The 95,111-nt window shown below is 72.1% G+C and carries 95 protein-coding genes, 3 pseudogenes and 1 riboswitch; of the genes and pseudogenes, 49 read left to right on the top strand and 49 right to left on the bottom strand.

Features of this window, described 5'->3' with window-relative positions; genetic code table 11:
- The first annotated feature begins 489 nt into the window (after window positions 1-489).
- The 5 genes from sigK (at window position 490) to RE027_RS10945 (ending at window position 4,782) form a co-directional block, all read left to right on the top strand.
- Window positions 490-1,098 carry an ECF RNA polymerase sigma factor SigK gene (gene sigK, locus RE027_RS10965; protein ID WP_368808298.1) on the top strand — a complete coding sequence of 203 codons (609 nt, stop codon included), beginning with the start codon at window positions 490-492 and terminating at the stop codon, window positions 1,096-1,098.
- 5 nt (window positions 1,099-1,103) lie between these two features.
- The gene (locus tag RE027_RS10960) at window positions 1,104-1,901 is read left to right on the top strand and encodes an anti-sigma factor (protein WP_368808301.1); all 798 of its coding nucleotides are present in this window, start codon (window positions 1,104-1,106) and stop codon (window positions 1,899-1,901) included.
- Window positions 1,902-2,085: 184 nt separating this feature from the next.
- On the top strand, window positions 2,086-2,832 hold the full coding sequence (locus RE027_RS10955) for an HpcH/HpaI aldolase family protein (protein ID WP_368808297.1): 747 nt from the start codon (window positions 2,086-2,088) through the stop codon (window positions 2,830-2,832).
- Window positions 2,829-3,743: a hypothetical protein gene (locus RE027_RS10950; RefSeq protein ID WP_368808296.1), complete on the top strand. Its 915-nt coding sequence runs from the start codon at window positions 2,829-2,831 to the stop codon at window positions 3,741-3,743. The genes RE027_RS10955 and RE027_RS10950 overlap by 4 nt, the downstream gene beginning before the upstream one ends.
- 88 nt (window positions 3,744-3,831) lie before the next feature.
- Window positions 3,832-4,782, top strand: a complete 951-nt coding sequence (locus tag RE027_RS10945) for a PI-PLC domain-containing protein (protein ID WP_368808295.1) — start codon at window positions 3,832-3,834, stop codon at window positions 4,780-4,782.
- 111 nt (window positions 4,783-4,893) lie between these two features.
- On the opposite strand, the gene RE027_RS10940 is transcribed toward RE027_RS10945, so the two are convergent.
- The 3 genes from RE027_RS10940 to RE027_RS10930 all read right to left on the bottom strand — a co-directional run bounded on the left by RE027_RS10940 (window position 4,894) and on the right by RE027_RS10930 (window position 6,808).
- Window positions 4,894-5,049, bottom strand: a complete 156-nt coding sequence (locus RE027_RS10940; protein ID WP_368808294.1) for a hypothetical protein — start codon at window positions 5,047-5,049, stop codon at window positions 4,894-4,896.
- A gap of 84 nt (window positions 5,050-5,133) precedes the next feature.
- The gene (locus RE027_RS10935) at window positions 5,134-5,772 is read right to left on the bottom strand and encodes a hypothetical protein (protein WP_368808293.1); all 639 of its coding nucleotides are present in this window, start codon (window positions 5,770-5,772) and stop codon (window positions 5,134-5,136) included.
- 124 nt (window positions 5,773-5,896) lie between these two features.
- A complete protein-coding gene (locus RE027_RS10930; protein ID WP_368808292.1) occupies window positions 5,897-6,808 on the bottom strand; it encodes a LysR family transcriptional regulator ArgP in 912 nt (303 codons plus the stop codon).
- A gap of 70 nt (window positions 6,809-6,878) precedes the next feature.
- On the opposite strand from RE027_RS10930, the gene RE027_RS10925 reads away from it, so the two are divergent.
- From RE027_RS10925 to RE027_RS10915, 3 genes are all read left to right on the top strand, one after another.
- On the top strand, window positions 6,879-7,475 hold the full coding sequence (locus tag RE027_RS10925; RefSeq protein ID WP_368808291.1) for a LysE/ArgO family amino acid transporter: 597 nt from the start codon (window positions 6,879-6,881) through the stop codon (window positions 7,473-7,475).
- 141 nt (window positions 7,476-7,616) lie between these two features.
- Window positions 7,617-8,753, top strand: a complete 1,137-nt coding sequence (locus RE027_RS10920) for a Gfo/Idh/MocA family protein (protein WP_368808290.1) — start codon at window positions 7,617-7,619, stop codon at window positions 8,751-8,753.
- Window positions 8,754-8,890: 137 nt separating this feature from the next.
- Complete coding sequence (locus RE027_RS10915) at window positions 8,891-9,256, top strand: YciI family protein (RefSeq protein ID WP_368808289.1); 366 nt, start codon at window positions 8,891-8,893, stop codon at window positions 9,254-9,256.
- Between the two features lie 22 nt (window positions 9,257-9,278).
- Here the strand turns inward: RE027_RS10915 and RE027_RS10910 are convergent, their stop codons facing one another.
- Window positions 9,279-10,058, bottom strand: coding sequence for a hypothetical protein (locus tag RE027_RS10910; protein ID WP_368808288.1), 780 nt, complete (start codon window positions 10,056-10,058; stop codon window positions 9,279-9,281).
- Window positions 10,059-10,193: 135 nt separating this feature from the next.
- Between RE027_RS10910 and RE027_RS10905 the strand changes: the two genes are divergently transcribed.
- Complete coding sequence (locus tag RE027_RS10905) at window positions 10,194-10,742, top strand: CueP family metal-binding protein (protein ID WP_368808287.1); 549 nt, start codon at window positions 10,194-10,196, stop codon at window positions 10,740-10,742.
- A gap of 27 nt (window positions 10,743-10,769) precedes the next feature.
- Here the strand turns inward: RE027_RS10905 and RE027_RS10900 are convergent, their stop codons facing one another.
- The gene (locus RE027_RS10900; RefSeq protein ID WP_368808286.1) at window positions 10,770-12,206 is read right to left on the bottom strand and encodes an aldehyde dehydrogenase family protein; all 1,437 of its coding nucleotides are present in this window, start codon (window positions 12,204-12,206) and stop codon (window positions 10,770-10,772) included.
- A gap of 219 nt (window positions 12,207-12,425) precedes the next feature.
- On the opposite strand from RE027_RS10900, the pseudogene RE027_RS10895 reads away from it, so the two are divergent.
- The 5 genes and pseudogenes from RE027_RS10895 to RE027_RS10875 all read left to right on the top strand — a co-directional run.
- A pseudogene (locus RE027_RS10895) lies at window positions 12,426-12,584 on the top strand (GMC oxidoreductase); the annotation flags it as partial.
- 163 nt (window positions 12,585-12,747) lie between these two features.
- Window positions 12,748-13,611, top strand: a complete 864-nt coding sequence (locus tag RE027_RS10890) for an alpha/beta hydrolase (protein WP_368808285.1) — start codon at window positions 12,748-12,750, stop codon at window positions 13,609-13,611.
- A 117-nt stretch (window positions 13,612-13,728) separates the two neighbouring features.
- A complete protein-coding gene (locus tag RE027_RS10885; protein ID WP_368808284.1) occupies window positions 13,729-14,700 on the top strand; it encodes an ornithine cyclodeaminase family protein in 972 nt (323 codons plus the stop codon).
- Between the two features lie 82 nt (window positions 14,701-14,782).
- Complete coding sequence (locus RE027_RS10880; RefSeq protein WP_368808283.1) at window positions 14,783-15,868, top strand: FAD-dependent oxidoreductase; 1,086 nt, start codon at window positions 14,783-14,785, stop codon at window positions 15,866-15,868.
- 38 nt (window positions 15,869-15,906) lie between these two features.
- Window positions 15,907-16,047, top strand: coding sequence for a hypothetical protein (locus tag RE027_RS10875; RefSeq protein ID WP_368808282.1), 141 nt, complete (start codon window positions 15,907-15,909; stop codon window positions 16,045-16,047).
- A 45-nt stretch (window positions 16,048-16,092) separates the two neighbouring features.
- On the opposite strand, the gene RE027_RS10870 is transcribed toward RE027_RS10875, so the two are convergent.
- The 3 genes from RE027_RS10870 to RE027_RS10860 all read right to left on the bottom strand — a co-directional run bounded on the left by RE027_RS10870 (window position 16,093) and on the right by RE027_RS10860 (window position 18,101).
- Window positions 16,093-16,407 (bottom strand): hypothetical protein, encoded by a 315-nt coding sequence (locus tag RE027_RS10870; RefSeq protein WP_368808281.1) that lies wholly within the window; start codon window positions 16,405-16,407, stop codon window positions 16,093-16,095.
- Between the two features lie 117 nt (window positions 16,408-16,524).
- Window positions 16,525-17,532, bottom strand: coding sequence for an SDR family oxidoreductase (locus RE027_RS10865; RefSeq protein ID WP_368808280.1), 1,008 nt, complete (start codon window positions 17,530-17,532; stop codon window positions 16,525-16,527).
- 92 nt (window positions 17,533-17,624) lie between these two features.
- Window positions 17,625-18,101 carry a DedA family protein gene (locus RE027_RS10860; protein ID WP_368808279.1) on the bottom strand — a complete coding sequence of 159 codons (477 nt, stop codon included), beginning with the start codon at window positions 18,099-18,101 and terminating at the stop codon, window positions 17,625-17,627.
- Between the two features lie 133 nt (window positions 18,102-18,234).
- On the opposite strand from RE027_RS10860, the gene RE027_RS10855 reads away from it, so the two are divergent.
- A complete protein-coding gene (locus RE027_RS10855) occupies window positions 18,235-18,561 on the top strand; it encodes a hypothetical protein (RefSeq protein ID WP_368808278.1) in 327 nt (108 codons plus the stop codon).
- Here the strand turns inward: RE027_RS10855 and RE027_RS10850 are convergent.
- The 11 genes from RE027_RS10850 to RE027_RS10800 all read right to left on the bottom strand — a co-directional run bounded on the left by RE027_RS10850 (window position 18,488) and on the right by RE027_RS10800 (window position 31,393).
- Window positions 18,488-19,282, bottom strand: coding sequence for a PIG-L family deacetylase (locus RE027_RS10850; protein ID WP_368808277.1), 795 nt, complete (start codon window positions 19,280-19,282; stop codon window positions 18,488-18,490). The genes RE027_RS10855 and RE027_RS10850 overlap by 74 nt on opposite strands.
- Window positions 19,279-20,592, bottom strand: coding sequence for a glycosyltransferase family 4 protein (locus RE027_RS10845; RefSeq protein ID WP_368808276.1), 1,314 nt, complete (start codon window positions 20,590-20,592; stop codon window positions 19,279-19,281). The genes RE027_RS10850 and RE027_RS10845 overlap by 4 nt, the downstream gene beginning before the upstream one ends.
- Window positions 20,589-22,163, bottom strand: coding sequence for a YcaO-like family protein (locus RE027_RS10840; protein WP_368808275.1), 1,575 nt, complete (start codon window positions 22,161-22,163; stop codon window positions 20,589-20,591). Before RE027_RS10840 ends, RE027_RS10845 begins: the two co-directional genes overlap by 4 nt.
- Complete coding sequence (locus RE027_RS10835) at window positions 22,160-23,095, bottom strand: MBL fold metallo-hydrolase (RefSeq protein ID WP_368808274.1); 936 nt, start codon at window positions 23,093-23,095, stop codon at window positions 22,160-22,162. Before RE027_RS10835 ends, RE027_RS10840 begins: the two co-directional genes overlap by 4 nt.
- Entirely contained in the window at window positions 23,092-24,141 is a 1,050-nt protein-coding gene (locus RE027_RS10830) for a Gfo/Idh/MocA family protein (RefSeq protein WP_368808272.1), read from the bottom strand. The genes RE027_RS10835 and RE027_RS10830 overlap by 4 nt, the downstream gene beginning before the upstream one ends.
- Window positions 24,138-25,055, bottom strand: coding sequence for an HD domain-containing protein (locus tag RE027_RS10825; RefSeq protein ID WP_497795571.1), 918 nt, complete (start codon window positions 25,053-25,055; stop codon window positions 24,138-24,140). Before RE027_RS10825 ends, RE027_RS10830 begins: the two co-directional genes overlap by 4 nt.
- Window positions 25,052-25,963 carry a sugar phosphate isomerase/epimerase family protein gene (locus tag RE027_RS10820; protein WP_368808271.1) on the bottom strand — a complete coding sequence of 304 codons (912 nt, stop codon included), beginning with the start codon at window positions 25,961-25,963 and terminating at the stop codon, window positions 25,052-25,054. The genes RE027_RS10825 and RE027_RS10820 overlap by 4 nt, the downstream gene beginning before the upstream one ends.
- Window positions 25,964-26,160: 197 nt before the next feature.
- Window positions 26,161-27,120, bottom strand: a complete 960-nt coding sequence (locus tag RE027_RS10815; RefSeq protein ID WP_368808270.1) for a GmrSD restriction endonuclease domain-containing protein — start codon at window positions 27,118-27,120, stop codon at window positions 26,161-26,163.
- Between the two features lie 158 nt (window positions 27,121-27,278).
- Window positions 27,279-29,540 (bottom strand): esterase-like activity of phytase family protein, encoded by a 2,262-nt coding sequence (locus RE027_RS10810; RefSeq protein ID WP_368808269.1) that lies wholly within the window; start codon window positions 29,538-29,540, stop codon window positions 27,279-27,281.
- 152 nt (window positions 29,541-29,692) lie between these two features.
- Window positions 29,693-30,712 (bottom strand): zinc metalloprotease, encoded by a 1,020-nt coding sequence (locus tag RE027_RS10805; protein ID WP_368808268.1) that lies wholly within the window; start codon window positions 30,710-30,712, stop codon window positions 29,693-29,695.
- A gap of 171 nt (window positions 30,713-30,883) precedes the next feature.
- Complete coding sequence (locus tag RE027_RS10800) at window positions 30,884-31,393, bottom strand: SgcJ/EcaC family oxidoreductase (protein WP_368808267.1); 510 nt, start codon at window positions 31,391-31,393, stop codon at window positions 30,884-30,886.
- Between the two features lie 232 nt (window positions 31,394-31,625).
- On the opposite strand from RE027_RS10800, the gene RE027_RS10795 reads away from it, so the two are divergent.
- Entirely contained in the window at window positions 31,626-32,243 is a 618-nt protein-coding gene (locus RE027_RS10795) for a maleylpyruvate isomerase family mycothiol-dependent enzyme (RefSeq protein ID WP_368808266.1), read from the top strand.
- Window positions 32,244-32,310: 67 nt separating this feature from the next.
- Here the strand turns inward: RE027_RS10795 and RE027_RS10790 are convergent, their stop codons facing one another.
- Together RE027_RS10790 and RE027_RS10785 are read right to left on the bottom strand one after the other, a co-directional pair.
- Window positions 32,311-32,475 carry a hypothetical protein gene (locus tag RE027_RS10790; protein ID WP_368808265.1) on the bottom strand — a complete coding sequence of 55 codons (165 nt, stop codon included), beginning with the start codon at window positions 32,473-32,475 and terminating at the stop codon, window positions 32,311-32,313.
- A gap of 325 nt (window positions 32,476-32,800) precedes the next feature.
- Complete coding sequence (locus RE027_RS10785; RefSeq protein ID WP_368808264.1) at window positions 32,801-33,628, bottom strand: hypothetical protein; 828 nt, start codon at window positions 33,626-33,628, stop codon at window positions 32,801-32,803.
- A 464-nt stretch (window positions 33,629-34,092) separates the two neighbouring features.
- On the opposite strand from RE027_RS10785, the gene RE027_RS10780 reads away from it, so the two are divergent.
- Window positions 34,093-34,881, top strand: a complete 789-nt coding sequence (locus RE027_RS10780) for an acetoin reductase (RefSeq protein WP_368808263.1) — start codon at window positions 34,093-34,095, stop codon at window positions 34,879-34,881.
- Window positions 34,882-35,178: 297 nt separating this feature from the next.
- The gene (gene rox / locus RE027_RS10775) at window positions 35,179-36,603 is read left to right on the top strand and encodes a rifampin monooxygenase (protein ID WP_368808262.1); all 1,425 of its coding nucleotides are present in this window, start codon (window positions 35,179-35,181) and stop codon (window positions 36,601-36,603) included.
- 7 nt (window positions 36,604-36,610) lie between these two features.
- Here the strand turns inward: rox and RE027_RS10770 are convergent, their stop codons facing one another.
- Complete coding sequence (locus RE027_RS10770) at window positions 36,611-37,135, bottom strand: dihydrofolate reductase family protein (protein WP_368808261.1); 525 nt, start codon at window positions 37,133-37,135, stop codon at window positions 36,611-36,613.
- Between the two features lie 128 nt (window positions 37,136-37,263).
- Window positions 37,264-37,854 (bottom strand): GNAT family N-acetyltransferase, encoded by a 591-nt coding sequence (locus RE027_RS10765; protein ID WP_368808260.1) that lies wholly within the window; start codon window positions 37,852-37,854, stop codon window positions 37,264-37,266.
- Window positions 37,855-38,116: 262 nt separating this feature from the next.
- Between RE027_RS10765 and RE027_RS10760 the strand changes: the two genes are divergently transcribed.
- Window positions 38,117-39,145 carry an FAD-dependent oxidoreductase gene (locus RE027_RS10760; RefSeq protein ID WP_368808259.1) on the top strand — a complete coding sequence of 343 codons (1,029 nt, stop codon included), beginning with the start codon at window positions 38,117-38,119 and terminating at the stop codon, window positions 39,143-39,145.
- Between the two features lie 38 nt (window positions 39,146-39,183).
- Here RE027_RS10760 and RE027_RS10755 read toward each other — a convergent pair whose 3' ends face one another.
- Window positions 39,184-39,612: a DUF1801 domain-containing protein gene (locus RE027_RS10755; RefSeq protein ID WP_368808258.1), complete on the bottom strand. Its 429-nt coding sequence runs from the start codon at window positions 39,610-39,612 to the stop codon at window positions 39,184-39,186.
- Between the two features lie 338 nt (window positions 39,613-39,950).
- On the opposite strand from RE027_RS10755, the gene RE027_RS10750 reads away from it, so the two are divergent.
- Window positions 39,951-40,853: an Abi family protein gene (locus tag RE027_RS10750; RefSeq protein ID WP_368808257.1), complete on the top strand. Its 903-nt coding sequence runs from the start codon at window positions 39,951-39,953 to the stop codon at window positions 40,851-40,853.
- Window positions 40,854-40,933: 80 nt separating this feature from the next.
- Here RE027_RS10750 and RE027_RS10745 read toward each other — a convergent pair whose 3' ends face one another.
- Complete coding sequence (locus tag RE027_RS10745; RefSeq protein WP_368808256.1) at window positions 40,934-42,115, bottom strand: thermonuclease family protein; 1,182 nt, start codon at window positions 42,113-42,115, stop codon at window positions 40,934-40,936.
- 232 nt (window positions 42,116-42,347) lie between these two features.
- Between RE027_RS10745 and RE027_RS10740 the strand changes: the two genes are divergently transcribed.
- From RE027_RS10740 to RE027_RS10730, 3 genes are all read left to right on the top strand, one after another.
- On the top strand, window positions 42,348-43,331 hold the full coding sequence (locus RE027_RS10740; protein ID WP_368808255.1) for a nuclease-related domain-containing protein: 984 nt from the start codon (window positions 42,348-42,350) through the stop codon (window positions 43,329-43,331).
- A 160-nt stretch (window positions 43,332-43,491) separates the two neighbouring features.
- Window positions 43,492-43,977, top strand: a complete 486-nt coding sequence (locus RE027_RS10735; protein ID WP_368808254.1) for a GNAT family N-acetyltransferase — start codon at window positions 43,492-43,494, stop codon at window positions 43,975-43,977.
- 210 nt (window positions 43,978-44,187) lie between these two features.
- Window positions 44,188-44,460, top strand: coding sequence for a hypothetical protein (locus RE027_RS10730; protein WP_368808253.1), 273 nt, complete (start codon window positions 44,188-44,190; stop codon window positions 44,458-44,460).
- Window positions 44,461-44,557: 97 nt separating this feature from the next.
- Here RE027_RS10730 and RE027_RS10725 read toward each other — a convergent pair whose 3' ends face one another.
- Window positions 44,558-46,063 (bottom strand): MFS transporter, encoded by a 1,506-nt coding sequence (locus tag RE027_RS10725; protein ID WP_368808252.1) that lies wholly within the window; start codon window positions 46,061-46,063, stop codon window positions 44,558-44,560.
- Window positions 46,064-46,257: 194 nt separating this feature from the next.
- On the opposite strand from RE027_RS10725, the gene RE027_RS10720 reads away from it, so the two are divergent.
- Together RE027_RS10720 and RE027_RS10715 are read left to right on the top strand one after the other, a co-directional pair.
- A complete protein-coding gene (locus RE027_RS10720; protein ID WP_368808251.1) occupies window positions 46,258-47,451 on the top strand; it encodes a ferritin-like domain-containing protein in 1,194 nt (397 codons plus the stop codon).
- Complete coding sequence (locus RE027_RS10715) at window positions 47,448-48,290, top strand: hypothetical protein (RefSeq protein WP_368808250.1); 843 nt, start codon at window positions 47,448-47,450, stop codon at window positions 48,288-48,290. The genes RE027_RS10720 and RE027_RS10715 overlap by 4 nt, the downstream gene beginning before the upstream one ends.
- Here the strand turns inward: RE027_RS10715 and RE027_RS10710 are convergent.
- The 3 genes from RE027_RS10710 to RE027_RS10700 form a co-directional block, all read right to left on the bottom strand.
- A complete protein-coding gene (locus RE027_RS10710; RefSeq protein WP_368808249.1) occupies window positions 48,271-48,915 on the bottom strand; it encodes a TVP38/TMEM64 family protein in 645 nt (214 codons plus the stop codon). The genes RE027_RS10715 and RE027_RS10710 overlap by 20 nt on opposite strands.
- A 137-nt stretch (window positions 48,916-49,052) precedes the next feature.
- Window positions 49,053-49,289: a hypothetical protein gene (locus tag RE027_RS10705; protein WP_368808248.1), complete on the bottom strand. Its 237-nt coding sequence runs from the start codon at window positions 49,287-49,289 to the stop codon at window positions 49,053-49,055.
- A 203-nt stretch (window positions 49,290-49,492) separates the two neighbouring features.
- Window positions 49,493-50,443, bottom strand: a complete 951-nt coding sequence (locus RE027_RS10700) for a helix-turn-helix domain-containing protein (RefSeq protein WP_368808247.1) — start codon at window positions 50,441-50,443, stop codon at window positions 49,493-49,495.
- A gap of 135 nt (window positions 50,444-50,578) precedes the next feature.
- Here RE027_RS10700 and RE027_RS10695 point away from each other — a divergent pair, with 135 nt between their 5' ends.
- From RE027_RS10695 to RE027_RS10680, 4 genes and pseudogenes are all read left to right on the top strand, one after another.
- Entirely contained in the window at window positions 50,579-51,361 is a 783-nt protein-coding gene (locus tag RE027_RS10695; RefSeq protein WP_368808246.1) for an SDR family oxidoreductase, read from the top strand.
- Window positions 51,362-52,349: 988 nt separating this feature from the next.
- A complete protein-coding gene (locus RE027_RS10690; protein ID WP_368808245.1) occupies window positions 52,350-52,862 on the top strand; it encodes a hypothetical protein in 513 nt (170 codons plus the stop codon).
- Window positions 52,769-53,047, top strand: a pseudogene (locus RE027_RS10685) (DnaJ domain-containing protein); the annotation flags it as partial. The gene RE027_RS10690 and the pseudogene RE027_RS10685, both read left to right, overlap by 94 nt.
- 390 nt (window positions 53,048-53,437) lie before the next feature.
- Entirely contained in the window at window positions 53,438-54,274 is an 837-nt protein-coding gene (locus RE027_RS10680; RefSeq protein ID WP_368808302.1) for a hypothetical protein, read from the top strand.
- 527 nt (window positions 54,275-54,801) lie between these two features.
- Here RE027_RS10680 and RE027_RS10675 read toward each other — a convergent pair.
- From RE027_RS10675 to RE027_RS10640, 8 genes and pseudogenes are all read right to left on the bottom strand, one after another.
- Window positions 54,802-55,365, bottom strand: a complete 564-nt coding sequence (locus tag RE027_RS10675) for a DUF6036 family nucleotidyltransferase (RefSeq protein ID WP_368808244.1) — start codon at window positions 55,363-55,365, stop codon at window positions 54,802-54,804.
- A complete protein-coding gene (locus RE027_RS10670; RefSeq protein WP_368808243.1) occupies window positions 55,366-55,701 on the bottom strand; it encodes a hypothetical protein in 336 nt (111 codons plus the stop codon).
- Window positions 55,702-55,961: 260 nt separating this feature from the next.
- Window positions 55,962-56,351 (bottom strand): annotated as a pseudogene (locus RE027_RS10665) (NlpC/P60 family protein); the annotation flags it as partial.
- Window positions 56,352-56,467: 116 nt separating this feature from the next.
- Window positions 56,468-56,654, bottom strand: a riboswitch (cyclic di-AMP (ydaO/yuaA leader).
- A gap of 634 nt (window positions 56,655-57,288) precedes the next feature.
- Window positions 57,289-57,489, bottom strand: a complete 201-nt coding sequence (locus RE027_RS10660) for a hypothetical protein (protein WP_368808242.1) — start codon at window positions 57,487-57,489, stop codon at window positions 57,289-57,291.
- 69 nt (window positions 57,490-57,558) lie between these two features.
- Window positions 57,559-57,846, bottom strand: a complete 288-nt coding sequence (locus tag RE027_RS10655) for a maleylpyruvate isomerase N-terminal domain-containing protein (protein ID WP_368808241.1) — start codon at window positions 57,844-57,846, stop codon at window positions 57,559-57,561.
- The gene (locus RE027_RS10650) at window positions 57,770-58,138 is read right to left on the bottom strand and encodes a hypothetical protein (RefSeq protein ID WP_368808240.1); all 369 of its coding nucleotides are present in this window, start codon (window positions 58,136-58,138) and stop codon (window positions 57,770-57,772) included. Before RE027_RS10650 ends, RE027_RS10655 begins: the two co-directional genes overlap by 77 nt.
- Window positions 58,138-59,292: an ATP/GTP-binding protein gene (locus RE027_RS10645; protein WP_368808239.1), complete on the bottom strand. Its 1,155-nt coding sequence runs from the start codon at window positions 59,290-59,292 to the stop codon at window positions 58,138-58,140. Before RE027_RS10645 ends, RE027_RS10650 begins: the two co-directional genes overlap by 1 nt.
- A gap of 177 nt (window positions 59,293-59,469) precedes the next feature.
- Window positions 59,470-60,198 (bottom strand): hypothetical protein, encoded by a 729-nt coding sequence (locus RE027_RS10640; protein WP_368808238.1) that lies wholly within the window; start codon window positions 60,196-60,198, stop codon window positions 59,470-59,472.
- A 188-nt stretch (window positions 60,199-60,386) separates the two neighbouring features.
- On the opposite strand from RE027_RS10640, the gene RE027_RS10635 reads away from it, so the two are divergent.
- From RE027_RS10635 to RE027_RS10615, 5 genes are all read left to right on the top strand, one after another.
- The gene (locus RE027_RS10635; RefSeq protein WP_368808237.1) at window positions 60,387-60,686 is read left to right on the top strand and encodes a restriction endonuclease; all 300 of its coding nucleotides are present in this window, start codon (window positions 60,387-60,389) and stop codon (window positions 60,684-60,686) included.
- Between the two features lie 372 nt (window positions 60,687-61,058).
- Entirely contained in the window at window positions 61,059-61,682 is a 624-nt protein-coding gene (locus tag RE027_RS10630) for a hypothetical protein (RefSeq protein WP_368808236.1), read from the top strand.
- Window positions 61,683-61,887: 205 nt separating this feature from the next.
- Entirely contained in the window at window positions 61,888-62,562 is a 675-nt protein-coding gene (locus RE027_RS10625) for a vWA domain-containing protein (protein ID WP_368808235.1), read from the top strand.
- Entirely contained in the window at window positions 62,559-63,365 is an 807-nt protein-coding gene (locus RE027_RS10620) for a PP2C family serine/threonine-protein phosphatase (RefSeq protein ID WP_368808234.1), read from the top strand. The genes RE027_RS10625 and RE027_RS10620 overlap by 4 nt, the downstream gene beginning before the upstream one ends.
- Window positions 63,362-65,320, top strand: a complete 1,959-nt coding sequence (locus RE027_RS10615) for a protein kinase domain-containing protein (RefSeq protein ID WP_368808232.1) — start codon at window positions 63,362-63,364, stop codon at window positions 65,318-65,320. Before RE027_RS10620 ends, RE027_RS10615 begins: the two co-directional genes overlap by 4 nt.
- A gap of 912 nt (window positions 65,321-66,232) precedes the next feature.
- Here RE027_RS10615 and RE027_RS10610 read toward each other — a convergent pair.
- Window positions 66,233-67,360 carry a flavin-containing monooxygenase gene (locus RE027_RS10610; protein WP_368808231.1) on the bottom strand — a complete coding sequence of 376 codons (1,128 nt, stop codon included), beginning with the start codon at window positions 67,358-67,360 and terminating at the stop codon, window positions 66,233-66,235.
- Window positions 67,361-67,415: 55 nt separating this feature from the next.
- A complete protein-coding gene (locus tag RE027_RS10605) occupies window positions 67,416-68,471 on the bottom strand; it encodes a methyltransferase (RefSeq protein WP_368808230.1) in 1,056 nt (351 codons plus the stop codon).
- A 104-nt stretch (window positions 68,472-68,575) separates the two neighbouring features.
- Here RE027_RS10605 and RE027_RS10600 point away from each other — a divergent pair, with 104 nt between their 5' ends.
- A complete protein-coding gene (locus RE027_RS10600; protein ID WP_368808229.1) occupies window positions 68,576-71,485 on the top strand; it encodes an AfsR/SARP family transcriptional regulator in 2,910 nt (969 codons plus the stop codon).
- Window positions 71,486-71,555: 70 nt separating this feature from the next.
- On the opposite strand, the gene RE027_RS10595 is transcribed toward RE027_RS10600, so the two are convergent.
- Window positions 71,556-72,905 carry an alkaline phosphatase PhoX gene (locus RE027_RS10595; protein ID WP_368808228.1) on the bottom strand — a complete coding sequence of 450 codons (1,350 nt, stop codon included), beginning with the start codon at window positions 72,903-72,905 and terminating at the stop codon, window positions 71,556-71,558.
- A gap of 195 nt (window positions 72,906-73,100) precedes the next feature.
- Entirely contained in the window at window positions 73,101-73,691 is a 591-nt protein-coding gene (locus RE027_RS10590) for a helix-turn-helix domain-containing protein (RefSeq protein ID WP_368808227.1), read from the bottom strand.
- Window positions 73,692-73,738: 47 nt separating this feature from the next.
- Here RE027_RS10590 and RE027_RS10585 point away from each other — a divergent pair, with 47 nt between their 5' ends.
- Together RE027_RS10585 and RE027_RS10580 are read left to right on the top strand one after the other, a co-directional pair.
- Complete coding sequence (locus tag RE027_RS10585) at window positions 73,739-74,602, top strand: class I SAM-dependent methyltransferase (protein ID WP_368808226.1); 864 nt, start codon at window positions 73,739-73,741, stop codon at window positions 74,600-74,602.
- Between the two features lie 33 nt (window positions 74,603-74,635).
- Window positions 74,636-75,280, top strand: a complete 645-nt coding sequence (locus tag RE027_RS10580) for a maleylpyruvate isomerase family mycothiol-dependent enzyme (protein WP_368808225.1) — start codon at window positions 74,636-74,638, stop codon at window positions 75,278-75,280.
- A 7-nt stretch (window positions 75,281-75,287) separates the two neighbouring features.
- Here the strand turns inward: RE027_RS10580 and RE027_RS10575 are convergent, their stop codons facing one another.
- Both RE027_RS10575 and RE027_RS10570 read right to left on the bottom strand, forming a co-directional pair.
- A complete protein-coding gene (locus tag RE027_RS10575) occupies window positions 75,288-76,100 on the bottom strand; it encodes a hypothetical protein (protein WP_368808223.1) in 813 nt (270 codons plus the stop codon).
- Window positions 76,101-76,327: 227 nt separating this feature from the next.
- Window positions 76,328-77,329: a LacI family DNA-binding transcriptional regulator gene (locus RE027_RS10570; RefSeq protein WP_368808222.1), complete on the bottom strand. Its 1,002-nt coding sequence runs from the start codon at window positions 77,327-77,329 to the stop codon at window positions 76,328-76,330.
- 179 nt (window positions 77,330-77,508) lie between these two features.
- Here RE027_RS10570 and RE027_RS10565 point away from each other — a divergent pair, with 179 nt between their 5' ends.
- The 6 genes from RE027_RS10565 (at window position 77,509) to RE027_RS10540 (ending at window position 82,698) form a co-directional block, all read left to right on the top strand.
- Window positions 77,509-78,477 (top strand): asparaginase, encoded by a 969-nt coding sequence (locus RE027_RS10565; protein WP_368808221.1) that lies wholly within the window; start codon window positions 77,509-77,511, stop codon window positions 78,475-78,477.
- A 26-nt stretch (window positions 78,478-78,503) separates the two neighbouring features.
- A complete protein-coding gene (locus RE027_RS10560; RefSeq protein ID WP_368808220.1) occupies window positions 78,504-79,391 on the top strand; it encodes a polysaccharide deacetylase family protein in 888 nt (295 codons plus the stop codon).
- Window positions 79,392-79,418: 27 nt separating this feature from the next.
- Window positions 79,419-80,756: an MFS transporter gene (locus tag RE027_RS10555; protein WP_368808219.1), complete on the top strand. Its 1,338-nt coding sequence runs from the start codon at window positions 79,419-79,421 to the stop codon at window positions 80,754-80,756.
- Window positions 80,753-81,532, top strand: a complete 780-nt coding sequence (locus RE027_RS10550; protein WP_368808218.1) for an SDR family NAD(P)-dependent oxidoreductase — start codon at window positions 80,753-80,755, stop codon at window positions 81,530-81,532. The genes RE027_RS10555 and RE027_RS10550 overlap by 4 nt, the downstream gene beginning before the upstream one ends.
- A gap of 28 nt (window positions 81,533-81,560) precedes the next feature.
- The gene (locus RE027_RS10545; RefSeq protein ID WP_368808217.1) at window positions 81,561-82,313 is read left to right on the top strand and encodes an SDR family NAD(P)-dependent oxidoreductase; all 753 of its coding nucleotides are present in this window, start codon (window positions 81,561-81,563) and stop codon (window positions 82,311-82,313) included.
- A 61-nt stretch (window positions 82,314-82,374) separates the two neighbouring features.
- The gene (locus RE027_RS10540) at window positions 82,375-82,698 is read left to right on the top strand and encodes a hypothetical protein (RefSeq protein ID WP_368808216.1); all 324 of its coding nucleotides are present in this window, start codon (window positions 82,375-82,377) and stop codon (window positions 82,696-82,698) included.
- A gap of 131 nt (window positions 82,699-82,829) precedes the next feature.
- Here the strand turns inward: RE027_RS10540 and RE027_RS10535 are convergent, their stop codons facing one another.
- From RE027_RS10535 to RE027_RS10510, 6 genes are all read right to left on the bottom strand, one after another.
- Window positions 82,830-83,795: a 5-oxoprolinase subunit C family protein gene (locus RE027_RS10535; RefSeq protein WP_368808215.1), complete on the bottom strand. Its 966-nt coding sequence runs from the start codon at window positions 83,793-83,795 to the stop codon at window positions 82,830-82,832.
- On the bottom strand, window positions 83,779-84,687 hold the full coding sequence (locus RE027_RS10530) for a 5-oxoprolinase subunit B family protein (RefSeq protein WP_368808214.1): 909 nt from the start codon (window positions 84,685-84,687) through the stop codon (window positions 83,779-83,781). Before RE027_RS10530 ends, RE027_RS10535 begins: the two co-directional genes overlap by 17 nt.
- Window positions 84,684-86,072, bottom strand: coding sequence for an acetyl-CoA carboxylase biotin carboxylase subunit (locus RE027_RS10525; protein WP_368808213.1), 1,389 nt, complete (start codon window positions 86,070-86,072; stop codon window positions 84,684-84,686). Before RE027_RS10525 ends, RE027_RS10530 begins: the two co-directional genes overlap by 4 nt.
- A 3-nt stretch (window positions 86,073-86,075) precedes the next feature.
- Window positions 86,076-86,315, bottom strand: a complete 240-nt coding sequence (locus tag RE027_RS10520; RefSeq protein WP_368808212.1) for an acetyl-CoA carboxylase — start codon at window positions 86,313-86,315, stop codon at window positions 86,076-86,078.
- A 50-nt stretch (window positions 86,316-86,365) separates the two neighbouring features.
- A complete protein-coding gene (locus tag RE027_RS10515) occupies window positions 86,366-87,121 on the bottom strand; it encodes a 5-oxoprolinase subunit PxpA (RefSeq protein ID WP_368808211.1) in 756 nt (251 codons plus the stop codon).
- Between the two features lie 90 nt (window positions 87,122-87,211).
- Window positions 87,212-88,222 (bottom strand): alpha/beta fold hydrolase, encoded by a 1,011-nt coding sequence (locus RE027_RS10510; protein ID WP_368808209.1) that lies wholly within the window; start codon window positions 88,220-88,222, stop codon window positions 87,212-87,214.
- Window positions 88,223-88,554: 332 nt separating this feature from the next.
- Here RE027_RS10510 and RE027_RS10505 point away from each other — a divergent pair, with 332 nt between their 5' ends.
- The 6 genes from RE027_RS10505 to nagB all read left to right on the top strand — a co-directional run bounded on the left by RE027_RS10505 (window position 88,555) and on the right by nagB (window position 95,099).
- Window positions 88,555-90,288 (top strand): purine-cytosine permease family protein, encoded by a 1,734-nt coding sequence (locus tag RE027_RS10505; RefSeq protein ID WP_368808208.1) that lies wholly within the window; start codon window positions 88,555-88,557, stop codon window positions 90,286-90,288.
- A gap of 109 nt (window positions 90,289-90,397) precedes the next feature.
- Window positions 90,398-91,312 carry an aminoglycoside phosphotransferase family protein gene (locus RE027_RS10500; RefSeq protein ID WP_368808207.1) on the top strand — a complete coding sequence of 305 codons (915 nt, stop codon included), beginning with the start codon at window positions 90,398-90,400 and terminating at the stop codon, window positions 91,310-91,312.
- A gap of 49 nt (window positions 91,313-91,361) precedes the next feature.
- Window positions 91,362-92,198: an alpha/beta fold hydrolase gene (locus RE027_RS10495; protein ID WP_368808206.1), complete on the top strand. Its 837-nt coding sequence runs from the start codon at window positions 91,362-91,364 to the stop codon at window positions 92,196-92,198.
- Between the two features lie 367 nt (window positions 92,199-92,565).
- Window positions 92,566-93,066, top strand: coding sequence for a class F sortase (locus tag RE027_RS10490; protein ID WP_368808205.1), 501 nt, complete (start codon window positions 92,566-92,568; stop codon window positions 93,064-93,066).
- Between the two features lie 79 nt (window positions 93,067-93,145).
- Window positions 93,146-94,246: a DUF2332 domain-containing protein gene (locus RE027_RS10485; protein WP_368808204.1), complete on the top strand. Its 1,101-nt coding sequence runs from the start codon at window positions 93,146-93,148 to the stop codon at window positions 94,244-94,246.
- Window positions 94,247-94,337: 91 nt separating this feature from the next.
- Window positions 94,338-95,099: a glucosamine-6-phosphate deaminase gene (nagB, locus tag RE027_RS10480; RefSeq protein WP_368808203.1), complete on the top strand. Its 762-nt coding sequence runs from the start codon at window positions 94,338-94,340 to the stop codon at window positions 95,097-95,099.
- Window positions 95,100-95,111 lie beyond the last annotated feature (12 nt).

The raw sequence follows: 95,111 nt of genomic DNA, 5'->3' as shown, positions 1-95,111 counted from the left end.
TGGACGTCGACCATGACCTCGCCGGTGGTGCCGGAGTTGTTGAGGGCGCTCAGGGTGGCCTGGGAGGACCACATGTCGCCCTCGTGGGCGGAGGCGGGGGCAGCGGCGAGGGTGAGGGCGCCGAGGGCCAGGGTGGGGACTGCCAGGAACATGGACTTGCGCATCTGAATCTCTCCTGTGTCGTACCGGGGGTCGTGCCGTGTGCCCACATTTCGGTGTGTGCACGAGGAGTTCGCCGCCGGAGCGCCCCCGGATGGGTGCGGACGCGAAAAACTTCTCCGGCGTCCTGGACGGGCCTCCCGTCCGGCACGGGGCGGATCGGCAGCGTTCCCGACCCGTCCGGAGCGCTCCCGGTGACGAACACAGGACATGGAGAGACAGCGTGTGTCGGCGGCCCCGCACCCCGCCGATGTGGCAGGGTGCGGGGCAGGACTGTCCTCGCCGGGAAGGCGGGCGAGGCGTTGCCCCCCTAGTGAACAGCGAGATCACGTGAGTGCAGGACCGACCGGCCGCAGTTCCGGCCCGGGGGCCCACCCCCGTCCCTCCTCCGGCACCGACGACCAGGCCGAGCTGCTGCGGCGCAGCGCCGGCGGGGACGAAGCCGCCTTCGCCCAGCTGTACGACGCCACGTGCACGAAGCTGTTCGGCCTCGTGGTGCGGCTGACGCGGTCCCCGGAACTGGCCGCCGAGGTGGTGCAGGAGGTCTACCTCATGGCCTGGCAGCAGGCGGACCGCTTCGATCCGCAGCGCGGCACGGTGCTGGCCTGGCTGTGCACCATGGCCCACCGGCGTGCCGTGGACCGGATCCGGCAGAGCCAGCGGGAACGGGTGCGGGACGAGCAGTACGAGCTGCGCCAGGCCGGGGCGCCCGCGGACGCCACCTGGGGGGAGGTCGAGCAGTCGCTGGAGACCGAGGAGGTCCGCACGGGGCTGGGGGCCCTGAGCGAGATCCAGCGCGAGGCCGTCTGTCTGGTGTACTACCGGGGTTACACCCACCGACAGGTCGCCGAGCACCTGGCCGTCCCACTGGGCACGGCGAAGGCACGGATCAGGGACGGACTCAACAACCTACGCTCAGCACTGGGGGTGCAGCGGTGAACGACATGCAGGGGGGCGACCGGTCCGTCGACGTCCACGGGGACGCGGCGCTCTACGCGGTGGACGCCCTCGAGCCGGAGGAGCGCGCCGTGTTCGAGGAGCACCTGCGCGGCTGCGCGGCGTGCCGCGCGGAGGTGGACTCGTACGGGGAGGTCGGCGCGGCGCTGGCCTCGGCGGTGGCCCAGGACCCGCCGCCGGCGCTGCGCGGGAACGTCCTCGCGGCCGTCCACGGAACCCGGACCGGGGCGCCCACCGGCACGTCCGCCGGCAGCTCCTCCGCGGCGGGCCCGGGGACCGGGGCGAGCTCCGGGGCCGAGGTCGTCTTCCTGGCGCAGCGGCGGCGCCCGCGGCGGCAGTGGCTGGCCGCCGCGGCGGCGGCCGCGGTGCTGCTGCCCGGCGCCGCGCTGGGCGGCTGGGCGATCGGCACGCAGACCGAGCAGCGCGAGCAGCAGCAGCTCGCCGCCCAGGAGCAGGACCGGCAGACCCGCCTGCTGGCCGCCGCCGACGTCGCGACCCACCAGCTGGCGGTGGACGGGCGCACCGCCACCCTGGTGGTCTCCGAGCAGGAGGACGTGGCCATGCTCGTCGCCGCCGACCTCCCGGCCCCGGGGGAGGGGCAGGAGTACCAGCTGTGGCTGATGCAGGACGGATCCCCGGTGCCGGACGTGCACTTCGGCGGAGGACAGGTCCAGGTCTGGTTGGACGGGGACGTCGACCGGGCCGGGGCGGTGGCCATGACGGTCGAGCCCGCCGGCGGGTCCGAGACGCCCACCCTGCCGGTGCTGGCCGCCGTGGAGGTCTGAGCGCGGCCCCTCAGCTGCCGCACGCTCCGGAGCGCCCTCCTCCACGCCGTGGCCGGCGGATACGCCTCCGTGGCGCTCCGGGTCGTGCCGCCCGCCGTGCCGGCCACGGCCGTCACGTGCGTCGTCGGGGCCTCCCGGCCCCGGACAACGGCCACGGCCGGGAGATCACTGCCAGAATGAGCCCATGACCGAGACGGCTCCTTCCACGGACGCGGTGCACGCAGGGGTGTGGGCCACGCTGGGTGACGCCCGCACCACGCTCGCGCTCGAACGCGCGGGCTTCGACTGGGTGGGCGTCGACGCCCAGCACGGCCACTTCGACGACGCCGGCCTCCGTGGTCTCTTCGCCCTGCGGCGCGGGGCGGAGGTCCCCGTGCTGGTCCGGGTCGCCGCGAACGACCCCACGGCGATCGGCCGGGCGCTCGACGCCGGGGCGGACGGCGTGATCGTGCCCCTGGTTCAGGACGCGGAGCAGGCCGAGGCCGCGGTGGCAGCGGCGCACTACCCGCCGCGGGGCGCCCGCAGCTGGGGCCCGCTGCCCGGCAGCAGGGACCACGCCGGGAGCGCGGCGTCGATGCCGCGCCCGCTGTGCGCGGTGATGGTCGAGACGGCCCGGGCCGTGGCCGGGGTCGCGGAGCTCGCCGCCACGCCGGACCTGGACATGGTCTTCGTGGGGCCCTTCGACCTCGCGCTCGCGCTGGACCGGGACGTCGACGACATGCTCGCGGACACCGCCGAGGACGCGCCCCTGCCGGTGATCGTGCGCGCGTGCCGGGCGGCCGGCGTCCTGCTGGGCGCCTACGCCGGTTCGCCGGAGCGGGCGGCCGCCCTGCGGGCGCAGGGCTTCTCCTGGATCGCGGTGACGACCGACTCGGGCGTCCTGCAGCTGGGCGGCGAAGCGGCGCGCGCCGCGCTGGGACCCCCGGCATGACCGCCCGCTCGGCCGGACGGCGGCCCCACCCCCTGCGGTGGGCACTGTCCCGCGAGCTGGTCCGGAGCTGGCTGCGCTCGTTCCGGACCAGCCGCAGCGCCCTGTACTTCCGGGCGCGCAACCGCTTCGCGGCGACGCCCGTGCGGGGCGACGCACCCGTCGTCGTGAGCCTCACGTCCTACGGGAACCGGATCCGCACGGTCCACCTGGCCGTCGAGTCGATCGCGCACGGGACCGTGCGCCCGCGGCGGCTGATCCTGTGGCTCGAGGACGCCGGCGTGGTGGCCGACCCGCCCGCACCGCTGGCCCGGCTGGTGCGCCGCGGCCTCGAGATCCGCTCCACCGAGGCCTGGGGACCCCACCAGAAGTACTACCCCTACGTCCGCTCCCAGGCCCGGCACGAGCTGCCGCTGGTGATCGCGGACGACGACGTCCTCTACGGCGGGACATGGCTGGAGGAGCTGCTCGCCGTCCACGCGCGGCACCCCGGCGACGTGGTGGCGCACCGGGTGCACCGGATCCGCGTCCGGGCGGGGCGGATCCTGCCCTACGCCACGTGGGTGCCCGGCGCCCCCGCGGAGGCCTCCCCGTGCACCTTCGCCACCGGCACCTCCGGCGTGCTCTACCCGCCGCACCTGCTCGACGCCCTGCGCGAGGCCGGCACGGGGTTCACGGCGTGCGCGCCGATGGCCGACGACGTGTGGCTGCACGCCGTCGCCCTGCGCCACGGGACCGGGACCCGGCCGGTCGGCGACGGCTGCACCACGTACCGGCCCGTTCCCCGGCTGGCGTTCCAGGGCCTCAAGACGACCAATGTGCTCCGCGGAGGCAACGACATGCAGATCGCGGCCACGTATTCGCGCTCGGACGTGGAAGAGTTGGAGCGTGCACGGGAGGCCGAGGGCCCCTGAGCACGTGGACGGGCGGTTCCCCCGCCTCCCGCCCGCCGGCCGTTCCCCCACGGCCGCCGATTGCGCTCCCATCCCCCCAGGAGTATCCATGCCGAACGATTCCCACCGACCGGACCCGCTGGGTTGCGCCTCCGCGGCGTCCTCCGCCCGGCCGGCACAGCACAGCATCGTCTTCGACTCGCCGGCCGAGCTGGCGGCGTACACGCGCCACGACCACCTGGCCGCCACCGGCCCCCTTCTGCTCGCCCGCCGCGGCGGCTACCACCCCGACGGCTCGTGGCCCTGCTCCGCCCTCGAGTCGGCCCAGAACGTCCTCGCCACCCGGGCGCGCACCATGGTCGAGATCACCCTGCGCAGCACCGTGGACGGCCAGTGCGTCGTCCTGCACGAGGCCGTCATGGGCTACGGGTGCACCGGCGTGGGCCCGGTGAGCGAGCAGTCCGCCGACTACGTGCTGAGCCAGCACCTGGTGGACAACTACGGCGAGGTCACCCGCTACCCGGTGCGGGAGGCCGGCGAGTTCCTCACCTGGGCCGTGCTGGCCGGAGCGGTCCTGTGGCTCGACGTCAAGAACGTGGCCCCCGAGACCGTCGTCGGGCTCGTCCGGGACCACCGCGCCGAGAGCCAGGTGGTGGTCGGGGTGAACGGGCTGACGGAACTGGCCGTCTACCGCCGGATCGCTCCCGACCTCGTCTGCTTCGTGCCGACCCATCCGGACGGGCTCGCCACGGTCGACGACGTCCGGCGCGAGGTGCCCGACATCGGGCGGGTCATCGGCTTCGCCGGCCACTACGTCCCGGACATGGAGGAGAGCCTGCGGATGCGCGGCTGGAAGGTGCCCATGCGCCTGGACCTGCACCGCTACGACGAGAACCTGCCCGCCGACGACCTGGACGCCCAGTACTACCGGCGCGCGGTCGAGACGGGCTTCGGCATCCTCTCGACCAGCCACTACCGCGAGGCGTCCGACCTCCTCGGGCTCCCGGGGTGGGCCCCGAGGTCCGAGAGCCGGCACGGCCGGGGCCTGAGCCGGCACTGACGCCCGGGGTCCGGTCCAGGACGGGGGCCCACCGCCGGAACCGGCCGTGCCCGGACAGCGGAGCGCCGGGCACCCCCGGTCACGGGGATGCCCGGCGCTCCGGGGCCGGTCTCAGTCGTCGCCGGGGGCGTCGGCGGGCGCGTCGCCCTCGGCCTGCGAGGGCTTGTTGTCCTCCGGGTCGACGGCGGGCACCACGTCCTGGTCCTCGGGGACGTCCCCTTCGGCCTGGGACGGCTTGTTCTCGGCGGGGTCGGGGGTCTCTGTCATGACGCTCCTTCTTCCTCAGCAGGGTGATGGTCCGGTGCCACGCTACGCCCGCGTCCGGAACCGGGACAAGGGGAGCGGGGCGTCCTACGCCGCCCGGCCGGCGACCACCGCGTCGTAGAGCGACGCCGGGATCAGCCCGACCCGGTGGGCCCGCTCCACCGCGGCGAACCCGTCGGCGGTCTGCTCGTAGGGGAAGTGGAGGAGGTCGGCCGCGAGCTCCCAGTGGTCGATCATCCCGCCGGCGTAGAGCTGGCAGATCTGCCAGGGGGTGTCCGCCGAGAAGCTGGGGTCGTCGGGCAGCACGTACTCGTCGGCCGGGACCCGCCAGGCCTCGAGGTCGTCCAGGGCCGCGGCGAGCTCCTCCAGGGTGTCGTAGTGCCCCGCGCGGTCGGGGTCCACGGTGCCGTTCGGATTGGCGAGCTCGACGTCGTAGCCGCCCTCCGCCGCGGCGAAGACGGACGTGGGCCCGGGCTCGCCGCCGACGCCGGCGTCCAGCGGCAGCTGGGACGGCAGCCACTCCCAGCCGTCGCCCAGCTGGTCCATCTCGAGGTCGCGGTAGGCCACCCAGCCGCGGGCGACGAGCAGCTCGTGGGCGTCGTCGTCCCACGTGCCCTGCGGGGCGCCCTCGACGTCGACGGTGCGGGCGCCGGCGGCGGCGTGGAACTCCCGCCGCTGCTGCTTCTTCTTGGCGGCGGCCTTCTTGCGCGCCTTGCTCTTGGGCACGGATCCTCCTCACAGGTGGGGACGGACGCTGAGCGGTCCCCCGGGCCTCCCATGATCGCCCATCGGTGCGGTCGGGCGCTCCGCCGGGTCCGCCCGCGCCGTGCGGAGGGCCGGGCGCGGTGGGTCACGACTTCCGTGACGCGGTGGTCCGCCCGTCCGGCGGCGTGGTGCGCAGCCGGCGTCGACCGGCCCGGCGGACGGACCCGGTGAGGCGGTCCAGCCGCTCCGAGCCCAGCGTCCAGGTCTGCCAGTGGAGGACGACGTCGTGGTGGGCGTGCTCCTCCAGCAGCACCAGAGACCCGCCGGCGAGCTCCGTCTCCAGCTGCAGCTCCGGGATCATGCCCCAGCCCAGGCCGGCCCGCACGGCCGCGAGGAATCCTTCGGAGGACGGGACGGTGTGGGTGGGCGGGGGCCGCTCGACGCCGCGGGCAGAGAGGAGCTGGTGCTGCAGGTCGTCCTTGGCGTTGAACCGGAGCACGGGCATGCCCGGCCAGTCGACGCCGGTGCCGGTGGTGAACCGCCCGCGCAGCGCGGGGGTGGCCACGGGGAGGTAGCGCATGGAGCCCAGCCGCTCGACCCGGCACCCGTTGACCGGCGCGGGATCGGCGGTGACGGCGCCGAGGACGTCTCCTCGGCGCAGGAGCCGGCTGCTGTGGCCCTGGTCCTCGACGTGCAGGTCCAGGGTGGTGTCCGCCCAGCGGGCGGCCTCGGCCAGGACGGGGACGAACCAGGTGGCCAGGGAGTCGGCGTTGACGGCCACCGGGGTCACCGTCCGGGAGGAGACGCCGTTGCCCAGGGCGTGCCGGGTCTCCGCCTCGAGGACCTGCACCTGCCGGGCCATGCGCAGCAGCACCGATCCGGCCTCCGTGGGAGTGCACGGCACACCGCGGCGCACCACCACCTGGCCCACGGACGTCTCCAGGGCCTTGATCCGCTGACTGACCGCCGAGGGGCTGATCCTCAGCACGTCCGCGGCGGCCTCGAACGTGCCCTCGTCGACGATCGCGGCCAGGGCGCGGAGGTGCTCGAAGTGCATGAAGCAATTCTAATGGATCCCTCGGTTCCTGCGATTGTCTGCATGATGTGGCCTGACTACGGTCGAGGCCATGTGGAGCATCTGGGGTACGGGCCTGATGACCGGCCTGGCACTGATCATCGCCATCGGCGCGCAGAACGCCTTTGTGCTGCGGCAGGGCATCCGCCGGGAGCACGTGGGCGTGGTGGTGGCGCTGTGCATGGCCAGCGACGCGGTCCTCATCCTCGGCGGCACCGCCGGGATCGGGGCGCTGGTGTCCCGGTTCCCCCTGGCTCTGGACGTGCTGCGGTGGGGCGGGGCCGCCTACCTGGCGTGGTGGGCGGTGCGGTCCTTCGTCTCGGCGCTGAGGCCGTCGTCCCTGACCGCGGAGGCCCCGCGGTCGCGGGGGTCGGTGGTCGCCACCACGCTGGCACTGACCTTCCTGAACCCCCACGTCTACCTCGACACCGTGGTGCTGCTGGGCAGCCTCGCCAACCAGCACGGCCCCGATGCCCGGTGGGTCTTCGCGGCCGGGGCCGTGGTGGGCAGCGTCGTGTGGTTCTCCGCGCTGGGCTACGGCGCCCGGGCCCTGTCCGGGGTGCTCGACAGCCCGCGCACCTGGCGGGTGGTGGACCTGGTCATCGGCGTGATGATGCTCGCCCTGGCCCTCAACCTGATCCTGGGCTGATCCCACCGCCGGCACGGTGACCAGCCGGGTCCCGGAGGATCCGGGCCCGGGCCGGGTGCGGGCCGCCGTTCCGTCCGGCGCCGGCCGCCGCTAGTCTGGCCAGGACCGCCCGACCCCGCGCCCGACCGCGAAGGATGCCTCATGACGTCTCCCCGGACCGCCCCCCCGACGAACGGCCCCGTGCGCTACGCGGTGGTCGGGCTCGGCCAGATCTCCCAGCAGGCGTTCCTGCCGGCCATCTCCCGGACCGGCAACTCCGTGCTGGCCGCCCTGGTCACCGGTACCCCGGCCAAGGCCGAGGAGCTCGCGGCCGAGTACGGCGTGCCCGCGTACTCCTACGGGGACTACCCGGCGCTGCTGGCCTCCGGGGACGTGGACGCCGTCTACGTCGCCACGCCCGTGTTCCGGCACCGGGAGTTCGCCGAACCGGCCCTCGAGGCCGGCATCCACGTGCTCGTGGAGAAGCCGATGGAGACGTCCGTCGAGGACTGCCGGGCGATGATCGACGCCGCCGCCCGCGGCGGGGCCCGGCTCATGGTCGCGTACCGGCTGCACCACGAGCCGGGCACCCTCGAGCTGATCACCCGGGTGCGGGACGAGGGACTGGTGGGCGACCCCCGGCTGTTCACCGCCGTGTTCGCCCAGGACATCGACGAGGCCAACCACCGCGGGCACTCCGGGTTCTGGGGCGGGCCCATCCCGGACATGGGCAGCTACCCGCTCAACGAGGTGCGTCACCTGTTCGCGGCCGAGCCGCTCGAGGTCCACGCGATGGGCGTGCGGACACCGGGCCGCGGCTTCGACTTCGACGACACCGTGGCGGTGACGCTGCGCTTCCCCGGTGAGCGCCTGGCGCAGTTCACCGTCAGCTACGCCGCCGAGGCCACCGAGCAGTTCACGGTGGTGGGCACCGGGGGCGCGCTCGCGGCGCAGCCCTGCTTCGGCTTCGGACCCGAGGTGGGCATCAGCTACACCGTGACCCGGGACGGCCGGACCGAGACCCGCACCCACGACCCGGTGGAGCAGTTCGCGGGCCAGACCGACTACTTCTCGGAGTGCATCCTGACCGGTGCCGAGCCCGAGGCCGGCGGTGAGGAGGGGCTGCTGGACATCCGGGTGCACGAGGCGGTGCTCGCGTCCCTCGAGAGCGGCCGGCCCGTGCGCCTGGAGCCGGTGGAGCGGGGAGTGCGTCCCACCCGGGACCAGGCCCGCGCCCTGCCGCCCGTGGCGGAGCCCGGTGACGACGAGCTCGTGGCCCAGACGCCGCAGAACGGCTGAGCGGTCCGCGGCGCACGCACCGGACAGCGCGGAGGCGGTCCGCGAGGGCCGGGCGGCGGACGTCCGGGTCTGTCTCGGGGGCCCGCCCCGACCGTAGACTCCGAGGATCACCCGACGGCCAGGGAGGCTCGCCCACCATGAAGCACTACCTGCTCAGCATCGAACAGCCCGACGGCGGGCCGGCGGCCCCCGATGTCCTGGAGCCCGTGATGCGCGACGTCGCGGCCTTCCACGAGGAGCTCCGGGCGGCCGGGGCGTGGGTGTTCGCCGGGGGCCTGGACCGCGCGGAGGCCTCCGTCGTCGTGCGCTTCCACGGCGACGACGTGGTCACGACCGACGGCCCGTACGAGCGCGAGGACGAGCACGCGGGAGGGGTCTGCATCGTCGCCGCCGCGGACTACGACGCCGCCATCGAGTGGGGCCGGAAGCTGGCCCGGGCGACCACCCTCCCGGTGGAGGTCCGGGAGTTCCAGGGCGCCCCGGAGGAGCACCTCCCGGCGTGAGGGGGGCGGCGGACCGACCGGGTCACCGGCCGATCCGCCGGGCCTGCTCCTCCCACGCGGCGTGGGCGTCCCGGGTCCGGGTGGGCCGGTGCATCTCCCGCAGGGCCCTGAGCGCGGCGTTGCGCTCCCGCGCCAGGGAGTCGGCGGCGGCCCGCGCGGCGGCGTCCGCCCGGGTCTGCGCCCGGGCGGCGGAGATGCTGTCCATGATCGCCTCCACGGCCTCGCACCCGCCGGCCAGGTAGGCGGCCCGGACGTCGGGGTCGGCGTGGCAGAGCCACCGGTCGTCGGTCTGTCCGCGGTGGGTGTCGAACTCCTCGTCGGTCAGGTCGGAGAGCAGGGCGGCCACCCGGTCCAGCCGGGCCTCGACCTCCTGGTGGAGGGGTGTCCGTCCGGCCGCGTCCCGGACGGACCAGAGCGACCGGCCGTGCAGCCGGAGCCGGGCCACGTCCCAGTCGGCCCGCGGGAATTCGGCCAGCCGGGCGGCGACGAACGCCGCGTCCGCGCTCCGCTGCTGGGGCGGCAGGATCCCGAGCTGCCGGTGCAGCCAGGCCGCGCGCATGTCCTCCACGCCGGCTCGCCGGGCCTCTTCCACGGGCCGACCCGCCTGCCCGGTCCGGCCGGCCGCGCCCCGGCGGACGGTGTGACCGCCCGTGGCCAGGAGCAGGCAGACCAGGAGCAGGGCGGCGAGGACCAGCCCCACGACGGCGAGGACCCGCAGCTGGGTCAGGACGGACGACACGACGGTGATCCCGGTGACCAGCAGCGCGACGCCGGAGCCGGCGCTGCCCTCGGTGCTCTTCATGGCGGATCCTCCCGAATCCTGCAACCACTGGAGCCCGCAGTCTAGCCGCTCCGGCCGGACGCCGGCTGGACGTGACCGCCCGGTTCCCGCGGGCCCGGGACGGGCCTGTCCCCGGGCCTCGGTAGGGTGGACGCCATGAACTCCAAGGTGCTGTCCGCCTCCGCCGCCGTCCTGCTGCTCGCCTCCGGGTGCGCGGGCGGGAGCTCCGAGGGCGACGCCCTGCTGCGCGAGCACGGGCTGGAGGGCGTGGGCACCGAGGAGGTCGTGGAGCGGCTCGACCGCACCCACGAGGACCGTGCGGCGGGACTGACGAGCTCCGTGACCTACGACGAGGTGGTCCTGACGGACGGCGGGACCGAGACCGTCCTGCCCATGCCGGAGGACCGCTTCTACCTCGCGGTCGCCCCGTGGACCGGCACCACCCACGAGTGCTTCCACCACAGCCCCTCCGGCTGCCAGGGCGAGCTCGCGGGGGAGGAGTTCGACGTGCGGGTCAGCGACGACGCGGGGGCGGAGATCCTCAGCGGGACCATGACCAGCTACGAGAACGGGTTCGTAGGCCTGTGGCTGCCCAAGGACATCACCGGCACTCTCGAGATCAGCTCCGACGCCGGCACGGCGACCCAGCAGTTCAGCACCTTCGCGGACGACCCGACCTGCCTCACCACGATGCGCCTGGTCTGATCCCCGCCCCGGGCCGTCCGCGGCCGGTCAGGAGGCGATGACCTTCGGCACGCCGAGCGCCTTGAGGCCCTCCATGCCGAACTCCACGCCGAACCCGGAGCTCTTGATCCCGCCGAACGGCATGCGGGGGTCGACGGCGCCGTGCTTGTTGATCCACACGGTGCCGGCCTGGAGCCGGGCGGCGACCTCGCGCGCCTGCTCGGCGTCCGAGCCCCACACCGAGGCCCCGAGCCCGACGTCGAGCCGGTTGGCCATCCGCACGGCCTCCTCGACCGAGGAGTACTTCACGATCGGCAGGGCCGGGCCGAACTGCTCCTCGACCACGAGCGGGTTGTCGTCGTCGAGGTCGGCCACGAGCGTCGCCGGGTAGAAGTACCCCGGCTGCTCCTCGGCCGGGTCACCGCCGAGCAGCACCCGGCCACCGCCGGCCCGGGCCTTCTCCACGAGGTCCGCGACGATCTCGAACTGGGCCCTGTTCTGGAGGGGTCCGAGGACGTTCTTCTCGTCCCGCCCCTCACCCATCGGCATGGCCGCGGCCACCTCGGTCAGGGCCTCGCACACGGCGTCGTAGACGTCCTCGTGGACGTAGAGCCGCTTGAGCGCCGCGCAGGTCTGGCCGGTGTTGATGAACGCGCCCCAGAACAGGCCCTCGGCGATGGCCCGGGGGTCCGCGTCCGGCAGCACGATGCCGGCGTCGTTGCCGCCGAGCTCCAGGGTCAGGCGGGTCAGGGAGTCCGCGGCCGAGCGCATGATGGCCTTGCCGGTGGCGGTCGAACCGGTGAACATCAGCTTGTCCACGCCCGGGTGCTTCGAGAGCGCCTCGCCGACCTCCCGGCCGCCCGCCACCACGGTGAGCACGCCCTCGGGCAGCACCTGGCCGAGCACGTGCCCGAGCCCCAGGACGGACAGCGGCGTGTACTCGGAGGGCTTGGCGACCACGGTGTTGCCCATCCGCAGGGCCGGGGCGATCTGCCAGACCGAGATCATCATCGGCCAGTTCCAGGGGCTGATGGTCCCGACGACGCCGATGGGGTCGTAGGAGAGGACCGCGGAGCCGGACTCGTCGTCGAAGAGCGTCTCGGGCTCCATGGCCAGCGACGCCGTGGCGCGCAGCCAGGCGACCGCGCCGCCGACCTCGAACAGGGCGTTCGGCCCGGCGTGCACCGGCTTGCCCTGCTCGCGCGAGAGCAGCTCGGCGAGCGCGGCGGCGCTGGCCTCCACGGCGTCGGCGGCCCGCAGCAGCAGGGCCGAGCGCTCCGCGTGCGGGACGGCGGCCCACTCGGGCTGCTTCTCGCGGGCGCGCGCCAGGGCCCGGTCCAGCTCCTCCACCGTGGACTCGTGCACGCGGCCGACCAGCTCCCCGGTGGCCGGGTCGAGGATCTCCCGGCCGTCCGGGTCGGTGATGGCGGCGAGCAGCTCGTCGTAGCCGAGGGCGGGGACGGTCGCGGAATCGGTGGTGGTCACGGTGGCTCCTTCGCGAGGACGGATCGGTGCTGCTCCCATGGTGACCCGGCGCACACCCGGTCGGCTTGTCCGTGGGCGCACGGCCCTTGACCCACAGCGCGAACCTGCGCGCGGTGGGTCGAGAACTGTGCGCGCGAGGACAAGTGCCGGCGCTGTGCCGGGGATCTCACTGGGGTCATGAGCAACGAGACCGCCAAGACCTACGTCGTCGTGGGCGCCGGCACCGACGGCCTGCGGGTCGTCGACGCCTCGGTCATGCCGCGGGTGCCCAGCGGCAACACCAACGCGCCCACCGCGATGATCGCCGAGCGCGCCGCGTCCCTCATCACCGGCGGCGGCACGGCGCTCGCAGCCGCCGCGGCCGACGCCGCGGGGTGACGACGCCGGGCCGGGGCGCCGCGCCGGCGCCCCGGCCCGTGCGGGCCTGCCTAGACTGACCGCGACGGGCCCCCGGACACCGAGGGCGGCCCCGCCGACGGGGCCGTGCCGCCCCGGGGACATGGGCCGACGGGCCCGGAGGGGACGATCGATGAGCCTGCGGATGGACCTGACCGCCCGCGCCGTGGCGGTGCGCGCCCGCCTGAGCCCGCTCCAGGAGGTGGACCGGCTGCGGGGCCGGGCCTATCCGGAGCCCGCCGCGGTGCCGAAGGACCTGCGGCGCTCGCACGAGGTCGTGCGCGAGGAGGTCGCCGGGCGCCCCGTGCTCCGCCTGACCCCGCGTGCCGGTGCGGACGGGTCCCACCTGATCTACCTGCACGGCGGGGCGTTCGTGAACCCCCTGCTGCCGGCGCACTGGTGGATCATCCGCGAGGTCGTGAAGGACACGGGCACCACGGTCACGGTGCCCCTCTACCGGCTGGCCCCGGAGGGCGACGCCGACGAGGGCTACGAGTTCCTCGCCGCGGCCTGGGCCGACCTCGTGACCCGCCCCTCCGCGGACCGCATCGTCGTGGCGGGGGACTCCGCCGGCGGGTGCCTGGCGATCGGGCTGGCCATGCTCCTGCGCGACACCGGGCAGCGGGTCCCCGACCACGTCGTCGGCTTCTCCCCGGCCCTGGACGTCACCGCGACCCACCCGGCCGTGCGCGAGATCGACCCGCACGACCCGATGCTGAGCACGGACGTGGTCGTCCCGCTGTGCCAGGCCTGGGCCGGTCAGCGCTCCCTGACGGACCCCCTGGTCAGCCCGCTCTACGGGAGCGCGGACGGCCTGCCGCCGGTGCACCTGGTGCAGGGCGGGCGGGACATCCTCGCCGCGGACGCCCTCGGCTTCGCCCGGGCGCTGCAGCGCGCCGGCAACCCCGGAAGGCTGATCTACGAGCCCGGCGGCTTCCACGTCTACGTGGGCGCGTGGTGGACCCCGGAGGCCCGGCGGGCGATCCGGCATGTGCGCTCGCTGCTCTGAGCCCCGGCCGCGGCGAGGAGCTGCTGCGGACCCCGGCCCGGGACGCGCTGGGCCGGCGGTCCGGCGCCACCGCGGGTCCCGGCACGGCCCCGGACGACCGGCTCCGGCGCGGATGACATGCTGGGCACGCACGTCCCCGACGACGACGGAGGCCGCCCGATGAACGACGCCCCGCCCACCTGGTACACCGCCGCGCAGATCGCCGACCGGATCCCGCCGGAGCGCGCCCGCCGCCTGGTCGAGCAGGTCCTCCTGGCGGGCTTCGACCCCGCCGGGGACCCGGAGCGCGTCAGCACCCCGGCCGGTGCCGGGCACCTGCTCCTCATGCCCTCGACCGTCGGCGGCTGGACCGGGGTGAAGATCGCCTCCGTGGCGCCCGGCAATCCCGCGCGGGGCCTGCCCCGGATCCAGGCGGTCTACGTCCTCATGGACGCGCGGACCCTGACCCCGCGTGCCCTGCTGGAGGGCGCCGCCCTGACGACGCTGCGCACCCCCGCCGTCTCCGCGGTGGCCGCCGACGCCCTGGCCCCCGCGGGCGCCGCGCACCTGGTCGTCTTCGGCACCGGGCCGCAGGCCGTCGGCCACGTGCACGCCTTCGCGGCCGTCCGCGAGCTGACCCGGGTCATGGTCGTCGGCCGCAGCCCGCAGAAGGTCGAGGCCGTCCTGGCCGAGCTCGCCGACCTCGGCCCCGAGCTGACGGCCGGCAGCGCCGAGGACGTGGCCCACGCCGACATCGTGGTGTGCGCGACCTCCGCGGCCGCACCGCTCTTCGACGGGTCCCTGGTCCGGGACGGGGCGTGCGTCGTGGCCATGGGCTCGCACGAGACCGACCGCCGCGAGCTGGACCCCGGGCTGATGGGCCGTTCCCTCGTGGTGGTCGAGGACGTCGGCACCGCGCTGCGGGAGGCCGGCGACGTCGTGCTGGCCGTCGAGGAGGGGGCGCTGGCCGTCGAGGACCTCGTCCCGCTGCGGGACGTGGTCACCGGGGCCGTCGCCCGCCGCGACGACGCGCCGAACGTCTTCAAGGGCGTCGGGATGTCCTGGCAGGACCTGGCCGTGGCGGCCGGGCTCGTGGAGCCTCAGGCCTGAGCTCCCGCCCGCTGTCGCCCGGAATAGTCCGGCACCCGTTCCCGTTTCTCAGATAGTGATACATCAACGAACGGGGAGTGCTGTGCTGAAGGTCGTGGTGATCGGGGCCGGGCAGGCGGGCCTGTCCGCCGCCCACCACCTGCTGCGCCGGGGACTGGAGCCGGAGGAGGACGTCGTGGTCCTCGACGCCAACCCCGGGCCCGGGGGAGCGTGGCGCCACCGCTGGCCCTCGCTGACCTTCGGCGGGGCCCACGGGATCCACGACCTGCCCGGGATGGCCCTCGGGGTGCCCGACCCGGCCGAGCCCGCCTCGTCCGTGGTGGCCCGCTACTACGGTGAGTACGAGCGCCGCTTCGGGCTGCCCGTGCACCGGCCCGTGGCCGTGCGCCGGGTGGAGTCCGCCTCCGACGACGGGCCGCTCGAGGTGGTCACGGACTCCGGGACCTGGCGGACGGAGCTGGTGGTCAACGGCACCGGCACGTGGGACCGCCCGTACTGGCCGTACTACCCCGGCCGGGAGAGCTTCCGGGGGCGGCAGCTGCACACCCACGACTTCCGCTCCGCCGAGGAGTTCCGCGGCCGGCACGTCGTCGTCGTGGGCGGGGGCACCTCCGCGGTGCAGTTCCTGCTGCAGCTCGACGCGGCGGGCGCCACGACCACGTGGACCACCCGCCGGCCGCCGCAGTTCACGCAGCGGCCGTTCGACGCCCGGTGGGGCCGGGACGTCGAGCGCCGGGTCGACGAGCGGACCCGGGCCGGACTGCCCACGGCCAGCGTGGTCTCGGCGACCGGGCTGCCCCTCACGCCCGAGTACCGGGCCGGGATCGAGGCCGGGATCCTCGCCTCGGCCGGGCCGCTGGAGGCGCTCACGCCCGACGGCGTCCGGCTCGCGGACGGGCGGGAGATCCGCGCCGACGCCGTCCTGTGGGCCACCGGCTTCCGGCCCGCCCTGGACCACCTCGCCCCGCTGGGGCTGCGCGAGCCCGGCGGCGGCATCCGGATGGACGGGGTGCGGGTGCTCGCGGACCCGCGGGTGCTGCTCGTCGGCTACGGCGCCTCCGCCTCGACCCTCGGGGCCACCCGCGCGGGACGGGCCGCCGCCCTCGAGGCGCTGCGGCTGCTGGGCGCCGGGGAGCTCCCCCACCGGGTCGGCGCGGCGGCGTCGTAGGCTGGGCACGTCCAGCCCTCCCGACGAAGGAGCACCCCGTGAGCGAGCAGCCGACTTCCAGCCCCGACCCGATCGAGGACGCCGCCAGCATCGACGACGCCGACATGACCACCGAGATGACCCCGGTCCCGCACGAGCACGGGGACGCCAAGAACGAGGACTCCGACCAGCAGGACTGACTCCGTCCCGCCGGGGCGGGCCTCCGGGCGGAGGCCCGCCCCGGCTCAGGCGGCCGTTCCGAAGACGCCCGCGCGCAGGTCCGACAGGAGCGGCGCGTGCTCGGCCAGCTCCTGGAGATAGCCCAGGGAGGCCAGGTCGCTCAGGGCGGCGTCGAGCTCGTCCCGGGTGAGCTGGGCGTCCTGGGCGAGGGCGTCGAGCCGGGGGGCCTCCTCGGCGGTGACGTGCTCGCTCAGGGCGTCGAGGACGACCACGGCGTCGACGCTCACGTGCTCGTCGTGGATGGCTTCGGCGAGCAGCCGCTCGGCGGCGTAGAGCTCGGCTGCGAACATGTGGGGGATCGGGGTCTGCATCGGGGACATCACGGGCAGAACCTTAACCCGGAGCCGTGGGAGTCCGCTGAGACCGTCCGGCGGGTCGGGCCCACGGTGCGCCCGGCCCGTCGGCGTGCCCGGGGCGGTTCCCGTCCCGGGGGCGGCTCAGCCGGCGTCCCGGCGGTGGAGGACGAGGGCGGCCGTGGCGAGCGCGCCGCCGGCCAGCAGCGACTTGGCCCGGGGGTGGGTCTGCAGCCACGTGTAGGCGCTGACGCCGCGCGCCCGGGAGCTGAAGTCGCCCTCCGCGCGGTTGTCGTCCTCCCGCGGGGCGTACAGGGTGCCGGGGGCACCGCCCGGGGCGGGGTTCGAGGTGCTCTCCAGCGGCACGGCCCGGGACAGCAGGGCGTCCATCAGCCGCGGTGCGAGGGCCTGGGTGGCGGACATCACGCGGCCCGCCCCGCCGGCGTAGAGGTCCCGCACCGGGTGCTCGGCGGCGTAGAGCGCGCAGTCGGCCACCACGGAGGGCTGGTAGACCGGCGGCGGACCGGTGGGCTCCACGTCCAGGGTGTGGGCCGCGCTGGTGAAGAACGGGGTGTTGATGGTCGCCGGCTTGATGCTGGTGACCGAGATCGGCGCGCCCTCGGCCAGGAGGTCCCGCCGGAGCGCGTCGGTCATGCCCTCCACGGCGTGCTTGGAGGCGCTGTAGGCGCTGTGCCGCGGCAGGGCGACCCTGCTCTCCACGGAGGAGACGGCGATCAGGGCGCCGCCGCCGGCCTCGCGCAGGCGCGGCAGCGCGGCCAGGGCGCCGTGCACCTGGCCGAGGTAGTTGATCTCCATGAGGCGGCGGAACTCCTCCGGCAGGGTCTGCTCGAAGGGGGCGTGCACGAGCACGGCCGCGACGTTGACCCAGGTGTCGATCCGCCCGTAGGTGCTCACCGCGGTCTCGGCGACGGCCTGGACCTGGTCCGGGTCGACGACGTCGCACACCACGTAGGTGCCCCGGCCGCCGCGGTCGGTGATCTCCTGGACCAGGGACCGCAGGCCGGGCTCGCTGCGGGCGGCCACGACGAGCGTCGCCCCCTGCTCGGCCAGGCGCAGCGCGGAGGCGCGGCCGATGCCGCTGGAGGCGCCCAGGACGACGACGACCTGGTCCGCGATGGGCTTGAGCTTCATGATCGGTGCTCCTGTCGGTGGGGTGTGGCTCCACCGTAAGGAGTCGTCGCGCGCAACAGCAAGTGTGCTGATGAAATGTGCGCGGAGGGGATCTACCGGTCCGCGGTGCGCCGGGCGCTGCGCCGGACGTGCACCGCGCGGCCGGCGGCCGGCAGGGCGATCAGGACGACGGCGAGCGCGACCGCCCACGGCTCCCGCAGCCAGGCCCAGACCACGGCCATGCCGACCGTCCCGTAGATCGTGCCCCAGATGAGGGTGCCCACGAGCATCGCCGGGATCCAGCGGCGCAGGGGCATGCCGGTGACGGCGGTGGTGAGGATGACGGCGGTCTGCAGGCCCACGGTGAGGAAGCAGGCGGGGACGGCCAGCACGCCCCAGCGGTGCACGAGCCGCTGGGCCCGCCGGTAGAGGGCGGTGTCCAGGAGCCGGCGGACGCGGTCCGAGCGGCGGCTGCCGCCGGTGGCCGCGGCGCGGCCCAGGGCGAAGACGGCCGTGGTGCGCACGATGCCCACGGCCCAGAAGAAGAGGATCGCGGCACCGAGGGGGAGGGACTCCAGCCAGGCCTGCACCCGTCCAGTGTAGGGAGGGACGCCGACACCGCCTGACGACAGGGTGTCAGCGCGGACCGCCCCGCCCTGGGATACTCTCGCCGTAGATCCGACCCCCTCCCGGGTGGTCACCAGCACAGGAGGACGCCCGAGCATGAGCGTGGGAATCGACGAGCAGGGCACCGTGACCGTCGGCGGCCGCCCCGTGGACTACGCGACCGCCTACGGCTGGGCCGTCGACTCGCCCGAGACGATCACCGAGCTGGTCCAGGACACGAAGGCCTTCGTCACCGTGATCGCCGCGGCGGAGCACGCGAGCCCGGAGGAGCAGGCCGCCGCGGTGCGACAGGCGTTCGCCGCCGGGGTGCCCCGGGAGCCGGACAGCTCCTGGTCCGGGACGGGGGAGCCTAGCCGTCCCCCCTCCGGATCTCCTGCTGTCCCGGGCGACCCTGCGGCACCGTCCGCTCCGGATCGCTGCTGAACCGCTCGACCCTGGGGCGCAGGGCGTCCGCCATGGCTGCCACGTCGCCGAACTGGAAGCCGAGCTGACTCGGGTAGGACGCGCAGGCGGTGAGCTTGGCCCCCGTCTCCGCTGCGGTCGCCGGGCGCGCGTGGGCGCCCCCGGCCCCGGCGGGCAGGCGCAGTGCGTAGGGGAGATCGTCCCAGTGCACCACGGGCAGGCCGTGCCGGCGCGAGAGCAGCTCCAGGGCGTCCCGGACGTGCCGGTGGTCCACGTGCTCCCCGAGCGCCGCAGGACCGAGCACGATGTCCGGCGACGGTGCCCCGGGACGTGCCAGCTCCTGCTCCAGGGCAGCGGCCACGGCCTCCGGGGCGTCCTCGTCACCGGCGACGACGGGACCGAACAGTGCCGCGGCGCTGGAGTACCCGCGGTGCGGTGCCTCCTCGAGGCCGAGGTGCACCGCCCGGGCCCCGAGGGCCGCCATGGCGGCCTCGTCCTCGGCCCGGCGCAGGGCCATGTAGTCGACGTCGGGGGAGAAGCCCTTGTCGGTCTGACAGGCGAGGGCGAACCCCTCCGGGCCGGGCACACCGGCGGTGAAGACGGTGACCACGCGCACCTCCGCGCCCCGGGCCGCCAGTCCGGCCAGGAGGGCCCCGGCCGAGAAGGCGGCGTCGTCCAGGTGCGGGGAGACGGCGAGGACCACGGGTCGCTCGGCGTCGGGTGCCGCGATGGGAGCCCTCACAGCAGGTGCGGGGCGGTCAGGTAGGGGCAGTCCGGTCTGTCGGCCGGCTCCATCCCGCGGCCGCCCGAGGTCGGGCGCTCCGCGGTGGGCAGCCGGGTCCAGGACGTGTCCCCGGGAACTCCCAGGACCCGGTCGTACACGTCCTCGATGCGCGCCGTCAGCGCGGGCCAGGACCACTTCTCCCGCACCTCGGCGAGGGCCTGCGCGGCCAGTGCACGGGCCAGGGGCGGCTCGTCCAGCAGTCGGCGCAGCGTCGCCACCAGCTCGCCGACGTCCCCCACCTCGTGCAGCAGGCCGTTGCGGCCGTCCTGCACGCAGTCGACCACGCCCACCGTGCGTGTGGTGACCACGGGCAGCCCGGACGCCATCGCCTCGAGGATGGTGTTGGAGAACCCCTCGGACTGGGTCGGCGAGACGAACACGTCCCCCCGGCGGTAGATCTCCGGGGCCCCGGTGTAGGGGGTGTAGCCCGTCTGCTCCACCGCGTCCTGCAGCCCCAGCTGCTCGACCAGCTGCGACACGGCGTCCACGTCGGGGCCGATGCCCGAGACGAGCAGTCGCACCGCGCGTCCCTCCCCGCGGAGCGCGGCCAGGGCGTGCAGCAGGTCCAGCACGCCCTTGCGCCGGTCCACCCGGCCGTGGAACAGCAGGGTGGTGATCCCGTCGCCGTCCCGGTCGAGCTCGCCCGCGTGCCGGTCGTCCGGCCCCGGGGTGAACGCACGGGTGTCGGTGGCCCCGCCGATGAGCGTGCACCGGTCGGGCAGCGTCCCATGGTGCTCGGTGACCTCCTGCGCGAAGGTCTCGGACCCGATCAGCACGGCGTCGGCCCGGTCCAGCACGGTGCGGATGCCCACGGAGTGCTCCGCGCAGCACAGCCCCACCCAGTGCCCGTCCCCGCCCTGCACGCTGATCACGCTGGGCAGGCCGAGCAGGGTGGCGGCCTGCAGGGCCGCCATGCCGGTGGGCCAGGCGTACTGGGCATGGACGACGTCGAAGGGCTTCTCCGCGTGCAGCCGCAGCACGGCGTCGCGCATGGCGGCGATGTCCTGCTCGAAGTCGGCCGGCAGGCCGTCGGCCACCCGCTGCTCGCCCAGCGACTCGAGTCCCACGACCTGCACGCCCTCCGGCACGCGCTCCGCCGGGGGCGGCCCGCCGCCGTAGACTGCGCTGCCGGCGGCGTCACCGCGGTACTGCGAGACCAGGGCCACCTCGTGGCCGTGGTCGCGCAGCTGGCCGATGAGGTTCTCGGCGTACACGCTCATCCCGGACACCGCCGGCCAGTAGCGCCGGCTCAGGAAGCAGATCCTCACGCGGACCACCCCTTCGCCCGGGCGACGGCCGCCGCGTGCAGTGCCGGCTCGCGGTAGAGCGGGTACAGGTCCTCGCCCACCACCCGGTCGATGGCGGCCCGGTCCAGCCAGGCCGGTCCGCCGAGCCGCTCCTGGGCGTCGGCGGTGAGGTGCACGGGCACGGCGGTGGCCGGCACGCCCTGCTCCCCCGGCGCGCCGAGGCCTACGATGCCGTGCAGGCCGGTCCGGCCGTCGCCGCGGGCGAGCAGGTCCGCGACGCCGCGCTCGCCCACGCGCCCGTAGCTCATGATCTCGACCTCGAGCCCCGGGACGATGACGCGCACGGCGGCCACCTCCGCGCCGGGCTCGGAGCAGTCGAGCACGAGGGCCTCGAGGCCCTCGTCCGCCAGGGCGTCCACGAGGTGGGCGCGCAGCGCCGCCTGCTCGTCGGTCTCCTCCGGTGCCCGCCACGTGGGCAGATCGGTGAACGGGACGCTGGAGCGGCGGGCCAGGACGGTGGGCTCCAGCAGCCCGCGCAGCTCGTCGCTGCCCATCTCGAGCCAGCGCAGCATGCCCCGCAGCGCCCGGGGCTCCTCGCCGGCCGGGTCGGCCGCGTAGCGCTCCAGATACCCCTCCGGGGCGATGGCGCGCACCGCGTCGAGGGATCCGTGGGTGAAGGCCTTGCGCGAGCGGGCGGCCACGAACTCGAGGAGTGCCTTGCGCAGCGCGACCTCCCGGTCCGGGTGCGCGGCCTCGCCGGCGGCGGTGACCATCACGGGCTGCAGCGGGTTGTGGTCGGCGCCGACCACGAACAGGCCGACGACCCCGAGGCCGACGTCGGCGAGCTTCACCATGACGTCCACCCCCTCCGCCCGCAGCGCCGCGAGGGTCCGACGGGTGACGGGATCGACGACGTCGCGGTCCTCCGGGCCGAGGTCCACGACCACCCCGGTGTCCATGGCACGGAACCGGGTGCCGTTGCCGTTGCGCTGCAGCAGCTCGCCCAGGCCGTGGGCGATCGCCCGGTCCAGGGTGTCCCCGGCGCCCATGCCGTTGCCCATCCGGGTGACCAGCCGCTCCTCGGGCGGGTCGTCGACCATGCCCGGGGGCACGAGGTGCCGGTCCCGGAGCACCATGTCCGCGGGCACCCACACCGTCCCGCCCGTGGACAGCCGCTGCACGGGCATCCAGTTCAGCGGGGTCTCGGGGGAGTAGCGGCTGCCGGCGTCCAGGCACAGGGCGGGCGGGTCGACGACCGCGTCCGGGCCCTCGGCGGCCAGCAGGTCCGCGTAGGAGTCGCGCCGGAAGGGCAGCCCGACGACGTGGCGGGAGTGCAGCCCGATCTCGGCCGCCTCCCCCCAGCTGGAACGGAGGGCGTCGGCGTCCGTGCCGCCGTAGCCGTGGCCGGCCGAGACGCCGGCGCCGTGGGAGGCGACCGTCCACCACGAGGGCACGCCGACCGTGTCCAGGCGGTAGGTCGGGAACTCCACGGCGTCGTCCTGACCGGCGGCGCTGCGGTAGTTCCCCGTCACGGGGTGGTCGTCACCGGTGCTGAGCTCGTGGTCGACGACAAGGGGGTGCTGGGTCCTCATGCAATCACCGCCGTGGCGGGACGCAGCTCGTCCATGGGCACGGGGCTCGCCGAGGGCGGCCGCGAGAGCATGTGGTCGATCAGGGCCACCACGTGGGCGGTGGTCACCCCGGAGGCGAACTCGAAGGGGCTGAAGACAGTGTCGAAGGACAGCGCCCCCACGATCTCGCGCATGTGGCTCAGCTCCCGCCGGGACAGCGGGATCTGGGCGTGGAACGCCTTGTGGGCGCTCAGCGCCCGCGCGCTGCCGTCGGGGTTCAGGTCGATCTTCAGGGAGTCCCCGCAGAAGAGCAGGCCGCGTCCGGCGTCGTGCAGCACGCTGTGGCCGGGGAAGTGCCCGCCGGTGCGGTGCAGGGTGATGTCCTTGGCCAGCAGCAGCGTCTCGTCGGCCGGGTAGGTCACGCGGAACGCCTTGGTCCAGGGCAGGTCGTCCACCCCGACCGCCAGCACGGGCGGGTCGAGCTCGTCCTGCAGCTGCCACAGCGCGCCGAAGCCGTGCACGTGGCTCGAGGCGAGGGCGGCGAGGCCGCCGCGGCGGCGCAGCTCGGCCAGGGCCTCCTGGCTGTACCAGCCGGTGGCCTCGAAGCCCAGCAGCCCGGAGTCCGTCTCCAGGACCCAGCCGTGGCTGCCCAGGCCGATGTCCGGGTCGCTGTAGAACTCGGTGACGCCCGGCACGGCCTCCCGCCAGGACGTGGTCACCAGCCGGTCCACCTCGGCGGCGGTGCGGAACGTGAAGCCGTCGCGGGGGAGCTCGTTGCGCACATCGGCGCAGACGGGGCACAGGGGCGGCGGGGCGGTGGCGAACCAGCGCTGCCAGTGGCCGCAGTTGTCGCAGGAGTAGGCCACGTGGGCGGGGTTCGCGCGGGTCGGCAGCACGGCCGGCTCGGCGTCGCGCTGCTCCCTCGCCTCGTGGGCGGTGTTCGGATCGGTCATCGGAGGAGCTCCTCGAAGTCGTCGGACGTGGTCACCGGTACGGCGTCGTGCATGAGACCCAGCAGACGCAGGTCCCGGTCCAGCGGGTACGGCCACGCGGTGCGGCCGGCGAGGGCCGCCTCCACGGCCTGCACCTGGACGGTGAAGGGAGAGAGGCCGGTGTCGAAGGGCACCGGGACGGAGCAGCCGTCGGCGGCGTCGATCAGCTCGAGCCGTCCGCCGGCGTCCTGGCCCATCGTGTTCGTGGCCACGAGCTGACCGCGGGTGCCCACGATCTCCAGCCGTCGCCGGGGCAGCGTGTCAGCAGTGTTGTAGGAGTTGTGGACGCTCACGAGCACACCGGAGGCGGTCGTGCCGACCAGGACGGAGCCGTCGTCCACGGGGTAGTCCTGGACCCGCCGCTGCTGGTGCGTGGTGGCCCGGACGATGTCCTCCCCGAGCAGGGCACCGACGAGGTCGATGCCGTGCGGGGCCAGGTCCACGTAGGCGCCGCCGCCGGCCCGCGCCGGGTCGGCCCGCCAGTTGTCGTGCCCGGGATGGTTCTCGGGCACCCAGTCCGGCGGCAGCCAGCAGCCGTAGACGATGCGCACGGCCGTCACCGTGCCCAGCGACCCCGAGGCCACGAGCCGCGCGGCGGCCCGGTGGGCGGGGTGGAACCGCTGGTCGTAGGCCGTGGCGGCGAAGATCCCGGCCGCGGAGCACGCGGCGACGAGCCGCTGCGCGTCGGAGAGCGAGGCCGCCAGGGGCTTCTCGCACAGCACCGCCAGCCCGGCGGCCGCGGCGTCCTCCACCACGGGGCGGTGGGCGTGGTTGGGGGTCGCCACGTAGACGACCTGCGCCCCCGGCACCTCGGCGGCCCCGGCCACGTCCCGGCAGGCCCGGGCCCCGGGGAACCGGGCGGCCAGCCGCTCGGCGGCCGCGAGGTCACGGTCCACGACGGCGACCACCCGGCTGCCGGGCGAGGCCGCGACGGCGGGGGCCATGTGGTCGCTGGCCACCCAGCCGGCCCCGGCGATGACCCAGCCCACGGGCTGCGGTGCGCTCATCGGATTCCCAGTCCCGCGTCGGCGAGCACGCCGAGCTGGTAGGTCTGGACGGTGCCGGGGTGCACGATGTCGAGGTCCTCCAGCGCCTGGGACGCCGTGAACGCCGCGGCCCGCGCGTGGTGGTGCACCTGCAGGACGCGGTCGAGGACGTCCGCGGCGTTGAACACCCGCCCCACCGGGGTCTCCGCGGTCTCGCGCTGCGGCAGCAGGGTGCGCAGCCGCCCGGCGAGCTCCGCGGGGAGCTGCTCCAGCGAGCGCTGCTCCAGGGCGTCCAGGATGCGCAGGTAGTGCTCGCCGAGCAGCACCTCGCCGGCGTATCCCGCGTCGGGAAGGTCCCCGTTGGGCAGGTGGTGGGCCATGGCCACCACGAAGGCGTCCCCCCGGGCCACGCCGTGGCGCGGGGCGATCAGGGCGGAGTAGACCGCCGTGACGAAGCAGTGGTCCCCGTGGCTCTCGGGAGGCTCCACGATGATCCGGGGGGTGCTCGGATGGGTGGCCCCGGCCCGCGGCTGGTCGACGAGTGCCAGCACGAACGGCGGCACCCGGTCCCGGTCGTCCTCGGCGTCGTCCACGAGCTGCGGCAGGACGGCGCGCAGGTCCTCGGTGTCGCCGAGCTCCGGGCCGCCGACCTCGAGGGCGGCGTCGAACGCCCGCTCCAGCACCTCCAGGGCCTCGGCCCGATCGAGGCCGGCCCGGCGCAGCACGGAGCCGTCCACGCCGGCGAGCCGGGTGGCCACCAGGGCCCGGGCCGTCTCCTCGAGGGCGATCCGCTCGAAGTCCGCGCCCTGCACCAGGCGGTGCCAGCCGCGCACGAAGGCCCGGTCCGCGAGGGAGCCGGGGCCGCGGGCGTCCCGCAGCCGCTTGAGGTCACCGAGCTGGCGCAGCAGCGTGGTCCCCACGCCCACGCCGCTCAACGGCGGGCTCCCGCGCGGTCGAGACCGCCGAGGGAGGGAAGGTGGTCCACGAGGAACCGGCGGCTGTCCGGGACGGAGCGCTCGTGCACGTGGTCGTGGTCGTAGAGCTCCACGCTGATCCAGCCGGTGAACTCCTCCTCGTGCAGGATCCGCCCCACCGCGTCGAAGTCGATGTCCCCCTCACCGGGGACGAGGTGGGCGTGGACGCGCCCCGCGATGTCCTCGACCTGCAGGTGACGGGTGACGGGCAGATGACGCCGCAGGGACTCCAGGGCGTCCTCCTCGACCACCACGGTGTGCCCCAGGTCCTGGCTCAGGCGCAGCGCCTCGGATCCGGTGCGCTCGATGAGTTCCACGACCTGCCCGTTCGTCTCGAGGAGGAAGCCCGGCTCCGGCTCGACCCCCAGCACCGTGGAACCCGGGGCCGCTCCGGCCGCCCGCAGCTCGCGCTCCAGCACGCCCAGCAGCTCCGCCACGGACGCGTCCAGCACGCGCAGCGCCTGCTCCCGGTCCGCGCCGTCGGGCAGCCTGCCGGTGGAGAAGACCACGATCGGCACACCGATGCGCACACCGATGCGCACGGCGCGGCGCAGCAAATCCAGCCGCCGCTCCCGGGCCGACGGGTCGGGGTCCACGAGGGCAGGCTCGAACGGGCGCTCGCTCAGCAGCAGCGGGTCCCCGGTGGCGAGGCTGCACGCGACCACCCCGGCCTCCTCCAGCACGGCCCGCAGCTCGTCGGCGTCGGCGTCGGTAAAGCTCCACGGATCCACGTGCTGACGGTTGAGGGACAGCTCGATGCCGTCGTAGCCGGAGTCGGCGAGGAGCCGGACGGCGTCCGGCAGGGCCAACGAGCGCAGCCCGTTGGCGTTGTAGGCGAGACCTGGACGGTCGGCGGTCGGAAGGGGCACGGCAGCTCCTGTTCGAGTGGTGGCGGACGGCCGCGCCGTTGGGTCCTCCGGCGAGCAGGATGGAGCATCCCCTCAGGGCGACCGGTGGGGCGCCTCGTGGCGGACGTCACGCAGTCCAGCGGCCGTTCGGCTTCCCCCAGTGGGACACTAACGCCCAGGTCGGACAACACCTAGTGATCCCCACCACGGGACCCCGGTCACCCCTCGCAGGCCACGCCCGGCTCCCCGCCGCGGTCCAGGGCCGGGCGGTAGCCGGGCTGGTCCGCGCGCAGCGGCGCCGCGCCGGCCGCGCGCACCGCGTCGCAGTTCGCGTAGTACACCTCGTCCGCCGGGGCCGGTGCGGTGGGCGACGCAGCAGGCCGTGCCGTGGGTGAGGCAGACGCTGAGGCAGCAGGCCGTGCGGCGGGTGGCGCGGCGGAGGGCCCGGCGCTCGTCCCTGTCCGGACCGCGGGGTCGTTCTCGGGCAGGTCCTGGTCGGGGCACCCGGCCAGGACCTCGGCCATGGCGGCCTTCTCGTCGGCGGTCACGGAGAGGTCGTAGCGGGTCTTCACCGCGATCTGGGCGGCCACGTAGTCGCAGCGGAACGCCTCGTCCGGCGGCAGCCACGCGGCGGCGTCCGCGGCGGACTTCTCCCCGTTGGTGGGCCCGTCCACGGCCAGCAGGTTCAGCGGGTCGTTGGCCAGCGCCGTCCGCTCGTCCGCGCCGAGCCGGTCGGCGCCGGAGATCCACGCGTTCTTCAGGGCCACCACGTGGTCGATCTGCACGTCGGCCGAGGTCAGCGGTCCGCGGCGGAAGTCGATCGTCGCCCCGGTGTAGGGGTCCTCGAGCGCCCCGGAGAGGACGGTGCACCCGTCGTCGTCGAGCACCACGCCGGTCAGGTCACGGCCCAGGACGTCGTTGCGGGCGTCGCAGCCGTTGCCGTCGGGATCGGCCCAGGTGCCGAACTGCTCGAGCCGGTCGTAGTCGTCGCCGGGCCCGGCCTCCTCGACGGGCAGCGCCTCGAGGGCCTGCTGGGCGGGGGAGGCGTCCCCGGTGCCCGGCGACGGGTCGGTGCACCCTGTCAGCGCGCCCAGGGCGAGGGCGAGGGGGACGACCACGGCCCAGCGGGCACGGGACGGTTCGACCGCGGCGGTCGCGGGTCGGTGGGCGTTGTGCATGGATCTCCTGGTGACGGGGTGCGTCGTCGTCGGACGGGGACGGCGATCCATTCTCTCCCGTCAGGGCACCGGCGACGACATGACGACGGGGCCGCCCGGTCCGGCCGGGCGGCCCCTGGGTCGGGTGATCGGCCGTCAGGCGATCAGCGGCCGGGTGGTCAGCTCACGTCCTCCGCCGCCGCGACCGCGAGGTCCGGGTGGTCGGAGAAGATGCCGTCCATGCCGGCCTCGAGGAACGTCTCGATCTCACCGACCAGGTCGCCGTGCTCGGCCGGGTCGGCGCTCGAGCGGTACTCGGCCGGCAGGAAAGAGTTCTCCGCGCGGAAGGTCCACCCGTGGACCTCGAGCCCGGCGGCGTGGGCGTCGGCGATCACCGACGTCGGCTCGCCGAGGGTGCCGTCGGCCTCCCGCGGGATCATGAGGTCCTTGCAGGCGCCGAGGACGTCGGCGTAGCTCGCGATCTCCCGCAGGCCCTCCCGCGTGGTGAGCTCCGCGTAGCCGCGGGGATCGCCCGCGGCGACGAGGTCGTACGGGGCGCCCGAGCAGTTGACCAGCTGGGCGAGGTCGACGTCGGTCAGCTCGTCGAGCTCGCGCAGGTTGGCCGTCTCGAAGCTCTGCAGCACGACCGGGTCCTGCTTGTCGCCGTAGTCGTTGGCCTCCAGTACCTCGACGACCCTCTCCTCCATGGAGAGCCCGATGGAGTCGAAGTACGTCGGGTGCTTGAGCTCCGGGGCGATGCCCAGGGGCTGTCCGTCGCACGTGCGGGAGCGGCGGGCGAAGTCCACGACCTCCTCGAAGGTCGGGACCGGGTAGAGGCCGTCGAACGCGGTGTTGTCCGGGCGCACGTCCGGGATGCGCTCCTCCGCCCGCAGCGTGCGCAGCTCCGCCAGGGTGAAGTCCTCGGTGAACCAGCCGGTGAGCTCGGCGCCGTCGATCGTCTTCGTCGTGCGCCGCTCGGCGAACTCCGGGCGGTCCTCGACGTCGGTGGTCCCGCTGATCTCGTTCTCGTGGCGGGCCACCAGCTCGCCGTCCTTCGTGGCGACGAGGTCCGGCTCGATGTAGTCGGCGCACTGGGTCGTGGCCAGCTGGTAGGCGGCGAGCGTGTGCTCGGGCCGGTAGCCCGAGGCGCCGCGGTGCCCGATCACCTCGATGCCCTCGTCCTTCCCGCCGTGGACGCGCTCCTGGCCGAGCACGATCAGCTCGGTGTCGTCCGGGGTGCCGGGGTTGCGGGCGTCGTTGCCGGGGTAGTTGTTGTCGTTGCCGACGAGCAGGCGGCCGTCCCGCAGCTGCAGGAGCACCTCGACCGACTGCATCGGGAAGGAGAACTGCTCGCCCACGCCGTAGGCGCCGGGGGACGTCTCCGTGCCGATGCCCGCCGGGTTGGCGATGTCGAGCAGGTCGGCCACGAGCTCCTTCTCCAGGTGCCCCGCGCCGTCCGTGCGGCGGAGGTCGACCGCGTAGACCCGCTTGGTCACGGCCTCGGGGCCGTCGAAGTCGTCGCGCTCCAGGACGACCAGGCGGTTCTTCCCGGTCATGAACGCGTCGCCGACGAGGTTGGCGTCGGTGTCCGTCTCGTAGGCCCAGGTGCGGCCGGTGTACTCCCGCTCCTCGGCGTCGAACTCGAAGATCCAGCGGCGGCGCTGGTCGTCGTCGCCGACGACAGCGCCCTCCAGGATCGGGTAGAGATGACGGCCGTCCTTCGAGGCCGCCATGGCCTCGAAGCCCTTGCTGGCGCCGAGGGCCGGTTCCTCCCCGGCTCCCAGGTACGGGTTCTGCGGGGACCTCAGCTCGCCGCTGCCGCCCTCGCGGACGTCGGCCAGCGGGACGGGCTCCTCGAGCACGACGCCGTCGGCGTCCACGTGGAGCAGGAAGGGGCCGAACTCCTCGCCGATCCAGAAGGTGCCGTCCGGCTGGCGGACCACGGACTCGATGTCGAAGTCGTTGCCCGTGAGCAGGCGCTCCTCGGTGTCCTCGTTGACGACCGGGAAGGGGATGCGGTGGTGCGGGTCGCTCAGCGAGACGGTGTCCCGGATCTCGATGTCCCCGGCCCCGCCCTCGGCGGTCTCCCACTGCGGGGCGATGCGGTAGAGCCGCAGGAGGAAGTCGCCGGAGTTCTCCTGGTTGCCGAAGCCGTTGTCCGGCATGGCCCAGAAGGTGCCGTCGCCGTTGTCGACCATGGCGGAGAAGCCGGGGATCACCTGGCCGTCGAAGGGGCCGGTGCGCCCGTTGGCGGGCGTGGCCTCGGCGCCGGAGGGCGGGCCCTCGGCGAGGTGGTCGGCGGAGAGCGTGGCCCGCTGCTCCAGGACGGGCACGGAGGCGTGGCCCCGGTCCCACTCGCCCGCGTGGGCGGCCGCACCGGTGAACGTCGTCAGAAAGGTGGCCGCGACCAGCGCGGACGCTGCTGCTGTGACTGTGCGCATGCGCCCGAGCGTAGGCCCGGGCGGTGGCCGTCGGGTGGCGGAGAGGAAACATGACGGCGAACGGCGCCGCGCCGGGCGTTCACCGTCCCGGCCCGGACGAGGCCCTCTCCGCCCGGGTCGGACGACGGCGGGGCGCCGCGGTCCGGCCGGGGTCACACGTGCGGGACGCACGGCCCGGCACCGAGCCGGGCGAGACCCGCGCGGTCACCGGCCGCGAAGCCGGTGGCGCCCACGTTGTCGCCGTACAGGAGCTGCTCCGGGTCGTCGACGTGGTCGAGGCCCACCACGTGCGCCAGCTCGTGCAGGATGACCGCGCGCACGCTCTCCGGCCGCTGCATCATGCTCGTCAGCGACGGGGTGTCCAGCGTGACCTGGCCCGTGACGTAGACGAGCGGCTCCTCCGGCGCCTGCCGGGCCGTGCTGCCGCCCAGGCCGGCGACGTCCCCTGCCAGGTCCGGGTGCTCGGCCACGTCCGACCAGGTGATGAGCACCGGCGCCCACCTCCTGCCGTACCGGTCGGGCTGATAGGGCTCGCGCTGGGCGGAGGGGCCCTCCGTGGTGGTGCCGTCGTGCACGAACCGCAGGCCCGTGGCCTCGGAGATCTCCGCGACGGCCTCCTCGAGAAGCTGCTGCCCACCGGGCGGCGCACCGTCCGGGCGTACCACCCAGTGCACCGGCCGGCAGGGGTCGTAGGCGACCATCTCCTGGTCCGGGTCGGGGGAGTCCATGAAGCGGTAGCCGTCCGCGTCTTCGACGACGGGCGGGGTCCCCAGCGGGGCCCGGGCGGCCTCCACGCCCGGCGGCGGCGCGGAGGCGTTCGGCAGATAGGAGCGGACGACGGGCAGGGCGTAGCGGTCGACGAGCCCGGGGGTGAACCACAGCGCGGCCAGCAGCACGATCCCCACCGCAGGGGTCGTCCGCCCCGCCCGGCCCCGCCGCGGCGTCCTCGCCCAGCGGCGGGCGGTCCGGCGAGCCGCTCGGTCGGTGCGCCGCTGCTCACGTCGCCGTTGCCCCGGGCGCAGCCGGGCCTGCCGCTGCTGCTCCAGCGCCTCCTCCACCGCCCACCGCGGCACCCGGCCGCTGGGAGAGCGCTTGAGGCCCGGGAGCGCGGCGCGCTCCTCGGGCTGGGGCGACGGACCTCGCCCCGGCGTGGTGCCACCGTGTTCGCGCATGCTCCTGGTTTCCGTGCTCGATCCGTCGGTCGTGCCGACCACCTCGAAGTGTACGAAAGCGAACGGTGGTGGCGAAGGTGTGGCCCGAACATGACGTGCCCCCCACCCCGCGGCTGCAGCTCGGGACGGACGGACCCGGACGTCCTCGCCTGCGCTCTCCCTCGTGCCGGTCTAGCGAGCCCGCCGCTGCGCCCGCGGGGAGTAGCTCTTCGGGTCGAGCCGGGCCCTGGTCGCCACGTGCGTCTGGGCGCCGGGGACCCTGTCGGTGTTCTGCGCGCTGACCGCCAGCCAGCCGCCGTCCGGCCGGCGGGCCACGGTGAACGTGAGCACCCCCGATCGGTCCCCGGCCCGTTCGCCAGCGGGATCTACCTGCCCGCTCATCCGCCAGGCGGCATGGACCACCGCGGCGTCGTCGCCGAGCCGGCGGACGGTGACGTCCTCGAGGGTCGTGCGGGTGTCGCTGAACATGTGCCGGAAGCCGTAGGCGTGGTTGGCCCGGATCTGCTCCCGGGTGGTCCACCGGAGGCCGACCACGTTGACGAAGTCGGCGTCGGCGGCGAACAGCGCGGCGACCGAATCGGCGTCCGCGTCGTTCCAGGCCGCGGCGAAGCCGTCGGCTACCTGGGCGGGGTCGGTGAGCATGGTCGTCGCCTCCTGGGCCGGATGTGCTGCTGCGCCCATTCAAGCGCGTGGCAGGGTGCGTGGCACCGCGGCCGAGGGCGTGTTCGGCCGGTGGCGGACACGCCGGACAGCTCCCTCCGGGGGGCGGCCGGCTCCACCGGCTCAGGCATGGCGTCCGACGCGGGCGGCGACGTCGCCCAGGGCGGGAATCCTCGCGAGAATGAACGGAGACCGTGCCGAGGAGCGCGGGGCCGGTCTCCCCGACCGTCCGCCCGAGAGCCGAGGAGCCCGCATGACCGAGATCTGGCCCGTGGTCCACATCGAGCGCCAGGCGCTGATCCGGGACCTGGACGCCCTGCCCGCGCCGGACTGGGCGACCCCGTCGCTGTGCCCCGGCTGGGACGTCCACGACGTCCTGGCCCACCTCGTCGACGACGCGAGGACGACGCGGCTGGGCTTCCTCCGCCACCTCGCCGCCGCCGGTTTCGACTTCGACCGCTGCAACGCCGGGGGGGTCGCGCGCGAGCGCCGGGCCGACCCGCGCAGCACGCTGGCCGCGTTCCGGGCGGTGAGCGGCCGCACGACGAGCGCGCCGGCGCCACCGGCCACCCGGCTGGTGGAGGCGTTCGTGCACGGGGAGGACATCCGCCGCCCGCTCGGCATCGAGCGCGCCTGTCCGGCCGCCCCTGTCGCCGAGGCCCTGCGCCACCAGCTGCGGACCCGCGTGCAGTTCGGCGGTGGCAGGGAGAGGGCCGAGGGCCTCCGTCTCGTGGCCACCGACGTCGCCCTCGACGTCGGGACGGGACCGGAGGTGCGCGGCAGCGCTCTCGTCCTGCTGCTGGCGGTGTCCGGGCGCCCGGTCGGCCCGGAGGAGCTCACGGGCCCGGGAGCGGTGGGACTCGTGCGCTGAGCACCCGTCTGCTCGTCCGGAGCCCGACCCCGTCGTCGCGCGCCCGCCGGTCCTGGCGGGAGGCGGGTCAGCTCCGGCGCAGCGGCCGTTCCACGATGCCGGTGGAGACCGCGAAGTACGCGGCCGCTGCGAACAGCAGCGTGGCCCACCCGTAGGCGTGGGCCTCCAGGGCCAGCACGGCCCCGTTGGCGATGAACAGGACCACGGCCACGACCGTCAGCCACTGCGCCACCTGATCCCCGCGCACTTCTCGAACCCCCGCCACTGTGATCCCCTTCGTCGTCTGCCGCCCGGCTGCGCTCGCAACCCGGTTGAGCCTCAAGTTAGGTGCCGTGCGAGGCATATGTCTGGGGACTTAAGTCCAGACCTCGGGAGGCCCGCGGAAACATCGGCCCTGGTCAGGGGCGACAGCCGAACATGACGAAAGATGGCGGCACCGGTTCCGGCCGGAGAGCACTCCGTCGCGCGGGCGTCCACTAGAACGGCGTCGGCCGGACGTGCGACAGGGGCGGAGACGTCTCCGTCTCCGCCCCTGTCCTCGGGGTGCTGAGTGCCTGCTACGGGGCGGCGGGGGCCGCTCCGGCGTCGGCGCCGGTGACACCCTGCTGGCCGGCCGCACCGGAGTCGAGCTGACCGGTGTCGGCGCCCGTCTGGCCGCCGCCCAGCTGCTGGTTGCCCGTGCCGGCGCCGGCGTCACCGGTCGTGCCGTCGCCGGTCACGGCCCCGCTCGTGGGCGCCGCCTCACCGGGCACGACGTCGCCCGCCGTGGTCGGTGCCACGGCCGGATCGGCGCCCTCGGCCGGGTTCACGGCGTCGGTGCCCGGGGCGAGCTCGTCGGTCGGCACGGGAGGAGTTGCGTTGCGCACGGCCACCGACTCGGAGCCCGTCACGCTGCGCTGGATCGTGCCCGTGCCGCCGGACAGCTCGGTGCCGGTCAGGGCCTGGATGCCGAAGATCGCGGCGAACGCGAGGCCGATGATCACGCCGGTGCTCACGAGGAACGGCTTGAGGGGCAGCCGGAAGCGCGGCCCGGGTCCGTCGTCGGCGGCGGTGCTGCCGTGGGTCTCGGGGATGCTCCGGCCGTCGCGGGGGAGCACGCGCTCCGCCATGACCGTGCTGACCTTCTTCAGGCCGCGGCGGCTCTTCTCGAACGAGGTCGAGTAGAGGACCACGGCGAGACCGGAGACGATGCTCGTCAGGGCGGCGCCGAGGACCGTGCCCACGACGCTCAGGTGGCCGCCGATCACGGACATGGTCGCGGCGGTGGCGGCGCCGGCGAGCAGGCCCGGGATGTTCAGCGCGGAGTTCTTCTTCTCGGGCTTCTCGTCCTGGGTGCCCTGCTCGTCGGCGGGGGAGGTGTCGATCGAAGTTTTCTCAAGGGTCATGCTGATGTCCTGATCCGGTCGCGGGAAAGGGGGCCGATCCCCGCGACGTCGCCTGGGCCGGCCCCATCCATTATCCGCGCTGACCTGGGAAAACGGTCAAGGAGTGCGCACTCTCACAGGTCGGGGGCCGGTCCGGCGCAACATGGCGTCAAAGGGCCTGGTCAGCGCGGAGTCCGAGCACGAGAGGATCGTGGCCGTCGCGGACGGCCGCGACGGCCGGTCAATGCGTTCGGGTTGCACCCCGTGATCGGCACGGTCAGGGAGCGGTGCGGGGACCGCGCCGCTGCGGCACGCTGCTGGAGCGGGCACCTGCTCCGGGCGCCGGGCCCGCGGCCGGATTATCGCTGGGCGATAGCGACTGTTCCGTGAGCTGGATCACCCCCGCAGACTGATCGGCACGGGCACCATCGCCGGTGACGGAACCGGCACGGAGCAGGACCGGTGCCACGACCACAGGAGGCACCATGTCGGAGAACTCTTCCCGCGTCGCACTGATCACCGGAGCCGGGCGCGGGATCGGACGCGCGATCGCCGAACGGCTGGCCGATGACGGGCTCGACATCGTCGTGGTCGACATCCCCGAGGCCCAGGACAACATCGACGCGGTGATCTCCGCCGTGGAGGACCGAGGGCGCAAGGCCGTCGGGGTGACCGGGGACGTCTCCGACCACGAGGACGTCGCCCGCATGGTGCAGGAGGGGGTGGACGCCCTCGGGCAGCTGGACGTCTTCGTGGCCAACGCCGGCATCGCCCAGGTCGACGAGATCCTGGACGTGGAACCGGAGGCCCTGGACCGGATGCTGGACGTCAACATCAAGGGCGTCTACTACAGCTACCAGGCCGCGGCCCGCCAGTTCATCGCCCAGGGCACCGGGGGCAAGATCATCGGAGCCGCCTCGATCGTGGCCTTCCGGCCCTTCCCCGTGCTCGCCTCCTACTCGGCCACCAAGTGGGCGGTGCGCGGTCTGACGCAGGCGGCGGCGATGGAGTTCGCCCGGCACGGGATCACCGTCAACGCCTACGCCCCCGGGGTGGTCGGGACCGCGATGTGGGACCTGATCGACGAGCGGCTCACCACCCGTGACGGCGCCCCGCGCGGCAGCGCGCTGCAGGCCCAGGTGGACAACATCCTGGCGGGCCGGGTCTCCGAGCCGGCCGACGTGGCCAAGCTCGTGTCCTACCTCTCCGGGCCCGACTCCGACCACATGACCGGGCAGACGGTCCTGATCGACGGCGGCATCAACTTCTCCTGATCCCCGCGGGCGCTGGGACCGCGGCCTCAGCGCTCCTGCTTCGCCGACCCGGCGGCCCTCGATCCCGGACGAGGGCCGCCGGGTCGGTGCACGTCGTCACCGGTCGAGCGCGGTCGTCGTCAGGGTGCGGGTCGACGACGACGGCTCGACCACGCGCTCCCAGCCGCTGGAGGCTCTCGCGCACTTCCTGTCACTCCCAAGGTACTGCGCACCAGGGGTCTTGCGGCAAGACCCCGGTCGTGCCGCAGAATTCCCAGCCACAGCCGGAAGTCGCGGCCATCTTGGGGAGGGGTTCTGATGATCGACGTGATCGTTGCCGGGGGCGGGCCGACCGGCATGATGCTGGCCGCTGAGCTGCGGCTGCACGGTGTGCACGTGCTGGTGCTGGAGAAGGACGCGGCACCGACCGGACACGTCCGCTCGCTCGGGCTGCACGTGCGCAGCATCGAGGTGCTGGATCAGCGCGGGCTGCTGGAGCGCTTCCTCGCCCACGGCCGCAAGTACCCGCTCGGCGGTTATTTCGCCGGCATCCCCCGGCCGGCGCCGGACGGGCTGGACACCACGCATCCCTACGTCCTGGGCATTGCCCAGCCCACCACCGAGCGGCTGCTGGCCGAGCGGGCCGTCGAGCTCGGCACCGAGATCCGGCGCGGCTGCGAGCTGGTCGGGCTGGAGCAGGACGACCAGGGGGTGACCGCCCGGCTGGCCGACGGCACACGACTGCGAGCGCGCTACCTCGTCGGGTGCGACGGCGGGCGCAGCACCGTGCGCCACCTGCTCGGCGTGGGATTCCCCGGCGAGCCCGCCCAGGCCGAGTGGCTGCTGGGCGAGATGGCGGTGGACACGCCACCGGAGACCCTGGCCGCCGTGGTGGCCGAGGTTCGCAAGACCGAAAAGGGGTTCGGCGCCGGTCCCTCCGGGGAGGGGCTGTGCCGGGTGGTGGTGCCCGCCGAGGGGGTGGCCGAGGACCGCGCGGTCCCGCCGACCCTCGAGGAGTTCCGGCACCGGCTGCGGGTGGTCGCCGGCACCGACTTCGGGGTGCACTCCCCGCGCTGGCTCTCGCGCTTCGGCGACGCCACCCGGCTGGCCGAGCGCTACCGGGACGGACGGGTGCTGCTGGCCGGGGACGCGGCGCACGTGCACCCGCCGCTGGGCGGGCAGGGCCTCAACCTCGGCATCCAGGACGCGGTCAACCTCGGCTGGAAGCTGGTCGCCGAGGTCTCCGGCTGGGCGCCGGAAGGGTTGCTGGACAGCTACCACGCGGAACGGCACCCGGTGGCCGAGGACGTGCTGGACAACACCCGCGCGCAGTCCGAGCTGCTGTCCACCGCGCCGGGCCCCCAGGCGGTGCGCCGGCTGCTGGCGGAGCTGATGGAATTCGAGGAGGTCAACCGATACCTGATCGAGAAGGTCACCGCGATCGGGGTCCGCTACGACCTCGGCGACGGGCACGCACTGCTCGGCCGCCGGCTGCGGGACGTGGCGCTGGGCCGGGGGCGCCTGTACGAGCTGATGCACGGCGGCCGCGGCCTGCTGCTGGACCGGACCGGCCGGCTCTCGGTGGCGGGCTGGGCGGATCGCGTCGACCACGTCGTCGACGCCGGCGAGGACCTGGACGTGCCCGCGGTGCTGCTGCGCCCGGACGGCCACGTGGCGTGGGTCGGGGAGGACCAGCAGGACCTGCTCGGCCGGCTGCCCAGATGGTTCGGCGCCCCCGCCTGAGCACCGATCAGCGGACCACCGAGAGGCGGGCGCAGGCGAACTCGCCGTTCCGGACCAGCTCCTCGTACCGGAACTCGAGGCGGCGCGGGAGGAGCGGGGCCCCGCCGCCGAGCGTGACGGGCGCCCACTGGACCCACAGCTCGTCCAGCAGGCCCCGGTCCGCGAACTGCCCGGCCAGCTCGCCCCCGCCCACGATCCAGACGTGCTGGCCCGCGGCAGCCCCCACCATCTGCTCGTGGACGTCCGCGACGTCCTCGGCGGTGAACTGGACGTCGGCCCCGTCGGGCCGCTCCGGCCGGTGGTGGGTGAACACCCAGCACGGGACGGTATAGGGCCAGCCCCCGGGCAGGTTCTCCCGGATCCACCGGTAGGTCGTGGCACCCATCGCCATGGCGCCCACCCCGGGGAGGAACGTGTCGATGCCCATGGGGCCGGAGCCGTCGACGTCGCGGGTGAGCAGCCAGTCGAGCGAGTGCCCGGGGTCGGCGATGAACCCGTCCAGCGAGCCGGCCGCGTAGTAGATGGTCGTCACGGAAATCCTCCGATGCTTGTCAGCGGTGCCTGCGTCCGGCGGGGAAGTTCAGCGGGGCCGCCTCGATCGTGGTCTTCCGGCCATGTCCGGGCCACCGACCCGGCGGCCGGCCTCCGGCGGACCGCCGCTCAGCGCAGCGGCAACCGCATGAGGACGCGCGGGAACCGGTTGAGCGTCGACGCCGTGTCGGCGGCCCAGGAGAAACCGGCGTGCTCGAACAGGGCACGGGTGCCGACGTAGGCCATCGTGGTGTCGACCTTCCGGCCCCCGTTGTCGACCGGGTAGCCCTCGATCGCCGGGGCCCCGTGGCCGCGGGCGTGCTCGACGGCTCCGTCGAGCAGGGCTCGGGCCACGCCCCGGCCCCGGTGGCCGCCGCGCACCCTGAAGCACCACACGGTCCAGACCGGGAGGTCGTCGACGTGGGGGATCGTCCGCCCGTGGGTGAAGGCGTGCAGCTCGGCCCGCGGGGCGACGCCGCACCAGCCGACCACCGTCCCACCGTCGTAGGCGAGGACGCCCGGCGGGGTCGGCCGGGCGCAGAGCTCCTGCACCACCCGAGGTCTCTCCCGGGCCTCCAGCGCGCGGTGCTCCCGGGACGGGAGCCGGTAGGTGAGGCACCAGCAGACCGCCGAGTCGGGGTTACGGGGGCCCAGGATGGTCGCGACGTCGTCGAACCTCTCGCTCGTCGCCGGTCGGATCGTGAACGGGGTGGGGTCCATGTTCGTTCCTCGCTGCCGGGCGGCGGCGTGCGCCGCGGTGAACGGATGAGCCGCCGCATGCCTCCATTGTCGGCCGGCACCGGCCGGAAGCAACGGCCGAGCTCGCCGTCCCCGGACATCGGCGCCTCGAACGTGGACACTGGACGGAAGAGGGTCCCCGTGGGTCTCCACGTCGGCCGCGGACGGCCTTCAGCACTGCCGATGTGCCCTTTCCGGCCGGGTGCCTGTCCCGGCCGGGGAACCACCGATCGGAGGAGACGCCGTGCGCGGGTCAGCCGTCGTTCTGGGAGCCGGTGTCGCCGGCCTCGCCACCGCCCGCGGCCTGCTCCGCGCGGGATGGGACATCCACGTGCTCGAGCGCTCGCCGGGTCTGCCGGACACCGGTACGGCACTGGGCATGTGGCCCGAGGCGATGCATGCCCTGGACCTGCTGGGTGCGGGCGATCAGGTCCGTGCCACCTCCGTCGAACAGCGGGGCGCGCGGCTCCTCCGGCCGGACGGCACCGAGATCGCCCACCTCGGCCCCGGGCGCACCGCCCGTCTGGTCCCCCGCCCCGCACTCCTGGCGGCCCTGGCCGAGGGCCTCCCCGCGGGCCTCATCACGTGGAACACCTCGGTCACCGACTCCGACGTCCTGCCCCCGGCCGACGTCGTCGTCGCTGCCGACGGCATCCACAGCCCCGCCCGCGTCGCCCTGTTCGGCACCATCGCGCGGCCGCTGGGCACGGTCGCCTTCCGCGGCACCGTCCCGGGGTCCGTTGGCGGGGTCACGGAGACCTGGGGCCCGTCGCGGCTCTTCGGCATCACCCCGCACGACGCCGAGAGCACCAACTGGTTCGCGAGCGTCCGAGCCGACCTCCTCGATCCGGTGCCGTCCCGGACCAGCGCCGCAGGCATCCTCCGCCGGCTCTACGGGAACTGGCACCCGGACGTGCGCCGCGTCCTGGACGCCCTCGGGGAACACCCGATCGACCGGCGCACCCTGCTCGACGTCGCCCCGCTGCCGTCCTACGTCAGCGGGAGAACAGCGCTCCTCGGCGACGCCGCCCATGCCATGGCACCGAATCTCGGGCGGGGCGCCTGCGAAGCGCTCCTCGACGCCACGGCCCTCGTCGAAGCGCTGACCGCGGCCCCCGACGTGCCCGGTGCCCTCCACCGGTACGACGACGCACGCCGCGGACCGGCCACCCGGACGGTGCGCCTGGCCCGTCTGGCGAACACCGTGAGCACCGCTCAGCATCTGCTTCCGGTGCGCAATCTCGTCGTGGCGGCGGCGGCACGGCTGAGCTAGCCGGTGCTGCGTGGTCGCGTGCTGTCAGCGGTGCCCGGTCATTCCGGGGCGCCGTCGCGGGCGCGGGACGTCCACGGGCCGTCGCCGAGCCTGGCGTAGGACCCGGCGACGATCTCCTCGAGGACGTCCAGGTCCACCGCGTCGAGGTCCTTGACGTAGATGCATCCCACTCCGGTGGTGTGCGGGCCCAGCCGCTCCAGGTTCTCGCGGTGGGCGTCGACGCCGTCGTACACGTAGATCGTCGTCGCGGACTTCCGGGCGGCGAAGCCCGCCGCGGGGGCGTCGCCCTCGTGCCCGCTGGTGTACCGGTAGTGGTACTGGCCGAAGCCCACGACGGTGCCCCACATCTCCGCCGGCTGCCCGGTGATCCGGGCGAACCACGGAACGAGCCGCTCGGCGTCCTCCCGCCGCCTCCTGGGCGTGACCCCGGCGAGGTACTCCTCGACCGGTTGACCTGTCTTCTCCACGATGGCTCCTCGGGGTCGCCGGGACGACGATCGTCTCAGCGATCAGGATCGCCGTTCCGTCGGACACGGCACGGACAGGGCGGGACGTGAGGTTCATGGTCCAGGCCACGTCGGCGAGTACGTCTTCCGGGCTACGTCCTCCCAAGTTAGGATGGAAGCACTAGATCCCCCTCGCCTCTCCACGATGCGCACCTGGGGGATTTTTTCTGTCCGGAACTAGGATCAGCTCCGTGTCCAGAGGTCGCATCCCGCCCAGACCCCGCTCTCGGGGCAACACCCACTACACGAAGCCGGCACTGTCCCACGCCGAACTGGTGCACCAGTGGACGGACAGGGGTATGGCGGTACCCGACCCGGATCGTGCCCTGCGCTATCTGCGACACATCGGCTACTACAGGCTCTCGCCCTACACGATCCCGTTCCAGGTCCGCGACGGATCGCCCCGATTCCGGCCCGGAACGACCTTTGACGACATCCTCGACCTGTACGTGTTCGACCGGCAATTACGCCTCTTGGTGCTGGACGCTCTGGAGCGGGTGGAGGTGGCAGTGCGTGCCGGCCTGACCGACATCATGTCCGAAAGAGCCGGTGGCCCCCACTGGTACGTCGATCCCATGCACTTCACCAATCGTTCGAAGCATGAGCGCCTGCTCGGCGAGATTCGGGACGAATGCGCTCAACAGCTACGGCGACAGCCAGAGCCGGCCGGGGACACCATGACCTACCCTTCGGCACTGGAGCACTACCTCACCACCTACGGGACCCCTGAGCTGCCGCCGTCCTGGGTGATGGTCGAGATGCTGACGATCGGGCAGCTGAGCCATCTGTACTCGAACATCTCGCCCCGCAGTGCCAGAACGGCCATCGCCCGGTCGTTGGGCCTGAACGAGGCGGTCCTGACGTCATGGTTGAAGACCTACGTGCGCGTCCGCAATGTGTGCGCTCACCACGGACGGCTGTGGAATGTGGGCCTCGGTGTCTATCCCGCTATACCTGCCGATGTTTCGGTCGCCTGGCTGTCCGATCGCACTGTCCTGGACAACGTTGACACGCGACGCCACCGCCTCTACCCGGTGCTCGTGTCACTCCAAACCGTACTTTCGACGGTGTCGCCGCACAGCACCTGGGCGCAGAGGCTTGTCCAGTTGCTGGAGCAGCACCCACAGGTACCACTTCCCGCGATGGGCATGTTCGACGGGTGGGCGGGGGATCCGTTCTGGACTGCTCACCTCGGGAGATGACGAGACCGCTGGGCCTTGGGTCCGGATCAGGTGAAGACCGGTAGTTTCGTGGAGTGCTCTGCGATCTGGATCTTCCGGGGTCAGCAGGGCTTGTAGAACTTCCCGCCCGGGGCGTAGCAGCGCGGACCGGTGTAACCGGGGATCTCGGCGGAGTACCCGGGAGGAGCCTGGTTCACGATGTTGGCTCCCGGGTTCGGGGCGGGCTTCGGGGCAGGAGCTGGTGCCGGCGCGGGAGCCGGCGCCGGTGCGGGCACGACCGCCCGGCGCGCGGCGTCGGCCGCCGCCTGCCGGACCGCTTCCGCCTGGCGTGCCAGCTCGGCCTGACGGGCAACCTCCGCCTGCCGTGCTGCCTCGGCCTGGCGAGCGGCCTCTGCATCACGTGCGGCTTCAGCCTCCGCCTGACGGCGCTGCTCCTCGGCCTGCGCCCGCTGTGCTGCCTCGGCCTCCGCCGCGCGACGCTGCTCCGCGCCGCGCTCCCGGAGCGCGGCGACGTCTGCCCGGACCCCCGAGATCCCGCCCTGGAGCGACGGCAGCCCGACCAGGTGGCGCACGTGCGGGTGCCCCTTCCCGTCCACGGCGTCGAGCGCCGCCAGGAACGCGACGGCGGCCGCGACCTCACCGGCCGGATCGGCGAGATCCGCCGGGGCGGGGTCGGCGAGCGCGCTCGTCGCCTGCTGCACCTGCGCCGGGATGGTGCAGCCATGGGCGGGATCGAGCAGACCGGCCTGCTGCTGCTCGGCCTCGGCGAAGGCCTCCTCGACGGGCGGCAGGAAGCGGTCGTTCGGGGCGACGTAGAGCGGCGTGCCCAGGCCCTGCCGGGCGATCTCGGCGTTGACCAGGGCCCCGTCCTCCAGGAAGTCCCCGGCCAGGGTGCGGCCGTAGGAGTCGGTGCGCTCTTCGTCGTACTCGAGGCCCACCACGGTGCCCGGTGGCAGGAGCTCCTCCAGCAGCGCGGTCGCCTCCGGGCCGAGGCACTCGACGATCACGTTGGGGTCCTTGGTCTCCGGGGTGTCGATGTTGAGCAGCCGCACGCGCACCACCTCCCCGCCCAGCTGGACGTCGACGGTGTCGCCGTCGATCACGCGGTCCACCACGGCGCGCTCGCCGCGCAGCTCCGGGGCGGCCGAGGCGTCGGCCGCGACCGGAGAGGTGCTCGACGACGACGTGTCGCCGGTCGAGGCCGCCGTTCCGGCGCAGCCGGTCAGGAGCGCGAGGACGAGCGCGGAGGCGCCCAAGCGGAGGGAGGCCGAGGGAGGCGTCATGGGGGTCCTGTCAGGAGAGCATCGGGTCTCCACCAGCCTATGGATGCGAATGCAATCACTGTGGAGGTGGTTGTCCCCAGTTCGGGGGCACCCGCAGCCTCGCGGCTCGGTCCGCAGCCAGTCGTCCCCGGCTGACGGCGTCATCAAGGGAAACGATGCCGCTTCCGCTTGATGTGTACTAATGCAAAGGCATTTGATCGGATGAACACTCACGTTCTCGAAAGCTGACCCCATGACGACTCTCGGCCACCCCGACCGACCTGTGCCCCCGCCGCGTGTTCAGCTGCTGCGCGACGAACAACGGATGGCTCGGTCACCGGCCGCCGCATCGAATGGAGCCCCACTCGTTGCACCCATTCGCTCCACGGGGTTCGCGGCCTTCCGGCTGCTCGGTCCACAGGAAGAGGTCGGCGCGTCGCAGCCTCAGTCATCGCTGGCGAACCGGAGTGCGGGTCAGGCAGTGATCGCCGAGACGCTCCGGATCCAGCACCAGGAACCGTCCCGGTCGTGGTGGCAGCGCCTGGTCGGGACCAGCCCGCTCAGCGACCGGAGCTACCCGTGGTTCAAGGGCGCGCTGGGGGAGATCTCGGTCGGGCAGATCCTGGCTCGCCTGGGCCCGGAGTGGACGGTGCTGCACGCCGTTCCGGTCGGCGCCGGAGCCTCGGACATCGACCACGTGGTGATCGGTCCGGCCGGGGTGTTCACCCTCAATACGAAGAACCACGCGGGCAGGGACGTCTGGGTCGGGGAGCGCGCCGTTCTGATCGACGGGCACAAGCAGCACTACCTGCCCCACGCCCGCCATGAGGCGGCCCGGGCGGCGAAGCGCTTGAGCGCCGCGGTGGGGGAGCCGGTGTCGGTCACGCCGGTGCTGGTGCTGATCGAGCCGAAGACGCTGACGATCAAGCAGCGCCCCGACGATGTCACCGTTGTCACTGATCGGGAGCTGCTGCGCCGGCTGCAGCGGCGCCGCCCCGTGCTGACACCCGAGCAGGTCACCCGGATCACGGCGGCAGCCGTGGTCCCGAGCACCTGGCACGACAACCCGGCGTCACCCGAGGACCCGGTGGAGCTGCGGAAGCGCTTTGCCGAGCTGCGAGCGTCCGTGCGGAGCGCACGACTCCGGCAGGGGTTGTGGCGGCTCGGAGGCCCGGTCGCTGCGCTGGTTCTGTTCTTCGGGGCGGAGCCGGGCCGGTCAGTACTGAGTGCTTTCTGACCGGTGCTCGATCTCGATCACCTGGCTAGGGTGGGAACGTGATGTGCTCCGCCGCTGTGCGCACCCGCTCCTGAGCTCGCCGAGGCCCCGTGCTTCGGACACGAGCCCTCCCATGACCTGCCCCAGGTCGCGGATTCCCACACGTTCCAGGAGACGGACCATGCTGCTTCGCACCTTCCACGCCGACGACCTCGAGGCCCTGATCGACCTCACCGTCCGCGCCTTCGAGCCCATCCAGGACGGCATCCGGCACCAGCTGGGGAATGAACTGTTCGCCCGGCAGAACGGGCAATGGAGACAGGACTACCGGGACACCTTGGCTGAGCTCACCGGTCCGGGTAACCAGCACCGGTTCCTCGTCGCCGACCTCGACGGCGCACCCGCCGGCTACGCCGCGTGGAGCACCCACCCCGGCCCCGCCGGACCGCAAGGAGAGATCATGCTGCTCGCCGTCGACCCCAGGCATCAGCGAAGCGGTCTGGGCCGTGCCCTGATCGACGCGGTCTGCGAGGCGATGCGCACGGCCGGTTGTGTCGTGGTCTGGATGGGCACCGGCGGCGACGAGGCGCACACGTCCGCCCGTGCCGCCTACGCCACCGCGGGGTTCATCCCTTTGCCCACGGTGTTCTACAGCCGCGTGCTCTGACGCCGGTCCGAGCGCTGCCCGCGGCCGGTTCCATGCATGGTGGCGGCATGGGGCAGCTGCGTGCTGTCGAGTCGCAGCTGACTGAGCCTCGAAGGCTCCGGCCGCTCTGCACCCCCGTGGCCGGGCGCCTCAGCGCAGCGGCGCCGAGAACACCTGGAGCGTCCGTGCCCGCTCTTGCGCGCACGTGCCTTGCTCGCGCACAGTTCCGGCATGACGAGGACGAAGCAGCCCTGGTTCGTGGCGGCCGTGGTGATCGCGGTCCTCACCCACCTGGTGATCGGATACTTCTACCTGGCCAGCGGCCTGATGGCTCCGCTGTGGGCCGTGTCGCTCCTGCTCGTGTGGTGGCTGGTCCTCGTCTACGCCGTGGTGCGGCTGGCGAGGCGCCGGTCCTACCTGGTGCTGCTCGTCCCGGTCGTGGCCGCCGCGACATGGTTCGTCGTCATGGGACTCGGCGGTGCAGTCCTGGGCTGGACGGCCTGACGGGGCCCACTCCATCCCGGCCACGGCCCGCGAACCTGTCGGGAAGGGGGTGCCGAGGTCACGAGACCTCAGCACGCCCTTTCCAGCACGTTCCTGCTCATCCGGAGGAGGAATCGGTCACCCCGACCCCGGCGTCCTCCGCGGCCACCCGCGCGTAGGACGCCGAGACCCGGCGGTAGACCGGTGTCAGGAAGGCCAGCAGCGCGGCCACGATCATGATGATCCCGGCCACCAGGAACACCAGGGCGATGCCGCGGGAGGTGCCCTCACCCAGCAGCGGGGCCAGCTGGGCGGCGCCCTCCTCGGACCGCGCGTACGGAATGATCCAGAACTGGGCGATCGGCGCGATGAGGAACGCGGTGATCGGCGCCGCCGCGGACTCGAACGCCATGGCGAACCCGAACACCCGGCCCTGCCGCTGCAGAGGCACCACTCGCTGGATGATCGTCTGCTCGGCGGCCTCCACGAACGGGAACAGGCACATGTAGAGCCAGATGCCGGCGATGTACAGCCACGCCCACTCCCGCAGCGTGAACACCGCTCCGAGGACCCCCATCACGATCACCGCGACGAGCATGGTGCGCAACGGGTTGGAGCCGAGCCCGAACTTGCCGATCAGCGCGCCGCCCACGATGAACCCGGTGGCGCCGAGCGCGAAGAAGGCTCCCCACAGCTCCACGGGGAACAGTTCCAGGCCGTAGGGATCCATCAGTGCCATGTAGACGCCACCGATGAAGTTGTTGAACGTGGAGAACAGGATCAGCGCGAACAGCCCGGAGACGGCCAGCACAGCGGCGTAGGAACCGCGCAGGTCGAACCCGCCGTGGGCGTCCGTGGCGGCCGGGCGCACCTCCTCGGGGATGCTCAGCGTGAGCAGGTGTGCGAACGCCAGCGTCGAGAGCACCACGGCGACGACGATCGTCCAGCCCATGCCCATCAACCCGATCGACAACCCGGAGAGCACCGAGGTGACGATGAACATCAGCCCCTGCACCATGCCCACCAGTCCGTTCGCGTTGGCCCGCCGATCCGGCTCGATGAGGATGGTCACCGTGGTGGACAGGGCGATGTTGCGCATGTTCTCCACCACGCCGCCGATCAGGATGACCAGGGTGAAGACCCAGAACCACGGCTGGGTCAGGTCCAGCAACGAGGCCGTGGGCGTCAGCAGGAACATGACTCCGGACAGCGCGAACATCACCAGGGTGAAGCCCCCGGCGAAGCGCATCACGGCCAGCTTGCGGTAGCGGTCCACGAACGTGCCGAAGCTGATGCTGGAGAGCGCGATCAGCAGCATGTACGCGCCGCCGATCACTCCGGTGGCGATCACGTTGCGCGTCTCCAGGTACACCCAGAACGTCAGGGAGAACCACAGGTAACTGGTCGTGATGTTGGCGAGCGCGGTGTTTCCCAGGATCCCGGCGAAGGTGCGGGACCGCTGTGCCGGAGTGCGCAAGGACGTGTTCACGGCATCGGGATCGACCAGCTCCGGGGCCTGCCCGTCCTCGCCCGGCGGGGACGGGAGGATCGGGTCCGCGGGGAGTCCCGGGCCGCCGTCGGAAGCTGCTGCGGCCCGAGGCAGGGCCGGTTCCTGCTCGTTCATGGGGCCCACTGTAGTGACGGCCGCGGACAGGTTAAGCTGCGTCTCCACGTGCTCTGCGTACTCGTGCAACTGCTCGATTCCCATCACCGTTGGACGGGGCCGGGAATCGGGAAGGGCCGCGCTCCTGGGCGTCACGGAACGGGGAGTTGCCGGAACCGTGGACTCTCCGCTCCATGCGTCTGCACCATTGAAGGGTGATCGACACCCGACAGGAACTGATCGGCGCCCTGCACGAGGCGGCCGAGATCGAGCACGGCCTGATGATCCAGTACCTCTTCCCGGCGCTGTCGCTCAAGAAGCGCACGGACGAGGACATCACGGCCCCGCAACTGGCCCTGGTGCGCTCCTGGGAGGCGACGATCCTCGGTGTCGCCGTCGAGGAGATGGGCCACCTGGGCACGGTGTGCAACCTGCTGGCCGCCATCGGAGAGGGCCCGCACCTGGGCCGGCCCAACTTCCCTCAGACCGTGGGCTACTACCCCTTCCCCTTCGACCTCGTCGAGTTCGGCGACGAGGCCCTCTACCGCATGCTCGTCTTCGAGCTGCCCCGCGGGGAGCCGCTGCCCCCGCCGCCGCACGTCCCGGCGGAGGCGCGCACCGCCGCCCTGCGCCTGGCCCCCGATCCGCTGGAGTACCAGTACGTGGGGGAGCTCTACGACAAGATCTGCCACGGCTTCGCCGTCATCCCTGAGGACGAGCTGTTCATCGGCCCGCCCGCCGCCCAGGTCGCGGACACCTGGTCCGTGGCTCTGGACCTGCGCCCCGTCGTCGACCGGGCCGCCGCGCTCGCGGCGCTCGACGACATCATCGAGGACGGTGAGGGCGCCCCCGAGGACCGAGCAGGCTCCCACTACGACCGGTTCCGCACCATTCGCCGGCAGTACGCCGAGCAGGGCTACTTCGCGGCGGCCCGGCCGGTGGTGCGCAACCCGCAGACCCGCGAGCACCGCGACGCGGACCCGGGCGGCACGCTGCTCACCCACGAGCCTGCCGTGCGCGTGGCGGAGGTCTTCAACATGGCGTACGCGGTCACGCTCACCGTCCTGCAGCAGGTCTTCTCCCCGGCGGGGGAGAGCCAGGAGCAGCGGGAGGTGCTCAAGGCCTCGGCCGGGCAGCTGATGAGCACGGCCGTGCGCCCGCTCGCGGAGGTGCTCACGGAGCTGCCCGCCTTCACCGACGACGACGGACCCCGGGCCGCGCCCACGTTCGAGCTCTACGGAGAGGTCACCCTCTCGCCCTTCCGCGAGGCCCGGTGGACACTCCTGCTGGAGCGCCTGGACGCCCTGGCGGACGAAGCCTCCGACCTGGCCCTCGTCCACCCCCGCCTGGGCTCCATCGGACAGACCCTCTCCTTCCTGAGGCGCCGGATCGTGGAGGTGGCACGGTGATCGAGCTCCGGTTCAGCGGCTGGTTCCAGTGCCGACTGGCCACGGACCCCGACCCCTACGACGAGCCCCGCGGGGTCTCCGGGTACGTGCACGCGTATGTGGGGGAGCCCGACCTCGACCGCACCGTCGTGTTCCAGGACCCGCCCTTCAGCCGGCGCCTGGGCCCGCCGGTGGGCGTCGTCGTCGACCGCGTGCACGACGACGGGCTCCCGGTGCCCGATCATCCGCTGCTCGGCGCACGGGTGGACCTGCTCGACGGGCCTGTTTTCGAGGGTCGCAACGGCGTGATCGCCGACGACGGGCTGGAACCGGTCCATCCCTTCGTGCTGCAGATCGCCAAGGACGGATTCACCCTGGTGCGCGCCATCGCACCGGCCGACCCCGGCTATCCCTATCCGGAGCTGCTGGCCGCCGGCGTGGAAGGGGCGCCGGAGGAGATCCAGGAGGCCACCGGGATCCCGGACCTCCTGGCTGTCTGGCGCGAGCGTGTCGCCGAGCTGCACCAGGACCTCGACGGCCTGGCGGAGCCCGAGCGCACCGGCACCCGCGAGCGCCTGGCGTTCCTCGAGGGCCAGCTCGCGGCGGGCGGCGGCACGGCCCGGTTCTTCGCGGCGCGCATGCGCTACGAGTACGAACTGGGCTCGGAGGTCACCCTCGAGGACCCCGAGGGGTGGCTGCCCGAGGCGGCCGGCGCCGAGGCGCCGTGGCCGGTGCGGTTCTGGTTCGGCGGCTGGGACGCCGACGTGCTGTGCGGCTTCGCCCGCGGCACGCTCGTCGTGGGCGCACCGCCCGCTCCCCGGGCCGGGCGCCCGCTCCGGGTCACCGACCGGCGGCCCTGACCGGGCGGCCGCGCACGACGACGGCGAGCAGGGCCGCCAGCGCGGTGAGCCCCAGGACCGCCCCGAAGACGAGGGCGCCGCCGACGGCCCGGGTGGCCGTGGCCCCCGCCCAGGCGTAGGCCAGGGCGGGCACCAGGTTGCCCAGGACACCGGCGGCCAGCACACCCGGCCACCGCATGGTGGTGGCGCCCGCGAGCACGGACACCGTCTCCGCGAGCACCGGGACGGGCCGGGTGGCCAGCACGGCCAGCCACCCCCATCGGCCCAGCAGGCGCTCGGTCCGGGCGCGCAGGCGCGGGTTCGTGAGCCGGCGCATTGGATCCCGGACGACGCGCCCCGTCAGGAAGCCGATCAGCGTGGCGGCGGCACCGCCCAGCAGGGACAGTCCTGCCCCTCCCCAGACGCCGAACAGCGCCCCGTGGGCGATCATGACGAGGCTGGAGGGCACGGGGATCACGACGTCGAGGCTCAGCAGTCCGACGCCGATTCCCGCCGCCAGGGCGCCCGAGCGGCGCATCAGTGGCACGGGGTCGGTGAGCACGGGGATCTCGAGCAGCACGGCCAGGACGTACAGACCCAGCACCACGGCCAGGACTCCGCCCGTCAGCAGCAGGTAGCCCCTCACGGTTGCTCCGGCCGGCAGCGCGGCCTCTGTCCTCGGTGCATGGCGCGGCCCTTCCGCAGGGGCTCCGGAAACGGCTTCCCCGGGTCGTCGCCCGGCCCGGGGTGTCCGACACCGTCACTATAGGACGCTCTGCACCGTCACGGCTTCTGTGCCGTCCTCATCCGGGTTGCGCCTCTGTCCGGGGCGCAGTCACCGAGGAAGACCAGGCTGCGCTGCAGCGTGTGCCACCAGCCGTCCCAGCCGAGCTCGTGCAGCGGCACCCGGTCCTCCGGGGGAATGGCCAGGCGTCCGATCACCGTGTACACCGACAGCACAGCGGCTGTGGCGACCACCAGGAACAGGTCCGTCATCATGGTGAGCTCCTTGCGTGTCATGCCGGCCCAGTCCGGCTTGTTCTCACGCTGACAAGCCTCGTCGAGTCGCATCAGCCGCACGAGTGGCAGAAATGACGACTGTCGGTCATTTTCTGCCATCTCTGCCGGTAGGTCGTCTCGCAGTCAGGCAAGGGACGCTCATTCGGCCGTGGCCGCGATCGGGACCGGTGGTCTCGGCCGCGTTGTCGCGGCCGAGGCGGTGCTCACGAGATGGTCGCGAAGCGACGGCGGTACTGCTGCGGGCTGAGCCGGCGGATCCGGGTGAAGTGGTGGCGCAGCGTGGCCGCGTTGCCGAAGCCCACGTCAGCGGCGATGCGCTCGACGGGCAGATCGGTCTCCTCGAGGAGCTGCTCGGCCCGGTGCAGGCGCCGTGCGGTGATCCAGGCGTGCGGCGTCGTGCCCGTCTCGTCCCGGAATCGGCGGGCAAAAGTGCGCGGGGACATGGCCGCGCGCCGGGCCAGGGCGTCGACGTCGAGCGGCTCATCGAGATGTTCCATGATCCAGGTGAGCAGCGGGTCCAGCGTCTCGGCCCGGTGCTCGGGGACCGGGTCCTTGATGAACTGGGCCTGTCCGCCCTGGCGCTGCGGCGGCACGACCATGCGCCGTGCCACGGTGTTGGCCGCCGCCGAGCCGAACTCCTGGCGCCACAGGTGCAGGCTGGCGTCGAGGCCCGCGGCGGTGCCGGCGCTGGTGAGGATGGTGCCGTCCTCGACGTAGAGGACCTCGGGCACCACCTGTGCGGCGGGGAACCGCTCGGCCAGTTCGCCGGTGTGCATCCAGTGGGTGGTGCAGCGGCGACCGTCGAGCAGGCCGGCCGCCCCCAGCACGAAAGCGCCCGAGCAGATGGACATGAGCCGGGCGCCACGGTCGTGGGCCGTGCGCAGCGCCTGGAGCACGTCCGCCGGGGCCGGGACGTGGCGGGACATCGCCGGGAGGACCACGAGATCCGCCTCGGCCACCCGGTCGAGCCCGTGCTGGACCGCCAGGTCGAAGCCTGCGATCGTGCGGACCGGCCGCCCGTCGGGGCTGCACACGGCGAAGTCCATGACCGGCAGGCCGTCGGCGGAGCGGTCGATCCCCCAGGCCTCGCAGGCCACACCGAGCTCGAAGGGGGAGACCTCGTCGAACACGATGACGGCCACGTTGCTGATCATGGATCCATGCTCCCAGGCGCCTGGCAGGAAGTCGATGGCAGTCGGAAAGTTGACACTCGCGGCGGGACGGGCAGGCGAGGAGAATCGAGGCCATCAGCATCGATGCGTGGGCCGACGGGAAGAGGACGGTGAACGATGGAGAGCACGGGTGAGGGCGAGCGCTCGAAGGTGGCGGTTTTGGGCGCGACCGGGCAGCTGGGCACACGGGTGGCGGCACATCTGCGCGAGCGAGGGTCCGACGTCGTCGAGGTCTCGCGCCGGCAGGGCACCGACGTCTACTCCGGTGAAGGTCTGGACGCCGCGTTCGGCGGGGTCTCCACCGTGGTGGACTGCCTCAACCTGGAGACGCTGTCCCGCCGTCGTGCCGTCGACTTCTTCACCACCGCCGCACGCAACGTGCTGGCCGCGGCACAGCGGACGGGAGTGTCCCGGATCGTGTGCGTCACGATCATCAACGCCCGGGAACCCGAGGTGCACCGGTGGCTCGGTTACTACGCGGGCAAGGCCGCCCAGGAGCAGGCCTACCGTGCCGGGCCGGTCCCGGTCACCGTCGTGGCCTCGGCGCAGTGGTACGAACTGGCCGAGACCCTGCTGTCGCAGATCCGCATCAGCCCGTTCTCCGCGGTGCCCGGGATGCGCTCCCAGCCGCTGGCCGCCGAGGAGGCCGCCGCGTTCGTCGCTGACCTTGCCGTGGAGCCGGACGGCACTGCGACATCCGACGACGCCGTCATCGCCGGGCCCGAGGTCCGCGACATGGCGGAGCTGGCCCGTGCGATCAACCAGCGCCGAGGAGGGCGCCGGAAGGTGCTCCGGGTGCCGGTGCCCTTCAGTGCCCTCGGCAACGGGGGCCTCCTGCCCCAAGGGGACTTCACGACCGCCCCGACCCGGTTCGAGGACTGGCTCCGCGCCACCTCGTGAGGGTTGTGCCCGCCGGTGCCTGCGTGCGTGTTCCGGGCGGCACGATCAGCTCAGACGGCAGCCGTCGAGTAGCCCGGTTCACCGACTCGTCCGGCCGGCACGGCCCATGGTCCGTCCTTGCCGAGTTGCGTACCATCACTCGGCGGCCTCGAGCAGGTCGTCCAGGATCCGGTTGCGCGGCGTTGACCCCCAAAGAGGGGTTTCTTGAGATCGACACCAAGCTTCTTGATGACGATGTCGAACTCGACGCCGCTCCGGGGCAGCAAGCTCTGCCTGACGATCCCGCCGCCAACGCTGTCATCCGCAGTGCCTTCCAGTCTGACTGGAGGGCACCTGGACAAACTCTTATCGCTGTGTGCGTCCGATCCTTGCATATGCTCGCTGTTCTGTTGGAGATGCTGCTGGTCATCGGATCCCAGCCCTCTTCCGGGCGGTCGACCGCGGGACGGGTTCTGGCCGCCGTCTGCGCCACCGCGTACGGAGGACTGGTCGCCAGGGATCGGCGCGGCAATGTCCAGTGGTGGCTGCAGCACAACTCGTCGCTGTCGGGATCAGTAGGGCCGGGGATCATGGGCCTGTGTCGTCGTCAACGACGAGCGCTTCATGGAGGATGCTCTCTCAGGGTGTCGTCCGAGGCCGCTACGGTGGGAATAGCGCAGATGCATGGGACTGGCCGGTGAGAGCGCGGCAGAGGAGCAACAACGTGGACAGGAACGTCGAGCAGTATGCCGGGGGAACTCTGGCCCGTCCACAGGGGCGGGACCGGCAACTGGCTGGGGCTGGCCGTAGCGTGCAGGACGGCCAGGTGTGGGACGGCGAGGTCCTAACCCTGGACGACTTAGGGGCAGTCCTTCCATCGGGTGGCGGACCCGCGATCGGCAGTGTTGTAGTTGAACTTGCCGGGGTCCGGAGGGTCGGCGGTACCGCAGGCCCTCCGCGGTTCGTGCAGCGCCGAATCGGGTGGTTGGCTCAGCGGGACGGATTGGTGATGATCGAAAGCCATTTGGGTCTCCGCGCTCGGCCTGACGGAAAGTTCACGCGCGCGGGACGCTGGACCCAGCACGCGGTTGACGTGCTCGATGCCTCCGCCCTGCCGCAACGTACTGTGGGTGACGTGCGGGACGACGCCCTGTCCGGTCTCGGCGCCGAGGTCGATGCACGGCACCAAGAGGACTCGGAGGATTCCCGGGATCCGATGCTGGCGTCCGGCCGGCTCGCGCTTTCGTATCTGCCGCACGACGTTCGTCTGGGAGTGGCCCAGATTGTTCCTTCGCCCGAGTTCTGCATCGGTCGAGCCGTGCGCCACACGGATGGCTCCGGTGCCATCTCTCGGCACCAAATCCAGGTTCTCACTCTGCAGGGCCGGCGGGGTGTCGTAGTGGTGGCCTCTACTCAGGGCACCAGTGGGTGGTGGCAGGTCGAACAGGTCACGTACGACCTCCTCATCCGTCCCGGCACAGCACTGTCCGGCGCGGAACGATCCGGGGAGATTCCCCGGTGACCGCAGGGGCCGGCGCGCGGACCTACTATGAGATCCTCGGCGTCGCCGAGGACGCCACTGAGCAACAGATTCGTGACGCCTATCGGGCGAGAGCTCGCGCTGTCCATCCCGACGCCGGTGGCAGCACCGAGGACATGGCTGCCATCAACTCGGCGTACCGAGTGCTCCAGTCCCCCCATCGCCGCGCGTCCTATGACACCGTGCTGGCTAGGGACCGGGCCGCCGCGGAGGCAGGCGGCGACCCGGATGCAGGGACGGAGCCGCCGCCGACCAGATCGCCCACGTGGGGCCGGTCTGCAGGCTGGGGCGACCCGTCCGGATCGTCGAGGGCAGGACGCGTTCCCCGGCGACCTACGCCTCGGCGTCCGGACCCGCGCAGGCCGCCGTCACGGGAATCGGATTTCCCTCGGAACGGGCGGGCCGGTTCCGATCCGGTGCTGGACGTCGACCCGGACGGGCTGAGCTGGCACCCAGTAGACGAAGCCATTTCGGTAATCCCGGGTCCGCCGCGGTGGCTCCCGCGACAGCGCCGAACACGGATCCTCGCGGGGGCCTTGGTGCTTTGGGCCCTTTGGATGGCGTTGCCGTTGCTCACCGGGTCGTGGGTCGTGGTGCCCTGGTTGGTCGCCTGGACGGTCACGCTGTTCCTCTCCCGCTCCGGTTGCATCGGTGCGGGGGTGCACATCGTCGCCGGTGTGACAGGACTTGGCCTCGCGGTGGTGCTGCAGGGTGGGATGTCGGACGAACCCTCATCTCGCGTGGCCCAAGCATGGCTCGTCGCCGGGATGATCCTCTACTTCGTGGCCGGTGCCGCCTGGCGCCGACCGGCGCAACCGCTGCCCCGTTACCTGCCGATCCCGGAGGCCGGTATCCGGGAGTACTTCCGCTGGGGCCACGTGGATCCGGTCCAAGCCGGGACCACAGCCACCGCGCGACAGGCCGCAGCCCTCACATGCCAATTGATCGACATGCTGAGGTCCCGTCTACCGGGACTGCGAATGGCTGTCCGGGTCGGGACGTCTCGGGGCCGACCGGTGCCCCACGTTCTCGTCTGCGGGCGCCGGATTGCGCTGGTGTACTCCGTGCTCGGTCTGACTGGTGACTACCGCTGGGATCGGGGCACGCTGGCGTACATTGCCCCCACCGGTGCCACGGAAGCTCTGTTGAGCAGTCCGGGCTCCGACCTGGCCGACATGCGGACTCTATTCCCCGAAGCCCGTGTCCGAACCTGGGTGGTCGTGCACCCGGCCGGGAACGCCGATCCGAATCTGCTCGTCCAGGGGCAACCCCGTGGTGTGCGGGTGACCTGGGCCCAGGACTTTCTCGAAGAAGTCGGCTCCTGGTTCTCGGCCGGTTCCCCGACGATCGTCCGTCAGGATCTGCTCACGCGCCTGGTGCACACGACGGTGTGACCGTGCCGAGAGCCCGTCCTCGTGCATCGGCCCGGATCGCGTCTGCTCCTCGTTGGCGCGAGGATACGGCCTCGGTCAGAGGCGGAGGGCCGCCCGAGCGGACGCCTGGCCCTCCTGAGGAACCGTGACGGCCGTTCCGTGCTCGTTGGACACGGTGCCAAGCTGCGCTAGCACGTTTCAGCAGCCCTCTGTGCTCCTCCAAGCGTTCGTGGCAGACGGGAAACTAGAGAGGCGGGTCTCCCGCACGGCGCGCACTATGTGCCGGTGGAGAACGAGCGTGGAGGATCTTCGATCACGCCCTCGCCGACCGCCGGGACGGCCTGGGCCGGGAGGTCCGGCACAGGTCTGGACGATATTCAACCAGGCGTCGGTGTCGGGCTCATCGGCCGTGACGTCGCAATCCTTCCAGCGGTCGATGATATGGAAAATACCGTTCTCGTCAACCTGCGCGGTGCCGCCGGTCTTGCGAACCATCGGTCAGGGAGGAGCGCTACGAAGGTTCTACCTTGTCCCCTTGCGCCGGGTGGTCAGGTGCCGGTCCGTAGCCATCCCAGTGCTCGTCCGACCTCGATCGGCCAGAGCTCCTGAACGTTGAGGAGCCGCTCGAGGATCAGGTCCCGGTCGACGATTCCCTGCTGGAGCAGAGCGCCGACGAACGCCTGGTCCTTCTCACGGTAGGCCAGCAACTTCGCCACACACAGGTCTTCCTTGTCCAGGCACAGGCCAGTGAACTGTTCGCCGGTGCCCACCTTGCGGGTATTCTCATTGCTGACCACGACCAAACGCTCGCGCCAGCCATCCGGCAGCTTCGCCGTCGTGTCGTCCACGCCGTCCAGGAAAAAGCCGTGTGTCTGGTCGAAGTCCGACCACTCGCCGGCAACCGCCGAGAGCTCATCGGACAGATCGAGGACCGTTTGCGGATCGTCGTCGATGGGCAGGATGTCGACCTCCGTGGACATCGTGGCTTGATCGGGCAGCTCGTCCTCGTGTAAGGAACCCAGGATTGACTGGGAACCCACGATGATGACCTGGTCTCTGCGGATGATGCTGCAGGCGGCGCGGATCGCGTGCTCGAGCTGGTAGCGGTGCACTCAGCGTCTCGGCAACGACTTCAGGATGGACAGCCGTTCTGCCTGGCTGATCAGGCCCCCCATTGGGGAAACTTCACGCATCTCAATGCTGCCGGGGTCGGCAGAGGCCAGGACTGTCCTAAGGGTCTCCACATCGTGGGTGTCCACGATGCGGCGCCAGCGGTCAAGGTTCTCGACGTGCGGATGCCCTTGCACCGAGCTGCTGAGTCGCTCGAGGTTCTGAAGGATCCGCGGCGTCCAGGAGGACAGGGTCTCCTCGTTCAGCCTGGAGACCAGCGACCGGTGCAGCATCAGGGTGCGCAGGCTGGACCAGCTCATCTCGGTGTCCTGGGACATCGCTCCTCCGCTCCTTCTAGTAACCGAATTCTACCGTCGGACAGGATTTCCGTGCGAGCCAGCGGCTCATCCGCCGGCGCTCAGGTGAACCTTCCCAAACCTGCAGACAAAATGGTCACCGGTTCAGCTCCACCGATCAGTGGGGTCCCTCCGGGGATGGGACTCAACGGCCAGGGGTGTAGGGAACTCAGGTGGGATTCGGGTGTGCGGTTCCCCGTCGGGACGACCGGGAACCGCACACCCGGCTCTGGTGCGTGGGGTCAGCGCACGCGGATGTAGACGGGACCGGAGCCGACGTTGACGGTCTGGATGACCGTCTGGTTGCCGTTCCAGCCGCCGTGGACGGCCTTGCCGCCGCCGATGTACACGGCGATGTGGGCGAAGCCCATGCCGCCGTTGGCGTAGTAGACCAAGTCACCGGGCTGGGCCTGGGCGGCGGAGACCTGGGTGCCGAGGCTCAGGTAGGAGGCCGGCCACCCGTGGTGGTTGATCCCGGCCGCGCGCAGGGCCTTGGTGACCAGGGCGGTGCAGTCCTGACTCACGCCGAGCTGGTTCTTGGCCGCGGCGGCGATGGTCGCGGCCTTGCCGGACTGGGACTGGGTGCTGACCAGTTGCTGGGGAGCTGCGGCGGGGGCGGCCTGGGCTGGGGCCACGCTGCTGAGCGTCAAGGCGCCGGCGGCGAACGCCAAGGTCGCGGTGCGTCCGATGCGGAACGAGCTCTGGGCGCGGTGGCGGGGCGTGCGGGACTGGAAAACGGGCATGAGTGATGTCCTCCCTCTTGCCTGCGAGGTGAGCTGTCGGATGCGGGTGGGAGACACCCGGTCGCAGGGTTGGGGGCCCTGACGACTTAACCCCTAGGTCCCGGGGGTGGGACCCTTCATGGTTCCCCCGCTTCTGCCGAGCGATGTGTTCTGGGGGCCCCGGGCACCGGCAGAATTCGGCGATGTGCACGGGGGCACCGATCGGAGAGGCGATCGACACGAAAGGGATACTAACCGAAAAATAACGGAAAAGTCACATTTTGATCACGGGTGTGTCTCGGCTTCTGCGCCGGCCCAGCCGTGCACCCCCGCACCCAGCCGGGGTTGCTTGGTGGGGCGCGCCGATGGAGATCCCCAAAAGGCTCAGCTCGGGACGAAAGTTGCCTTGACCTGCGGTTCTACCCAACTCGTGCCAGCGGGCGAGCGCGCTCCGTCCCTGGAGCGGGGTGTCCGGTGGTGACATCCGCGTCATGGCGCGACAGTTTGCCGGGAAAGCTCCACGGAGCCTTTGATCGTCGACGTGAGCGGCCTTTCTTCTTCGGATCGGAAAGGACGCTTTCTTTAGTCCGTCCCAGGGTCCACTCAGTAGTTCACTAAAAGAAAAATTGTATTCGTGATGATTGCCCAGGGTGGATCGGCTTTCTTTACGGACGCTTCCGGGGCGCGTGCTCTGCATCGCGTGCCATGTGTACATCGGGGCGGTGCTCGAAGAGCCTTCCCGCACGCGTGGCCACTCCTCACACTGTCGTCGACAGCGGGGGGCGCCCCGGGCCTGGCCAGCCGGCGCCGGCCTGGGCGATGTCGAGCCAGGCGTCGGCGTCGGGTCTCACCGCGACGAGCTCCCGTCCTGACGGTGCCGCCGCCGGGTGGCGAGCAGGGGGAAGTCCAGGGCCGGGCCGTGGACGCGCTGAGCCGCCTCGGCCGGCTCTGAGGCCCGGGTCTCGTCCTCGTGGGTGAGCTCGACGCGGAACGGCTCGGCCGGCGGTTCCAGTCGACGCTGGCGGAAGGCGTAGTCGCGGGTGGCCACGCCCAGGTGGGCGACATGCCGTAGCCAGTGCGAGGCGACCGGGGCGACCCCGAGGGCGTCGCGGACGTCCTAGCCGTGGGCGAAGGTCTCCATGATCCGGGCGCTGGCCATCATGGGCGCCCCCATGGGCGGGCCGATCCACGGAATGCGCTCGCCCTCTGTCAGGGCTGCGAGCCGCTCGAGCACGCGGCGCCGACTGTCCTGCCAGGACGCAGGATCTCGGCCGGGGCCGGGCGGTGCCCTCCTCAGCGGCCGGGTCAGGGCAGGTCCTCGGGGAACTCTACGACGAATGGCCTCGCATATGTCTGCGGGCGGGCGAGGGCGGTCTGGGCAACTCCACCACCCTGGCAAAGTCATCGGCGACTAGAGGCCAGATCAGCCGAAGACCGTCCTCGACCGAGTCGATCCTCTCCACCATGGGGCCGAAGACGACAAAGTCATGCGGAATGATCCTGCTGGCCCTGTCCCGTCGCTCCAAGGGATCGGGGAAACGCAGTGCTCCCTTCTCGGCGACGCGGCGCCAGACTTCCGATTCGCCCTCGACGTTTCGGAAGAGGTCGTCGTAAACCGGGAGCGGGTCGCTGTATCCCCCGTCGCGGAGGAACCGGAACCCCCAGGTACGCCCTCGAGTGGCCCAGATGAGGGTCATCAGGGGCTCCTGAGAAAGATCTTTTGGTCTTCTGCATTTTCCAAATCGATCTTAAATTGGGTCAACGTGGCCTTCAAGTAGTCCCGCCTGGCGAGTGCGTCAGCGTTGAGTGCTCGGAGTTTGTCCCCGGCGACGTTCGCCGCATTGTTCACGACGTCAGGATTGAGGAGGCTCAATACCAGACCGATCTTGCCAGCCCGCTTGCTCTTGGTTCCGAGTAGTGCCGCAACCATGAGCGGGACTGCGCCTTTGGTGACCAGTTTTTCGCCGACTCGTCCGGGGAGTAGTTTCAGTTGGGCCCACCGGACATGTCGCTCGAACGGGAGTAGGGCAGCCAACGGCAGGATCAGCTCCAGGCCGATGCGCTTGGTCACCTCAATCCTGCCCGGCTCGAACTTCGCCGAGGAAATCAGCATGAAGTCTTCGCCGACTGACAGTGCATCGTTGGACTCCACCAGTCCGGCGATCACCCTGCGGAGTTCGTCCACGTCATCGGATGCCTTTTCTACAAGAAGGTCCCTAAAGGCGAACACATCCATGTCCGGCAGCAGATCGGACTTCGACAGGGCCATTATCCAAATGCGCGGGAACTCGCTGAGCGGTTTACCATCCTCCAACAAGTCGTCTTTGAGCGACAACAGTCCGTTGCGGAAGTTGGTGAACAGCGACTTTAGATACCGTTCTTCCTCTCCCGAGTGGTCGAGCAACCGTTGGCCGTCCACCAACAACAGCGCGATGTCAGAGCTCAGCAGATCTCTGAACGCGCTAATCCTGCGCTGGGCTTCTTCTGGTCCGCTGACGCCCTCCTCGAACCATTCTCCTGGGTAGTCGTGCCAGACAAGGCGCAGGGCGTCGAAAGGACGGCTCTTCATTGCTTCAGCATCTGCCCCATCCTTCAACTTGACGGAAAACGAGTAGGACGTAGCAGAGAAGCGATTCTGATTGGGCAGTTGAACAGCATTCTTCATCCCCAGATAATTTCGGTGCAGTCGATTCCCCTGCCCGAAGTTATCAGCCACGACGTGGAACAGGTTCTCCCGCAGGTAATCGGGTTCTTGCGCAGCCCCATAGAACGAAGAGAGCATGACAGTCTTACCGCTACCGCTCTCACCAAACACCGCAATGTGCTGCTCGAGCGCTCTGCTTCGTCTCATACAGAGAGCGTACGGGAGTCGACCTCCGGCAATGTGATCGCTCCCGCCGCGCCGTTGATCGTGTCCACCAAGAAGAACACCATGGCAGCTAAGTGGCGCCAATCTCTTCACTGCTGGATCAGTACTGACGTGTGGGCATGTCCAATAGGAACGAAGATGAATCAGGTGGAGCGCCGGTTACTCCGCCGGATACGCCCACTCCCAACCTTGAGTTCCCGGGCTCTGCCCCAGAAGGTCAGGGAGGATGATGACCCCTTCAGGGGTGGGGACGTCGAAAATGAGTGTGCCTTCGGCCTTTTCTCCGGCATGGACGTCCGTTGCGATGGCCGACCCTTCGGGTAGGCAGCCGTAGCCGTTGCCGATGATGTCATTGCCAGGGGTGACGGTCCCGTCCTTGTCCACCGTGCGGAAACCGCCCTGGCGCATGCTGACCGAGTCGTACAGCACTCCGGCGTCAGCCAGCGTGCTGTGAGGCGAAACTTCCACCGAGACGTCCATGACGACGAAGTGGCCGTTCTGCGGGTCCCGGATGTACGAGCCCGTGCAGACGGGATCGACCTCGATGGACTTCACCGTCATGGTTGCCAGCTCACCATAGCCAGGTGCGGAAGCTACTGCGGTGGCTCCCGGCTTCATCGGAAGTGTTCCGCGTTCCGTATGCTCGCCGGTCTCTACATCACTGAAGTCCAGGCTGGGTGAAGGTGATGCATTGGTGACAGCGCCTTCCTCTGCTTCGAGGGCGGCGGTCTGGTCCACCGAGGAAGACGCACCTCCGAGCGAGCCGACGATGACACCGAGCACGAAAGTGAAGCCCAGGACCACGACGCCTCCGATGGAGGCAAGAACCCACGGCCAGACCCGCTTCTTGCGTGGGGCGGGTGTAGGTGACTTCATCGGGTAGGACATGCGGGACTCCGAAAGGGTGTAGAGGATTCGATTTTGCGAATCTACTAGGTGAGGGGTCTCTACCCGGCATTGAAAACGGTTTCAATAGTCCGACTTCAGGGGTAGGGGGAGGCAAGCCCGCCGGCGATGAGGATCATGGCAGCCATGACGAGGCAGAGCCCGTCTCAGCGGCTAGTCAGCGACCGGTTGTGGGAGTTGCTGGAACCGTTGATCCCGTAGCCTCTGCCGGCCGCAACACCGTCGGCCGGGAGGCCATCCAGGCGTTCGTCGGCGCTCTGCACGGTCGCGGTGCGTCGAAGGGCATCTTCATTACCACGAGCTCCTTCACCCAGGGCGCGAAGGAGTACGCCGGGATGGTCCCGTCTCGGCCCATCCTCATCGACGGCGCCCGGCTGGTGAAGCTGATGCTGAAGTACAAGGTCGGCGTCCAGGTGAAGCAGACATACGAGATCGTCGACGTCGACGAGGACTTTTTTGAGGGCGTGTGAGCGTGGCATCGCAAAGGGCCAGCGTGCGAGGACGCCCGCAGTAGAGCGCCTGCAAATGGCCAGGGTGGATGTCCGTGACGTCGACTCCCTGTCCTCGGTGAGCAACGTGTTCCCCGCCGGCGCTTCCCGGTGCGAGATCTATGTTCTGCACTTCGCCGACGGTTGCGAGTACGTGGGGCAGGCCCGCAACGTCTTGACGCGTCTCCGTACGCACGTCCGTGCGTGGGCCTACTCGATCATGGCGCTCGATTTCGCTCCTGTCGCGGTGATGGAGCTCGACCAGACGGAACGCCGAGTCATCCAGGCGAAGGAGCGCGAAGGAGTCCGACTGCGGAACTCCGCGTTCGTCGGACTGCCAATGGTAAGGCAGCCGTGGACGCCTTCGTGGAAAGAGCTGCGCAGGAGGAGTGGCTGAACGGGGTCGATGGACAGGCAGACGTCAGCGCTCGCTGCACGGAGGCCATCAGCCGTGACCGTTCGGCGCAGAACTTCAGAATGCTCAGCGGGCGCCCGTGTTACGACCTACTTCTCGACATTCTCGCCGCCTACGTCCGGCAGGTGATACCTGCGCCGGACCGGACGGAGCAGAGCTTTTGGTGCGTCACCGCCATGCCCAGCACCGGGTGCACCGCCACCTGGCAGCGGGTCGCCGCCATCATCGTCAACAAGGTCGAGACCCTCGTGCTCGGCGAGAGCACCAAGTACGAGGGGGCCGTCTACCTCGACGGCTTCCTCAACGTGGTCGCTGGCCTTCGCCTGCCGTCGAGTCTGGACGTGGAAACTGTCGAATACCGAACCGTGGGAGTGATTCAGCGGATCCAGCCGGAAGCGGCCTTCCTCGAGTTCGCCGTCCACCATCCGCTGGTCCGTGACGCCGCATGCATTACCGCCATGAGGCTGCTCCGCAAGGGCATCTCTATGATGGGCCGACACCACTGCCCTCCTCTGGCCGACGACATCTTCGGCTGCATCCGGCAAAAGGTCCGCTCGCGATGACATCCCATACCGTTCGAGGCCTGGGCTGGATACCCCGAAGCTGGTGAGCGAGCCTAGGCCTCCGGAAAAGTCCCTAACTCCTCGCCGTGCGTCAGGTGGGATGAGTGGCACGGTTCGGATGACAACGATGCAAGCTGGCGCCGTTCCTTCGCGATTGTGACACTGGGGATCTCTACCCAGTGCAAGCGTCGACTATAAAGGCCTTATGTATGACTTCGCGCAGGTGCCCTTCGACGCAAACGAGTTCGTCGAGAACCCCGAACCTCGTTGTCCCTGTCTGTTGCTGCTTGACACCTCCGGGTCTATGTCAGGTCGGGCGATTGAGGAGCTCAACGCTGGCCTTCAAACGTTCGCTTCTGAGCTGACTTCGGACGGGTTGGCAGCGAAACGAGTCGAAGTAGCCGTCGTTTCTTTTGGGCCCGTCAAGTTGGAGAGCAATTTCGTCTCAGCGGAGCACTTCAGCGCACCGGCACTCAAAGCCGGCGGAAGGACCCCAATGGGTGAAGCCATCACGCTGGGTCTGAGTCTCACGGAGGAGCGGAAGCAGATCTACCGCGAGCAGGGCATTTCTTACTACCGACCCTGGATCTTCCTCATTACCGACGGTGCGCCTACGGATGATTGGCGTGAGGCTGCCTCAAGGGTCCGTGGAGGCGAGATGACCCGATCCTTCAGTTTCTTCGCTGTAGGGACTGACGACGCCAATTTCGACGTTCTCTCACAGATCTCGTCCCGTCAGCCGCTAAAGCTCAGAGGGCTTGAATTTTCGACCATGTTTACCTGGCTGTCCAACTCCATGGGATCCGTGTCCAGGTCTCAACCCGACCAGGAGGTCGCTTTGACGAATCCAGCGGCGCCCGACGGCTGGGCCGTCGTGTGACCTCAAACGCAGTAGACCATTCTATTGCCGGCTGGCGTGCCTGTGGAGCGTCGATTCAGGGCGGTTCACATGTCCGTGCTGATCTGCCGTGTCAGGACGCCAATGCGACCCGTTCGTTGAAGAACGAAGCCGGCGAGGTGCTCCTGGTCGCCGTGGCCGATGGGGCAGGCAGCGCGTCGCGAGGGGCTGAAGGTGCGGCACTGATGGTCCGGGGTCTCGCGGATCGCTGCGTGGGTGTGGTGGAGTCGTCCCCCGGACGAGCTTCGGGGGACCTGAAAGAGGTCATCGAAGGACTGCGAGAGGATCTGCTTGTTCTGGCTGCCAGTAGCGAAGTGCCGTTGCGAGAATTTGCCTGCACTGTGCTCTGTGCTGTTCTTCATCCGGAATGGTCTGTTTTCGCACAGATCGGCGATGGTGCCATTGTCGTTCCAGAAGACGGCACAGACCAGTGGAACTGGGTGTTCTGGCCTCAGCGAGGAGAATACGCGAATACAACACAATTCATCACTGACGGCAACGCAATGGAAGAGTTGCAGATCGATGTGCTGCCTCACCGTGTGAGCGAGATTGCCCTGTTTACCGACGGTATTCAGCATCTCGTTCTGCACTACGAGACGCAACAGGTGCACAGTCCGTTCTTCGAGTCCATGCTTGGTCCACTTCGTGCGGTATCAGCACCGGGGCGTGATAAGCGCCTCGACGACAGCTTGGCTACGTATCTCTCCTCGCCGGCAATCCAGGCCAAGGCAGACGATGACCTGACTCTTCTACTGGCCAGTCGTGGCTCGACGGAATCGTCATGACGTCCAGTTTGGTCGATGATCGGGGCAAGACTGTCACTCTTGGTCCCAAGCTGGGCGAAGGGGGAGAGGGGGCCGTCTACAAGTTGGCGGCGGATGATCGGTTGGCTGTCAAAATCTACAGCCGGGATATGTCTCCCGAACGAGTTCAGAAGATCCAAGTGCTGTCTCGGATGAACGGCTCTTCTTTGGACCGATACGTAACCAGACCCATGGGCCTAGTGCGTGATGCGAAGGGGAAACCCCGAGGTCTCATCATGCCCGTGGTGGGAAGTGCTGATGACGTCCATTACTTATACAACCCGAGTAGCCGGCGCAAAAAGTTTCCAACAGCCACATGGGCCTTTCTGGTGCATGTCGCCGCCAATATTGCACGAGCGTTCGCGTCGGTGCATCAACTCGGTCTTGTGATTGGCGATGTCAATCCCGGGTCCGTGCTGGTGCTCTCCGACGGCACAGTTCGGCTCATTGACGTGGACAGCTTTCAAGTGCCCGTATCGGGTTCTCGCCCGCTGTTGTGCACCGTAGCGGTGCCCATGTTCTTGCCCCCCGAACTCCATGGCGCTCCGCTCGACAAGACCGTCCGTACCCCCAACCATGACGCATTCGGACTTGCGGTGATGATTTTTCATCTCCTTGCGCTGGGACGGCATCCCTATGTCGGGCGATTCCTCGGTTCGGGGGACATGCCGGTGGACAAAGCGGTGGCCGAGAATAGGTTCGCCTACGGGGCGAAGGCGGCTCAGTATCAGATGGCCAAGCCCCCGAATGCCATCGGCCTCAGCGTCTTACCGCCAGAGGTTGCCGCACTTTTCGAGGCGGCCTTTGCGGACTCGCGCACCAATCCGAGTCGCCCCACCGCTGTTCAATGGCTTGATGCGCTGACCAGGCTCCAGAAGGAGCTGACGCGATGCAGCCAATCGACCACACATCACTACTATCGAGGATTGTCGGTATGCCCGTGGTGCGAGTTCGAGCAGGCTGTCGGAAGGCCACTTTTCGAGCAGGCGGCAAGGCCTGTTAACGCTGGCCCGACCAAGGTTGGTTCTGTCGAAGAGCAGTACAAAAAGCTTAGTAAATTCTTCGCCGGGCTGCCGCCAGCGGGTGCGCAAAGCACTTCTGTGGGATCCAGAAAAATAATTGCCCCGAGCGTTGTTCCGCCAAGTAGTGAACGTCGGCCAGTCGAATGGGTCGGCGTCTTTGTCGGAGTTTTATGCTTTCTCGGGGGCATCATTGGAGGCGGCGGTGGAGGCCTCTACTTCATGGCGGTAAGTATCGGATGCATGGCTTGGGGAATTTTGGCGCCGCGCAGCCGTCGTCCACCATGGGAAGAGGAATACAGGGCCGCCTTGCGGGCGTATGAAAAAGCGGGACGCGATTTCGATTTTGCCACACAGGCTCATCTTTCAAATAAAATTCGGCGACGTGTGGCTGACATGCACAGTGCTTGGCAGGAACTGCCATCATGGAAGCGTCAGGAAATTGCCAAGCTTGAAACCCAGAAGCGGGAAGCGCAACGGAGGCGTTTCCTGGAATCCCGACTGATCGAAGACGCTTATATAAAGGGTGTTGGCGCCAGCAGAGTCACCATGCTTTCGTCCTTTAATATCAACACTGCATGGGATATCGAACGGCAAAAAATCCTCCAGGTTCCCACCTTTGGTCCTGTCTTGGCTGATCGGTTGGTTGCTTGGCGTATGGTGGAAGAGGGCAGGTTCGTCTTCCGATCGGGAGAGCCTCTGCCAGCCGATGCTTTGGCCTCCTTGGATCAGCAGGTTGAGAAGAAGCAATCCAAAATTGTGGCCGACCTGGCTTCGTTGAAAGTTAAGTACGAATCTATGGCCGCCGTTGAAGCTCAGGAAATCGGGCGGCAGTCGGTTAAGCTCAATGCGGCTGAGCGTCGCTTTCGCGACGCAGAGGCGCAGGCGAAGGCCTCGATGAGAACGAATTCCCGCTGACGAGAGGTCTGTTGCGGTGGTCTGCAAGTCAAGGCGGCCCTCTGCGTGGATCGGCGGTCAACGACACCAACTCGTCTTAATCACCGTCAGTGCGAGCCGCGCTCCTCGCTCGATGACGGCGACCGCTCGACGCCCCCTCGATCGGCTCCGCGGGTGCTGCTGCCCCAGCACCCGCCACAGCAAAAACACGCCGCCGCCGATGAAGGCAGCCCCGGACCCGGCCGGCAGCCAGTCCAGGCCCTCGCGCAGCGGGCTTCGAGAGAGGAACTCCGCGCCTCCGGAGTAACCGGCCATCAGCCCCCGGCGTCGGTGGTGGTGGCGAAATCGCGTACCGCCTCGGCCGTGGCCGTGGTGTTCCCGGCGCGCCAGTTGCGGGTGCCGTTCGGGGCTTCGATGAACACGAACGCCCGGTAGGTGTCCGCGGCGACCTGGGCCAGTTGGGCGGCGAAGCGCCCGCGGGGGCTGCTCAGCGCGGGCGGTGCCGTCCCCGTCGAAGAAAAACACCGCCCTGGCCGGCCGGTCCCAGTCCATGCCCTCGGCGTAGCATAGACAGTTCAGTGTGATGCCGTTGTCCGCGCGGAACGTCCGGTCGGTGCCGCTGACTGGGCGTCTGCCCCCGGACCGGCGGATATCGCGCTTAGTGGGAGGGGCGTGGCGTGGTGGGTGCGGATCGGACGCTCCCACGGCGCACCGGTGTTCGGGGGTCCCGAGAGGTGGTCCGGGGCCTGTAGCACTTCCGCGTCGGTGGACTCGTGGACCAGCACGAGCCGGCCACCGGAGTTGCCGCGGGGACGGCGCTCCCGCACCTGGCCGCGGCCGGCGTGCTCGGACGGCGCCTGGTGGCCGAGCAGTGGCCGGCCTGCGCGCCGGGAACGCCTTCGTCCTGGGCGGGCGGCGCGGTGAACGATCCGGTCAGGACGTCGTGGCGGCGATCTCCCGCGCCACCCGCTTCGCGATCTTCCCGACGTACCCGGTCAGGCCCGGGCGGTGGACGTAGCCGACGAACCGCAGGCCCGGCGCGAGCTCGCGGCCGGTGCCGTCCCGCGGCATGCCGTGCTCGTCCAGCACCCCGAGGCCGCCGACGAGGTCCTCCAGGCCGGTCCGGTATCCCGTGGCGGCGATGACGGCGTCGGCGGGAACGCGCCGGCCGTCGGCCAGGAGCACGTCGTCGCCGTCGAGCCCCACGACCGCGGGGACGCACTCGATCGCCCCGCCGCGGATGTCGTCCAGGACCTCCGGGTCGACGATCGCGGGCGTGACCCCGCGGGCCCTGATCGCTGCCATCACGCCCTCGGTGGGACGGGGCAGCCCGTAGGAGCTGAGGTCGCCGACCGTCCTGCGCTGGAGGGCGGAGAGCAGCCGGTCCACGAGCGCGTCCGGCAGGTGCAGGAGCAGCGGGACCGGCAGGTCACCGGGCACGCCGTTGAGCTCCCGCAGGAGGATGTTGGGCGGCGTGCGCACCGCCAGCAGCACCCGCCCGGCACCGCCGACCGCGAGCTGGTGGGCGATCTCCATCCCGCTGGTGGCGGCACCGGCGACGACGACCGTGCGGCCCGCGAAAGGCGCGGGATTGCGGTAGGCCGAGGAGTGCACGACCTCCCCGGAGAACGCGTCCCCGGTGGCCCAGCCCGGCAGCCTCGGCCGGTTGAGGGCGCCGGTGGCGACGACCACGTGCTCGGCGTGCCGGTCGCCGGCCGAGGAACTGAGGCACCAGCCGCCGTCGTCGGGGTGGATCCGGGTGACGTCGACGCCGGTCTCGACCGGCAGGTCGTGGTCGGCGGCGTAGCGCTGCAGATAGTCGATGTACTGGTCGCGGGTGGGGAACTGGCCGTACTCGGGTGGGAAAGGCGCGCCGGGCAGCGCGGAGTGGCGCCGGGAGGTGTTGAACCGCAGGGCGTCGTAGCGCCCCGTCCAGGCGGCGCCGGGCTGCGGGCCGCGCTCGAGCACGGTGGTCGGCACGTCCCGGGCGAGCAGCTCGGCGGCGGTGGCCAGGCCGGCGGGACCGGCGCCGACGACCAGGACGCGGGGAACGGTGTCCATGGGGCTCTCCTTCGGATGAGTGCCTTCTCGTGTCCGACCGGCCAGGGGCCGGGGCTCAGGGCCGGGCCTGGAGGACCATGTTGAACGGGGTGTCCGCCACCCGGCGCACGTCCCGGAAGCCGGCCTCGGTGAGGACGTCCCGCAGCGCCGGCTCGCCCGCCTGGCCGCCGAGCGCGAGCCCCACCGGCTGGGACAGGGAGTTCGGGGTGCACAGGAACGTGGACGCCGCGTAGCCCAGCGGCGCCGCCGGGTTGGCGAGGTTCGCCGCGAGGTCGTCGCCGGCCTGGAGCTCGACGAGGACGAGCGAGCCGCCGGGGGCGAGGGCATGGCGGGCGTAGGCGGCCGCCCCCACGGGATCACCGAGGTCGTGGAAGGCGTCGACGAAGATCACGAGGTCGTAGTCGCGGCCGGGGTACTCGTGGCAGTGGGCGACCTCGAAAGCGACCCGGTCCGCCACGCCGGCCGCCGCGGCGCGGGCGCGGGCGATCTCGATCGACGGTCCGTGGGGGTCGAACCCGACGAAGCGGGAGCGCGGAAAGGCCTGCGCTAGCAGGATCAGCGGCGCCCCGTGGCCGGTGCCCACGTCCGCGACCGTCGCCCCCGCGGTGAGCCGTTCCGCGACGCCGTCGAGCGCCGGCACCCACTCCGTCACCAGGCTGCGCCGGTACTGCGCCGACCAGAAGCGCTCCGTCTGCTCGAAGACCACCGGGTCGTGCTCCCCCCAGGCGATTCCGTCTCCGGTGCGGAAGGCCTCCAGCAGGGGGTCGACGTCCCGGAACATTCCCGCCGGGAGCAGGCACGCGGCCACCATCCCGTCGTCGGTGAGGACGGCGGCCCACTCCGCGGGCAGGACGAAGGTCCCGTCCGCCGCGTCGTGTCCGAGGATCCCCGCGGCGGCCTGCTGGGCCAGCCACTCCCTGACGTACCGTTCGTGCGTGCCGGTGTGCTCCGCCAGCTGCGCCGATGTCACGGGTCCGCTGCCGGCCAGGGCCGTGTAGAGGCCGAGGCGGTCGCCGACGAGGATCATCGCCGTGGTCGCGGCTGCGCTGACGAGACCGAAGTACTCCTGGGCGCGCTGCTCCACGAGGTGCTCGGCATCGGTGGTGGTCATCACGGTCTCCTTCCGTCGTCTTCCGTCGTCGGGTCGTGTCCCACGATGCCCGCCGGGGCTTTCAGGGGCCTTTCATCGCACGGTCATCGGCGGACAATGGAGACATGGCACAGGACCCCGTGGAGATCGGCGTCCTGGGTGCGCTCGAGGTCCGGCGCGCCGGGGCGCCGGCGGCGCTGCCCGGTGTGCGGCCGCGGACGGCCCTCGCCGCGCTGGCCGTCCACGCCCCGCACCCGGTCTCCGTGGACGGGCTCGTCGCGGCGGTGTGGGGCGACGCGGCGCCCGTCCGGCCGCGCGGCGCCGTGCACACCGTCGTGTCCCGGCTGCGCGCGGTCCTGGGCGGGGAGGCCGTGCGCGCAGGACCGGCGGGCTACTGCCTGACGCTGCCGGACGAGGCGGTCGACGCCGGCCGCTTCGAGGCGCTCCGTCGGCGGGCCCTCGGACTGCCGCCGCCGCAGGCGGCCGGGGTGCTCGACGAGGCGCTGGCCCTGTGGCGCGGCCCCGCGTACGCCGAGTTCGCCGACCGCGACTTCGCGGTGGCCGAGGCTGCGCGGCTGGAGGAGCTGCGGCTGCGGACCGTGGAGGACCGCGCGGTGCTGGCGCTGCGGACGGGGGCCGTGGACGACGCCGTGTCCGTCCTCGAGGACCTCGTCACCGAGCAGCCGCTGCGGGAGCACGCCCACGAGCTGCTGATGACGGCGCTCTACCGTGCCGGGCGAGCGGCGGAGGCGCTCGACCGGTTCTCCGCGCTGCGCTGCACCCTCGCGGACGAGCTGGGCCTGGACCCCTCCCCGGCCCTGCGGGACCTGCAGCTGCGGATCCTCGGCCACGACCTGCCGCCGGGCCCGGCGGAGCCGTCCGCCCGGCCGGTGCCACCCGCCTGGCGGCCGGCCGCCGACGCCTTCGTCGGACGGGAGGGCGACACCGAGGAGCTGCTGCGGGCCGTGGCCGCGCACCGCCTGGTGTGCGTCACCGGTCCCGGCGGGATCGGCAAGTCCCGGCTCGTCGCCGAGGCCCTGCCCGAGCTGTCCCGGCGGCTCGCGCGGCCGGTCGTGGTGGTCGAGCTCGGTGACGCCGTGCCCGCGCAGGTGGACGCCCGGGTCGCGGCCGCCCTCGGCCTGGGCGCCACCGAGGCACTGCGGACAGCCGTGCTCGAGTACCTCGCCGTCTCCTCGCTGGTCCTCGTCCTCGACGGCTGCGAGCGCGTCCTCGGCGAGGTCCGCGACCTCGTCGAGGCGGTGGGCCGGACGGCGCCGCGGGTGCACGTCCTCGGCACGAGCCGGCACCGGTGGGAGCTGCCCGCCGAGCAGGTCCTGCCCCTGGCGCCGCTGCCGCTGCCGGACCCGGCGGACACTCCGGACCGGGCCGCTCCCGCCGCCGCGGTGCAGTTGTTCCTGGACCGGCTGCGCCGCGCCCGGCCGGCCGGGCCCCTCTCCGCACCGGTCCTGCGCGACGTCGGCGAGCTCTGCCGCCGCCTCGACGGCGTGCCCCTGGCCCTGGAGCTGGCCGCCACGCAGGCGGCGACGCTCGGCGTCCGGCCCGTCCTCGAGGACGTCGGGTCGGGCCTGCAGCTCGACGACGGAGCGCACGGCTCCCTGCGGGCCGTCGTCGCCCGGTCCTACGCCCAGCTCGGCCCGCCCGACCGCGCCCTGCTCGGCCGGCTGTCCGCGTTCACCGGCACCTTCGACTGCGACGCCGCCGAGCACGTCGCCCCGGAGCCGCGCGGAGCCCGGGCGGGCCTCGCCCGGCTCGTCCAGGCCTCGCTCGTCCTCCCCGTGGAGAACGGCGCGGTGACGCGGTACCGCCTGCTCGGCATCGTCCGTGCCTTCGCAGCCGAACGCGCAGACGACGACGCGGCCGCCGCCCTCCGGCGATGGGCGGCCGAGCACGCCGAGCGGTGCGCCCGGGAGGCGGCCGGTCCCGCCTGCGGCACGGCACTGCGCGCCCTCGAGCTCGCCCGGGGCGACCTCGCCTCCGCCGTCGCCGGCGCGCTCGCGGCCGGCGACCTCGGGCCGGCCGCCCGCACCCTCGGAGCCCTCGGTCTGTGCGTGCACTGGATCCCGGGCCCGGTGCTGTCCGGCCTGGTCCTGCGGGCCGGCGAGCACCCCGGTCTCGACGGCACCGCGGCCGCGGCCCTGGCGCTCGGGGCCGCCGGGCTCGCCGCCGCCGAGCGCGGTGAGCCGGCCCGGGCACGTCGGCTCGGGGCCCGCGCCCTCCGGGGGGCCTCGACCCCGCGCGAGCGGTTCCTGGCGCTGGCGGCGCTGGGCATCGCGGCCATGTACGCCGGGGACCGGGAGGAGGCGGCGCGCTGCTGGCAGGCCGTCCTGGCGGTTCCCCGGCTGCCGGACGCGTACGCGTCCGACGCGCACGCGGTCCTGGCGCTGGCGTGCGCGGCGGCCGGGGCGGCGCGGGAGGCCGAGGAGCACGCGGCCGCCGCCCGCCGGGCGGCCGAGCGCAGCGGCGCGGGGTCCCGGGTCGCGTTCGCGCTCTACGCGAGCGGTGAGGTGCTGCTGCCGACTGACCCGGGAGTGGCGGCCGACGTCCTGCGCGAGGCGGCGCGTATCGCCGACGGGGTCCGCGCCGAACAGGTCTCGGCGGTCGCCAAGGTGGCGCTGCTCTCCGTGCTCACCCGGACCGGGCGGGCGGCGGAGGCCCTCGGCCTCGCGCTCACGCTGCTCGAGCTCCAGCGGCGCGGAGGCCACTGGCCGCAGCTGTGGACCACGCTGCGGATCCTCGCCGAGCTGTTCGCCGCGGCCGGGCGGCCGGAGGCGGCCGAGCTGGTCCTCGCCGCCGCCGAGACGTCGGAGTCGGCACCCGGCCTGGTCGGTGACGACGTCGAGCGCTACCGGCGGCTGCGGGCCACCGTGCGGGAGGGGCTCGGTGCGGACCGCGCGCACCGCATCGCCACCGTCGCGCGGCTGCTCCCGCGCACGGAGGTCCTCGACCGCGCCCGGGACACCGCCGAGGAGCTCAGCGCGCGCCCGTCCCCCGGCCCGGGGCCCGCCGCCACGTAGGAGGGCGCCGCCCGGATTCCGCCGGGCGGCGCCCTCCTGTCCGGTCGGGTGCCGGAGCACCCCGGTCGCTCTACAGTGCGCCGCGCTCCCACGGGCCGGTGACGGCGTAGGTGATGCCGGGGCTCTGCACGTTGAAGAACAGGATCCGGCCGTCCGGGCTGAACGTGGCACCGGCCAGCTCGCTGGTGTTGGGGGAGTTCAACTCCGCCACGTCGAAGATCAGGCCCTCGGGAGTGACGCCGCGCAGCAGGTCCTTGCCGCCGCCGTCCTCGCACAGCACCAGACCACCGGTGTTCGGGGACACGCAGAGGTTGTCCGGGGCCTGCAGCACCTCCGGGTCGGTCGACTCGTAGACCAGCACGAGCTGGCCGCCGGAGTTCCCGCGGGGACGGTACTCCCACACCTGGCCGAGGCCGGCGTCGCCGCCGCTCGTGGAGTTGATGTAGATCGAGCCGTCGCCGTACCAGGCGCCCTCGAGCCGGGCGAAGACCGCACCGCCCTGCTGGTGACCCTGCTTGAACACGGCCAGCGTGTCGGTGCTGTCCGGGTCCGGATCGGCGATGTCGACCCACTCGGCCGGCAGCGGCTTGCCGACGCGCTGGCTGAAGCGGGTGTCGTACTGGGGGTTGTCCTTGACGGCCAGCATCTGCAGCTTTCCGCCGGCGGCCAGGTCGTCGCGGTCGTTCGGGAGGAAGCGGTAGAACCCCGAGGTGCCGCGGTCCTCCGTCTCGTAGACGATCCCGGTCCTCGGGTCGATCGCGACCGCCTCGTGGGTGAACCGGCCCATCGCCTTCAGCGGCACCGGGTCGACGGGCGCGGTGGCGTCGGCGGGGACCTCGAACACGTAGCCGTGCGGGTGCTCCACGTCCAGGCCGGTGAACGTCTCCTCGCAGGTCAGCCACGTCCCCGCGGGGGTGGGCCCGCCGGCGCAGTTGCGGATGGTGCCGGTCAGCGAGGGGTAGGTGCTGACCAGCTCCATGCTGCGCGGGTCGAAGACCAGGTTGGTCGTGCCGCCGGCGGCGTTGGGGTTGTAGGCGCGCGCGCCGAAGGCCGGTCCCTCGGCCTGCTCGTGGTTGCGCACCAGGCGGATCGTGCCGTTCTCGCCCGCGAAGGCGGCCATGCCGTCGTGCTTGCCCGGCGTGGGCGTGCCGTCGCTCATGGGGGTGCCCGTGTGGCCGAAGGCCACACAGCTGAAGCCGGCCGGCAGCAGCAGTTCCCCACCCGGGGCCGGCCGCAGCGGCCCGTAGCCGCCGTTGTCCGGCGCCTGCATCGTGTCGTTCCCGTTCCGGCGCCCCTGGGCGGCGTGCGCGGTGTTTCCCATCAGCGCGGAGAGCGCGGCGGCGGCACTCATCGCCCCGCCGGCCTTCAGGAGTCCGCGGCGTCCTACCGGGGCCGTCATGGGTGTCGGTGCTGTCGTCATCTCGGTGCTGTCCTCACTGGCTCGATCAGGTGCTTCCGAGGACCGACTCCAGCAAAAGACATCGAATAGCAGACCAGCGCGACGTGAATGTCCCGCGTCGAGCACATGGCGCCTTCCTGCGCCGGCAGGGCGAGCCCGGGCACCGCCGTCGTCCCCGCGGCGACCCCGAGGCGCGGGGACGACGGGCCGTCCGCCTCACGCGGGCAGGATGCGCCCGGCGTCGTGCAGGTGGGCGCGCTGCCCGTCGTGGTCGTAGATGGTGAGGATCTCCACGGGGCCGTGGTGGGCCTCGATGGCGTGCGGGACCATGGTCGAGAACTGGGCCGCGTGACCGGCCTCGACGAGCACGGTCCGCTCTCCCAGGCGCAGGCGCACGGTGCCGGAGAGCACGGTGAACCACTCCCGGCCGGGGTGCACCGCCAGCTGCTCCGTGGCGGCCGAGCGCTCCGGGCTGATCCGCATCTTGGCGACCGTCATGCCCTGCAGGGCGTCCTCCCGGGACAGCAGCCAGGTGGTCATGCCCGGGGTGTGGCCGGGCTCGGGGCGGATCACCACGTCCTCGTCGCCGGGGGACTCCACGAGCTCGTCCAGCGTGGTGCCCAGTGCCCGGGCGATGGGCACCAGCTGGTCCAGGGCGATCCGGCGGTGCCCGGTCTCGATGCGGCTCAGGGTGGAGGGGCTGAGGAAGCAGCGGGAGGCCAGGGCGTCCAGGGACCAACCGCGCGCCAGTCGCAGACCGCGGATGCGCTGGCGGATGACGGTGTCCAAGGCAAGTTCTTGCGTCATGGGCAAGAGTCTATGTCGCAGGAGCACGGAACGCATAGTCTGGAGGCATGACACAGCACTCCCACGCCGGGGTTCACGCCGCGGTCCACGCAGGGCACGACGACGGACACCGGCTCGAAGAAGGCCTGGCCCAGATGCTGGACCTGGATGCGGAGCTGTCCGGTTCCGCCCTGAATGAGGTGACCGCGTGGATCGCCGAGCAGGTGGCGGCCGGCCCGCGCACGGTCGTCGACCTGGGTGCCGGCACCGGCACCGGCAGCCTGGCCCTGGCCCGGCGCTTTTCCGCCGCGCGGGTGGTGGCGGTCGACCGGTCTGCGGTCATGCTCGACCGCGTGCGGGCCGCGGCCCGCGGACAGGGACTGGAGGGCCGGGTGCAGGCGGTGCAGGCCGACCTCGACGTGGCCTGGCCCGCGGTCGGGGCGGCCGATCTGGTGTGGGCCTCCTCGTTCCTGCACGAGGTCGCCGACCCCGGTGCCGTGCTGGCGGGAGTCCGGGCCGCGCTGCGGCCCGGCGGGCTGCTGGTGGTCGTCGAGATGGACGCCCTGCCCCGCTTCCTCCCCGACGACATCGGGCTCGGCCGCCCCGGGCTGGAGTCCCGGTGTCACCGGGCCCTGGCCGACGCCGGGTGGAACGCGCACCCGGACTGGCGGCCCCTCCTGGAGCACGCCGGCTTCGAGGTCCTCGCTCCACGCACCGTCAGCACCGGGGCGTCCCCGGCGCCGTCGGCCACCGCCCGCTATGCCGCCGCCTGGTTCGCCCGCATGCGCCCGGCCCTGCAGGACCGGCTGGCCTCCAAGGACCTCGACGTCCTGGACCGCCTCCTGGCCCAGAACGCCCCTGAAGCCCTGCTGAACCGCCGGAACCTGAGTTTCCAGGGCAGCCGCACCGTCTGGGCGGCCCGGCGCCCCTGAGCACCGCCCACCCGGATGTGCTTCAGTGGGGGCATGGAGCCGAAGAGCCCGGACGACCTGTGGACCGCCATCCATGTCGAGCGCGCTGCGCTGGCCGAGGACCTGGCCGGTCTGACCGGTGAGCAGTGGGCGGAGCCGTCCCTGTGCGGGCAGTGGTCCGTGGAGGAGGTCGTCGCTCACCTGACGGCGGCCGCGAGCATCGGGCGAGTCCGCTGGCTCCGCAGCGTGCTGGGCGCCCGCTTCGACTTCGACCTGCACAACCGGCGCCGGCTGGAGGAGCACCGGGGTGCCACCCCCGCCGAGACGCTCCAGCGGTTCCGGGCCGTGGCCGGGAGCACGAGGGCGCCGTCGAAGCACACCGCGGCATGGCTCGGGGAGGTCGTCGTCCACGGCCAGGACATCCGCCGGCCGCTCGGGATGCCGAGCACCCCGTCGGCCGATGCCGTGACCGCCGTGGTGCGGTTCTTCGCCGGCCGGGACTTCACGGTGCCCAGCCGCAGTGCGGCTCAGGGCCTTCAACTGGTGGCGACCGACGGACCCTTCGAGTCCGGCTCCGGCCCCGTGGTCCGGGGGAGCACACTGGCGCTCACCATGGCGATGGCCGGCCGGGAGGCGTACTGCGACGACCTGACGGGCGAGGGCGTGCCCACCCTGAGGGCGCGCTGCGGGGTCGGCTGACGGCGGGTCATTCCTCGATCTCCCGGGCCTGCTCCTCCCAGGCGGCGTGGGCGTCCCGGCCCTCGGTGGGCTTGTGGGTCTCCCGCAGCGCCCGGAGCGCGGCGTTGCGCTGCTGGGCCAGGGAATCCGCGGCGGCCTTCGTGGCGGCGTCCTCGCGGGCCTGGGCCCGGGCGGCGGTGACCGCGTCCATGATGGCCTCCACGCCCAGCGCACCGCCCTCCAGGTAGGCGGTGCGGATACCCCGGTCCGGGTGGTAGAGGTACTGGTCGTTGACCTGGCCGAGGCTGGTGTCGAACTCGTCGTCGGTGAGATCGGAGATCATGGCGACCGTGCGGTCCAGGCGCGCGTCCAGCTCGTCGAGCAGATCGTGCCGCCGCGCGCCGGTGCGCAGGGACCACAGGGCCCGCCCGTGCTGCCGCAGCCGGGCCACGTCCCAGTCTGCCTGGGGGACCACGGCCAGCGTCCCGGTGAGGAACCGGGGATCCCTGGCGTCCTCCTGCTCGGGCAGCGAGCGGAGGTGCCACGAGATCCACGCCGTGCGCATGTTGGACGCCCCGGCCACCCGGGCGTCCTGCGCATCGGGGTGCCCGGGAGCCCGGACGACGGCCGGCTGCTCGCCGTCGGGACCGTCCGGGGACGCGTCGGCCCGGCTCTGACGGCGGATGAAGCCCGCGCACAGCCAGACGAACAGGCCGAGCGGGACCAGGCTGAGGAGAGCGGGACCGCCGAGGACGACCAGCCGGGGCAGGAAGAGCAGGACGACCACGGCGAGCAAAACCAGCCAGACGACGGCGCTGCTGCTGCTCTCGGTGTTCTTCATGGTGGACCCCCGAAGACCGTGCTTCCTGAGCGCCCAGTGTAGTCGCCGCCGGTGCGAGGACTCTGGGAACGGCCGTCCGGAACCCCGTGCTCCGCGGGCAGTAGCACGACGCGGTCACTGCTGTCCGGAAAGCCAACGGCCCGCCCCGGATGCCGTGACGCCGGCTCCGCACGTCCGTCCACGGCCGGAAGGTGTCGGGCGCAGGATCGCGGTTCCGCGGCCGCTGTCTAGGTGCTCGTGCGCACGACCAGCTCGGGGGGCAGCTGGACGCTCTCGACGTCCTTGCCGTCCAGGGTGTCCATCAGCATCTCGAAACCCTGCCGGCCGATCCGGTGCATGGGGGAGCGCACGGTGGTGAGGCCCACGCTGCCGGCCAGCGGCGTGTCGTTGAAGCCGACGAGGGCCGTGTCCTCCGGGACGCTGATCCCCTCCCGGGTGAACACGCCGAGCGCGCCGATGGCCGCGAAGTCGTTGACCGCGAAGACCGCCTCGGGCAGCGGTCCGGCGGCGAGGATCCTGGCGGCGGCCGCGCTGCCCGCCGGGGCGTCGAATCCGCCGGGGACCACCTGGGCCGGATCCACGCCGAAGCCGTGCTCGGCGAGGGCGTCCAGGAAGCCGGCGCACCGGTCCATCGAGGTCGAGGCCCGGGGGTGGCCGGCGACGAGGCCGAAGGTCCTCCGGCCGGAGGCGACGAGGTGCTCGGCGACGAGCCGCCCCCCGGCGTAGTCGTCGCAGGTCACGGACCGGTGCCCGGGGGAGCGCCGGCTCACGAGGGTGAAGGCCACCCCGTGGTCGGCGAGCTCGTCCAGGAAGGGGTCCTCGAACAGGGCGTCGCCGAAGATCAGCCCGTCGGCCCGTCGGTCCAGCAGCTTCTCCGCCTTGGCGCGGTGGGCCGCGGGGTCGTCCAGGGAGTTGGAGACCACGGTGAAGTAGCCGTGCTCCGAGGCGGCCTCGTCGATGCCCTCGTACATGGTGGCCAGGACGTAGTCCTGCAGGCGGGGCACCACGACGCCGATCATGGTGGACTTGGCCGTGCGCAGGGACGCGGCGTAGGGGTTCTTGCGGTAGCCCCGCTCCTCGGCGAGGGCGAAGATCTTCTCCTTGGTGTCCTGCGCGGCCCACTTGGAGTCCAGGCCCTTGGGGTCGTTCAGCACCCTGGAGACCGTCGAGGCGTTGAGGCCCAGCTCGCCCGCCAGGGCCTTCAGCGTGACCGTCGGCCGTGCGCCCATGTCCACCTCCTCGCCTCTGTTGCCACACAGTAACGGACGTTAAATCTTCGTGAATGTGTTGCGCATCACTCTAGATCCGCCCTAGGGTCGACCCCAACATCTTACGCAATCGATTGCGGCATTCGATTGCATGGACTGTCCGGTGGTCCGGGTGGACCGTGCACGGGAGGAGGCAGGCAGTGGCCCACATCCAACTGCTCGGCACCGGCGGGACCATCGCGTCGCGCGGCAACGGCACCGGGGGCTCGGTGGCCACCGACACCGCGGCCCAGCTGGCCCGCGGTCAGTACGGCGAGCTGACCGTCTCGTCCCGGGACGTCCTGACCACCGGCAGCTACCGGCTGAGCCTGGCCGATCTGCGGCTGATCGCCGAGGCGGCGCAGGAGTCGCTGGCCGATCCGGGCAACGACGGGGTGGTGGTCACCCACGGGACCGACACCCTCGAGGAAACCGCGTTCCTGCTGGACCTGGTGCACGGCTCGTCCAAGAGCGCGGTGCTCACCGGTGCCCAGCAGCCCGCCGACAGCCCCGCCCCGGACGGGCCGCGCAACGTCGAGGAGGCGGTGCTGGCCGCCGCGTCCCCCGGGCTGCGCGACAGCGGCGTGCTGATCTCCTTCGACGGCACCGTCCGCTCGGCGCGCGGGGCCCGGAAGGCGCACACCACCGCGAGCAACCCCTTCCAGGGCGGGGCCGAGGTGGCGCACATGGCGGGGTCCGAGCTCGTGGTGACGGCCAGGCCGGTCCGCGGGCGGGCCCTGCCGATGCCGCCGGCCGCCTTCGACACCACCCGGGTCGAGATCATCACGGCCCACACCGGCGCCACCCCCGACCTGTTCGACTTCGCGGTGCACTCCGGTGCCCGGGCCGTGGTCCTGGCCGGGTCGGGCGTCGGCAACGCGGGCCCCGGTTTCGCCGAGGCCGTCGGGCGGGCGGTGGCGGCGGGGTGCGCCGTCGTGCTCAGCACCCGGGCCCCGTGGGGACCCGTGGTGCCGGTCTACGGCAACGGCGGGGGCACCGACCTCGTCGCTGCGGGCGCCGTCCCCTCCGGGGACCTGAACCCCCTCCAGGCGCGCATCCTCGCCGCCCTCCTGATCTCCCTCGGGACCTCGAGCACCGAGTTCCCCGAGGCGTTCACCGCCCACCTGTAGAACACCCACCCACCAGAGGAGACATCATGTCCAAGAAGATCTACGTGTCCGTCGGCATCGACGTCGACGCCGTCGGCGGCTGGCTCGGCTCCTACGGCGGGGAGGACTCCCCGGGCGACATCTCCCGCGGCCTGTTCGCCGGCGAGGTCGGGGTGCCCCGGCTGCTCCAGCTCGCCCAGCGCCGGGAGATGCCGGTGACCTGGTTCTGGCCGGGGCACTCCATCGAGACGTTCCCGAAGGAGTTCGACGCCGTGGTCGAGGCCGGGCACGAGATCGGGGTCCACGGGTACTCCCACGAGAACCCCATCGCGATGACCCGCCAGCAGGAGACCGAGATCCTCGACTACTGCACCGACCTCATCGAGAACCGCACCGGCAGGAAGCCGGTGGGCTACGTGGCCCCGTGGTGGGAGTTCTCGGGGGTGACCAACGAGATCCTGCTCGAGCGCGGGTTCCTCTACGACCACTCGCTCATGCACGACGACCACACCCCGTACTACGTCCGGGTCTGCGACACCTGGACCAAGATCGACTACGACGCGGCCTCGGCCCGGGAGTGGATGAAGCCGCTGGTGCGCGGCGAGGAGACGGACCTGATCGAGATCCCGGCCTCGTGGTACCTGGACGACCTCCCGCCGATGATGTTCATCAAGTCCAGCCCCAACAGCCACGGCTTCGTGTCCCCGCGGGACATCGAGCAGCTGTGGCGGGACCAGTTCGACTGGGTGTACCGGGAGATGGACTACGCCGTCTTCCCGCTCACCATCCACCCCGACGTCTGCGGCCGGCCGCAGAACCTGCTGATGCTCGAGCGCCTCTTCGACCACATCGCCGGACACGACGGGGTGGAGTTCGCCTTCATGGAGGACGTCGCCCGCGACTTCGCGACCCGCAATCCCCGCAACGCCGGTTGACCCGGCTCGTTCGAAGGATTTCCCGCCATGTCCGCAATCCGATCCCACCAGACGCCCGACGTCGAGCCCTGGGACGTCAAGATCACCCCGCAGATGGTGCGGAAGGTCTCCGTCGTCTGCTTCATCGCCTGGGTCGTCTCCGTCTACGACTTCACGCTGTTCGGGACGCTGCTGCCCGTCATCGCGGAGGACTTCGGGTGGACCACCGCCGAGGCCACCGCGGTCAACACGGTCGCCCACGTCGGCATCTTCGTCGTCGCCCTGGCGGTGGGCACGATCATCGACCGCATGGGCCGCAAGAACGCGCTCGTGGTGCTCATGCTCGGTGGCGCGGCCGCGGCGGGCTTCACCGGCCTGGCCGCGGGTGCCGTCAGCCTGATCCTGATCCGCTCCTTCTCCGGGTTCTCCATGTCCGAGGAGGTCGTCAACGCGGTCTACCTCAACGAGATGTACAAGGAGGCCAAGAACCGCGGCCTCATGTACTCCCTCGTGCAGGGCGGCTGGCCCGTGGGCGCGCTCGTCTCGGCGGGCATGTCAGCTCTGCTGCTGCCGGTCATCGGCTGGCGCTGGAGCTTCGTGGTGGCCGCGGTGATGGCCCTGTTCGTGGCGCTGCTGGCCTCGCGTCTGCCGGAGTCCCCGACCTTCGCCGCCATCCGCGAGGTGCAGCGGCGCCGTGCGGCCGGGGACGTCGAGGGCGCCCACCGGCTGGCCGCCGAGCACGACCTTGAGGAGGGCAGCCACCACAGGACCGGCTTCAAGGACGTCTTCACCCCGGAGCTGCGCAAGCACACCACCCTGCTGGCCCTGGCGTGGTTCTTCAACTGGTTCGCCATCCAGGTGTTCTCCGTGCTCGGCACCACGGTGCTCGTGGAGGCCAAGGGCGTGACCTTCGAGAACGCGCTGATCGTGCTGGTGCTGGCCAACGCCGTGGGCTTCGTCGGCTACGTCTTCCACGGCTGGCTGGGCGACCGCATCACCCGCAAGCGCACCGTGGTCATCGGCTGGCTGGCCGGCGCCATCGTCAGCCTCGCCATGCTGCTGGGCCCGGGCACGCCCTGGTTCGTCTTCCCGATGTACGCGCTGACCCTGTTCTTCCTCACCGGTCCCTACGCGGCGCTGCTGTTCTACATGGGCGAGTCCTTCCCGGCCCACGTGCGGGGCATGGGGACGAACGTCGCCCACGTGATGGCGCCGCTGGGCGGCATCGCGGGCTCCGGCGTGCTCAGCCTGCTCCTGTTCCTGGACGTGGACATGCAGTGGGCCGCGATCGTCTCCGGCACCGGGGGCCTGCTCGTCTCGGCGCTGTGCATGGCCGGGACCCGGACCATCGACGACGCCGGCAAGCGGACGACGGTGATCGCATGATGCGCGACGACGGACTCGAGGGAAAGGTCGCCGTGATCTCCGGCGGCGGCAGCGGGATCGGGCGGGCCCTGGCGGTGGCCTACGCCCGGGCCGGCGCCCGCAGCGTGGTCGGCTATCTGCCGGCCGACCCCCACGACGCGACGGACACCGTCCGCGCCGTGGAGGCCGCGGGTGGGCAGTGCGTGGCCGTGCCCATGGACGTGCGCAGCTTCGAGGACACCGAGAAGCTCGCCCAGACGGCGCTCGACGAGTTCGACCGCCTGGACATCTCGGTGGCCGCGGCCGGCATCCTGCGCCGTGCCGCGCTGGCCGAGATGACCGACGAGGCGTGGGACGACATGATGGCCGTCGACCTCTCCGGCGTCCTGCGCGTCTTCCGCTCCTGCAGCGCACGGATGACGAGCGGCGGGGCCATGGTGGCGACGTCCTCGATCGCGGGCGGGGTCTACGGCTGGGAGGAGCACTCCCACTACGCCGCGGCCAAGGCCGGGCTGCTCGGCCTCTGCCGCTCCCTGGCCGTGGAACTGGCACCGCGCAAGATCCGGGTCAACACCGTCATCCCCGGGCTGATCGAGAGCCCGCAGTCCCTGGACCCGGTGAACTCCCTGGGCCGGGAGGGCCTGGACGCCGCGGGGTCGATCATCCCGTGGGGCCGCGTCGGCAACGTCGACGAGGCCGCGCGCACCATCCGCTTCCTCACCAGCGACGACTCGGCCTACGTCACGGGGCAGCAGCTGATCGTCGACGGCGGGCTCACCGTCCGCTGGCCGAGCTGATCCCGTGCAGACCCCAGGAGGAACGGACATGGAACGACAGCTGAGCGGCAAGGTCGCGGTCGTCACCGGCGGCGGCAGCGGCATCGGTGCGGCCATCGCCCTGCTCTTCGCCCGCGAGGGCGCCGACGTGGCCGTGCTCGACCGCGACGAGCAGCACGCCCGGGCGGTCGCGGAGGAGAGCCGCGCCTTCGGCGGCCGGACCACGGCGCTCGCCGTGGACGTCACCGACGGCGAGGCTGTGCGGGCGGCGATGGACAAGGTGGCCGGGGAGCTGGGCGGGATCGACGTCCTGGTGAGCGCCGCGGGCATCCTCGACGAGACGCCGCTGCTGGAGATGAGCGAGGCGACGTTCGACAAGGTGCTCGCCGTGGACCTCAAGGGGGTGTTCCTGGCCGCGCGCTGGGCTGCTCCGCACATGGTCGAGCGCGGCGGCGGGCGGATCATCAACATCGCCTCCCAGCTGGGCATCAAGGGCGGCACCGGCCTGACGCACTACGTCGCGGCCAAGGCCGGGGTGATCGGCATGACGAAGGCCATGGCGCTGGAGCTCGCCGAGCACCACGTCCTCGTCAACGCGATCGCCCCGGGTCCGATCGTCACACCGCTGATCGAGGGGCTGTCCGAGGACTGGAAGGCCGCCAAGCAGGCCGAACTGCCCATCGGCCGCTTCGGCCAGGCCCACGAGGTGGCGCCCACCGCGCTGCTGCTGGCCTCCTCGCCCGGCGGCGACCTCTACACCGGTCAGACGCTGGGGCCCAACAGCGGCGACGTGATGCCGTAGCCCCCGGAAGGAGACGTCGACGATGTGCGCAGGATGCCCCGGAGGTCGGGCGGTCTCGACGGTGACGGCCTACATCAACCTCAACAGGATGAAACCGGCCGTCCTCGCGGAGCTGCGGCGGAGCGTGGGGCGCCGCGCGAGGATCACCGTCCTGGGCGACCGGTGGGTGCTGGGCTCCCGGACGGGGGCCCAGCAGGTCTTCCCCGACGTCGAGACGCTGGCCGACGCCCTGGTCGAGAAGCACCTCGTCGACCGGCGTGCCCTGCCGGACGACGGCGGCGCGGAGTTCGAGCGGCTCCTCGAGGACGGATCCCACCACGGCTCCCCGCCCATGGACGCAGGGCGGCTCGTGTCGGCGCTGCTCCTCAGCGCCGACACCGTCTGAGCGCGTCCGGGCCCTCCACGATGGTGGGGCGGCGTCCCGGGAGACACCGCCCCACCGCCGTCGCGCTCCGGGGAACCCAGGGGCCGGGTCGTCAGCGCGTCGTCAGCGCACGGGCCGGGACCCGGAGACGGTCACAGCCCCCAGATCTGCTCGAGCCGCTCCGCCCGTTCCCGCCGCGCCTCCAGCGCCTCGTCCAGGCTCACCGCCCGGAACCGGGTCGCCGTCCCCGGGGTGGCCCGGGCCAGCAGGTCCATGTCCGCGGAGATCACGGTGCCCACCATGGCGTAGCCGCCGCCGGAGACCGCGTCCCGGTGCAGCACGATCGGCTGGGTGCCGCCGGGGATCTGGATCGAGCCCACGGCGTAGCCGGCGTCCACGATGTTGGACGGGTCCGAGCCCGCCCCGAAGGGCTGCTCCCGCTCGACCCACTCCACCCCGGGGCCCTCGAAGCGCAGCCCCATCCGGTCGGCCACGGGGGTGAGCCTCCACTGCTCCTCGACCAGCCGGCGCCGGCCCTCGTCGGTGAGCAGGTGGTCGTAGAGCCCCCACACGATCCGCAGCTCCAGCGGGCCGCCGAGCGCGGGCCGGTGCGAGGCGGGGATCTCCTCGATCGACGGCAGGAGCCCGGTCGGCTCGCCCACGGGCACCAGGTCCCCGGCCTCCAGCTTCCGGCCGTCCAGCCCGCCCAGCCGCCCGATCGCGTAGGTGGATCGGGAGCCGAGCGCCTCCGGCACGTCGACGCCGCCGCGCACCGCGAGGTAGAACCGGGCGCCGGCGCGGATCACGCCGAACCGCACGGCGTCGCCCTCGGCCAGCTCGATCCGGGTCCACGGGGGCTGCTCCTGCCCGTTGACGACCAGGGGCACGTCGGCGCCGGCCACCGCGATCGTCGTCGGCGCGTCCACCGTGAAGGACGGGCCCGTGTAGGTGCACTCCAGCACGGCCTCGGCCGCGGAGTTGCCCACGAGCTTGTTGGCGGCCTGGGCGGACTCCTGGTCCATGGCCCCGCCCTGCGGGATGCCCACGTCGTAGTAGCCGGGCCGTCCCTGGTCCTGGACGGTGGTCAGCAGTCCGGACTGCTCAATTCTCAGCGCCATCGAGGGCCTCCAGGAGGGTGCGGTTGTAGGTGTCGGGATCGGCGAGCGCGGCCTCGACGTCGAAGGTCACGGCCGCCTGCTTGAACCGCCAGGTGCCGGCCTCGACCTGCTCCTGGATGGCCCGGTACTCGGCCTCGTCGACCGGCCGGAACTTCACGAGGTCCCCGGGCCGGAAGAGGATGAGGAAGTCGCGGAAGTCGGGCAGGTGCTGCTCGGGGTCGTAGATGGGCGCGGCGGCGACGCCGAACATCTGGTAGCCCCCGGCGCCGCGCACGGAGTAGATGCAGGCGAAGCACCCGCCGTGGCCCACGGTCAGCGGGGGAGTGTCCGTGCGGGGGCTGAGGTACTTGGGCACCTGCAGCTGCTGCTCGCGGGGCACGAGCTGGTACAGGAACGGCAGCCCCGCCACGAACCCCACCATGGACACCAGCCACGGGGACCCGTGGTGGCGGCGGATGAACTCGGCTGCGTCCTTCAGACCGTTGGCCCGGGCGGCGTAGTCGAGGTCGGTGCCGGAGGGGTCCTGGTGGTAGCCCTCGCGGAAGCGGGCGACCACCTCGGCGGTGTAGGGGTCCTGGTACCAGACCGGGACCTCGATGATCCGCGTGTCCACCGTGTACTGGGTGGAGGTGCGGGCCTGGCTCTCGAGCTCCTGGGTGCGGCGCTTGAGCTCCCGGGGGCCGAGGACGTCGGGGTCGAAGCGCACGAGCAGGGACGCGTTGGCGGGGCAGACGTCCACGACGCCGTCGAGCCCGAGCGCGGTGAGGCCCTGGGCCACGGCGGTGGCCAGGTAGTTGGCGGTGAGGTTCATGGCCTCGTCGAACTCCACGAACAGGAACTCGTCCCCGCCCCAGGTGTAGCGGGCGGTGGGCAGGTGCAGGGTCTCGGTCACGGTGTGCTCCCCTCACTGGGCGGCTCAGCGGGCCGGTCGCTGAGCAGCTCGGTCTCGATCCAGGTGGTGTGGTGCTCCACGGCCGTGAACACCGGGTCCAGCACGAGCCGCCGCAGCAGCGGCACCGTGGTCCGGATTCCCTCGACGTGCGTGGCCGCGAGGGCCGCGCCCATCCGCTGCACCGCGACCTCGCGGTCCTCGGCGTGCACGATCAGCTTCGCGAGCAGCGAGTCGTAGTACGGGGCCACGGTGTCCCCGGCGCGCACGCCGCTGTCCACGCGGTAGTCCTCGCCCTCCGGCCAGTCCAGCCGGGTGATGGTCCCGGGGCTCGGCAGGAACTTCCGCTCCGGGTCCTCGGCGTTGATCCGGCACTCCACCGAGTGGCCGCCGAAGGCGATGTCCTCCTGCCGCAGCGCCGTCCGCCCGGTCGAGGCGATGCGCAGCTGCTCGGCCACGAGGTCCACGCCGGTGACGAACTCCGTGACCGGGTGCTCCACCTGCAGGCGGGTGTTCATCTCGATGAACGCCGCCTCCTGCCGGGCGGGGTCGTAGAGGTACTCGACCGTCCCCACCCCGGAGTACCGGCAGAGCCGGGCCAGGTTCACGGCGGACTCCCGGATGCGCTCGCGGACGGCGTCCGGCAGGTCCGGGGCCGGGGCCTCCTCGACGATCTTCTGCGAGCGGCGCTGCAGGGAGCAGTCCCGGTCGCCCAGGTGCAGGAACGTCTCGCCGTCCCCGAGCACCTGGACCTCCACGTGCCGGGCCCGCTCGACGAAGCGCTCCAGGTACACGGTGGTGTCCCCGAAGCTCGCCCCCGCCTCGGACCGCGCGGTGTCGACGGTGCGCAGCAGCTCCTCCTCGGCGCGGACCAGGCGGATGCCGCGCCCGCCGCCGCCGGCCGAGGCCTTGATCACCAGCGGATAGCCGACCTCCCGGGCCAGCGCCACGACGGCGTCGCCGTCGCCCTCCAGAGGGCCGCCGGACCCAGCGAGGACGGGCACGCCCGCGGCGACCGCGGCCTCCAGGGCGCGGGTCTTGTGGCCCATGAGGTCGATGACGTCAGGGTCGGGGCCCACCCAGGTCAGCCCCGCCTCCTGGACGCGCCGGGCGAACGCGGCGTTCTCGGAGAGGAAGCCGTAGCCGGGGTGCACCGCGTCGCAGCCGTGCTCGAGGGCCGCGGCCACGAGCGCCTCGGCGTTGAGGTAGGACTTCTGGGCGGGAGCGGGCCCGACGACGGCGACCGCGTCGGCGAGGCCCGCCGCCATCGACTCCTGGTCGGCCTCGCTGACGGCCAGGACCGTGCGCAGGCCCATGTCCTGCGCGGAGCGGAGGACCCGGACCGCGATCTCGCCCCGGTTGGCCACCAGCAGCGTGGAGATCGCCACGGCTCAGCTCTCCGCGACGACGGCGATGACGTCCCCGGGGTGGACCATGTCCCCGTCCTGGAGCCGGAAGCCCTGGAGGGTTCCGGCCGAGTCGGTCTGCACCTCCGAGAACTGCTTCATCACCTCGATGAGGCCGATGACCTGGCCGGCCTCGACCTGGTCGCCGTCCTGCACGAACGGGTCCTTGCCGGGGGAGGGGCGGCGGTAGAAGACGCCGGGGAGCGGTGACTGGATCTCGGCCATGACGGTCCTTTCGGTGGGTGCTGCTGGGTCCTTCGGGTCGTCCTTCGGGGTCACTCGGCGGTGGTCCTGTGGGCGTCGATCGCGTCCTGCACGGCGCGGGCGACCGCGGGCGCCCCGGGGGCGTCCGAGTGCACGCACACGGACTCGAAGCGCATCGGCAGCTCCGTGCCGTCCTCGGCGCGCACGCTGCCCTCGGCCAGGGCCTGCCTCACCCGGTCGGCGGCGGCCTGCGGGTCGGTGGCGTGCGGGCTGCGCCGGATGATCAGCCCGCCCTCGGCGGTGTAGTCGAGATCGACGTACAGCTCGGCCACGAACGGCACGCCGCGCTCGGCGCACACCGCCTCGTGGGCGGTGCCGGCCATCCCGAGCACCGTCACGCCGTAGTCCGCGGCGACCGCGGCCACGGACTCCATGAGCGCCGGGTCCTTGGCGACCATGCCGTAGAGGGAGCCGTGCGGCTTGAGGTGGTGCAGGTCCGCCCCGTGCTGGAGCAGGAAGCCGGTGAGGGCGCCCACCTGGTAGCGGACCAGGGACTCGACCTCCTCCGGGGTGAGCACCATGGCGCGGCGGCCGAAGCCCCACTGGTCCGGCAGCGACGGGTGCGCCCCGATCCGCACGTCGTGGGCCACGGCCGCAGCGACCGTCGCGGACATGATGTCCGGGTCCCCTGCGTGGAAACCGCAGGCGACGTTGGCGAGGTCCACGACCTGCAGCAGCTCCGGGTCGTTGCCGAAGCGGTGCAGGCCGATCCCCTCGCCCAGGTCCGAGTTGACGGTGGGCCGGGTGCTGGTCCGTGGCGTGGCCATGGTCACAGCCTAGGGATGCGAGGCCCTCGGGGGAACGGGCAGGAGCCGCACCGTCCGCGGATCGGACTCCGGCGCCGTCGGCACGGCGGTTCAGTCCGTGCCGAGCAGCTCGCGCAGCCCGGCATCGATGAACTTCTGGGCCTCGGGGCTGAACGGGGCCAGGTGCCCCCAGGTCGACGGGATCGGCCGGGCCTGCGCCTCGGGGATCCGCGAGGCCTCGTACGCACTGTCGACCGGCGGGAAGTAGCTGTCCGTCTCCGAGTTCATGATGAGGGTCCGTGCCGTGATCGAGCCGAGCGCGGCGTCGAAGTCACCGCCGAACTCCGGGTGGTCGCCGAGGTCGTTGTGGTACCAGGTGCGTATCTGGGCCATCAGGTCGTTGGCGTCGCACTTGAGGAAGAAGGGCTCCCAGAAGATCTCGATGAACTCCTCGATGCTCCGCGCGCCGAAGGCCTGGAACTCCTCGTCGCGGTAGAAGGGCTCGGAGAAGCCCCAGCCGGCGTAGATCGAGGCGAAGGTCCGGAGCCCGCGCACGGGGGGCTTGTCGCCGTAGAAGCCGTCGTTCCAGTCCGGGTCCGTGGTCAGCGCCCGCTGCAGCGCGTGCAGGAACACCTTGTTGAAGCGGCCCGTGCGGGCGGACCCGGAGATCGGGGCGATGGCTCCGACCATCTCGGGGTGGAGCGCGGCCCACGCGTAGGACTGGCACGCGCCCATCGACCAGCTGGAGACGAGCCTGATCCTCTCGATGCCGAACACCTCGGTCAGCAGCCGGTGCTGCGCGACGACGTTGTCGTAGGCGGTCGCCCAGGGGAACAGGCTCTTGCCGAAGGGCGCCGGCGTGTTGCTCGGTGAGGAGGAGACGCCGGCCCCGAAGTGGTTCGGGACCACGATGAAGTGGTCGTCGGGAGTGATGGCACGCTCCGGGCCGGTCATCCACATCGCGGTGTCCTGGGGCGTCGCCGTGAACCAGGTGGGGCACACCACGACGTTGTCCTTCGCGGAGTTGAGCTCCCCGAGGGTGAGATAACCGAGTCTCGCGGACGGCAGGACCGCCCCCTTCTGCAGAGGGAAGTCGCCCAACTCGAAGGTTCTGGTGTCCATGCCGCTCTCCTTCACGGGTGTGATGCGGGTCACCTTACACGGTGGCTCCTCCGGTTCCCCCGGTGGGTCCGGGCATCGCGGTGTCCCGCCGCCCGGACCGCCTCCTGCACGTCGCGGTCGTGGCCGGGCGCGCTTTACGAGCGGGAAACAGCTCCGACACCGTCCGGCATTCCGGCGTCTCTAGGTTCGGGGCAAGCACTTCCCCGGGAGAGCCCCGTGTCCCGGCGACGCCGCCCCACCCCGGCGCGTCCGCCGCCACCGGTTCCCCTCTCCCGCCCCGTCCTGCCTCACGTTCTGGCCCACCAAAGCCTGCCGCACCGAAAGAAGTCACCATGCCGGATCAGCCCGTTCCCCCCGCCTCCGAGTCCGCGCCGCCCGGCGTCGCCGTCCTCGACGCCCCTGCTCCCGCCGGCGCGCACGCCCCCGGCGCCCCCGACCGCGACGTCAGCCAGGCCACCAAGGAGTCCCTCGAGGACTACACCCTGCGCTTCGCCCCGCGCTCCTACCGCAAGTGGGGCCCGGGCGTGGTGGCCACCAGCGCCCTGGGCGGCATCGCCTACCTCGCCGACTTCTCCATCGGGGCCAGCATCGGCATGGCCCACGGGACGGCCAACGCGCTGCTGGGCATCGCCGTGGCCGCGGTCGTCATCTTCACCACCGGCCTGCCGCTGGCCTACTACGCGGCCCGGTACAACATCGACCTGGACCTCATCACCCGCGGCTCGGGCTTCGGCTACTACGGGTCCGTGGTCACCAACATCATCTTCGCCACGTTCACCTTCATCTTCTTCGCCCTCGAGGGCTCGATCATGGCCCAGGGCCTCGAGCTGGTGCTGGGCATCCCGCAGGCCCTCGGGTACGCGATCTCCACGCTCGTGGTCATCCCCCTGGTGATCTACGGGATGAACACCCTGGCCAAGCTCCAGGTGTGGACCACCCCGCTGTGGCTGCTGCTCATGGTCTTCCCGCTGGCCTTCCTCGTGGTCACCAACCCGGACTCGGTGGAGAGCTTCTTCGCCTACCAGGGCGAGAGCGGAGACGGCGGGGTCAGCATGTCCGCCGTCATGCTCGCGGCCGGGGTGTGCCTGTCCCTGATGGCGCAGATCGCCGAGCAGATCGACTACCTGCGCTTCATGCCGCCCAAGACCGCCGCCAACCGCCGCGCGTGGTGGACCGCCGTGATCATGGGCGGGCCCGGCTGGGTGGTCTTCGGCGCCCTCAAGCAGGCCACCGGCCTGTTCATCACGGTCTGGCTCCTGGCCAAGCTGGACCCGGCCGCCTCCGCCACCGCCAACGAGCCCGTCCACCAGTTCCTCGGCGTCTACGAGGAGATGATGCCGACCTGGCTGGCGCTCACCCTGGCCCTGATCCTCGTGGTGGTCTCGCAGCTGAAGATCAACGTCACCAACGCCTACTCCGGCTCCCTGGCCTGGACCAACAGCTTCACCCGCATCACCAAGCACTACCCGGGCCGGCTGGTCTTCGTCATGGTCAACCTGACCATCGCCCTCGTGCTGATGGAGGCGAACATGTTCGACTTCCTCAACACCATCCTCGGCTTCTACGCCAACTGCGCGATGGCCTGGGTGGTCACGGTCGCCACCGACATCGCCGTCAACAAGTACCTGCTCAAGCTCTCGCCCAAGGTCCCCGAGTTCCGCCGCGGCATGCTCTACGCCGTCAACCCGGTCGGCTTCGTCTCGATGCTGCTCTCCGCGGGCATCTCGATCGCCGTGTTCTTCGGGGCGTTCGGGGCCGCCGTGCAGCCGTACTCGCCGATGTTCGCGATCGGCCTGGCGCTGGTCTGCCCGCCCCTGCTGGCCGTGGCGACCCGCGGGAAGTACTACCTGCGGCGCACCGACGACGGCATCGACCTGCCGATGTTCGACGCCGACGGCAACCCCTCCGACGCCAAGCTGCCCTGCCACGTCAGCGGCCTGGAGTTCGAGCGCCCGGACATGCTGCTCTCCGCCGAGCCCGGTCCGCACGGGGAGAAGCAGTACATCTCCTCCCTCGCCCTGGCCACGGACAAGACCGGCCGGTACGTGCTGCCCGCCCAGCGCTGACACCCGGTACCGGCTCGCGGCACCGGCTCCCGGTATCGGCCACCGGCACGGGTCCCGTGCCCGGGAGGCCCCGCCCGGCCGGGCGGGGCCTCCGCCGTACCCTGGACCCATGCCCGCACCGGAGCTCCGGCCGACGACGGCGCTGGTGCGCCGGCTCCTGGAGGAGCAGCTGCCCGCACCCCTGCGGGCGCTCGCGACCCAGCCGCTGGCCCCGGCCGCGCAGGGCTGGGACAACGCGATGTTCCGGCTCGGGCCCGCCCACGCGGTGCGCCTGCCCGTCCGGCAGGCCGCCGTGGTCTGCCTGGAGCACGAGCAGCGGTGGACGGCCGTCGTCAGCGCGCCGCTGGCCGCCCTCGGGATCGACGCGCCCGTGCCGGTGTTCCCCGGCCGGCCGGGCTCCGGCTATCCGTGGCCCTGGCTGGTCGCGCGGTGGATCGAGGGCGAGGCCGTCGCGCTGCTGCCCGTGGCCCGCCGCGACCGCCTCGCCGCCGACCTGGCGCGGGCGCTGACCGCCCTGCACCGGCCGGCGCCCGAGGGGGCGCCGCGCAATCCCTATCGAGGCGTTCCCCTCGCCGAGCGGCTCCGCACCGTGCCCGCGCCCTGGCCGGCCACGGCGGCGGTGCTCGGCCGGGGAACGACCCGGCGGCTCCGGGACGTCGTCGAGGACGGGCTGCGCGCCGCGCCCTGGTCCCGGCCGCCGGTCTGGCTGCACGGCGACCCGCACCCCTGGAACCTCGTGCACCGGGCCGGGCGGCTTGCCGGGCTCATCGACTTCGGCGACGTCTGCGCGGGTGATCCGGCCTCGGACCTCGCCGCCGCGTGGCTGGTCCTCGACGGCCCGCAGCGCGCTGTGTTCCGCGCGTCCGTCGACAGCACCGGGCGCTACGACGACGACGTCTGGCGCCGCGCCGCCGCCTGGGCCACCCTGTACGTGACGGCACTGGCGGCGCACTCGACGTCCTCGGGCCCGTTCGGCCCCGTTCTCGAGCACACCGTGGCGCAGCTCGTCCCCCGGGTGCCGTGAGCGTCCCGTGGTGGGTCCGGAACGGAGCACCGATTCCTGGGAGGGCAAGATGACCGGATGGGAGTGGCGTCCCGTCGACCTGCCCGACACCACGCTGGAGGTGGCCGTCCGCGGGTCCGGTGAGCCGGTCGTGGTGATCCAGACCGCGCAGATCGCCGACGAGTTCGTGCCGCTGGCCTCCCGGCCGGAGCTGCACGGGCACCGGGTCGTCCTCTACCACCGCCGCGGCTACGCCGGGAGCAGCCCCGTGCGAGGCCCGGGATCCATCGAGCGCGACGCCCTCGACTGCCGCCGCCTGCTGGACGCCCTCGGGCTGGACCGGGTGCACCTGGTGGGCGGGTCCTACAGCGCCGCGGTGGCGCTGCAGCTGGCGGCGGACGCGCCGGAGCGCGTGCACAGCCTCACGCTGATCGAGCCGCCGCCGACGATCACGGCCGGTGCCGACGCATTCCACGAGGCGGCGCGCCGGTTCGTCGAGATCCACCGCACGCAGGGTCCCGCCGCGGCGCTCGAGGAGTTCGCGACCCGCATCATGGACCCGGACTGGCGGACGCAGCTCGAGCGGCACCTGCCGGGTGGCTCCGTCCAGGTGCAGCGGGACGCCGAGACCCTGTTCGGCACGGACATGCCTGCCCTGGTCGACTGGCGCTTCGGAGCCGAGGACGCCCGCCGGATCCGTGGGCCGGTCCTCTACGTCGGCGGCGCCGCGAGCGGGCCGCTGTTCGCCGCGGTCCGGGAGCAGATCCTCGCCTGGTTCCCGGGAGCGAGCGACGTGGTGGTGACCGACGCGGACCACATGCTGGCGATCACCCACCCCGCGGAGGTGGCGTCCGGCCTGGCGACGTTCCTCCGGGCCCACCCCCTGGAGGCACCCTCCCGACCGTAAGCGGGTCCTCGGCACGTGCCTGTCGCCACGGGGTCGGACCCGTGCTGCCACGTTTCCTGGTCGGGGGATGGGTCCCGCCCGTTCCGGCCGTGGTCGTGCGCCGCCGTGCCGCCCAGTCCTGAACCGGACCGGAACGTCGGGCTGATCGGGTAGTTTGTCGTCCGTGATGAGCTCGTCCAGCGACCGCCGCAGGGGCCTCCTGGCCTCCGCGGCGGTCGCTGTCCTCCTGCTGACGGGCTGCGCCGGCACCGCCCCCGCGCAGCCCGGGACGACGCCGTCGGCGACGGCTTCCGCGACCTCGTCGGCCGCCCCCACCCCCTCGGCCGCCCCGGCCCCCTCGGCGTCGGCGACAGCACCCGTAACCGCCATGCCGACGCCAACCGCGCCGACGCCCACGGCCGGGCCGTCTGCCATGGCGGCCTCCGAGCCCGTGTCGGTCCGCATTCCCGCTCTCGGCACCGACTCCGAGCTCCTCCGGCTCGGACTGCGGGACAACGGCTCCCTCGAGGTCCCTCCCGGGGACCCGGGGGCCCCGGCCGCCTGGTACACCGGCTCGCCCACACCGGGGGAGGTCGGCCCGGCCGTGCTGCTCGGCCACGTGAACGCCACCGACGGCGGCCCGGGCGTCTTCGCCGGCCTGCGGAGCCTCGCCCCCGGGGACAGGATCGAGGTGGCGCGGGAGGACGGGAGCACGGCGGTCTTCGCCGTCGAGCGCGGGGAGCAGTACGCCAAGGACGCGTTCCCCACACTGTCCGTGTACGGCAACACCGAGGGCCCCGAGCTCCGCCTGATCACGTGCGACGGCTACGATGCCGCCACCGGCGAGTTCGACGACAACTACGTGGTCTACGCGAAGCTCGTCGGCTGACGCCCCGGACCGCGCCGGCGGCGACCCGTGCGCCGGCCGAGGGGCCGAGGACGTCGTTCCGACGGAGAGGATCGCAGGGATGCCTGGACCGAGCGCAGGGAGCACCGGGCCCGTGGGCAGGGCCCGCACCCTCGCCGAGGTGTACCGGCACTTCGGCGAGGTCGACGCCGCCGGGGTGTCGCCGCTGTACGAGCGCGTCGCCGTCGCCCTGGGCGAGTCCGCCGAGGCGCTGCATGCCATCGGGGCGGCGCCGGCGCGCAAGCGGCACCCCGCGGTGATCCTCGCCGCGCTGCACGACCTCGCCCTCGCCGGACGCGCCCCGGCGCTGGCCGCGGCCTACGCCGCCGCGGACGGCGAGGCCGCCGCCGGCGCGGCGATCGACACGCTGCTGCGCATGACCGACGCGGTCGTGGCCGTCGCCGCGCGCCGGCGGCTGCGGACCGACGAGACCGGACGCGGCGCCGTGCTGTATCCGGCCATTGCCGAGGCGGCGCACCGGGTGGGCGCGACCGCGGTGGGTCTGGTCGACGTGGGGTGTTCGGCGGGGTTCAACCTCACGGTCGATCGCGTCGGCATCACGTACGGCAGCGGAGCCTCGCTGGGCGACCCGTCATCTCCCGTGCAGCTGTCGTCCTCGACCGTGGGGGACCGGCCCGTCCCGGCGCGGGCGATGCCCGAGGTCGTCGCCCGGGTCGGTGTCGACCGCGATCCGGTCGACGTGACCGACGCGGACGACGCCCGGTGGCTGCGCGCCTGCCTGTGGCCGGACCAGCCGGAGCGGATCGCGAGGCTCGAGGCCGAGATGGCGTTGGCGGCCTCAGCTCCTCCGCTGCTGCTGCAGGGGGACGCCGTCGAGCTGGTGTCCGACGCCGTCGCCCGTGTGCCCGCGGGCGCCCTGCCCGTCGTCACCACGACGTGGGCGCTGTCGCACGTCCCGCCCGAGGGCCGTCTGCGCTTCCTGCAGCGCCTCGGCGAAGCGGCGGCCGGGCGCACGGTGGCGTGGGTGTCGGCGGAGGGGGTCGGGGTCGCGCCGACGATACCGACACTCGGCGATCGCCGTGCCTCCGGCCACAGCATCATCGGCCTGGCGGTGCTCGACCGCTCGACCCTGCGCGCCGAGGCCGTCGGCCGCTGCTGGTCGCGGGGCCGCCTGCTGGCGTGGCTCGCCGACTCCTCGTGACCTCCGAGGTCGATCCGCCGGCGCCTCGTCCTGGAGCCGGTACCTCGTAGGCTGGAGCCGAACCGCCGACAGCCTCGACAGGAGACGCACGATGGATGTGGTCGTCCTGCCCACCGCCGCGGACGTCGCGGCCCACGCGGCCGACGTCGTCGCCGAGCGGATCGCCGCCGAGCCCGCCACCGTGCTCGGCGTGGCCACGGGCTCCTCGCCGGTGGGGATCTACCGCGAGCTGGCCCGCCGCCGGAGGGAGGAGGGGCTGGACCTGTCCCGCCTCGAGTGCTTCGCCCTCGACGAGTACACCGGTCTCGCCCGCGAGGACCCCCACAGCTACGCCGCCTACCTGCAGCGGGAGGTGGCGGATCCCTTCGGTCTGCCGTCCGCCCGGGTCCACGTGCCGGACGGCACCCGGGAGGACCGGGAACGCGCCGCCCAGGAGTACGAGCAGTCGATCGCCGCGGCCGGCGGCATCGACCTGCAGATCCTCGGCATCGGCACCAACGGCCACATCGGCTTCAACGAACCCCTCTCGTCGCTGAGCTCCCGCACCCGGGTCCTGGCGCTGTCCGCCCAGACCCGCTCGGACAACGCGCGCTTCTTCGACGCCCCCGACGACGTGCCCACGCACTGCCTCACCCAGGGCCTCGGCACGATCCTCGAGGCCCGGCAGCTGCTGCTGGTCGCGCAGGGCGAGCGCAAGGCGGAGGCCGTCGCCGCGGCGGTGGAGGGGCCGGTGGCGGCCCGGTGCCCGGCGTCGGTGCTGCAGTTCCACCGCCGCACCACGCTCGTGCTGGACGAGGCCGCCGCGAGCCGGCTCACCCTCGGCGAGTACGAGCGCCCCGGCCGGCGGGCCTGAGCGGTCCCGGGC

Origin of the sequence: Kocuria sabuli (assembly GCF_040981185.1) — a bacterium.
GTDB classification, from domain to species: domain Bacteria; phylum Actinomycetota; class Actinomycetes; order Actinomycetales; family Micrococcaceae; genus Kocuria; species Kocuria sabuli.
This window is presented reverse-complemented; position numbering and strand designations above follow the sequence as displayed.

Excerpts from the sequence above, each read along its gene's own strand:
- RE027_RS10960 (WP_368808301.1), top strand. The coding sequence starts at position 1,104 with ATGCAGGGGGGCGACCGGTCCGTCGACGTCCACGGGGACGCGGCGCTC.
- RE027_RS10955 (WP_368808297.1), top strand. The coding sequence starts at position 2,086 with ATGACCGAGACGGCTCCTTCCACGGACGCGGTGCACGCAGGGGTGTGG.
- RE027_RS10950 (WP_368808296.1), top strand. The coding sequence starts at position 2,829 with ATGACCGCCCGCTCGGCCGGACGGCGGCCCCACCCCCTGCGGTGGGCA.
- RE027_RS10945 (WP_368808295.1), top strand. The coding sequence starts at position 3,832 with ATGCCGAACGATTCCCACCGACCGGACCCGCTGGGTTGCGCCTCCGCG.
- RE027_RS10940 (WP_368808294.1), bottom strand. The coding sequence starts at position 5,049 with ATGACAGAGACCCCCGACCCCGCCGAGAACAAGCCGTCCCAGGCCGAA.
- RE027_RS10930 (WP_368808292.1), bottom strand. The coding sequence starts at position 6,808 with ATGCACTTCGAGCACCTCCGCGCCCTGGCCGCGATCGTCGACGAGGGC.
- RE027_RS10925 (WP_368808291.1), top strand. The coding sequence starts at position 6,879 with ATGTGGAGCATCTGGGGTACGGGCCTGATGACCGGCCTGGCACTGATC.
- RE027_RS10920 (WP_368808290.1), top strand. The coding sequence starts at position 7,617 with ATGACGTCTCCCCGGACCGCCCCCCCGACGAACGGCCCCGTGCGCTAC.
- RE027_RS10915 (WP_368808289.1), top strand. The coding sequence starts at position 8,891 with ATGAAGCACTACCTGCTCAGCATCGAACAGCCCGACGGCGGGCCGGCG.
- RE027_RS10910 (WP_368808288.1), bottom strand. The coding sequence starts at position 10,058 with ATGAAGAGCACCGAGGGCAGCGCCGGCTCCGGCGTCGCGCTGCTGGTC.
- RE027_RS10905 (WP_368808287.1), top strand. The coding sequence starts at position 10,194 with ATGAACTCCAAGGTGCTGTCCGCCTCCGCCGCCGTCCTGCTGCTCGCC.
- RE027_RS10890 (WP_368808285.1), top strand. The coding sequence starts at position 12,748 with ATGGACCTGACCGCCCGCGCCGTGGCGGTGCGCGCCCGCCTGAGCCCG.
- RE027_RS10885 (WP_368808284.1), top strand. The coding sequence starts at position 13,729 with ATGCTGGGCACGCACGTCCCCGACGACGACGGAGGCCGCCCGATGAAC.
- RE027_RS10870 (WP_368808281.1), bottom strand. The coding sequence starts at position 16,407 with ATGTCCCCGATGCAGACCCCGATCCCCCACATGTTCGCAGCCGAGCTC.
- RE027_RS10865 (WP_368808280.1), bottom strand. The coding sequence starts at position 17,532 with ATGAAGCTCAAGCCCATCGCGGACCAGGTCGTCGTCGTCCTGGGCGCC.
- RE027_RS10855 (WP_368808278.1), top strand. The coding sequence starts at position 18,235 with ATGAGCGTGGGAATCGACGAGCAGGGCACCGTGACCGTCGGCGGCCGC.
- RE027_RS10840 (WP_368808275.1), bottom strand. The coding sequence starts at position 22,163 with ATGAGGACCCAGCACCCCCTTGTCGTCGACCACGAGCTCAGCACCGGT.
- RE027_RS10835 (WP_368808274.1), bottom strand. The coding sequence starts at position 23,095 with ATGACCGATCCGAACACCGCCCACGAGGCGAGGGAGCAGCGCGACGCC.
- RE027_RS10830 (WP_368808272.1), bottom strand. The coding sequence starts at position 24,141 with ATGAGCGCACCGCAGCCCGTGGGCTGGGTCATCGCCGGGGCCGGCTGG.
- RE027_RS10815 (WP_368808270.1), bottom strand. The coding sequence starts at position 27,120 with ATGCACAACGCCCACCGACCCGCGACCGCCGCGGTCGAACCGTCCCGT.
- RE027_RS10810 (WP_368808269.1), bottom strand. The coding sequence starts at position 29,540 with ATGCGCACAGTCACAGCAGCAGCGTCCGCGCTGGTCGCGGCCACCTTT.
- RE027_RS10805 (WP_368808268.1), bottom strand. The coding sequence starts at position 30,712 with ATGCGCGAACACGGTGGCACCACGCCGGGGCGAGGTCCGTCGCCCCAG.
- RE027_RS10800 (WP_368808267.1), bottom strand. The coding sequence starts at position 31,393 with ATGGGCGCAGCAGCACATCCGGCCCAGGAGGCGACGACCATGCTCACC.
- RE027_RS10795 (WP_368808266.1), top strand. The coding sequence starts at position 31,626 with ATGACCGAGATCTGGCCCGTGGTCCACATCGAGCGCCAGGCGCTGATC.
- RE027_RS10785 (WP_368808264.1), bottom strand. The coding sequence starts at position 33,628 with ATGACCCTTGAGAAAACTTCGATCGACACCTCCCCCGCCGACGAGCAG.
- RE027_RS10780 (WP_368808263.1), top strand. The coding sequence starts at position 34,093 with ATGTCGGAGAACTCTTCCCGCGTCGCACTGATCACCGGAGCCGGGCGC.
- rox (WP_368808262.1), top strand. The coding sequence starts at position 35,179 with ATGATCGACGTGATCGTTGCCGGGGGCGGGCCGACCGGCATGATGCTG.
- RE027_RS10765 (WP_368808260.1), bottom strand. The coding sequence starts at position 37,854 with ATGGACCCCACCCCGTTCACGATCCGACCGGCGACGAGCGAGAGGTTC.
- RE027_RS10750 (WP_368808257.1), top strand. The coding sequence starts at position 39,951 with ATGGCGGTACCCGACCCGGATCGTGCCCTGCGCTATCTGCGACACATC.
- RE027_RS10745 (WP_368808256.1), bottom strand. The coding sequence starts at position 42,115 with ATGACGCCTCCCTCGGCCTCCCTCCGCTTGGGCGCCTCCGCGCTCGTC.
- RE027_RS10740 (WP_368808255.1), top strand. The coding sequence starts at position 42,348 with ATGACGACTCTCGGCCACCCCGACCGACCTGTGCCCCCGCCGCGTGTT.
- RE027_RS10735 (WP_368808254.1), top strand. The coding sequence starts at position 43,492 with ATGCTGCTTCGCACCTTCCACGCCGACGACCTCGAGGCCCTGATCGAC.
- RE027_RS10730 (WP_368808253.1), top strand. The coding sequence starts at position 44,188 with ATGACGAGGACGAAGCAGCCCTGGTTCGTGGCGGCCGTGGTGATCGCG.
- RE027_RS10725 (WP_368808252.1), bottom strand. The coding sequence starts at position 46,063 with ATGAACGAGCAGGAACCGGCCCTGCCTCGGGCCGCAGCAGCTTCCGAC.
- RE027_RS10705 (WP_368808248.1), bottom strand. The coding sequence starts at position 49,289 with ATGACACGCAAGGAGCTCACCATGATGACGGACCTGTTCCTGGTGGTC.
- RE027_RS10700 (WP_368808247.1), bottom strand. The coding sequence starts at position 50,443 with ATGATCAGCAACGTGGCCGTCATCGTGTTCGACGAGGTCTCCCCCTTC.
- RE027_RS10695 (WP_368808246.1), top strand. The coding sequence starts at position 50,579 with ATGGAGAGCACGGGTGAGGGCGAGCGCTCGAAGGTGGCGGTTTTGGGC.
- RE027_RS10690 (WP_368808245.1), top strand. The coding sequence starts at position 52,350 with ATGATCGAAAGCCATTTGGGTCTCCGCGCTCGGCCTGACGGAAAGTTC.
- RE027_RS10680 (WP_368808302.1), top strand. The coding sequence starts at position 53,438 with ATGGCGTTGCCGTTGCTCACCGGGTCGTGGGTCGTGGTGCCCTGGTTG.
- RE027_RS10670 (WP_368808243.1), bottom strand. The coding sequence starts at position 55,701 with ATGTCCCAGGACACCGAGATGAGCTGGTCCAGCCTGCGCACCCTGATG.
- RE027_RS10655 (WP_368808241.1), bottom strand. The coding sequence starts at position 57,846 with ATGACTTTGCCAGGGTGGTGGAGTTGCCCAGACCGCCCTCGCCCGCCC.
- RE027_RS10650 (WP_368808240.1), bottom strand. The coding sequence starts at position 58,138 with ATGACCCTCATCTGGGCCACTCGAGGGCGTACCTGGGGGTTCCGGTTC.
- RE027_RS10645 (WP_368808239.1), bottom strand. The coding sequence starts at position 59,292 with ATGAGACGAAGCAGAGCGCTCGAGCAGCACATTGCGGTGTTTGGTGAG.
- RE027_RS10640 (WP_368808238.1), bottom strand. The coding sequence starts at position 60,198 with ATGTCCTACCCGATGAAGTCACCTACACCCGCCCCACGCAAGAAGCGG.
- RE027_RS10625 (WP_368808235.1), top strand. The coding sequence starts at position 61,888 with ATGTATGACTTCGCGCAGGTGCCCTTCGACGCAAACGAGTTCGTCGAG.
- RE027_RS10615 (WP_368808232.1), top strand. The coding sequence starts at position 63,362 with ATGACGTCCAGTTTGGTCGATGATCGGGGCAAGACTGTCACTCTTGGT.
- RE027_RS10610 (WP_368808231.1), bottom strand. The coding sequence starts at position 67,360 with ATGGACACCGTTCCCCGCGTCCTGGTCGTCGGCGCCGGTCCCGCCGGC.
- RE027_RS10605 (WP_368808230.1), bottom strand. The coding sequence starts at position 68,471 with ATGACCACCACCGATGCCGAGCACCTCGTGGAGCAGCGCGCCCAGGAG.
- RE027_RS10600 (WP_368808229.1), top strand. The coding sequence starts at position 68,576 with ATGGCACAGGACCCCGTGGAGATCGGCGTCCTGGGTGCGCTCGAGGTC.
- RE027_RS10595 (WP_368808228.1), bottom strand. The coding sequence starts at position 72,905 with ATGACGACAGCACCGACACCCATGACGGCCCCGGTAGGACGCCGCGGA.
- RE027_RS10590 (WP_368808227.1), bottom strand. The coding sequence starts at position 73,691 with ATGACGCAAGAACTTGCCTTGGACACCGTCATCCGCCAGCGCATCCGC.
- RE027_RS10585 (WP_368808226.1), top strand. The coding sequence starts at position 73,739 with ATGACACAGCACTCCCACGCCGGGGTTCACGCCGCGGTCCACGCAGGG.
- RE027_RS10580 (WP_368808225.1), top strand. The coding sequence starts at position 74,636 with ATGGAGCCGAAGAGCCCGGACGACCTGTGGACCGCCATCCATGTCGAG.
- RE027_RS10575 (WP_368808223.1), bottom strand. The coding sequence starts at position 76,100 with ATGAAGAACACCGAGAGCAGCAGCAGCGCCGTCGTCTGGCTGGTTTTG.
- RE027_RS10570 (WP_368808222.1), bottom strand. The coding sequence starts at position 77,329 with ATGGGCGCACGGCCGACGGTCACGCTGAAGGCCCTGGCGGGCGAGCTG.
- RE027_RS10560 (WP_368808220.1), top strand. The coding sequence starts at position 78,504 with ATGTCCAAGAAGATCTACGTGTCCGTCGGCATCGACGTCGACGCCGTC.
- RE027_RS10555 (WP_368808219.1), top strand. The coding sequence starts at position 79,419 with ATGTCCGCAATCCGATCCCACCAGACGCCCGACGTCGAGCCCTGGGAC.
- RE027_RS10550 (WP_368808218.1), top strand. The coding sequence starts at position 80,753 with ATGATGCGCGACGACGGACTCGAGGGAAAGGTCGCCGTGATCTCCGGC.
- RE027_RS10545 (WP_368808217.1), top strand. The coding sequence starts at position 81,561 with ATGGAACGACAGCTGAGCGGCAAGGTCGCGGTCGTCACCGGCGGCGGC.
- RE027_RS10535 (WP_368808215.1), bottom strand. The coding sequence starts at position 83,795 with ATGGCGCTGAGAATTGAGCAGTCCGGACTGCTGACCACCGTCCAGGAC.
- RE027_RS10520 (WP_368808212.1), bottom strand. The coding sequence starts at position 86,315 with ATGGCCGAGATCCAGTCACCGCTCCCCGGCGTCTTCTACCGCCGCCCC.
- RE027_RS10515 (WP_368808211.1), bottom strand. The coding sequence starts at position 87,121 with ATGGCCACGCCACGGACCAGCACCCGGCCCACCGTCAACTCGGACCTG.
- RE027_RS10510 (WP_368808209.1), bottom strand. The coding sequence starts at position 88,222 with ATGGACACCAGAACCTTCGAGTTGGGCGACTTCCCTCTGCAGAAGGGG.
- RE027_RS10505 (WP_368808208.1), top strand. The coding sequence starts at position 88,555 with ATGCCGGATCAGCCCGTTCCCCCCGCCTCCGAGTCCGCGCCGCCCGGC.
- RE027_RS10500 (WP_368808207.1), top strand. The coding sequence starts at position 90,398 with ATGCCCGCACCGGAGCTCCGGCCGACGACGGCGCTGGTGCGCCGGCTC.
- RE027_RS10495 (WP_368808206.1), top strand. The coding sequence starts at position 91,362 with ATGACCGGATGGGAGTGGCGTCCCGTCGACCTGCCCGACACCACGCTG.
- RE027_RS10490 (WP_368808205.1), top strand. The coding sequence starts at position 92,566 with ATGCCGACGCCAACCGCGCCGACGCCCACGGCCGGGCCGTCTGCCATG.
- RE027_RS10485 (WP_368808204.1), top strand. The coding sequence starts at position 93,146 with ATGCCTGGACCGAGCGCAGGGAGCACCGGGCCCGTGGGCAGGGCCCGC.
- nagB (WP_368808203.1), top strand. The coding sequence starts at position 94,338 with ATGGATGTGGTCGTCCTGCCCACCGCCGCGGACGTCGCGGCCCACGCG.